General features: G+C 40.2%; 93 protein-coding genes, 2 tRNA genes and 1 other RNA gene. 68 read left to right on the top strand and 28 right to left on the bottom strand.

Annotation, left to right across the window (positions count from 1 at the left end; all coding sequences use genetic code 11):
* The first annotated feature begins 650 nt into the window (after positions 1-650).
* From MTF66_RS32370 to MTF66_RS32360, 3 genes are read left to right on the top strand one after another with little or no spacing between them, the layout of a single operon-like run.
* Complete coding sequence (locus MTF66_RS32370) at positions 651-2,066, top strand: TolC family protein (protein WP_138622316.1); 1,416 nt, start codon at positions 651-653, stop codon at positions 2,064-2,066.
* Entirely contained in the window at positions 2,056-3,351 is a 1,296-nt protein-coding gene (locus MTF66_RS32365) for an efflux RND transporter periplasmic adaptor subunit (RefSeq protein WP_055012862.1), read from the top strand. Before MTF66_RS32370 ends, MTF66_RS32365 begins: the two co-directional genes overlap by 11 nt.
* Positions 3,348-6,431: an efflux RND transporter permease subunit gene (locus MTF66_RS32360; protein WP_248529702.1), complete on the top strand. Its 3,084-nt coding sequence runs from the start codon at positions 3,348-3,350 to the stop codon at positions 6,429-6,431. The genes MTF66_RS32365 and MTF66_RS32360 overlap by 4 nt, the downstream gene beginning before the upstream one ends.
* 146 nt (positions 6,432-6,577) lie before the next feature.
* Here the strand turns inward: MTF66_RS32360 and ssrS are convergent.
* Positions 6,578-6,761: non-coding RNA, 6S RNA (gene ssrS / locus MTF66_RS32355), on the bottom strand.
* Positions 6,762-6,986: 225 nt separating this feature from the next.
* On the opposite strand from ssrS, the gene MTF66_RS32350 reads away from it, so the two are divergent.
* The 4 genes from MTF66_RS32350 to MTF66_RS32335 are packed head-to-tail and all read left to right on the top strand — an operon-like array spanning position 6,987 to position 11,274.
* Complete coding sequence (locus MTF66_RS32350; protein WP_008110427.1) at positions 6,987-7,550, top strand: UPF0149 family protein; 564 nt, start codon at positions 6,987-6,989, stop codon at positions 7,548-7,550.
* A gap of 36 nt (positions 7,551-7,586) precedes the next feature.
* A complete protein-coding gene (gene pepP, locus MTF66_RS32345) occupies positions 7,587-8,909 on the top strand; it encodes a Xaa-Pro aminopeptidase (RefSeq protein WP_248529701.1) in 1,323 nt (440 codons plus the stop codon).
* A 14-nt stretch (positions 8,910-8,923) separates the two neighbouring features.
* Complete coding sequence (gene ubiH, locus MTF66_RS32340; protein ID WP_248529699.1) at positions 8,924-10,111, top strand: 2-octaprenyl-6-methoxyphenyl hydroxylase; 1,188 nt, start codon at positions 8,924-8,926, stop codon at positions 10,109-10,111.
* Positions 10,108-11,274, top strand: coding sequence for an FAD-dependent monooxygenase (locus MTF66_RS32335; protein WP_248529697.1), 1,167 nt, complete (start codon positions 10,108-10,110; stop codon positions 11,272-11,274). Before ubiH ends, MTF66_RS32335 begins: the two co-directional genes overlap by 4 nt.
* A gap of 162 nt (positions 11,275-11,436) precedes the next feature.
* Here MTF66_RS32335 and MTF66_RS32330 read toward each other — a convergent pair whose 3' ends face one another.
* Entirely contained in the window at positions 11,437-12,636 is a 1,200-nt protein-coding gene (locus MTF66_RS32330) for an alpha/beta hydrolase-fold protein (protein WP_248529696.1), read from the bottom strand.
* A gap of 416 nt (positions 12,637-13,052) precedes the next feature.
* On the opposite strand from MTF66_RS32330, the gene rpsF reads away from it, so the two are divergent.
* From rpsF to alr, 9 genes are all read left to right on the top strand, one after another.
* Positions 13,053-13,394, top strand: a complete 342-nt coding sequence (gene rpsF, locus MTF66_RS32325; protein WP_008110420.1) for a 30S ribosomal protein S6 — start codon at positions 13,053-13,055, stop codon at positions 13,392-13,394.
* A 43-nt stretch (positions 13,395-13,437) separates the two neighbouring features.
* Positions 13,438-13,755: a primosomal replication protein N gene (priB, locus tag MTF66_RS32320; RefSeq protein WP_008466122.1), complete on the top strand. Its 318-nt coding sequence runs from the start codon at positions 13,438-13,440 to the stop codon at positions 13,753-13,755.
* Positions 13,756-13,767: 12 nt separating this feature from the next.
* Positions 13,768-13,995 (top strand): 30S ribosomal protein S18, encoded by a 228-nt coding sequence (gene rpsR, locus MTF66_RS32315; RefSeq protein WP_002962753.1) that lies wholly within the window; start codon positions 13,768-13,770, stop codon positions 13,993-13,995.
* A gap of 36 nt (positions 13,996-14,031) precedes the next feature.
* Positions 14,032-14,484 carry a 50S ribosomal protein L9 gene (gene rplI, locus MTF66_RS32310; RefSeq protein WP_008110407.1) on the top strand — a complete coding sequence of 151 codons (453 nt, stop codon included), beginning with the start codon at positions 14,032-14,034 and terminating at the stop codon, positions 14,482-14,484.
* A 224-nt stretch (positions 14,485-14,708) separates the two neighbouring features.
* Positions 14,709-15,260, top strand: coding sequence for an RNA polymerase sigma factor (locus tag MTF66_RS32305; RefSeq protein WP_248529694.1), 552 nt, complete (start codon positions 14,709-14,711; stop codon positions 15,258-15,260).
* Positions 15,247-15,732 (top strand): hypothetical protein, encoded by a 486-nt coding sequence (locus MTF66_RS32300; RefSeq protein ID WP_010390851.1) that lies wholly within the window; start codon positions 15,247-15,249, stop codon positions 15,730-15,732. Before MTF66_RS32305 ends, MTF66_RS32300 begins: the two co-directional genes overlap by 14 nt.
* Before the next feature lie 9 nt (positions 15,733-15,741).
* The gene (locus tag MTF66_RS32295) at positions 15,742-16,680 is read left to right on the top strand and encodes a DUF4097 family beta strand repeat-containing protein (RefSeq protein ID WP_010390853.1); all 939 of its coding nucleotides are present in this window, start codon (positions 15,742-15,744) and stop codon (positions 16,678-16,680) included.
* 113 nt (positions 16,681-16,793) lie between these two features.
* Complete coding sequence (gene dnaB / locus MTF66_RS32290) at positions 16,794-18,173, top strand: replicative DNA helicase (protein WP_010390854.1); 1,380 nt, start codon at positions 16,794-16,796, stop codon at positions 18,171-18,173.
* Entirely contained in the window at positions 18,173-19,252 is a 1,080-nt protein-coding gene (gene alr / locus MTF66_RS32285) for an alanine racemase (protein WP_109875298.1), read from the top strand. Before dnaB ends, alr begins: the two co-directional genes overlap by 1 nt.
* A 71-nt stretch (positions 19,253-19,323) precedes the next feature.
* On the opposite strand, the gene MTF66_RS32280 is transcribed toward alr, so the two are convergent.
* On the bottom strand, positions 19,324-19,563 hold the full coding sequence (locus tag MTF66_RS32280) for a DUF2960 domain-containing protein (RefSeq protein ID WP_004588463.1): 240 nt from the start codon (positions 19,561-19,563) through the stop codon (positions 19,324-19,326).
* A 100-nt stretch (positions 19,564-19,663) separates the two neighbouring features.
* Here MTF66_RS32280 and MTF66_RS32275 point away from each other — a divergent pair, with 100 nt between their 5' ends.
* From MTF66_RS32275 to MTF66_RS32265, 3 genes are read left to right on the top strand one after another with little or no spacing between them, the layout of a single operon-like run.
* Positions 19,664-19,915 carry a hypothetical protein gene (locus MTF66_RS32275; protein WP_010390856.1) on the top strand — a complete coding sequence of 84 codons (252 nt, stop codon included), beginning with the start codon at positions 19,664-19,666 and terminating at the stop codon, positions 19,913-19,915.
* Between the two features lie 25 nt (positions 19,916-19,940).
* Complete coding sequence (gene pnuC / locus MTF66_RS32270; protein ID WP_010390857.1) at positions 19,941-20,564, top strand: nicotinamide riboside transporter PnuC; 624 nt, start codon at positions 19,941-19,943, stop codon at positions 20,562-20,564.
* Between the two features lie 8 nt (positions 20,565-20,572).
* The gene (locus MTF66_RS32265) at positions 20,573-21,364 is read left to right on the top strand and encodes a phosphotransferase (RefSeq protein WP_248529693.1); all 792 of its coding nucleotides are present in this window, start codon (positions 20,573-20,575) and stop codon (positions 21,362-21,364) included.
* A 36-nt stretch (positions 21,365-21,400) separates the two neighbouring features.
* Here MTF66_RS32265 and MTF66_RS32260 read toward each other — a convergent pair whose 3' ends face one another.
* Positions 21,401-21,583, bottom strand: a complete 183-nt coding sequence (locus MTF66_RS32260) for a hypothetical protein (RefSeq protein WP_010390860.1) — start codon at positions 21,581-21,583, stop codon at positions 21,401-21,403.
* A gap of 237 nt (positions 21,584-21,820) precedes the next feature.
* On the opposite strand from MTF66_RS32260, the gene MTF66_RS32255 reads away from it, so the two are divergent.
* Positions 21,821-21,895 (top strand) — tRNA-Arg (locus tag MTF66_RS32255).
* A 270-nt stretch (positions 21,896-22,165) separates the two neighbouring features.
* Entirely contained in the window at positions 22,166-23,383 is a 1,218-nt protein-coding gene (locus MTF66_RS32250) for an HD-GYP domain-containing protein (RefSeq protein WP_054202243.1), read from the top strand.
* Here the strand turns inward: MTF66_RS32250 and MTF66_RS32245 are convergent.
* A complete protein-coding gene (locus MTF66_RS32245; protein WP_054202242.1) occupies positions 23,343-23,666 on the bottom strand; it encodes a hypothetical protein in 324 nt (107 codons plus the stop codon). The two genes, MTF66_RS32250 and MTF66_RS32245, sit on opposite strands and share 41 nt — an antisense overlap.
* Before the next feature lie 282 nt (positions 23,667-23,948).
* On the opposite strand from MTF66_RS32245, the gene MTF66_RS32240 reads away from it, so the two are divergent.
* Positions 23,949-25,250 carry an outer membrane protein transport protein gene (locus MTF66_RS32240; protein WP_055012852.1) on the top strand — a complete coding sequence of 434 codons (1,302 nt, stop codon included), beginning with the start codon at positions 23,949-23,951 and terminating at the stop codon, positions 25,248-25,250.
* Between the two features lie 149 nt (positions 25,251-25,399).
* Here MTF66_RS32240 and MTF66_RS32235 read toward each other — a convergent pair whose 3' ends face one another.
* From MTF66_RS32235 to pepA, 3 genes are all read right to left on the bottom strand, one after another.
* On the bottom strand, positions 25,400-28,252 hold the full coding sequence (locus tag MTF66_RS32235; RefSeq protein WP_109875295.1) for a valine--tRNA ligase: 2,853 nt from the start codon (positions 28,250-28,252) through the stop codon (positions 25,400-25,402).
* A 58-nt stretch (positions 28,253-28,310) separates the two neighbouring features.
* On the bottom strand, positions 28,311-28,757 hold the full coding sequence (locus MTF66_RS32230) for a DNA polymerase III subunit chi (protein WP_008112488.1): 447 nt from the start codon (positions 28,755-28,757) through the stop codon (positions 28,311-28,313).
* A gap of 172 nt (positions 28,758-28,929) precedes the next feature.
* The gene (gene pepA / locus MTF66_RS32225) at positions 28,930-30,441 is read right to left on the bottom strand and encodes a leucyl aminopeptidase (RefSeq protein WP_054202239.1); all 1,512 of its coding nucleotides are present in this window, start codon (positions 30,439-30,441) and stop codon (positions 28,930-28,932) included.
* A gap of 307 nt (positions 30,442-30,748) precedes the next feature.
* Here pepA and lptF point away from each other — a divergent pair, with 307 nt between their 5' ends.
* Positions 30,749-31,861, top strand: coding sequence for an LPS export ABC transporter permease LptF (gene lptF, locus MTF66_RS32220; RefSeq protein WP_036933683.1), 1,113 nt, complete (start codon positions 30,749-30,751; stop codon positions 31,859-31,861).
* Positions 31,858-32,925 carry an LPS export ABC transporter permease LptG gene (gene lptG, locus MTF66_RS32215; protein ID WP_248529692.1) on the top strand — a complete coding sequence of 356 codons (1,068 nt, stop codon included), beginning with the start codon at positions 31,858-31,860 and terminating at the stop codon, positions 32,923-32,925. The genes lptF and lptG overlap by 4 nt, the downstream gene beginning before the upstream one ends.
* A 97-nt stretch (positions 32,926-33,022) precedes the next feature.
* Here the strand turns inward: lptG and MTF66_RS32210 are convergent, their stop codons facing one another.
* Positions 33,023-33,523, bottom strand: a complete 501-nt coding sequence (locus tag MTF66_RS32210; RefSeq protein WP_248529690.1) for an RDD family protein — start codon at positions 33,521-33,523, stop codon at positions 33,023-33,025.
* A gap of 271 nt (positions 33,524-33,794) precedes the next feature.
* Here MTF66_RS32210 and MTF66_RS32205 point away from each other — a divergent pair.
* The 5 genes from MTF66_RS32205 (at position 33,795) to MTF66_RS32185 (ending at position 39,035) form a co-directional block, all read left to right on the top strand.
* Positions 33,795-33,879: transfer RNA gene (locus MTF66_RS32205), tRNA-Leu, on the top strand.
* A gap of 440 nt (positions 33,880-34,319) precedes the next feature.
* Positions 34,320-35,309 (top strand): fatty acid desaturase, encoded by a 990-nt coding sequence (locus tag MTF66_RS32200; protein ID WP_248529688.1) that lies wholly within the window; start codon positions 34,320-34,322, stop codon positions 35,307-35,309.
* A gap of 24 nt (positions 35,310-35,333) precedes the next feature.
* Entirely contained in the window at positions 35,334-36,140 is an 807-nt protein-coding gene (locus tag MTF66_RS32195) for a LuxR C-terminal-related transcriptional regulator (RefSeq protein WP_248529686.1), read from the top strand.
* An 84-nt stretch (positions 36,141-36,224) separates the two neighbouring features.
* A complete protein-coding gene (tyrS, locus tag MTF66_RS32190; RefSeq protein WP_248529685.1) occupies positions 36,225-37,487 on the top strand; it encodes a tyrosine--tRNA ligase in 1,263 nt (420 codons plus the stop codon).
* 408 nt (positions 37,488-37,895) lie between these two features.
* A complete protein-coding gene (locus MTF66_RS32185; protein ID WP_008114296.1) occupies positions 37,896-39,035 on the top strand; it encodes a Na/Pi symporter in 1,140 nt (379 codons plus the stop codon).
* A gap of 56 nt (positions 39,036-39,091) precedes the next feature.
* On the opposite strand, the gene MTF66_RS32180 is transcribed toward MTF66_RS32185, so the two are convergent.
* Together MTF66_RS32180 and MTF66_RS32175 are read right to left on the bottom strand one after the other, a co-directional pair.
* Positions 39,092-41,161: a TonB-dependent receptor gene (locus MTF66_RS32180; RefSeq protein ID WP_248529684.1), complete on the bottom strand. Its 2,070-nt coding sequence runs from the start codon at positions 41,159-41,161 to the stop codon at positions 39,092-39,094.
* A 56-nt stretch (positions 41,162-41,217) separates the two neighbouring features.
* Positions 41,218-41,874 (bottom strand): YoaK family protein, encoded by a 657-nt coding sequence (locus tag MTF66_RS32175; protein WP_138594768.1) that lies wholly within the window; start codon positions 41,872-41,874, stop codon positions 41,218-41,220.
* Between the two features lie 143 nt (positions 41,875-42,017).
* Between MTF66_RS32175 and MTF66_RS32170 the strand changes: the two genes are divergently transcribed.
* The 4 genes from MTF66_RS32170 to MTF66_RS32155 all read left to right on the top strand — a co-directional run bounded on the left by MTF66_RS32170 (position 42,018) and on the right by MTF66_RS32155 (position 44,480).
* Positions 42,018-42,266 carry a TIGR03643 family protein gene (locus MTF66_RS32170; protein WP_041708743.1) on the top strand — a complete coding sequence of 83 codons (249 nt, stop codon included), beginning with the start codon at positions 42,018-42,020 and terminating at the stop codon, positions 42,264-42,266.
* 73 nt (positions 42,267-42,339) lie between these two features.
* On the top strand, positions 42,340-42,723 hold the full coding sequence (locus MTF66_RS32165; protein ID WP_075170389.1) for a hypothetical protein: 384 nt from the start codon (positions 42,340-42,342) through the stop codon (positions 42,721-42,723).
* A 9-nt stretch (positions 42,724-42,732) separates the two neighbouring features.
* On the top strand, positions 42,733-43,812 hold the full coding sequence (locus MTF66_RS32160) for an endonuclease/exonuclease/phosphatase family protein (RefSeq protein ID WP_248529682.1): 1,080 nt from the start codon (positions 42,733-42,735) through the stop codon (positions 43,810-43,812).
* 131 nt (positions 43,813-43,943) lie between these two features.
* On the top strand, positions 43,944-44,480 hold the full coding sequence (locus tag MTF66_RS32155) for a DUF924 family protein (RefSeq protein WP_248529680.1): 537 nt from the start codon (positions 43,944-43,946) through the stop codon (positions 44,478-44,480).
* Positions 44,481-44,614: 134 nt separating this feature from the next.
* Here the strand turns inward: MTF66_RS32155 and MTF66_RS32150 are convergent, their stop codons facing one another.
* Entirely contained in the window at positions 44,615-45,991 is a 1,377-nt protein-coding gene (locus MTF66_RS32150) for an NAD-dependent succinate-semialdehyde dehydrogenase (protein WP_248529678.1), read from the bottom strand.
* A 200-nt stretch (positions 45,992-46,191) separates the two neighbouring features.
* Between MTF66_RS32150 and MTF66_RS32145 the strand changes: the two genes are divergently transcribed.
* Genes MTF66_RS32145 through MTF66_RS32135 form a run of 3 tightly spaced genes read left to right on the top strand, consistent with a single transcriptional unit; the run spans position 46,192 to position 48,375 of the window.
* Complete coding sequence (locus MTF66_RS32145; RefSeq protein ID WP_248529676.1) at positions 46,192-47,226, top strand: nitronate monooxygenase family protein; 1,035 nt, start codon at positions 46,192-46,194, stop codon at positions 47,224-47,226.
* A 6-nt stretch (positions 47,227-47,232) separates the two neighbouring features.
* The gene (locus MTF66_RS32140; protein WP_248529675.1) at positions 47,233-47,799 is read left to right on the top strand and encodes a Crp/Fnr family transcriptional regulator; all 567 of its coding nucleotides are present in this window, start codon (positions 47,233-47,235) and stop codon (positions 47,797-47,799) included.
* Between the two features lie 60 nt (positions 47,800-47,859).
* Entirely contained in the window at positions 47,860-48,375 is a 516-nt protein-coding gene (locus MTF66_RS32135; protein ID WP_248529674.1) for a YgjV family protein, read from the top strand.
* Positions 48,376-48,379: 4 nt separating this feature from the next.
* Here MTF66_RS32135 and MTF66_RS32130 read toward each other — a convergent pair whose 3' ends face one another.
* Positions 48,380-48,898 (bottom strand): NUDIX hydrolase, encoded by a 519-nt coding sequence (locus MTF66_RS32130; RefSeq protein ID WP_248529673.1) that lies wholly within the window; start codon positions 48,896-48,898, stop codon positions 48,380-48,382.
* Positions 48,899-49,123: 225 nt separating this feature from the next.
* Between MTF66_RS32130 and MTF66_RS32125 the strand changes: the two genes are divergently transcribed.
* From MTF66_RS32125 to MTF66_RS32105, 5 genes are read left to right on the top strand one after another with little or no spacing between them, the layout of a single operon-like run.
* Positions 49,124-50,464, top strand: coding sequence for a sigma-54 dependent transcriptional regulator (locus tag MTF66_RS32125; RefSeq protein WP_010390890.1), 1,341 nt, complete (start codon positions 49,124-49,126; stop codon positions 50,462-50,464).
* A 39-nt stretch (positions 50,465-50,503) separates the two neighbouring features.
* The gene (locus MTF66_RS32120) at positions 50,504-50,713 is read left to right on the top strand and encodes a hypothetical protein (protein ID WP_054202227.1); all 210 of its coding nucleotides are present in this window, start codon (positions 50,504-50,506) and stop codon (positions 50,711-50,713) included.
* A gap of 23 nt (positions 50,714-50,736) precedes the next feature.
* Positions 50,737-52,221: an ATP-binding protein gene (locus MTF66_RS32115; protein WP_248529671.1), complete on the top strand. Its 1,485-nt coding sequence runs from the start codon at positions 50,737-50,739 to the stop codon at positions 52,219-52,221.
* A gap of 1 nt (position 52,222) precedes the next feature.
* A complete protein-coding gene (locus MTF66_RS32110; protein ID WP_010390893.1) occupies positions 52,223-52,684 on the top strand; it encodes a response regulator in 462 nt (153 codons plus the stop codon).
* 25 nt (positions 52,685-52,709) lie between these two features.
* Positions 52,710-54,671 carry a response regulator gene (locus MTF66_RS32105; protein ID WP_138622617.1) on the top strand — a complete coding sequence of 654 codons (1,962 nt, stop codon included), beginning with the start codon at positions 52,710-52,712 and terminating at the stop codon, positions 54,669-54,671.
* 12 nt (positions 54,672-54,683) lie between these two features.
* Here MTF66_RS32105 and MTF66_RS32100 read toward each other — a convergent pair whose 3' ends face one another.
* Genes MTF66_RS32100 through MTF66_RS32090 form a run of 3 tightly spaced genes read right to left on the bottom strand, consistent with a single transcriptional unit; the run spans position 54,684 to position 58,384 of the window.
* A complete protein-coding gene (locus MTF66_RS32100; RefSeq protein ID WP_248529669.1) occupies positions 54,684-55,694 on the bottom strand; it encodes a LacI family DNA-binding transcriptional regulator in 1,011 nt (336 codons plus the stop codon).
* Positions 55,695-55,705: 11 nt separating this feature from the next.
* Positions 55,706-57,034, bottom strand: coding sequence for a glycoside-pentoside-hexuronide (GPH):cation symporter (locus tag MTF66_RS32095; protein WP_109875285.1), 1,329 nt, complete (start codon positions 57,032-57,034; stop codon positions 55,706-55,708).
* A 15-nt stretch (positions 57,035-57,049) separates the two neighbouring features.
* The gene (locus tag MTF66_RS32090) at positions 57,050-58,384 is read right to left on the bottom strand and encodes a GH1 family beta-glucosidase (protein ID WP_138594778.1); all 1,335 of its coding nucleotides are present in this window, start codon (positions 58,382-58,384) and stop codon (positions 57,050-57,052) included.
* 252 nt (positions 58,385-58,636) lie between these two features.
* On the opposite strand from MTF66_RS32090, the gene MTF66_RS32085 reads away from it, so the two are divergent.
* The 3 genes from MTF66_RS32085 (at position 58,637) to MTF66_RS32075 (ending at position 63,293) form a co-directional block, all read left to right on the top strand.
* Positions 58,637-59,902 carry a sugar MFS transporter gene (locus MTF66_RS32085; RefSeq protein ID WP_010390899.1) on the top strand — a complete coding sequence of 422 codons (1,266 nt, stop codon included), beginning with the start codon at positions 58,637-58,639 and terminating at the stop codon, positions 59,900-59,902.
* 16 nt (positions 59,903-59,918) lie between these two features.
* Positions 59,919-62,435 carry an exo 1,3/1,4-beta-D-glucan glucohydrolase gene (locus MTF66_RS32080; RefSeq protein ID WP_138622623.1) on the top strand — a complete coding sequence of 839 codons (2,517 nt, stop codon included), beginning with the start codon at positions 59,919-59,921 and terminating at the stop codon, positions 62,433-62,435.
* A gap of 231 nt (positions 62,436-62,666) precedes the next feature.
* Complete coding sequence (locus MTF66_RS32075; protein ID WP_138622625.1) at positions 62,667-63,293, top strand: fumarylacetoacetate hydrolase family protein; 627 nt, start codon at positions 62,667-62,669, stop codon at positions 63,291-63,293.
* Here MTF66_RS32075 and MTF66_RS32070 read toward each other — a convergent pair.
* The 3 genes from MTF66_RS32070 to MTF66_RS32060 all read right to left on the bottom strand — a co-directional run bounded on the left by MTF66_RS32070 (position 63,220) and on the right by MTF66_RS32060 (position 65,857).
* Entirely contained in the window at positions 63,220-64,158 is a 939-nt protein-coding gene (locus MTF66_RS32070) for an ABC transporter substrate-binding protein (protein WP_138622627.1), read from the bottom strand. The genes MTF66_RS32075 and MTF66_RS32070 overlap by 74 nt on opposite strands.
* A gap of 202 nt (positions 64,159-64,360) precedes the next feature.
* Positions 64,361-65,413 carry an aldo/keto reductase gene (locus MTF66_RS32065; protein WP_138622629.1) on the bottom strand — a complete coding sequence of 351 codons (1,053 nt, stop codon included), beginning with the start codon at positions 65,411-65,413 and terminating at the stop codon, positions 64,361-64,363.
* A 12-nt stretch (positions 65,414-65,425) separates the two neighbouring features.
* Positions 65,426-65,857 carry a thioesterase family protein gene (locus tag MTF66_RS32060; RefSeq protein WP_138622631.1) on the bottom strand — a complete coding sequence of 144 codons (432 nt, stop codon included), beginning with the start codon at positions 65,855-65,857 and terminating at the stop codon, positions 65,426-65,428.
* 398 nt (positions 65,858-66,255) lie between these two features.
* On the opposite strand from MTF66_RS32060, the gene dinB reads away from it, so the two are divergent.
* Together dinB and MTF66_RS32050 are read left to right on the top strand one after the other, a co-directional pair.
* Entirely contained in the window at positions 66,256-67,311 is a 1,056-nt protein-coding gene (dinB, locus tag MTF66_RS32055; RefSeq protein ID WP_010390908.1) for a DNA polymerase IV, read from the top strand.
* Between the two features lie 110 nt (positions 67,312-67,421).
* Positions 67,422-68,957 (top strand): leucyl aminopeptidase family protein, encoded by a 1,536-nt coding sequence (locus MTF66_RS32050; RefSeq protein WP_138622633.1) that lies wholly within the window; start codon positions 67,422-67,424, stop codon positions 68,955-68,957.
* 53 nt (positions 68,958-69,010) lie between these two features.
* On the opposite strand, the gene MTF66_RS32045 is transcribed toward MTF66_RS32050, so the two are convergent.
* Together MTF66_RS32045 and MTF66_RS32040 are read right to left on the bottom strand one after the other, a co-directional pair.
* Complete coding sequence (locus MTF66_RS32045; RefSeq protein WP_138571315.1) at positions 69,011-70,648, bottom strand: methyl-accepting chemotaxis protein; 1,638 nt, start codon at positions 70,646-70,648, stop codon at positions 69,011-69,013.
* Between the two features lie 276 nt (positions 70,649-70,924).
* Complete coding sequence (locus tag MTF66_RS32040) at positions 70,925-73,150, bottom strand: S9 family peptidase (RefSeq protein WP_138622635.1); 2,226 nt, start codon at positions 73,148-73,150, stop codon at positions 70,925-70,927.
* Between the two features lie 107 nt (positions 73,151-73,257).
* On the opposite strand from MTF66_RS32040, the gene MTF66_RS32035 reads away from it, so the two are divergent.
* Positions 73,258-73,656 (top strand): HIT domain-containing protein, encoded by a 399-nt coding sequence (locus tag MTF66_RS32035; RefSeq protein WP_010390912.1) that lies wholly within the window; start codon positions 73,258-73,260, stop codon positions 73,654-73,656.
* Positions 73,657-73,686: 30 nt separating this feature from the next.
* Positions 73,687-74,217 (top strand): hypothetical protein, encoded by a 531-nt coding sequence (locus MTF66_RS32030; protein WP_010390914.1) that lies wholly within the window; start codon positions 73,687-73,689, stop codon positions 74,215-74,217.
* Between the two features lie 61 nt (positions 74,218-74,278).
* Here MTF66_RS32030 and MTF66_RS32025 read toward each other — a convergent pair whose 3' ends face one another.
* A complete protein-coding gene (locus tag MTF66_RS32025; protein ID WP_010390917.1) occupies positions 74,279-75,979 on the bottom strand; it encodes a hypothetical protein in 1,701 nt (566 codons plus the stop codon).
* A 281-nt stretch (positions 75,980-76,260) separates the two neighbouring features.
* Between MTF66_RS32025 and MTF66_RS32020 the strand changes: the two genes are divergently transcribed.
* Positions 76,261-77,100 (top strand): HDOD domain-containing protein, encoded by an 840-nt coding sequence (locus MTF66_RS32020; RefSeq protein ID WP_010390918.1) that lies wholly within the window; start codon positions 76,261-76,263, stop codon positions 77,098-77,100.
* A gap of 59 nt (positions 77,101-77,159) precedes the next feature.
* Here MTF66_RS32020 and rdgC read toward each other — a convergent pair whose 3' ends face one another.
* Both rdgC and MTF66_RS32010 read right to left on the bottom strand, forming a co-directional pair.
* Positions 77,160-78,071 (bottom strand): recombination-associated protein RdgC, encoded by a 912-nt coding sequence (gene rdgC, locus MTF66_RS32015; RefSeq protein WP_010390919.1) that lies wholly within the window; start codon positions 78,069-78,071, stop codon positions 77,160-77,162.
* 63 nt (positions 78,072-78,134) lie between these two features.
* Positions 78,135-79,901: a sensor histidine kinase gene (locus MTF66_RS32010; RefSeq protein ID WP_054202211.1), complete on the bottom strand. Its 1,767-nt coding sequence runs from the start codon at positions 79,899-79,901 to the stop codon at positions 78,135-78,137.
* 366 nt (positions 79,902-80,267) lie between these two features.
* On the opposite strand from MTF66_RS32010, the gene MTF66_RS32005 reads away from it, so the two are divergent.
* From MTF66_RS32005 to MTF66_RS31940, 14 genes are all read left to right on the top strand, one after another.
* Positions 80,268-80,636 (top strand): response regulator, encoded by a 369-nt coding sequence (locus MTF66_RS32005; RefSeq protein ID WP_010390921.1) that lies wholly within the window; start codon positions 80,268-80,270, stop codon positions 80,634-80,636.
* Between the two features lie 230 nt (positions 80,637-80,866).
* Positions 80,867-83,284 carry a bifunctional aspartate kinase/homoserine dehydrogenase I gene (gene thrA, locus MTF66_RS32000; RefSeq protein ID WP_248474126.1) on the top strand — a complete coding sequence of 806 codons (2,418 nt, stop codon included), beginning with the start codon at positions 80,867-80,869 and terminating at the stop codon, positions 83,282-83,284.
* 9 nt (positions 83,285-83,293) lie between these two features.
* Positions 83,294-84,226, top strand: a complete 933-nt coding sequence (gene thrB, locus MTF66_RS31995) for a homoserine kinase (RefSeq protein ID WP_248529667.1) — start codon at positions 83,294-83,296, stop codon at positions 84,224-84,226.
* 13 nt (positions 84,227-84,239) lie between these two features.
* Positions 84,240-85,523, top strand: a complete 1,284-nt coding sequence (gene thrC / locus MTF66_RS31990; RefSeq protein WP_248529665.1) for a threonine synthase — start codon at positions 84,240-84,242, stop codon at positions 85,521-85,523.
* Between the two features lie 268 nt (positions 85,524-85,791).
* Positions 85,792-87,048, top strand: coding sequence for a serine hydroxymethyltransferase (glyA, locus tag MTF66_RS31985; RefSeq protein ID WP_248529663.1), 1,257 nt, complete (start codon positions 85,792-85,794; stop codon positions 87,046-87,048).
* 107 nt (positions 87,049-87,155) lie between these two features.
* Positions 87,156-87,605: a transcriptional regulator NrdR gene (gene nrdR, locus MTF66_RS31980; RefSeq protein WP_010390928.1), complete on the top strand. Its 450-nt coding sequence runs from the start codon at positions 87,156-87,158 to the stop codon at positions 87,603-87,605.
* 2 nt (positions 87,606-87,607) lie between these two features.
* Complete coding sequence (ribD, locus tag MTF66_RS31975) at positions 87,608-88,735, top strand: bifunctional diaminohydroxyphosphoribosylaminopyrimidine deaminase/5-amino-6-(5-phosphoribosylamino)uracil reductase RibD (protein WP_248529661.1); 1,128 nt, start codon at positions 87,608-87,610, stop codon at positions 88,733-88,735.
* A gap of 24 nt (positions 88,736-88,759) precedes the next feature.
* Positions 88,760-89,413, top strand: coding sequence for a riboflavin synthase (locus MTF66_RS31970; protein WP_248529659.1), 654 nt, complete (start codon positions 88,760-88,762; stop codon positions 89,411-89,413).
* Positions 89,414-89,441: 28 nt separating this feature from the next.
* Positions 89,442-90,554 carry a bifunctional 3,4-dihydroxy-2-butanone-4-phosphate synthase/GTP cyclohydrolase II gene (gene ribBA, locus MTF66_RS31965; protein WP_010390933.1) on the top strand — a complete coding sequence of 371 codons (1,113 nt, stop codon included), beginning with the start codon at positions 89,442-89,444 and terminating at the stop codon, positions 90,552-90,554.
* Between the two features lie 93 nt (positions 90,555-90,647).
* Positions 90,648-91,112, top strand: a complete 465-nt coding sequence (gene ribE, locus MTF66_RS31960; protein ID WP_008110216.1) for a 6,7-dimethyl-8-ribityllumazine synthase — start codon at positions 90,648-90,650, stop codon at positions 91,110-91,112.
* Between the two features lie 15 nt (positions 91,113-91,127).
* Complete coding sequence (gene nusB, locus MTF66_RS31955) at positions 91,128-91,538, top strand: transcription antitermination factor NusB (RefSeq protein WP_010390936.1); 411 nt, start codon at positions 91,128-91,130, stop codon at positions 91,536-91,538.
* An 88-nt stretch (positions 91,539-91,626) separates the two neighbouring features.
* Positions 91,627-92,601: a thiamine-phosphate kinase gene (gene thiL, locus MTF66_RS31950; RefSeq protein ID WP_010390938.1), complete on the top strand. Its 975-nt coding sequence runs from the start codon at positions 91,627-91,629 to the stop codon at positions 92,599-92,601.
* Positions 92,598-93,083: a phosphatidylglycerophosphatase A gene (locus MTF66_RS31945; RefSeq protein ID WP_008110211.1), complete on the top strand. Its 486-nt coding sequence runs from the start codon at positions 92,598-92,600 to the stop codon at positions 93,081-93,083. Before thiL ends, MTF66_RS31945 begins: the two co-directional genes overlap by 4 nt.
* Before the next feature lie 31 nt (positions 93,084-93,114).
* Positions 93,115-96,201, top strand: a complete 3,087-nt coding sequence (locus MTF66_RS31940; RefSeq protein WP_248529657.1) for a diguanylate cyclase domain-containing protein — start codon at positions 93,115-93,117, stop codon at positions 96,199-96,201.
* Between the two features lie 62 nt (positions 96,202-96,263).
* Here the strand turns inward: MTF66_RS31940 and dxs are convergent, their stop codons facing one another.
* The 3 genes from dxs to xseB form a co-directional block, all read right to left on the bottom strand.
* Positions 96,264-98,126, bottom strand: a complete 1,863-nt coding sequence (gene dxs, locus MTF66_RS31935; RefSeq protein WP_248529656.1) for a 1-deoxy-D-xylulose-5-phosphate synthase — start codon at positions 98,124-98,126, stop codon at positions 96,264-96,266.
* 114 nt (positions 98,127-98,240) lie between these two features.
* Entirely contained in the window at positions 98,241-99,128 is an 888-nt protein-coding gene (ispA, locus tag MTF66_RS31930; RefSeq protein ID WP_138571326.1) for a (2E,6E)-farnesyl diphosphate synthase, read from the bottom strand.
* 2 nt (positions 99,129-99,130) lie between these two features.
* Complete coding sequence (gene xseB / locus MTF66_RS31925; protein ID WP_010390946.1) at positions 99,131-99,373, bottom strand: exodeoxyribonuclease VII small subunit; 243 nt, start codon at positions 99,371-99,373, stop codon at positions 99,131-99,133.
* 301 nt (positions 99,374-99,674) lie between these two features.
* Here xseB and pomA point away from each other — a divergent pair, with 301 nt between their 5' ends.
* The 4 genes from pomA to MTF66_RS31905 all read left to right on the top strand — a co-directional run bounded on the left by pomA (position 99,675) and on the right by MTF66_RS31905 (position 104,022).
* The gene (gene pomA, locus MTF66_RS31920; RefSeq protein ID WP_010390948.1) at positions 99,675-100,442 is read left to right on the top strand and encodes a flagellar motor protein PomA; all 768 of its coding nucleotides are present in this window, start codon (positions 99,675-99,677) and stop codon (positions 100,440-100,442) included.
* 2 nt (positions 100,443-100,444) lie between these two features.
* A complete protein-coding gene (locus MTF66_RS31915; RefSeq protein WP_010390949.1) occupies positions 100,445-101,365 on the top strand; it encodes a flagellar motor protein MotB in 921 nt (306 codons plus the stop codon).
* A 155-nt stretch (positions 101,366-101,520) separates the two neighbouring features.
* Positions 101,521-102,009, top strand: coding sequence for a hypothetical protein (locus MTF66_RS31910; RefSeq protein WP_075170367.1), 489 nt, complete (start codon positions 101,521-101,523; stop codon positions 102,007-102,009).
* A 72-nt stretch (positions 102,010-102,081) separates the two neighbouring features.
* Complete coding sequence (locus MTF66_RS31905) at positions 102,082-104,022, top strand: DNA topoisomerase III (RefSeq protein WP_248529655.1); 1,941 nt, start codon at positions 102,082-102,084, stop codon at positions 104,020-104,022.
* A gap of 28 nt (positions 104,023-104,050) precedes the next feature.
* Here MTF66_RS31905 and MTF66_RS31900 read toward each other — a convergent pair whose 3' ends face one another.
* A complete protein-coding gene (locus tag MTF66_RS31900) occupies positions 104,051-105,361 on the bottom strand; it encodes a M20 family metallopeptidase (RefSeq protein ID WP_248529654.1) in 1,311 nt (436 codons plus the stop codon).
* Positions 105,362-105,473: 112 nt separating this feature from the next.
* On the opposite strand from MTF66_RS31900, the gene MTF66_RS31895 reads away from it, so the two are divergent.
* Positions 105,474-106,331: a tetratricopeptide repeat protein gene (locus tag MTF66_RS31895; RefSeq protein WP_248529653.1), complete on the top strand. Its 858-nt coding sequence runs from the start codon at positions 105,474-105,476 to the stop codon at positions 106,329-106,331.
* The last annotated feature ends 302 nt before the right edge of the window (positions 106,332-106,633 follow it).

Raw genomic sequence — 106,633 nt, 5'->3', positions numbered from 1 at the left:
CGATAGCTCAGTTGGTAGAGCAGAGGATTGAAAATCCTCGTGTCCCTGGTTCGATTCCGGGTCGAGGCACCATTTATACAAAGCCTCGCACATGCGGGGCTTTTTTGTTTCTGAATTTAGCTTAGCCATTGTTCGGCATAGAACTACGTTCGATTATAAAATACATCCTTGTATTTTCCCCTTCGGGCCATCTTTCAGATGTTAAAAATTGTTCCTGACAATTTTTTGCCGGGTCGAGGCACCATTAATACAAAGCCTCGCACATGCGGGGCTTTTTTGTTTCTGAATTTAGCTTAGCCATTGTTCGGCATCGAACTACGTTCGATTATAAAATACAAGGATGTATTTTCCCCTTCGCGCCATCTTTCAGATGTTAAAAATTGTTCCTGACAATTCTTTGCCGCTTTAGCTGGTGTAATGCCAACAGCAAACCCTGCCGTCTTTTCTATATCTACTTTTTAAGAGTTTCAATTAATTCTTTGGTTAAAGGTTAGCTTACTCATTTATTTGTGAATATTACGTTAGTGCTTGGCGTATTAAATACACTTATAAACTAATCGCAAGCTATGTAATGTTATGTAAAGTCAATTGAGCAACGTTTGTTAAAGTGATTGAATAACATTCATAAATAGCACTAATCAGGTTTAAACATGATGTGGCAATATAAGCCATCTTTATTAGCAATAAGCATTATAGTGTTGAGCGGTTGTGCGAGTAACTTAAACCAATCGCAGCGCGAACAAACTCCAAATAATTTACCACAGCAGTGGCAACAACAAGCATCAAGTTCTGTATTAAAAGTGGATGATGAATGGTTAACTCAACTACACACGCCATTACTTAATAAATACGTAAAACAAGCGCTTAAAAACAACCAACAACTATTACAAACCAGCTATGATGTCGCTATTACTAAGCAGCAACTAATAGCAACCGGAACAGCTCTTTGGCCTAGTTTAGATTTATCTTCGCGTACTAGCCGCAGTAAAGGTAACCGGCCTGTTAGCTATAATAATGCCAGCTCTGTCAGCTTAAACTTAAATTACGAAGTTGACTTATGGGGTAAGCTGTCAGATTCAAAACGAGAAGCTAACCTTTCATATTTAGCGCAAAAAGCGCGTTTTGAACAAGCTAAACAACAACTCGTTTCAGATGTTGTTCAAGGTTGGTTTGATGTTGTGTCTGCGCAGCAGCTGCTTGATTTATACAAACGCCGTGAAGAAAATGCTAAGCAAAATCTCGATATAATTGAATCGGGTTACCGCCAAGGTATAAACGAAGCGCTCGATGTTTATTTAGCCCGCAATGAGCTAAATAACGAACGCTCACGCATTGCCACTCAAACAGCGAGCCTATCAAGTGCAGCGCGAGTGCTTGAACGCTTACTAGGTGAGTACCCAAAAGGGGCTATTGCAGCAAGTACTGACTTACCGGTTGTTGATACCGAAATTCCAGTTGGTATTCCTTCAGAGCTCATTACTCGAAAGCCTGCATTACTTGCTAGTTGGTACGAGTTATTAGCTAGTGATGCGTCACTGGCTTATGCGCATAAACAGCGCTTTCCGAGTTTAAATTTAACTGCAAGCTTAAGTGATAGTACAGATCGAGTGAGTGATTTGTTTTCTCCTTCAAGCCTCGCATGGTCTTTACTCGGAAGTATTTCGGCACCTATTTTTGAGGGAGGGCGTTTACAAGCCAATGAAGAGATAGCGCGTCTGAATACTCAAAAGCAAGAGCAACAATACTTGCAAACTCTGTACGATGCATTTGCTGATGTAGAAAATGCAATATCGCAGCAGCAGTCTTTAAAAGCGCAGTACACCAGTACCCTTGAAGCAAAAAAAAATGCACTTGCGGCCGAGCAGTTATCGTTTGAGCAATATCAAAGTGGCTTGGTCACTTACACCACAGTATTGGATGCACAAGGGCGCTCGTTCGATGCGCAAAGTTCATTAATACAAATTAAAAACCAATTAATCGCAAATAGAATTAACCTACATGTTGCCCTTGGTGGTGATTTTGAAAAACCGTCAAGCGACTTAAAGAGCAATAACGATGAACACTAAAACAGCTAAAATTATTATTCCAGCCGCGGTTGTTGTTACCGCTCTTTTAATTGTATTTTTTATTAAGAGTAATCCGCCAGAGGCGAGACGCTTTAGTTCAGCACCAAAAGCAGCAATTAGTGTGTCTGTACTTGAGCTTGTGCCTCAAAGTTATCAAGTAATGATAGACAGCTACGGTACGGTAAAACCTCGAACACAAAGCTTACTTGTTGCTCAAGCATCTGGGCAAATAATTGAAGTGAGCGATGAGTTTAGAGAAGGTGGTTTTTTTGAAAAAGGCGACGTGTTATTAAAGCTAGATGATAGAGATCATCAGGCAGAGGTTAAATCTGCTCAAGCTAATTTACTCACAGCAGAGCAAAGCTTATTAGAAGAAAAGGCCCGCGGGCAACAAGCACTAACTGATTGGAAGCGCCTTGGTGGTTCAAGCCAAGCCAGCAGCTTGGTATTACGTGAGCCGCAATTAGCAGCTGCGCAAGCACAAGTGCTATCGGCTCAAGCTGCTCTTGAAAAAGCTGAGCTTGATTTAGAACGGACAAAGGTTACTGCACCTTATGCTGGGCGCATACTGAGTCGTAGTGTCGATTTAGGTCAAGTAGTGAGTAACAATACCCAACTTGCCACTATTTACGCTATTGATAGTGTTGAAATTCGCTTACCAATAAAAAATAAAGACCTTTCGTTTGTTAACCTGCCAGAGCAATACCGTGATGGTGCTAAAAACCAAGCGGGTTCGTTAGTTAAATTTAGTTCTGATTTAGTGGGTGAGCAAACATGGCAAGGCCAACTTGCACGCACTGAAGGCGCTATTGACGAAAACGCGCAGCAACTTTACGTGGTAGCAAAAATAGACGACCCATATAAATCAACCGCCAGTAATCAGTATCCAATTAAAATAGGGCAATACATTAAGGCGCAAATAGCGGGTAAAACAGTGCAAAATACGTTGATCATTCCTAACAGCACAATTTATCAAGGTGCTTATGTTTATGTGGTTGAAGGTGATGTATTAAAGCGTAAAAACGTTACTTTTGCATGGCAAAACGCCAATCAAGCAATGATCAAAACCGGTTTAAAAGCGAACGATAAATTAGTTGTCACGCCGCTAGGTCAAGTAAGCTCAGGCACTAAAGTGAGTATTTTAGGTGCACAGCCAAAAGAAAAAGTACCTAAAAATAAGCGCCCGACTCGTGAGCAGCTAGAGCAAAAAGCAAAAGAGCTTGGTATTAGTGTTGAAGAGTTAATAAAAAATCGTCGCGCGGCCAAGCAAGGAGATAAAGCATGATTGCTTGGTTTACCAAAAACCATGTTGCTGCCAACTTATTGTTAGTAACTTTGTTGTTGTCGGGACTATTTAGTTTATCGAGTAAAATACCACTTGAAGTATTTCCGTCCTTTGAAACCGATATGATAAGCGTAGGTGTTAGCTTGCGTGGTGCAACCCCTGAAGATGTAGAGCAGGGCGTAACTATTCGTATTGAAGAAGCGGTGCAAGACTTAGAGGGAATTAAACAAATATTTAGCCGCTCGTCAGAGGGCTCAGGCTCTGTAACTATTGAGGTTGAAAGCGGTTACGATCCTCGTGAGTTATTAGCTGATATTAAAAGTCGAGTCGATGCGATTAATACATTTCCTGGCGATGCAGAAAAACCGATTGTTGCGCTGGCTGAGCGCAAAAGAGAAGTAATAGCTGTTACTGTATCAAGCGATTATGGCGAAAAAGAAACGCGTGAATATGCCGAAAAAGTGCGAGATCAAATACTGCGTTTGCCTAACGTAACGCAGGTAGAGCTAAGTGGTGTACGAGACTACGAGTTAGCTATTGAAGTTGGCCAAGATACACTTCGCCAATATAGCCTAAGCCTTGCGCAAATATCGAGTGCTATTGCTAATTCAAGTTCTGATATTTCTGCCGGTAACTTAAAAACAGAAGGTGGCGATGTACTAATTAGCTCAAAAGGGCAGGCTTATCGTAAAGATGAATTTGCCAGCATAGTAGTAAAAAACCAAGCCGACGGAACGATTATCCGCTTAGGTGATATTGCTACAATTAAAGACGGTTTTGAAGAAACGCCAGTACGCACCCGTTTTAATGGTAAGCAAGCGGCGTTTATAGACGTTTACCGAATTGGCCCGCAAAGCGCGATAACCGTGGCAGACGATGTTAAAAACTACATTGAAGAACAGCAAGCCACGCTACCACAAGGTTTTAAACTAAGTTATTGGGACGACGATTCAGAGCTAGTTAAAAGCCGTATCGCCACCTTAACCAGTAATGCTTTACAGGGTGGTATTTTAGTACTGGCACTACTCACGCTATTTTTACGCCCAGCAATTGCATTTTGGGTGTTTATTGGTATTCCTGTATCGTTTATGGGCGCATTTATCGCGATGCCAATTTTTGGTGTAACGTTAAATATAATGAGCTTATTCGGCTTTATTTTAGTACTTGGTATTGTAGTAGATGACGCCATAGTAACCGGCGAAAACGTGTATACCCATTTAAAAACGGCAAAATCCGGTGAGCAGGCTGCTATATTGGGTACTCAAGAAGTTGCGACTCCGGTTACCTTTGGTGTACTGACTACCGTTGCTGCCTTTTTACCTTTAGCATTTATTGAAGGGGCGCGCGGCGCCTTATTTGCACAAATTCCGGTAGTGGTTATTCCAGTTTTATTGTTTTCGCTAATTGAATCTAAATTTGTATTACCAGCACATTTAAAATACATAAAACTACGCCACCAAAAAGGTGAACCATCTAAGCTTGAAGCGATTCAACAACGCTTTGCTGATGGCTTTGAAAGTGCAATTTTAAAATATTACCAACCTATATTAAACACTGCTTTACGCCATAAACTAGCAACGGTTAGTTTATTTGTGGGGGTATTTTTTATTATTTTAACCATGATCACCAGTGGTTGGACTAAGTTTATCTTTTTCCCACGAATTCCTAGCGAAACTGTACGAGTCAATCTAACACTGCCAACAGGTACACCGTTTGAAGTAACCAATAAATACGTGATTGATATGTCTGAAAAAGCGCAGCAATTACAAGACAAATATCGCGATCCTAATACAGGCGAAAGCGTTATTTTAAATATATTAGCCACTACTGGCGGACGCGGTGGCGCGTCTAACTCCGGAGCGGTACGCTTTGAGATTACACCTGCTGAGCAGCGTGAGTCAGATATAGGTTCGCGAGAGCTTGCTAGTGAATGGCGCGATTTAATTGGTGTTATTCCTGGCGCTGAAAGCCTAACATTTAGAGCTGAAATTGGCCGAAGTTCAGACCCAATAGACGTTCAACTAAGTGGTACTTCACTAACAATATTGCAAGATGTAGCTGATAATATTAAAAATCGTTTAGCAACGTACCCAACGGTGTTTGATATTGCTGACAGTATGTCTGACGGTAAAGAAGAGTTGCGTATAGAGCTTACGCAACAAGGTTTGGCGCTTGGTTTAAACCGTGTAAATGTGGCAGGACAAGTGCGTAATTCGTTTTTTGGCTCGCAGGTTCAGCGTATTCAACGCGGACGAGACGACGTGCGTGTAATGGTTCGTTTACCTATTGATGAGCGCCGCTCTGTAGCTGATTTACAAAACATACTAATAAGCACTCCCGATGGCGGTTCTGTGCCATTGTCGCACGTGGCAACACTTACGGCAGGACAAAGCCCATCAACCATAAACCGTATTGATCGTTATCGCACACTAAACGTGACGGCTGATATTGAAAAAAACAACACCAACATGACGGTGCTTCAAGCCGACCTAGCACAATATTTAGACGAGTTAATGCAGCAATACCCAGGTGTTGATTACAAACTCGAAGGTGAAGCCAAAGAGCAAAGAGAGTCGTTTGGCTCATTGGCTTGGGCGTTAGTGTTTGTGTTTTTTATAATTTATGCGTTATTGGCCATTCCGTTTAAGTCATACATGCAACCAATTATTGTTATGAGTGTTATTCCATTTGGCATGATTGGCGCAGTAGTAGGGCACTGGATAATGGGTATGGATTTAACAATTATGAGCCTACTAGGTATGCTTGCGTTAATAGGGGTTGTAGTGAACGATTCGCTTGTATTAGTGGATTTCATTAATAAAAAACGCAGCGAAGGTGGCGATTTAATAGAGGCAGTTAAACTTGCTGGCGCATCGCGCTTTCGCCCAGTTATGCTCACCAGTTTAACCACTTTTATAGGTTTAATGCCGCTGCTGTTTGAAAAGGCGACTCAGGCGCAGTTTTTAATACCTATGGCAGTAAGCTTAGGATTTGGGATTATATTTGCGACTTTTATAACCTTATTACTTGTTCCCGTTAACTATATGCTGATGGAGCGCTTTCAAGGTTGGTTTAAGTAGTGTTAGGCATTAAAAAGACAAAGGGATAGGTGTTAGAAATAAGTTTAATATCGGGCTGTGGAAACGCAGTTCGATATATTTAAAGACGAAAGATAGGGAATATTTAGTTATAAAGAAATGCTTGATAACCTAAGCTATAAAGGAAGGTGTTCCCCGAGAATGCGGTGCCCGGTGTCAGTCCTGAAACCTTGAGGTTTCAGGGCGGAAATCTGCGGTTTACCGTAGGCTTCTCGGTACATGCCGAGCTTGCACAATAGTAAACGAACAAAAATCCTGGTATAAAATTTATCGGCTCAGGGACTTAACCAAGCTCCTGCACCCCAGGGAACAAATTTAGTATATAAGACATATTCCAATCCTTAAACCCCAATCGTAAAAAATTAAACTGTTCGCTCAGTTTTCCTGCAAATTTAATCTTGTATTTACTTTTAAGATTGCTTTTTGAACTCAATTTGCTTTTCAATCGCTTGCTTTTGACCTCAGTCATAGAATTCATTGGAGTTGCTTTTTATCGAGTGGTAGCATTGCTTTAATTAGCAAAGCGAAGACGTCATTATGAATAACTTACCAGATTACGAAAAAGCCCAACTTCTTTTAGAGAAAAATGAAATATTTGTATCACCCGCAGAAGCGCATGGCGTTATTAGCGGCTTACTTGCTTGTGGGCTAAGCATTGACGATAAAGAATACTTAGGCTTACTGAGCGATGTATTTAATGATGGCGAGTCGTTTAGCAACGATTTAAAACAGTTTTTTGGCCAAATTTATCAACAAGTGGTTGAAAGTTTTAATAACGAAGAGTTTCAATTTGACTTGTTTTTACCTAGTGATGACGAAACACTCATCGATCAGGCTAACGGGCTCGTATCATGGGTAGCTGGGTTTATGTTGGGTTTTGGCTTAAAGCAAAAAGATTATGGCAAGCTGTCGGCAGATGTAAAAGAAGTGATCAGCGACTTTAGCGAGATTACACGCCTAGATACAACCTTTGAAGAAACCGAAGAAGATAGCCAAGCACTGCATGAAGTGATTGAGTACGTACGCGTATCGGCACTACTGTGTTTTGCTGAGCTAGGCAAAGAGCAAAATCCACAAAGCAACAAAAAAACACTGCATTAATTGAGCAACACAATAAAAATAATGGGTTAGTTATTAATGGTTGAAATACAAAAGTCAGAGTTTAAAGCGCGCCGCGAGCGTTTATTGGCGGCAATGGATAATAACAGTATTGCTATAATTCCCGCAGCAACAGAACTCACGCGCAGCCGTGATACTCATTATCCCTTTCGACAAGACAGTGACTTTTTTTACTTAACTGGTTTTAACGAACCTGATGCGGTATTGGTGTTATGCAAAGACAGTGATACGCCTTCTATATTGTTTTGTTTAGATAAAGACAAACTTGCAGAGGTATGGCACGGCAGACGCATTGGTTTTGAAAAAGCACAAAGCGAATACTTATTCGACAAAACTTATGCACTTAGTGAGCTAAATGAACAATTATTGAATTTGGTGAACGGCCAACAGATTTTATTTTATGCACAAGGGACGTATCCTGCCTTTGATGGCAAAGTATTTTCAATGCTTAACACTTTGCGCAGTGCCCCTAAAAAAGGGGATACCGCACCGAGTACAATTAAAGATATTCGCCCTTTATTGCATGAAATGCGCTTATTTAAATCGCCAGGCGAAATTAACATTATGCGTGAGGGCTGTGAAATAAGCGCTCGAGCACACATGCGAGCCATGCGTTTTTCCCACGTTGGCGCAACCGAGTTTCAATTAGAGGCAGAGCTTCATCATCACTATGCAATGAACGGTGCACCACATCCTGCTTATGGCACTATTGTCGGCAGTGGCGATAACGCCAATATTTTGCACTACACCCAAAATAGCGACGTATTAAACAATGGCGACTTAGTACTGATTGATTCAGGCTGTGAGCTACAAGGCTACGCCGCCGATATAACGCGTACTTTCCCCGTTAACGGTAAATTTAGCTCTGAGCAAGCTGCGCTTTATAATATTGTACTCAAAGCGCAAGAAGTCGCTTTTAGCGAAATAAAACCCGGTGGCCTCTTATCTCAGGCAAATAAACTCGCTATGCAAGTACTAACCCAAGGGTTACTTGATTTAGGTATTTTAACCGGCGATTTTGATGAGTTAATGGCACAAGGTGCCTGTAAAGAATACTACATGCATGGTCTTGGTCACTGGTTAGGACTTGATGTTCATGATGTGGGCGATTACAAGGTTAATAACCAAGAGCGTGTCTTAGAGCCGGGTATGGTGCTAACCATTGAGCCTGGGCTGTATATTAGTAAAGACTCAAATGCGCCTCAAAAATACCAAGGTATAGGTATTCGTATTGAAGATAACTTATTAGTAACTGATTCAGGTCACGACAACTTAACCATTAGCGTGCCTAAAACAATTAGTGAAATAGAAGCGTTAATGCAAAGCGCTAAAAACGCATAAGCTTGGAGATAAAAGTGGCTAAGCAGTTTGATATTGTAGTAATTGGTGGTGGTTTAGTCGGCGCAAGTTGTGCTCTAAGTATAAGTAAAAAAAATCCCAGCTTAAATATTGCTGTAATTGAAGCAAATCAAGTAACCACTGATTATCACCCAAGCTTTGATGACAGAAGCATCGCACTTGCCCAGCAGTCGGTAGAGTATTTACAAAGCCTCAATTTATTTGAAATGAACGCTCCCTATGCTGCGGCCATAAAAAAAGTGAGTGTGTCAGACAAAGGGCACTTTGGTAAAACCCATATACAGTGTAATGAATTTGCAAAACCCTCATTAGGTTATGTGGTAGAGGTAAACCCATTTGGCAGAGCGCTGCATCAGCGTTTAATGCAATCAAACATATCGCTTTTTTGCCCAGATAGCGTATCAGCGATAAAACAAAACGCCGATAGTAATGAACTTACATTACAAAGTAGCGAAAAACTCAGTGCTAAGCTGTTGGTGATTGCCGACGGTGCACAGTCGCCAACTCGTAATTTATTGGGGCTCGGCTTCAATACCCAGCCTTATGAACAAGGTGCGATTATTGCCAATATAGAAGTCGCTGGTGGACACCATCATCAGGCGTTTGAGCGGTTTACCCAAAATGGCCCAATGGCTTTATTACCCATGAGTAATAACCGCTATTCGTTAGTATGGTGTATGCGCCAAGAACATATTGAGCAGTATATGTCGCTAAGTGAACCAGACTTTATAAGTGCGCTGCAAACTGCCTTTGGTTATCGTGCAGGGCAATTTATAAAAGTAGGGATGCGCGCCAGTTATCCGCTGGTTTATGGGCAAGTCGAATCGTTAACGGCGCACCGTACTGTGGTAATAGGTAACGCGGCACACGCCATTCATCCCATTGCAGGGCAAGGCTTTAATTTAGGGCTGCGAGATGTACAAGTGCTGAGTAACTTAATTGCAAACAGTGAACATGATTCAGGTAGCTATGCTTTTACTCGTCAATATTCAATCAAGCGCAGTGATGATATAAAAACCGTAATGACATTGACCGATGCCTTGGTTCGACTTTTTTCAAACTCATCACGTGTGTTAGCGCTTGGTCGAAGTATTGGGCTATTTTCAATGGATTTATTCCCTGCATTAAAAGCCCCATTAGCAAAACAATTAATGGGTCAAGTTAAACAAGGTACACGTTTATGAAACAAGTACAGGTTTGTATAGTGGGTGGTGGCTGCGTTGGGTTAACGCTGGCGCTCGGGCTTGCTAAAGCGAATATTAGCGTGGCTGTGTTAGATGCTGCGCCAACTCAAGCTCCACCTAGCGATGATTATGGCTTACGAGTTAGTGCACTAAGTATAGCCAGCCAAACCTTGCTGGAGCAATTAAATGTATGGCCACACATAATAGCTGGGCGTGCTTGTGCTTATACGCACATGGATGTTCGTGATGCCGACAGCTTTGGTAAAATAGCCTTTAATAACGAGCAACTTGAGCTTGAGCATTTAGGGCACATAGTTGAAAACGACATTATTCGCTTTGCACTAATAAAAGAGCTTGAGCAGCAAAGTAATGCCACAGTGATGTTTGATACCGAGTATCAGCAAATACATCAAAGTGAGTCTGATGTATTTATTAATTTAAAAACTGGCGAACCTATTATTGCTAAGTTGCTGGTGGCGGCTGATGGCGCAAATTCAGCGATTCGTAAACAGTTTAATATGGCGCTGAGCTTTAAAGATTACGATCACCATGCGTTAGTAGCGACAGTTAAAACCAAAGAGTCACATGAAAATACCGCACGCCAAGTGTTTTTACCAACCGGGCCACTAGCGTTTTTACCACTAAGCGATGAGCATACTCATTCAATTGTGTGGTCAACCAGCCCCAATCATTGCGATGAATTGTTAGCAATGGACGACACCGCCTTTAATAAAGCAGTTATGGCTGCCATAGATGGCCAATGTGGTTTATGTGAAGTGCAAAGTAAGCGCGTCGCATTCCCACTTAAAATGCGTTACGCCCAACAATGGGTTAATGGCAAGGTGGTGTTAATGGGCGATGCAGCGCATACCATTCATCCATTAGCAGGGCTCGGTATGAACCTGGGCCTAAAAGATGCCGCTTATTTAATTGAGCTACTAAGTCAAGACGTCAAAGAATTTGCCAGTACGCGCATACTGCGTGATTACGAGCGCACCCGTAAGCTCGACGCACAAAAACACATCGCCATGATGCAAGGGCTAAAAGAGCTATTTGAAGGTGCAAACCCAGTTAAAAAGCTTATTCGTGGAGTAGGGCTTTCACTCGTTGATAACCTTGGGCCAATAAAGCACCTATTCGCCAAAGAAGCGATAGGGAAGTGATAAAGACAAGCCGTCAGTTTTTAGCTATCAGCTTTAAGCCAAAGAAAAACCGATGTTTAGTTTAAACATCGGTTTTTTGTTTATAGGCTAATACTTTCTTTAGTGTATGCGTACAGCTTGCTGACGCGACAAGCGAAGCTCGTAATGCTTTAAATTAATGAGCTACAAATTTTCTTGTGCTTCATTCACCATATCTTTGAGCGCATCAACTAACATTGGATCTCGCGAGTTTTGTTTAGCAAGTTTTAGTGCGTTTTTCATACTGGTAACGGCTTCTTTAAACTGTTTGTCAGCAGTGTAACCTTGCGATAATCGCATGTGGGAGTATGCAGCATTAGGATAATCGCTAGTAAAGCGTTTAAGTGTGGAAATAGCTTTTTTAGTGTTACCAAACTTTTGCTGACTATGCGCAAATTCTACGTACACATCTTGTGGAATTTTAAGCTCAAATCCGTACTTATCACTAAGTGCTTGGTAATAACCGGTAATCAATGATACATCCGCAAATTTTCCGTGCTCGTCAGTCACTTTAAATATTAGGTCGCTAAATAAGTGAATTAAGCTATCGCTAAGTGCTGGAAGTATGGTGCCCATATGAGTAAAAGAGGGGTAATGCTTATATTTCCATTTTAGCTGCGTGGGCATTTGTTGCTCTAAATTTACTAAAATATTTAATGCACCTGTATAAAAGCGTGCGCCTTCACTTGCTACACTAATAAATAACGCTTGAGCGCCTTTAGGGTTTTTAGTGTATTTAATAATATTATTCTTTAACTCTTCATCACTCCACCAACTATTTGGGCTTATGGCTATATAGTTGTTAAATAATTCCGGCTGATTAACTAAAGTATAAAGCGCTAATGTACCAGCATTAGAATGACCAATTAAGGTGTTGTAACCATTAGTTGGGTAGTTGCTATTTATATAGGGCATGAGCTCATCAGACACGAACTTTAAAAAATTATCGGTTTGCCCTGCGTCAGGCCATTTACTTTTAACAAAGGTTTGAAACTCAGTTTTAGGCTCCCCTTGTACTTTAGGTAAGTAATCACGAACACGGTTAGTTGTATCAATAGCAACAAGCATTGCATTAGGTATCTGCTCGTAATCAACAAGGGATTTGATTACGCCAGACGCCGTATGAAAGTGCTCAACACCATCAAGTAAATAAATAACATAAAGGGGCTGATCATCTTTTACGGTTTCAGGTATGAAGATTCTGAGAGGTCTGTCTTCGTTAAGTATTTTTGATTGTAGAATGACCTTTTTACCCACGGTTATGTCGATTGTAGCGGTGTCTGCATAGCTTAAAAAAGGCGTACTAAAAGTAAGTATTAACACAAGCGATAGTAAAAGCTTCATAAATATCCTTATTAAATAATGTGTTGCTCAATAATTGCACGACTTTAGATTTGAGTAAATGTTTATATTTTAGGGGCAAATGTAGGGCTTAAGTAATTAAAGGCTACGCTTTTCACGCGAGCAAGCTCGCGCCTACCTAGTAAATATTAAACACTTATCTTTATTTTACTTATTGATATAAAGGGAGCATCCAATAATATCTTCCCGAAACCCGAAACCCGAAACCCGAAACCCGAAACCCGAAACCCGAAACCCGAAACCTTTAACACTTATCTATCAAAGCTTAAAAACCTGCTTGCTTAATTATCCTACTAAGCGTAAAATGCGCGCTCATTTCGGCTTTTAAACTATTAATTCCTTGCCTTAAACCGACCGGCCGAAACGGTAGAAGGCTCTATTAACCGTAAGGAATATCCATGCGTCATTACGAAATCGTATTCATGGTTCACCCTGATCAGAGTGAGCAAGTATCTGGTATGATCGAACGTTATACTGGTTCTATCACTGAAGCAGGTGGTACTATCCACCGTCTTGAAGACTGGGGCCGTCGTCAACTGGCTTACCCAATCAACAAGCTTCATAAAGCTCATTATGTTCTTATGAACGTTGAAGCACCAACTGAAGTAATCAGCGAGCTAGAAACTACTTTCCGCTACAACGATGCAGTGCTTCGTAACTTAGTTATGCGTACTAAAAACGCTGTAACTGAAGCGTCTCCTCTTGTAAGAGAAGAGAAGAAAGAAGCACCAGCTGCTTAATTGTTTTGAGTCCTAGCATGGCACGTAGTCAGCAGTTACTATAATGGTTAGCCCATATACGAATCAGCTGGTTATATCGGGGGTAGTTTGTAAAACACCCAAGTTTAGCCAAAGCCCCGCGGGCATACCGCATTGTATTTTTGTTGTAGAACATAAATCAATGCAAGTTGAAGCAGATCTTAACCGTAACAGTTATGTTAGGCTTCAGGTGGTTGCCAGTGGTAAGCAAATGCAACAACAGACTCAACATTTGCACGTTGGGCAGGCATTGCAAGTGAGTGGTTTTTTAAATCGCCACGAAGGTCGTAACGGCCTTAGCCAATTGGTTTTGCATGCTCAGCATATAGAAAGAATTATTTGAGGAATTAATCTCATGGCACGTTATTTCAGACGTCGTAAGTTCTGCCGCTTTAAAGCGGAAGGCGTACAACAAATCGATTACAAAGATCTAGCTACTCTTAGAAACTATGTTACAGAAAGTGGCAAAATCGTACCTAGCCGTATCACAGGTACTAGCGCTAAATACCAGCGCCAGCTAGCAACAGCTATTAAGCGTGCTCGCTACTTAGCCCTTCTTCCATACACTGACTTACATAAGTAAGCAGCGGATTAACACGTTTTTAAAAGGTGTAGAAACATGCAAGTTATTCTACTAGATAAGATCGCTAACCTAGGTGGCCTAGGTGACCAGGTTGTAGTTAAATCTGGCTTCGCACGTAACTTCCTTTTCCCACAAGGTAAGGCAGTTCCTGCAACTAAAGCAAACATTGAAACGTTTGACGCACGTCGCGCAGAACTAGAAGCAAAAATCGCTGAACAGTTAACTGCAGCACAAGCACGCGCTGACAAACTTGAAGCATTAGCAGAAGTTACATTAGTATCTAAAGCTGGTGACGAAGGTAAATTATTCGGTTCAATCGGTACTCGTGACATCGCTGACGCTATCTCAGCTGTTGGTGTTGAAGTTGCTAAATCAGAAGTTCGTTTACCTCTAGGTACTATCCGTGAGACTGGCGAATTTGACGTTGCAATCGCAGTACACTCAGACGTAACAGCTACTATTAAAGTAATCGTTATTGCTGAAGCTTAATTTTTAAAATTAAGTTAAAAAAACCGTGCTTTGCACGGTTTTTTTGTGTCTAAAATTTATAACCCAAAGCAATAAATTGTTTGTTGTGGGTAAAATCAAACACCTTTCTAAAATAAACCTTAATTTTCTACAAATATTTTTTATTTCATTTAAACCTTTCTATTCTTCTGCGCGTCTTATAAGTTAAATTGCAATTACATAATTATAAACAGGAAAAATTTGCGATGTTAATGGACGCTAATCAGCCAATAACTGATCAAGTGCAGCAAATGCTTATTGATCAAGTTAAAAACGGTGACCAGTTAGCCTATAAAGCGCTCTATGACATGCATAAAGCAAAAGTTTATGGCTTATGCCTGAGGCTTATAGCCGATGAGGGTCATGCGCAAGATGCTACTCAAGAAGTGTTTGTGCAAGTATGGAACAAAATAGCGCAATTTGATGGACGTTCGCAGTTTTCCACTTGGCTTTACAGTGTCGCCAGTAATATTGCTATTAGTTATGTGCGCAGGCAAAAGCATTGGCTTAATAAAGTAATTAGTTTTGAGCAAAGCGGTATGGATGAGCAAACGGCAAATGACTGTAACGGATTAAATGGGCTAGATAAATTAATTGTTAGGCTGCCTGAGCGCGCAAGAATGGTATTTGTGCTTTATGCAGTAGAAGGTTACAGGCATGAGGAAATTGCAACCCTGTTAGGTATGGCGGTAGGCTCTAGTAAGGCGCAATATCATCGTGCAAGGCAATTATTAAAGCAGTGGTATGAAAATGAGTAAAACAAATTTTGATGACTACTTAAATGAGTCTTTAACCCAGTTAGATAAAAATATTCCACCAAAAAAAGAACTGTGGAATGGGATTGAGCGCGCAATAATAGCTAATAATCAGCCCACTATTAATACTAATCAATATTGGCCAAAGCTCACCGCCATTGCTGCATGTTTTACCGCGGTTTTGGTCAGCACAGTATTGTTATTTAAAGTACCAGAGGCAAATACTGCAGTGGCAATGAGTGAGTTTTTTACTAAACAAAAACAAAGTTTACTAGTGCAATATCAAAGCCAAGCAGCATTGACCGACAATTGGCAAGTACAGTTACAAGAACTTGAAGATGCAGAGCAAGCAATAAAGCAAACTCTTGAAAATGAACCGAAAAACAAGGCGCTATTGTCTATGTTAGCGCAAGTTTATCAACAACAACTCGACTTAATTAACAAGGTGCATGCACCGCGTTGGCAACACATCTAGGAGAAATAAATGAAAGCAATAATATTAGGGATCGCTTTATTACCCATGGCCGTATTTGCTGGTGAAAAAATAGATCAGCAAATTGAGGTACCCAATGCTGGGGTGATCCACATTGAAAACCAGCGTGGTGATATTAAAGTGACAGGTTGGGATAAAAATCAATTTAAAGTAACCGGTGAACTTGATGATAAGGCACAAGGCTACACACTTAAAACACAGGGTAATAAAACCCAGTTTATTGTGAAAATGCCTGAACTTTCTAATTGGGATAATAACAACAATGGCTCAACGCTCACTATTTTTATGCCAAAAAGTAGTGCGCTAGAATTTGTGGGTGTTAATGCATCTATAACGGCCAAAGAGTTACAAAAAGGTACTGAAATTGATGTAGTTAATGGGGCTATTACAGTAAACGATCTTAATGGCGATATTAAGCTGACCACTGTAAATGGTGACATCAAGGCAAAAGCACTTAATGGTAAAGTTCAATTTGAAACTGTTAATGGTTCGATTGATGATCAGCAATCTAGCGGTGAAGTTCGTTTTAGTGCGGTTAATGGCGATATTACATCAAACTCGACGGCCAATGATATTCGCTTAGAAAACGTAAATGGCGATATTAACTTTAATTTAGATACAATTAAAGAGTTACAAATAAGCACCGTTAATGGCGAAGTTAAGGTACAAATTAACCGCCTTCTGAGTGATGCTGATGTGAGTTTTGAATCTGTTAGTGGTAACGCTGCGTTTTATTTCCCTGCTGATTTATCAGCACAATTTGAGGTGGAAGCACACGCTGGCGGTAAAATTGACAACCAGTTAACTAACGATCAAGTACAAAAAGCCAAGTATGGCCCAGCAAGTGGAATTAAGTTTAATACTAATGGCACTGATGCTAGCGTAGAGATGAATACTATTAGCGGTGTTATCGAACTTAAACGTCAATAATTAGCTATTTTATTTTAAGTAACAAAAAGCAGGAAAAGATTTCCTGCTTTGCTATTTGCACAGCCCCGCCAAGTCGATAGAATAGAGCTATTCAATTTTAGTACTGTGAAGTTATGGCCAAACCAGATAAGCAAGTCGACACTCTTAAAGTTCCTCCCCATTCAATAGAAGCTGAACAATCTGTTTTAGGTGGTTTAATGCTTGATAACCAAGCATTTGATCGGGTAGCTGAACTTGTTGTGGCGCAGGATTTTTATACCCGTACCCATAAGCTTATTTTTGAGGCGATGACAGCTCTTGCTGAAATTGGTGATCCGATTGACTTAATCACAATTTCTGAGAGTTTAGAAAAAAATAACCAGCTGTCAGGTATTGGTGGATTTGCGTATTTAGCCGAAATAGCAAAAAACACCCCAAGTGCTGCCAATATTGACGCTTACGCAAGTATTGTTCGCGAGCGCGCCGTTGTTCGTGAAATGATTGGTGTTGCCAATGAAATAGCCGAAGCGGGCTTTAATCCTGAAGGGCGTACTAGCCACGACTTACTTGATTTTGCTGAAAGTAAAGTATTTAAAATTGCTGAGCAGCGTACAAAAAGTAGTGAAGGCCCACAAAGCATTCACAACATACTTGAAAAAACCGTTGATAAAATAGAAGAGCTTTATCAATCACCACAAGATGGTGTGACCGGTGTGAGCACGGGTTATGCTGATCTTGATAAAATGACTACAGGCTTGCAGCCATCTGATTTAATTATTGTGGCAGCGCGTCCATCAATGGGTAAAACCACTTTTGCGATGAACCTTGCTGAACATGCCGCAATGACTCAAGACAAGCCAGTGCTTATTTACTCACTAGAGATGCCCTCTGAACAAATTATGATGAGGATGCTGGCGTCCCTTGGCCGAATTAACCAAACTAAAGTACGTACTGGTCAGCTAGATGACGATGACTGGGCGCGCCTTTCATCAACCATGGGATTACTCATGGAAAAAGGCAAAATGTACGTTGATGATGCCTCAGGCTTAACACCTACCGATGTTCGCTCACGTGCACGTCGTATAGCACGTGATCATGGTGGTATTAGTATGATCATGGTCGATTACCTGCAATTAATGCGTGTACCTAGCTTGTCAGATAACCGTACCTTAGAAATTGCCGAAATTTCACGCTCACTCAAAGCATTAGCAAAAGAGTTGCAGTGTCCGGTTGTTGCTCTATCGCAGCTTAACCGTACTCTAGAGCAACGTGCTGATAAACGTCCAATTAACTCAGATTTACGTGAGTCGGGCTCTATTGAGCAAGATGCCGATTTGATCATGTTTATTTATCGTGATGAAGTCTATAACGAAGACAGTACTGAAAAAGGCATTGCCGAAATTATTATCGGTAAACAGCGTAACGGTCCGATTGGTAAAGTGCGCCTAACCTTCCAAGGTCAATTCTCTCGCTTTGATAATTACGCGGGGCCTGCTGTAGATGATGATTACTAATGCGCTTAGCCACTGCTGAAATTAATTTAACCGCGCTTGAGCATAACCTAGCACAGGTAAAACGCTTTGCGCCCAATAGTAAAGTAATGGCCGTACTTAAAGCGAATGCTTATGGGCATGGTTTAGTCACTATTGCGCAACACTTAAATGAAGCAGATGCATTTGCGGTTGCGCGTATAGATGAAGCGTTAGCGCTGCGTGCAGGTGGCCTTACAAAACCAATTGTGTTGCTAGAAGGCTTTTTTCATCAAGAAGACTTACCTATTTTACTGGCGAATAATTTTCAAACTATTATTCATGACGAGATACAGCTAAAAATGCTGGAAAGTGTGCAGCTAGATGCGCCTTTAAATTGCTGGTTAAAAATAAATACCGGCATGCATCGTTTAGGTATTGCGCCTGAGCAGTTTGATATGTTTTATCAGCGCCTACAAGCCAGCCCAAATGCACAAAACAAAATAAACTTAATGACCCATTTTGCGTGTGCCGATGATGTAAAAAATACTAAAACAGTGCAGCAAATAACTTTGTTCGATAATTTAACCCAAAAGGTTCAACAAGCTCATTGTTTATCGAACTCTGCGGGAATTATAGCGTGGCCGAGTGGCCATGGTGATTGGGTTAGACCTGGGCTAATGCTTTATGGTGTATCGCCTATGGCTAATCACACAGGTAAAGATCACCAATTAAAGCCTGTGATGCGCTTAACCACTAAAGTGATAGCAGTGCGTAATGTGGGGGCACATGAGCAAGTAGGCTATGGCGGCCGCTGGCAAAGTGATAAACCTACGGTGTTGGCTGTGGTTGCACTGGGCTATGGTGATGGTTATCCGCGTCATGCGAAAGAAGGCACACCCGTGATTATTAATGGGCATCGTTACGGTATTGTGGGTAGCGTAGCTATGGATATGATCACCCTTGATATAGGTAATAACGAGCACAACGTCCAGGTGGGTGATGAAGTGATTATGTGGGGGCCAGAGTTACCAGTAGAAGAGATTGCACAATGTGCTGATACTATTTCTTACGAGTTATTGTGTAATATCACACCGCGTGTAAGTTATGAGTACCAGCGCTAATGTTTATTATTAAAGATATGCAGTAAGTTTACATTGCTGTCATGATCGTGATGCTAGCTTACTGGGTATGGTTACTCTTTTATAAAGTAAATATCGCTAAAGCCCATACGTGCAAACTCTTGGTCGCGAAAATTGCGTACCGCCGATGAACCTTTAGAGGTCATTTCAATTTGGCGTACCATGTTTAAGTAATTAGTTAAATCGATACCCTCAGCAGCCGCAATAGCCTGATACATATCGTGGTATTTATCTTTTGCGAAGTTAATTTCGCGCGGTTGATTTTTAAAAGTATAGGTAATTCTGCGTGCCATAATAAGCTCAGTTATATTGAGTGTTAGTGTAATTTTACACTGTATTTAAGTTGCGTTGAATGATTAGTTGAAATCAAATAATTAAAAAGTTGAGTTTGAAATGAAATTATCAGTAGAGATCAGTAAATACCCGCTTCATCAAGATTATATTCCCTTTATTAAAGGATTTATTGACCGGTTAAATACCTATGATGATTTAAAAGTGATTACAAACACATTGTCGACGCAAATTTTTGGTGACTATGACTTAGTAATGTCGGTACTTAGTACTGAAATAAAACGTTCATACGAAGAGTTTGGCAAGGCTATTTTTGTTTGTAAATTTCTTTCTGGTGATCTTTCTCCTGAATAATGCTTAATAGCTTAGTGAGCCAATAATGGACTTTATTAACCAAACTCTTGCTGGGTTTACTGCGATGTCACACTGGGAATATATTGCAGTGGCTTTGTCTATGACTTACCTTTTATTAGCTATCAAAGAAAACCTTTGGTGCTGGCCTGCGGCATTCTTTAGTACCTTAATTTACACTATTATGTACTGGAATGGCGCTTTATTAATGGAGTCATTGCTGCATTTTTATTATATGTATATGGCAGTCTATGGCTGGCTAGCATGGAGGAGGAGTGGAGTAGGTAAACAGGAATTAGCAATTACATCATGGCGGGTAAGTCAACATATTGGCATTATCAGTATAACGTCCTTAGTTGCGATAATTTTGGGCTATATAATGACTAATTATACCCATGCTGATTTTGCCTATTTAGATAGTTTTACCACTTGTTTTGCTGTTGTTACTACTTATTTAGTGGCCAAAAAAGTGCTGGAAAATTGGTTATATTGGATAGTGATAGATGCCGCTTCGATGTACTTGTATTACGAAAAAGGCTATTACCCAACACTTGCGTTGTTTATCTTCTACACGTTAATGGCAGCATGGGGGTTTAAAACCTGGTATGAAGAGTACGAGCAAGAGCAAGCTAAGCCTCTAGCACAGCTATAAGAGCCACAATGACCTTTGACAATATAAGCGCTATATTTAGCGCTTTTGACCCGCAACTTAATGTTCTCAGTAGTGAGCGTTTGTATAGTGGTTTAAGTAACGATAATTTCCTTGTCCATACAGCGCAGCAAGCTTACCTATTGAAGAGTTATCGGGAACACTGGCCATCTATAGGCTTAGCAGCGCAAGCAAGCTTTGCAGAGTATAAAGTTTGTCCTGCACCAATGTGGCTCAATGAAGAAAAAAAGTTAGCCATTTTTGAATATATTGACGGTGATATAGCGCAAGACAACTACACATCTGAACTAATAAAAAAATTGGTCAGTTTACACCAACATAATATCGTAACAGAGCCAATGGATATTAAGTTCGAGCTTGGTTACTACTCTGACACCGAACTTTATCAGCAATATCAGCAGGGGGTTGAATCAGCTTTAGTCTATATTTATAGCCAACCTAGAGATAACGGTTTTTGCCATAATGATTTAGTTAAAGAAAATATTATTCTCAACACAGAGGGCATGTACTTAATTGACTTTGAATACGCTAAAACTAACGATGTTTACTTTGATTTAGCCGCATTAGCAGTTAGTTTTGAGTTAACACAAATACAAAAAGCGCAGTTACTGAAAACCTATCATTCATATTTACCTCAGCAGTGTAATTTTAGTCCCTCGATAGAAAAGTTAAAGTGTTATCAAGTAGTATTCTTAGTGCTTTGTATTTGTTGGTATTCTGCGCGTGGTGTCAGTGATAAGGTTAAAAAATTGTGTGAGCAGCTGGATTATCTAATTCAATAAATAGCCCAGCTTATCCCCAAGTAGTTATAAGTTTAGCTACAAACCACCAAACCGAGCTGCTAGCTCTTTATATTTAGCTACTTCATCGGCGTCATACTGTGGTTCGCCATTAGCATCTTCACTTTTGGCAATAAGTAAGCTTTCTCGTGTTAAGCGTTTAACTCGCTCGACTTTAACTCCTAAAAACTCAGCAACTTGTTCTGTTGACATTAACTTCATAATTACTTCCTCGTGTTTAATCTTTCCGTCCAGTGACAATAATAGATAATATGTGTCTAAAGCGTTACTGTTTTTTTATAGAATATAAATAAATAGCGCTTTTTTTACCTTTTGTTAAGTGATTAGCTTAAATTATAGACATGTAAACGAATCATGCTGGTATTTATACAAAGATGCCTTTATTATTGCGCATGCTAAAGCATTGATATCGCGAGTTGATGTGGAGGCAACAAATGTGCTCTCGTGGTGAAATGGATATCACGTGGCCCTCCGGAGGCTGAGTTGTAGGTTCGATCCCTACCGAGAGCGCCATTTGCGTTTTACTTTTTACTCCCCTTCAAAACGATCGTAGCTATTTAAATTAACTCACTATTTTTATTCTCAGTTAAATAATAATATTTGTAGCAATCTAATTTACACCGTTAGGCGTATACTCAGTGCTGCGGTTATAGTTTAATATCAATAGTCGTAGGATTTTAGTGTTAATAATTTATTATTACCCTAAACTCAAAAGCTAGACTTTTATAGCTAAATAATGCTATTAAAAGAAAATATTCCTTAATTATAGAAATCCTCACATTTATGTTAGTTACCTTACCTATATCAGAGCTTATTCCCGGCATGTACGTAAATAGCGTGACCAAGCAGCAGGAGAGTGTTGATGGTATAAAAATTAAAACCAGTGGTTTGGTACGTGATAAATCTATAATTCAGCGTTTAATTACCGAAGGAGTACTAGAGCTTCTTATTGATTTTACAAAAAGTGATGTGGCTGTACCGGCTAAATATAAAGTACAAGAAAAACCACAAGCCGCTGCTACAAATCAAGACAAGCCCGCTAGTAAAAAGCGAGTTGTCAGCTTGCAACAAGAGTTTGCCAAAGCCAGTGTTAGTTATGATGCCCACAACAGAAAATTACAAAGTATTTTTGGTGATTTAACCTCAGGTTTGTCACTGAATACTGATGCGCTTAATGAGATAAGTAATGAAATAGTCAGCTCAGTATTTCGTAATGAACATGCAATGACCATTTTAACTCGTATTAAAGATAAGCATAGCTATAACTGGCGTCATATGATCAACTGCACCATTTTTACAGCGGTATTCGCTAAGTATCTAGGGTATAAACGCGATGTTGTTCAGGAGCTTGCTATGGGGGCATTAATGCATGACCTAGGGCAGGCCAAATTACCTCAAGGAATATTCTCTAAACCTGGCAAAGTTACGGGTAACGAGATGACGGCAATAAAAAAGCATGTTGCACAAAGCCTAGGGTTATTAAAAGGTGGGAAAGGCATCACCTCTTTAATGTTAGATATGATTGTAAATCATCATGAGCGCCTTGATGGTTCTGGTTATCCTCGAGGAGTCGATGACAGCAAGATAAGTCGTCCTGCTCGGATTTTAGCGATTGTTGACGTATACGATGCGCTCACCGCAGATAGACCCCATCAAGAAGGGGATGAGCCTATTAATGCACTGCGTTATTTGTTGGCAAATAAACAGCTATTTGATGCAGAGTTAGTACAGCTGTTTATTAAGTGTTTAGGTGTTCACCCGGTGGGTACTATTGTTAAGTTAACCAATGAGCGTTTGGCCTTGGTGCTAGAAGGTAATCATTCAAATCCAATCAAGCCCAAAGTTAAGCTTTTTTATAACGCAAAACACAACCATCATGTTACCGCAAAAGATATTGATTTGAGCTCAAATAATAATGAAATAAAAATACAAGCAAGTGTAAAACCAGCTGATTATAAAATTAACTTGCCTCGACTTTTAAAAGAGCATTTACTGCTTTAGTATTTTTGCATCGTCTTTTTCTGTTTGTTTTAGCAGAAATATACCCACCTAAAAAGCAATTACCCATTAACGTCATCCACAGTAATGTGCCTAATTCTACATGCAGCGCTAAGCAGCAAAAAACCAAAGAAATAATTGCCATGCTAATGGCTGCTAACCAATAGAGATTAACTGGGTTGTCACATTTACCTGCCTGCGTACACGCGCAATAATTTGCTTTATAAAAGAAATAAACACTTAAGCCACAAAAAGTAAGCGCTGTAACAATAAGTAAAATGATCACTGTTTTCTCCCTTGGTGATTTTATTGGCAGTGTAAATTGCAACGCAAGTTAAGTCAATGCAAATGAGAACTAATATCATTAGAGTATATACTCTAATACCATACTTCTGCTCCGATGAGTTTTAAATAGTTGTTAAATTGTCGTTAAAAAACGTGTTTTTTGGCCTTTTTTAACGTTTTAGTAGGGTTTTTTATAAAAAATTAAGGTAGTGTACGCGGGTTTGAAACTCTAATAACAACACACATAGCTATCCAAACAGTAAGTTTGGCTAAGGACACAACAATGAAATTTACTAAAACTCTTATTGCTGCATCGCTGGCATTTGTTTCAGCTGATACCTTTGCAGCGGCTTTTCAACTTGCTGAGCAAAATGTATCTGGTTTAGGTCGTGCATACGCAGGTGAAGCGTCTGTAGCAGATGATGCCTCTGTGGTTGCTCGTAACCCAGCGTTAATGACGTTGTTTAAAGAGAAGCAACTTAGCGTTGCAGCTATGGCTGTCATTCCTGATGTTAGCCTAAAAGGCACAGGTAATGCCTACGGTTTAGATAACAGCGTACTAGATGATGACAGCATCGCACCTAGCGCGATTATTCCTGCTGGTTATTTCACTATGCCAGTAAACGATAAAGTATCGGTTGGTTTTGGTGCATTTTCTAACTTTGGCCTTGCCACTGAGTTTAACGATGATTACGCAGCTGGCCAAATTGCTGGTGAAACTGAAATTGTTACTGTAAACATGAACGCAAGTGTTGCTTATAAAGTATCTGAGCAGTTCAGTTTTGGTATTGGTTTAAATGCAATTTATGCAGAAGCGAAGATTATTCGTAAGTTTGGCGTAGTACCTCCTGTAAACCCTGCTATTGCATCTATTCCTGCAAGTGCTGATGCTGTTCACCTTGAAGGTGATGACATGGGTTACGGCTTAAACGTTGGTTTAATGTACCAATTAGATGAAAATAGCCGCTTTGGTTTTAATTACCGTACAGAAACAGATATTACTTTTGAAGGTGAGTACTCGAATGAACTACCTTCATTTATTCCTGGTGGGTTAAACGGTCAAGTTGAATTACCTGGCTCAGTTGAAATTACACTACCAGCAATTGCTGAGTTCTCAGGTTCTCACCAGTTAGATGAAAAGCTAGGCGTTCACTACAGCGTACTATGGACAGGTTGGAGCAGCTTTGACTCATTAGAAGCACAAGTTACTGCACCTACAGGTGGCAAGTTCAGTGCGTTTGAAAAAACAGAAGATTTCTCTGATGCAATGCGTTACTCAATCGGTACTGATTACCAGTACAGTGAAAATTTAATGCTTCGTGCTGGTTTTGCGTTTGATGAATCACCAGTATCACAACAGCATTTATCAATTTCTATCCCTGATACAGACCGTTTTTGGTTCTCGTTTGGTGGTAACTATGCGATTGATCAAAACTCAAATATTGATTTAGGTGTGAGCGTATTACGTGGTAAAACACAAAACTTTACTGAAAAAGTAGAAAGCGAAACACTACCACAGCAATGGTCTTTTGAATCAAAAGGTCATGCAGTATTATTAGGTGCTCAGTACAACTACACATTCTAATTCTGCCTAGAGCCTAGAGCCTAGAGCCTAGAGCCTAGAGCTTAGAGCCTAGACAAAAAAAGCCGCTTACAGCAAATGCAGTAAGCGGCTTTTTTTATACTTATAAATTAACTGGTTACGAATGGCGTAAGCCATCCGTAACAGCTTAATTATAAGCTTTCTATTTTAACTTTTTGCTCTAGTAGCTTAGTTTTAGCATCGGTAAATTCAGCTAGCTTAGCATTTTCTTTAGCGAGTACCGCTTCAGGTGCATTGTTAACAAACTTTTCGTTAGCCAATTTGTTTTGCACTTGAGCTAGGCCTTTCTCAGCTTTTTCAAGTTGCTTGTTAATACGTGCAAGTTCAGCTTCGACATCAATTAACCCCGCCATTGGGATCATAATCTCAAGGTTGCCAACATAAGAGGTTGCACACGCTGGGGCATCGTCTTTGTTTTCAAGCAGAGTAAATGCTTCAAGCTTAGCGAGTGACGCTAAAAACGATTCATTTTCGTTAATACGGCGCACATCGTCGCTCGATGCATTCGCTAGTAATACCGATAGCGGCTTGCTTGGGCTAATATCCATTTCACCACGAATATTACGAATTGCTAAAATGAATTGCTTAACCCACTCTAAGTCATCCATTGCTTGTGAATCAACATTGGCTTGGTTATAAACAGGGAAGCCTTGTACCATAATGCTAGTGCCTGTTGTTTCAAGCCCTGCAAGTGGCGCTACACGTTGCCAAATTGTTTCTGTAATGTAAGGCATCATTGGGTGCATTAAACGCAGTAAGCTTTCAAGTACGGTAATAAGTGTATGACGTGTACCACGTTGCTGAGCTTCATTGCCTTTAAATAGTACCGGCTTAGTTAGTTCTAAGTACCAATCACAGAACTGATTCCAGGTGAATTCATATAATGTGTTCGCCGCTAAATCAAAACGGTAGTTATCAAGGTGCTCGGTGTAGGTTTTAACCGTGGCTTCATATTGACCTAAAATCCAGCGATCAGCTAACGAGTACTGTTTTTCGCTATCGTTAAAGCCACAGTCTTGCTCTTCTGTGTTCATTAATACGTAACGGCTTGCGTTCCATAATTTGTTACAGAAGTTACGGTAACCTTCAAGGCGGTTCATATCCCAGTTAATATCACGACCAGTTGAAGCCATCGCTGCTAAGGTAAAGCGCAGTGCGTCGGTACCGTGTGCTTCAATACCGTTTGCAAATACTTTGCGGGTATCTTTTTCAATTTTAGCGGCAAGTTTTGGCTGCATCATATTACCAGTACGTTTTTGTACTAAGTCTTCAAGGCCAATGCCGTCAATCATATCAAGTGGGTCAAGTACGTTACCTTTAGACTTCGACATTTTATCGCCGTTATCGTCACGTATTAAGCCAGTTACATACACGGTTTTAAAAGGAACTTGTGGTTTGCCGTTTTCATCCTTTATAAAGTGCAGCGTCATCATGATCATACGTGCAACCCAGAAGAAAATGATATCAAAACCGGTTACCAACACGTCAGATGGGTGGAAGGTTTTTAAGTCATCGGTATTTTCTGGCCAACCTTGGGTTGAGAAGGTCCACAGTGCTGATGAGAACCACGTATCAAGAACGTCTTCGTCTTGGCTAAGCGCTACGCTATCTGCAATATTGTTATCGCGGCGTACTTCTGCTTCATCACGACCAACGTATACGTTGCCTTCGCTGTCGTACCAAGCTGGAATACGGTGACCCCACCAAAGCTGGCGTGAAATACACCAATCTTGTACGTCGTTCATCCACGAAAAGTACATGTTTTCGTATTGCTTAGGTACAAATTGGATGTCGCCGTTTTTAACCGCGTCTTTTGCAGGTTCAGCAAGTGGTGCAACACGTACATACCATTGGTCAGTAAGTAGTGGTTCAATAACAACACCAGAGCGGTCACCGTAAGGAACAGTTAGGCCATGGTCTTCAATTTTTTCAAGTAGGCCTAGCTCTTCAAATTCAGCAACAATGGTTTTACGTGCGTCAAAACGGTCCAGGCCATGTAAGCGCTCAGGAATTGGCGCATCAAATTCAAGTTCTTTACCATCAAAGGTGTATGTTTCACCTTGGGTTAAAATAGCCGCGTCTTTGTCGAAGATGTTAATCATCGGCATCTTGTGGCGCTTACCAACTTCGTTATCGTTAAAGTCGTGCGCAGGGGTTATTTTTACACAGCCCGTACCTTTGTCTTTATCGGCATGTTCATCGGCAACAATTTTAATACGACGATTAACGATTGGTAGTAAAACCTCTTTACCTATTAGGTCTTGGTAGCGCTCGTCATCTGGGTTTACTGCCACACCTGAGTCACCCAGCATAGTTTCTGGGCGTGTAGTGGCTACAACAATGTAGTCTTTACCGTCTTGCGTTTTTACGCCATCAGCTAGTGGGTAACGTAAGTTCCACATATGGCCTTGTTTGTCTTTGTTTTCTACTTCAAGATCAGAAATCGCAGTGTGTAATTTTGGATCCCAGTTTACTAGGCGTTTACCACGGTAAATTAGGTTTTCTTTATGAAGGCGTACAAATACTTCTTTAACAGCTTCTGATAGGCCATCGTCCATGGTAAAACGTTCACGGTCCCAATCAACAGAAGCACCTAAGCGGCGAAGTTGTTTAGTGATTGTGCCACCAGACTCGTTTTTCCATTCCCAAATTTTATCGATAAATGTATCACGGCCTAAATCATGGCGTGTTTTCCCCTCTTCTGCCGCAAGCTTTCGCTCTACTAGCATTTGCGTGGCAATACCTGCGTGGTCAGTACCTACTTGCCATAATGTATTGTTACCTTGCATACGTTTAAAGCGCGTTAAGGTATCCATGATGGTATCTTGGAAAGCGTGGCCCATGTGTAAGCTACCCGTGACATTTGGCGGCGGGATCATAATTGAATATGGGGTGCCTTGGCCAGATGGCTTAAAGTAGCCTTTTTGTTCCCAGTCTTGATATAGAGACTGTTCAATATCTTGCGGATTGTAGGTTTTATCCATTACACAGAACCTTAAATAAGTACTTAAATGAGTTAGTTAGCTTTGTACGCAGTGAGCGTTAGCGATTAATATCTTGCGTGGTGATATTGGCACCGAGTTGGCGTAGTTTTTTAAAGCGCTCACGAGCGGCTTGTTTGGCTACGGGCTCTACGGGTACAAAATCAAAAACTTGGTTAAACCGACGAATAAAATCCGGTAAGTGATTGGCCAAGTTAATTAATACTTTACGATTACCAACAGGTGGTGTTGTGCCAATTTCTACAGGTGCGCCGCCTTTTGGGCCTTCACCTTGTAAATTGTGGGGCACAAAACTGTCGGCATCAAATGTCCAAATAGTTTCGTCAATGCTGTTGGCGGTTGCTTCGCTGTCTACAAAAATAAATACGCGTTGACCAAGCCGATACTGTTGCCCAGCTATTTGAGCTGCTAAAGCAAAGTGATCATCGGCTTTAGCTAATGACTCATCTTGTTGCTTTAAAATGAAAAACTGGGCATTCATGTTCATTGTATCGGGATTTCCCATGACATTGATTGTGCTGTTATTAAATACACACAAATTAAGAAGGGGATTTTGCCATATAACGGGGTTTGCTTCAATTAATACCCAATAAATAAGGCGCTTTAAAAGCGCCTTATTTTATACTCTATATTGGGCTGTGAAGCCTTTTACAGGTTTGTTAGTCTTGGGTTGCTTCGCTAATGCCTGCTCGGTTTAATAAATACTGAGTTAGCATAGGTACAGGGCGACCCGTTGCACCTTTTTTAGCGCCGCTGCGCCATGCCGTACCGGCAATATCTAAATGTGCCCAGTTATACTTTTTAGTAAATTTAGATAAGAAACAGGCCGCAGTAATAGTACCTGCAGCTCGGCCACCTAAGTTAGTAAAGTCGGCAAATGGGCTTTCTAGTTGATCTTGATAATCATCCCATAATGGCAGTTGCCATGCACGATCGCCACTTTGCTCAGACGCTTTTAATAAATCATGCGCCAGTGGATTATGGTTTGCTAATAAACCCGTAGCGTGGGCACCTAAAGCAACAATACATGCACCGGTTAATGTAGCAACATCAATCACGGTTTCTGGTTCAAAACGCTCAACATAGGTTAGCGCGTCACATAACACTAAACGGCCTTCGGCATCAGTATTAAGTACTTCAACCGTTTGCCCAGACATAGTGGTTAAAATATCACCTGGGCGATAGGCGTTTGAGCTTGGCATGTTTTCACAACCGGCTAAAACGCCAATTACATTTATAGGTAGCTGCATTTGTGCAAGCGAGCGCATGGCACCAATAACACCAGCAGCACCGCCCATGTCGTATTTCATTTCATCCATGCCTTCGCCTGGTTTTAATGAAATACCGCCTGAGTCAAAGGTTAAGCCTTTACCAACTAATACGATAGGCGCTTGGTCATCGCCTGCGCCTTTGTAGTTAATTACCGACATAACCGATTCGTTATCACTACCACGACCAACTGCTAGGTAGGAGTTCATACCTAGTTCTGCCATTTTATCTTCGCCAATCAGCTCAACAGTGATGTTGTCAAAATTAGTCTCAAGTTCTTTGGCTTGCTCGCCGAGATACGCTGGATTACAAATATTAGGCGGCATATTGGCAACGTCTTTGCACAATTTGCTACCAGCAGCAATCGCTAGGCCATGCTCAATGGCACTTTCACCTATAGTCAGTTCCCGGCGCGTAGGAACGTTAAATACCATTTTACGCAGTGGACGACGTGGGTCTACTTTCTTACTTTTTAGCTGATTGAAGGTGTATAAACAGTCTTGGGTTGTTTCTACCGCTTGACGCACTTTCCAATAGGTATCACGGCCTTTAACGTGTTGCTCAGTTAAAAAGCACACTGCTTCCATCGAGCCTGTTTCATTTAAGGTGTTGATAGTTTTTGAAATAATTTGTTTATATTGTTTATCGTCTAGTTCGCGTTCTTTACCGCAGCCAACGAGTAGAATACGTTCGCTTAAAATATTAGGTACATGGTGTAATAGTAATACTTGCCCTGGCTTACCTTCTAAGTCGCCACGGCGTAATAAATTTGAGATATAACCATCGCTGATTTTATCAAGTTGTTCACCAATGGGGGATAACCTGCGTGGTTCGTATACGCCAACAACAATACATGCACTGCGTTGTTTTTCTGGGCTACCACTTTTTACGTTGAATTCCATTGTCACTCCTGATTTTGAGTCATCTATAGAAGCTAAGTTGGGACTAAAAATATGTTTTCTAGTCTTTTTACCTAAATTTTTAGGTCTAGCGCTAATATTAGTAGATTTTACTCGACTCTTACTGTGTATTTGAACTTTATATGCTTAAGGGTTACTAATGCAACATTATATCGTGATGTTAGGTAGGATAATTAATATTGATGGCTTATAATATGTGCTTAATACTCATTTAAAATGAGTGAATTAACTAGTTCACTCATTGTTTTTTATTACTAAATTGAAATTCCATGTTTAACAGGGGCGAATGTTGCTAATTTTCCGTTATTTGACCACTGAGGTTTTAAAATCGCAGGTCGCCGTATTTTTAACTTTAATGACCATATTTTTGTCGCAAAAGTTTGTTGTCATTCTTGGTGATGCCTCAGAAGGTAGTATCCCAGCAAAGCTTGTGTTTGCCATGATTGCGCTTAAATTGCCGCAGTTGGCATCGTTAATTTTGCCTCTGAGCTTATTTTTAGGAATTATTTTAGCTTACAGCCGGATTTACGCCGACAGTGAAATGACAGTACTTAAAGCCTGTGGCGTGAGTGAGTGGTATGTAGTGCGTATTACGCTAATTTCAAGTGTCATCTTAGCGTTGTTGGCCGCGGTACTTACTTTGTATATTGCACCGTGGGCAAGCGAACAAGAATACCAACTTAAAGAGCAAGCCAAAGCTGATGCTGGTTTATCTGCACTTCGAGCTGGACGTTTTCAACAAACCGGTAACGAAAAAGCCGTGGTGTTTATTCATAATATTGAAAATGGCGGCAAAGAGCTCAACAAAGTTTTTGTGGCACAACTACCCGATAGTGAAAAAAGTGACCTAGCGCGTTTAGTTTATGCAGAGCAGGGCGTTGTTATTGAAGCGCAAAATGGTGAGCAGCAGTTAGTGCTCACTGATGGTAAGCGCTATGAAACTGACGGCGAAGCGCCTTCACTTAACTTAACTGAATTTGATGGTTACAGCGTACAAATTCGCGAGCAAGAAATAGAACATCAACGTCGTAAGTTAGAAGCTGTGCCAACTCGTGAGTTAATGTCTATTAACACTCCAGAAGCAATTGCACAGTGGCAATGGCGTTTAGCTATTCCGTTATCTATTCCATTATTAACTTTACTAGCAGTACCCCTGAGCGTTGTTAATCCACGCCAAGGTAAATTTGCTAAATTAGTACCTGCTTTGAGCTTATATTTAGGGTATTTCATTTTACTCAACGCGGCTAAGTTTGCGGTAGAAGATGGGAAAATTCCGCCCTCTATTGGCCTATGGTGGATTCACCTAAGTGCATTATTTATAGGTAGTTTATTAATTATTAAAGGCCGCCCATTAGGTGTTTGGCTGAAGGCTGTCGTGACTAAACGGGAGCAACACATATGATGAAAACGCTTGATTGGTATTTAGGCCGTAGCATTATGCAAACGACTGGATTTGCACTAATGGTGTTGGTGGGGATCAGTACTTTAATAAAATTTATAGAGCAACTTAAATCGGTTGGCCGTGGTAGTTACGATATTATGACCGCCTTGCTATATACCATTTATAGTATGCCCGGCGATTTAGTGGTGTTTTTCCCAATGGCAGCACTTATTGGTGGCTTAACTGGGTTAGGCGCTTTAGCTTCTAATAGTGAGTTGGTAGTGATGCAAGCCGCGGGTATGTCGCGTTTACAAATCATTGGCTCTGTAATGAAAACCGCAATTTTTATGGCGCTGTGCGTAATGGCGCTAGGTGAGTGGGGGGCGCCCGCTGCTCAGCTGCACGCCAAAGAAATGCGTAACCAAGCTATTCATGGCGGGGATGTATTTAATGCACAAAAAGGCGTGTGGGCTAAAGATGGCAGTAACTTTATTAATATTGAAGATGTTGACCAAAATGGCATGCTGCGCGGCGTAAATATGTACCACTTTGATAAGTCGTTGCAACTTACACAAATTACTAAAGCAAAAGAAGCAGTAGGGCGTGATAATGGCTGGCTACTGCGCGATGTGAACAAAGTATTGATCAGTGAAGAGCTTATTACCACGGAGCAAGTTACTGAAGAGTTTTATCCGTCGCAGCTTACCGGTGAAAAACTTGGCGTGGTTTCAGTAAAACCAGAGTCACTGTCATTTTCAGGATTGTGGTCATATTTAGCTTATTTACAGCAAAATGAGCAAGATACAAGTACCTATGATTTAGCACTATGGCGTAAATTAATGCAGCCAGTGTCTATTGCTGTGATGTTGTTGGTTGCCTTATCGTTTATATTTGGTCCGCTGCGAACCGTAACTATGGGGGCACGAATTATCATGGGAGTGGTAACGGGGATAGTGTTTCACTTAACTAATGAGATATTTGGCCCTGTGGTAATGGTATATCAAATCCCAGCCATTGTAGGCGCCGTTCTACCGAGCATTTTATTTACTGGGTTTGCAGCTTATTTGATGAATAAGCGGGTGTAGCTAGACTTAAAGCTTAAATAAAAAACGCGGCCTTTTTTAAAAGTGCCGCGTTTTTTATGCTTTAGCTTGAGGTTATACCAATTCACTAGATTAAGTATTAATCTAGTTCGCGATACACGCGTTTATTTTCTTCTTTGGTGAGCGTAACCACTTCGGTTTTTGATAAGTAATCTTGTAGTGCTTTTTTATTTTTAAAGTCGACTAATACCACTAAATTTCCTAAACCAAGTAATGCGCTGATACTGCGGATAATAGCTTGTGGCCAGCTAATTAAACTTCCTTGGCTGGTTTGTACTTTTAAGCGCCATGCTCGCATACCAATTGTTTGCCCACTTTTCGTCCAAAAATAACCAAAAAATACCAAGCCAACAAGCACCAGCAGCGAGCTACGAATACCAGAAAGTAATAGTGAATCTTGAATACGTGCAGATACATCTTCAGCGCCATTGAGGGCAATAACATCAAGGGAAATAAGTCCTTGGATAGCAAATAAATACAATACCACCGTTAGCATCGCAAAAGCGATAATAGCTAATGTGTCGTACACCAATGACGCAAAACGACGCCAAAACCCTGCTCGTGGAAACTCAGCCGACATAAATATACTCTCACTGTTAATGTGCGCGATAGTTTAGCAAATAAGCCGCTAAATACTACCTATTACGCTATGTGCTTAACCAGCTATTGGTTCAAATGTTAATGGTTGCCTAAATGTTAAGCGGTCGATCACGCTTAATACATAAAACGCTTGCCGCTTTGCTCATTGTTTGTATAATGCTAGGCAATGAGATGGAAGAGGGTACATAATCTTTCACTCTTAAGTGGTTTTTCTTTATCTTCTCGTGTTTAGAAGGTTAAAGAAAAATGATGCCAGCGTGATGAAATTGGTATACATGGGGGATTCAAAATCCCCTGCCGCAAGGCGTGCCGGTTCAAGTCCGGCCGCTGGTACCACTTTTTATAGCCCCTGCTAGATTTAGCAGGGGTTTTTTTATGCCTAAGATTTTAGTTGCCGGACTCGAGCGGCACGTGAGGTGCCGCTGTTATAAGTAAAAGTCCGGCAACTTAGTACCATTTTTTTATAGCCCCGACCAAATTGGTTGAGGTTTTTTTATGCCTAAGATTTGAGTTCACGGATTTTAATTACAAAAAATGTGTCCAACATTGCTACTTTTATAAGCAGTAGGTTTTGATCTAAACTTGGCCTGTAAACGTTTTGGTTTACCTAACCTTAAGCTCTGCTTGAGATAGGTTTCTTATCCAGAACTAAGGTTATATAGTAAATACAGGCCTGACTTTAATCGTATTTTTCATTGATACGGGTGTGCTAAGTTATGCAATGTGTTTTGACTCGGGTATTATATACCTCAACCTCTTGTTGCGAATAAAACATCATGACTCAACTAACCGCAAAACAGAATATTCAAGCCATTGTAAAAGCGATTAAGGCTGAAGAAGCATTACTGCGTAAAAAACACCCGCTATTAATGCATCAAAATACCTTAGGAATGGCTATTTTATTACTTTCTTTGAGTGCATTAATCGGAATTGGCACGCTATATTATTTTGCTATTATTCCCGCTTGGCTATGCATTATTTTAGCGGCCATTGCTACCTCAATTTCCCATGAGCTTGAGCATGACTTAATCCACAAACAGTACTTTAGCAACCAACCATTTTTGCATAATTTTATGATGTTAACCGTGTGGCTGATGCGTCCTAATACCATAAGCCCATGGTACCGTCGCAAGATGCATTTACATCATCATAAAACGTCGGGTACTGAGCAAGATTTAGAAGAACGTTTGGTAGGTAATGGTATTCAAAATCCGTTTTTACGTGCCTTGGTAATTGTTGATGGGTTACTCGGTTTATTAATTAATGCAAAACGTTTTAGTAAAGAAATTAATGGGTTTAGCTTCTTTAAAGTGTTTAATGCAGGTTTTCCCATTACTACTGCGTATTTCGCCATTTTATATAGCGTAATTGTGTTTAACTTAGTTAATTTGTTCACTCCACTGGCTGCTAATTCACCTGTATTGCTGCTTGATGTAATGAATGTGTTTGAATTTCTAATGGTGGTGCTGATTGTGCCTAACATTGTGCGTTCGAGCTCACTTAATTTTGTTACTTCAAGTATGCATTATTATGGCGGTGTGAATAATATGCTTGAACAAACTCACGTAATTACTAGCCGTTTGTTTATGCCATTTAATTTATTTTGTTTTAACTTTGGGCATACTCATACTATTCATCATTTTGTGCCGAATCAGCCGTTTTATTTACGACAAATGATCAGTAAAAAAATCCTTGAAGTGATGCGCCAACACGGCGTACGTTTTAATGATTTTGCCAGTATTAAGCAAGCAAACTTGTATCAGTGATACTCAGTGTAAAATGGCATCATAATGCAGTCGGACTCGCAGCAGCAATTAACTCAGCAAGATGCGTTAGCGCAATGTGTACAAGCTATAAAGGGGACAAGTTTTGCGCAAAAGCTGGTTAATTACATTGCCCTTATTGTTGAGTTTGATTGTGCGGTTGTATTGGCTTGCAGAGTAAATAAGCATCCCATTTATTTATTCGATTCTATCGAGAAACAGCGTGAACTTTTATTTCAGCGCTACCTTACTAACTCGTTTGTAAACGACCCTTTTTATACTGAACTGGTTAGTAAAGCTGAGGAAGGAGTATTTCGGCTCGCTGATATAGCTCGTTATCAAGATGAACTGACCTTTAAGGCATATCAACAGCAGTTTTATACTCACACTGGCTGGACTGATGAGCTAAGTATTTGTACTAATATAGGTAACGGTCGCTCGATTGTTATTTACCTTGGTTTATTATCCAATAACCAGCGCTTTAGTGCGTTGCAAAAGCAGCAATTAATAGCACACTTTAATTTAATAAAAGCACTGTGTAGCCAACATTGGGGTAGCCAAAAATTACTATTAAATCAATTTAATAGTTCAGTTACTGGGCAGCTTATAGAAAGTGCCCTCACGTCATTTGCTAACCAACAACTCACTCAACGAGAGCATCAGGTTGCTTGTTTAATTGTGCAAGGTTGCGACTCCGCAGATATTGCTTCTCAGCTTGGGATCGCCCTAGGTACAGTTAAAAACCATCGTAAACGTATATATGCACAGTTAAACGTTGCTTCACTGAGTGAATTCTTCCGACTGTTTTTAAATCATTTAATGCTGACAAAATAAAGCGCGTTTATGTCCCTTTAGGGATATAGTGCACATTGCTGAGTTTAATTAGTATTTTTCTTATGGATAATTTTGAGAAATACGATGACAGCACATTTACTTAGCGACATTATGCAGCGTGGTTTAGTCTCTCAAGTGAGTAATATTGAGCAATTAACCCATAAGCTTAAAACTCCACAGGTGGTTTACTGTGGCTTCGATCCTACCGCAGGTAGCTTACACATAGGGCACTTAGTACCATTAATAATGCTAAAGCGTTTTATGGATGCAGGGCATCAAGGTGTGGCATTAATTGGGGGTGCTACAGGGTTGATTGGTGACCCGAGTTTTAAAGCCACTGAGCGTAGCCTAAATACTAAACAAACGGTGTCACAATGGGTGACAGCGCTTGCAAACCAAGTTGAAAGTGTACTTGGTCCGCATTTAAACAAGCCACTGCAGATAAAAAATAACGCTGACTGGTTTAGCTGTATTGATGTATTAGACTTTTTTCGTGATGTAGGTAAACACTTTTCAATTAATACCATGATCAACCGTGAGTCAGTAAAACAACGTTTGCAACGTCCAGAGCAAGGGTTGTCGTTTACTGAATTTAGTTACTCCTTATTGCAGTCGTATGACTTTGCTAAGCTCAATAGTGAGTTAAATTGTACTTTGCAGATAGGCGGTAACGATCAGTGGGGTAATATTGTCAGTGGAATTGATTTAACCCGCCGTTTAAACCAGCAAACAGTGTTTGGTTTAACGTTGCCACTTATTACCAAGTCAGACGGTACAAAATTTGGAAAAACCGAGGGCGGTGCTATTTGGCTCAACCCCAAAAAAACCTCACCGTATCGTTTTTATCAGTTTTGGTTAAATTGTGAAGATGCTGATGTGTATAACTTTTTGCGTTTTTATACTTTTTTATCAGTTAAAGAAATTGAGGCCATAGAAGCAAACGATAAGATAAGCGGCCAAAAGCCTCAAGCACAGCGCATTTTAGCTGAGCAATTAACCCGTTTTGTTCATGCTGAAGAAGGCTTGGCAAGTGCGCAGCGTATCACTGAGTTGTTATTTAATGGACAAGTACAAACCTTAAATTTAAATGATTTAGCACAATTAGAACAAGATGGCTTACCAGTAATAACCCTTACTGAAATTAATATAACCACCTCCGCGCTATTGGTTCTCAGTGGTTTAGCAAACTCTAAGCGTGCCGCAAGAGAACTGATAGCTGTAAACGCAGTAAAAATTAATGGTGAAACAATTTCGGCTGATCATAGTCAGTTAAATTTGGCATTGCATCAACGTTTTTGGTTAATACAGCGAGGTAAAAAACAATTTAGGTTAATTAAACTCAATTGAATTTCCCTCTAATGGTGATTTTTTATGTGATTTTTTATGTGGTTTTAGGGGGTATTCTTAATCCAAACTACTTAATTTTTTTAAAAGTCTTCATTGTTTTTTCTCATTACAATAACGGTAATTAATAATTTAATTGCCGTTATTAATGTGTTTTGTAGGCATTTGTAAATCACTGTGAAATGCTAAGTTAAAAGTAACTTTTTTAAGTAGCTGATAATAAAGTAACTTTGCTATCTGTTTTTAATAGCGCTGTGCGCACGAGTTGTTTCTTTGTATTAATCTCTTTACTCACTCAAGCACGTTAATCGAATTGAAATATTTCTGTAATATTTAGGTGTTCTAATGCGCTCTGAAACAAAAACGTCATCAAAATGCCATAATCGGTAAGACAAAAACTGAGATTTAAACATGAGTGAATCAAAGCGCAATACGCTATTAATAAAAACGCTTAACTGGGCTGCTATCGCCTTTTTAGTTTATTTAGTCCTGGTAGCCGTTGGCACTGTCAGTGGTGGTTTTAAATTAGCGTCGGGCGGTACCGAGGGAGCGAAAGAAATTTTTGCATTCGCAACCAACCCGTTTATTGCATTATTATTAGGTGCTTTGGCAACGGCTTTAGTGCAATCGTCATCAACGGTTACCTCAGTAATAGTGGGCCTTGTTGCTGGCGGTTTACCGTTAAGTATTGCTATTCCAATGGTGATGGGTGCAAATATTGGTACGACTATTACTAACACCTTAGTGTCTATTGGTCATATTCGCTCTAAAGAAGAGTTTCAACGTGCGTTTGCAGCATCAACGGTTCATGATTTCTTTAATTTATTTGCCGTTATTATATTTTTACCGCTTGAGATAATGTTTGGTTTGCTGCAAAAAATGTCAGCTGCTTTGTCGCATCTATTTATTGGTGATGCTGACTTATCATTAAAGAGCTACAACTTTATTAAACCACTTGTTAAACCTGCTGTGGGTGTAATAAAAGATGCATTTAGCTTCCTAGACACAAAAATGCTAGGTGCAGCGATGGTTATAGCAGGTATTTGTTTGATTTTATTTGCCGTAACTACATTAGGTAAACTACTTAAAAAAGCATTGGTTGGCACTGCAAAAGATATACTGCATGGTGCAATTGGGCGCGGGCCTATCGCAGGTATAACATCAGGTGCGGCGGTAACAGTTATGGTTCAGTCGTCATCAACTACCACGAGTTTAATGATCCCACTTGCGGGAAGTGGTGTGTTTACTACACGTCAAATCTATCCATTTACGCTAGGCGCTAATATTGGTACAACCATTACCGCTTTATTAGCCGCCACATCAATCACAGGGCCTATGGCTGAAGTGGCGCTAACGATTGCTTTAGTACACGTTATGTTTAATGTATTTGCGGTTGCACTAATTTACGGAATTCCTGTACTACGTGAAATTCCGCTTAAGTTAGCCGAAAAGCTAGCCGAAATTGGTACAAAGAATAAATCAGCTGCATTAGGCTATGTGTTAGGGTCGTTCTTTGTGGTGCCTGGTCTAATTGTACTGGCCGTTAGATAAGCAAATAAATGAATAAAAAGAATGCGCTATATAGCTTATATAGCGCATTTTTTGTTTTACCATTGGTAACGTACAGACAACATGGCATTACGCGGTTTTCCTGGGAAGTAACGATCGCCAGTAAAACTAGTGTAATCTGCGCGCTGTGCGTAAGCCGTGTTGGTTAGATTTATTATTCGCGCACTCAGTAATAGCTGTGGGCTTATTTGCCATTGGCCGCGCAAGCTTAAAATATCGTGACCTTGATATTCATGTAAGTTTTCAGGGTCGGTAAAATAGCGACTCACATAGTGCCATTGCAGAGCAAGGTTAACACGCTCGTTGGCTTGCCAGTTAAAATCGATATTAGCGACCTTTCGAGGTGCGGTATCAATATCGTTACCTTTAATATTAATACTGCCGATGATTTGCTCATTCGAGTACGTATGTTTGGCATAAGTACCTGCAAAATTAATCGAAAAGTGCTGATTAAAGCTGTGTGCTAACTCAAGCTCAATGCCACGATGTCGAGTTTGGCCGTCATTAACAGTAAAAAAGTCACTGTCACGGTAGATGGTATTGTGCTTGCTCATCGCATAAGCCGATAAACCGTAGCGAGTATTGTTGTACACCCCTTTAATACCTAACTCAGCATTATTTGCTATTTCTGCGTCTAAGTCGGCAGTACTTTGCTCGCGTTGTAATTGATAAAGCTCAGCTGCTTGTGGGGCTCTATAGCCTCTTGAAAAGTTAGCGTATAATGTATTATTAATATTAAGCTGATAGCTCACACCGAGTTTTGGCGAAAGATTACTAAAGCTGTTTTTAGTGCTCTCTGGGCGACTATAACGACAGCCACCAAAACCACATTCACTGCCATTTTCTTTTGTACGCCCTGTAAGCATATTGTTTTGATAGTCATATTGCATATGCTCATAACGTAGACCTACAGTTATAAGCCAATTATTTAGCTGCCAATCAATAGCGGCAAATGGGGCATATAAGGTGGCATCGACTTGGTAATCGTAATGTTTACCTTGCGGCACTGTGGCCACTAAAAACGCAGAACCTTGAGTCGGTTTATCTTGGGTTTGTAAAAAATCGGCTTGGGTAAACTCACCATCAAAACCAAGCTTTAAGTTGGTATTGTCGTTCACATAATGCTGATAAAGCGATTGTAGCCCAAACCCAGTTTGGCTATTTTTTTCAAGTGGTGTGCCGGGTAAAAAGTGTTTAAAAAAGTCCATACTTTGGTCACGAATATAAGGAGTAACAACTAGAGTGTTCTCTCCTAATTGCCAGCTTGCTTTACTCCAAGCCCTAAGCGAGCGAGCTTTTCTAAAGGCGTCGGGATCAAAGTTTTGCTGTGCTATATCTTCATCTTTATAGCTTTGAAAACCGCTAATATAACCAGCAGTTTGTTGATCTAAATTGGTATACGTAAGCCCAGAAACTAAGCTTAGGTTGTTATTATTATAGCGATGGCGCACATTTATTTTTTGTTGCTTTACGCTTTCGTCATCTCGATAACCGCTATCATCCGTAAAACTAGCATTAATACCTAGGCCTGAATTATCCATGGCATGGCCTGCACGTAATTTATAGCGAGCATAACCATAAGAGCCATAATCAAAGCCTAGTAAACCAGCACCTTGCGTAGTATCAGGGGTAATAACGTTAATTACACCATGCACTGCATTAGAACCATATAGCGCAGAACCTGGACCTTTTAATACTTCAATACGCTCTGCCATTTCGCTATGCGCTTCGAATAGTTCATTGATATTACAAAAACCAGCTGCACGAAGAGCTATGCCATCTTCTGCGGTTAAGACACCACCACAAGCGCCCGTTCCAGAAAGTACTTGGGAGCGCAGAGCTGGTAAATACTCTTGGCCATTCCCACGTTGGACATTGGCACCTGCAACGCGTTGTAGCGCTTCCTCTACATGGGTAGGAGCTATAAGCTCAAGCTGTGATTCACTTAATACACTGATCACCAGTGGTAATGGCGTGGAAAGCGCTTCACTACGCGATGCTGTGGTGGTGATACGTTCAATTGATTGCGCGGTATCTTCAGCACACGCACTATTAATTAAACCTAACTGACTGCATAACAATAACGGGGATAAATAGTAATATTTCATAAATTCCAGCACATCGGCAATTTGATAAGTTTAGGGTAGGGGATTTTGTGAATTGGTTAAAGCACACTCAACCTATAAACCCGATAAGTAATCGATAAAACAATACAAAAAATGCTCGGAAAAACTAAAGTGAGCACTGAGTAATGTTTAAATAGTAATACACCTACCACTCCGCCGGCTAAAAAACCGGCAATAATTAATACAAAGACCAAGCATTTTCTATTGTCAAAAGCTTCTCCTTTTAGGGCTTTACCAAACATCAAACCCAGATCGGTAAAAATACCGGTTAAGTGAGTGGTTCGCACAACTGCGCCGCTGTAGTTAGTGGCTAAAGCATTTTGTAAGCCGCAGGCCGCAGAAGCAAGTGTAAGTGCGTAAGGGTAAGAATATTGAAGTAGCTGTGCGCTTAACAGCAGTAAAATACCCTCAATAAATAAGAGCGTATCGTAATGGCGGCCTAGCTTAAGTGAACCGCCTGAAAGCATTAAGCCTGTTAATGCCGAGCCAAATATAAAACTCAGTACAATCGCAATTAAAAATAACGCCGCCTTGATGTTGGTAGTAAGTTCAATAGCTAATGAAGTCACCGACCCTGAAACGTGAGAAATTGCTTGCTGTTCAAACCCTAATAAACCTACTGCGTTTACCATACCGGCAATAAAAGCGAGGGTAAACGCACCATATTCGACCCACTTAGGTAGTTTTGTAAACATCCTTTTAGCTCCGGTTTCAGTGTGTAGATTAATCATACACTTAATTAAAGTTAATAAATGAAAAGAGGTTATATTTTTAACATCACAAGCAAGTGATGATCGCTAAATTTAACTTTTGCGTATCAACCAAATTTGGAATTAATATGTTTAACCAAGAACAGCAATCACGCATTATAGAAATGGCATGGGAAGACAGAACGCCATTTGAAGCCATTGAAAATCTGTATGGGCTAAATTACTCTCAATTAGTTAATTTTATGCGGGAGCATATCTCTAGCGGGTCATTTAAAGTATGGCGTAAGCGCCATGCTGGGCGTAAAACTAAACACCTAAAGTTACGCGACCCCGCGATTATGCGCAGTCATTGTAAAACACAGTACAAGCAACGTTAATTTTTCTCATTTCATGTAATGTTCAGGCTTAGCCGTTAATACTCTTCAGTAATGATCACACTGGAGAATCGCCATGAAATCACTAATCAGTATTTTAGTAATGGTTTTTGCGCTAACGGCAACAAACGCATTTGCTGTACCACACAAAGACAAGCATGCAGGCAAGCATGCGAATAAACACGCAAACAAGCATCACTGGAAAAAGCAAAAATATAACCAATACAATAATAAAAAATGGCTTTCTAAAAAACAGGCCAAGCAGTTAATTCGTCAAGGGTGGACTCCACCAGGGTGGCACAGATCTTATCATCAAGGTGATATCCTTGGGCATGACATTTATAAGCGTGCTAGAGTAATAGACCGAGAAAGAGACACAGTGCGAGTTGAAGTTGATCGCACTATTATTCACTTAGTGCACGACACTCGTGAAATACTCTCTATTTTACAGCGCTATTAGGATTTATAAATGCTCACTGTATTGGTCATAGTTACTGGCTTGTTGTTATTAATAACCTTATTACCCCTGTCATACAGTCAGCATTATTTGATACGTAGTTGCGACTTTGTGCGCTTGCAGGTGTGCTACCTAGCAAGCGCTATCGTTATAGCGGCTCTGATAGGTATGTGGCAAAGCGACTATATTACATATCCGTTATTAGCCACTGTCGCTTTAGTTATTTTAGCGCTTCAAGCTAAGTGGATTTATCCCTACACTTGGTTTGCTAAAAAAGAAGTATTAACAGCGCCAAAAAGTAGTGAGCATAGCATCAGAATTTTATCCGCTAATGTACTGATGTCGAATCGACATAGTGAGCAGTTAATTAACTTAGTCGATAAATATCAGCCCGATTTACTTATCACCTTAGAAAGCGATAGTTGGTGGCAAGATAAATTGTCCGTGCTTAAAAAAAACTACCCTTATCAAATACAGTGCCCAAAAGATAACCGCTACGGCATGCATGTATTTAGTAAATTTAACATACTCGATGCACAAATTTGTGCACTTATAGAAGATGACATTCCTTCTATTCATATTTTATTTGAAAACCACCAAGGGTTAAAAATGCAGGGGCATTTTATTCATCCCGCGCCACCAAGCCCAACCGAAGAAGATTCATCACGCCCGCGCGATAGCGAATTAATAATGGTGGCTAAAGCTCTTAAAGATTCAACTCGGCCTACGATAGTCGCTGGCGATTTAAATGATGTTGCTTGGTCACGCAGTACTCGTTTATTTATGCAAATTAGTGGCTTTTTAGACCCTCGTAAAGGCCGTGGTTTTTTTAATACTTTTCACGCTAATTACTTTTTTATGCGTTGGCCGCTTGATCATTTGTTTCATTCAAAAGGCTTTAGTGTAAAACGGATAAAGCGCCTTGCTAAATATGGCTCCGATCATTTTGCCTTACTAACCGAACTGGTATTTGAAGATGCTAATCAGCAATCCCTAGAAACAAAACCAAGCGAGCAAAAGCAGCAAGATATACAAGAGCTGGCAATGAGCAAAGCAGATAAACGCAAAGTACCTATGTTTGAAAAGGGCTAGGTATAGTACAGATATTAGGTTAAAGGTTTTAGGTGAAAGAGAAAGTTAATACATTACGATAGGGCTTTTAAGTTTGCGAAGTTTTCGTAGCAAATTATTTAGTTTAGCGTTAATTAACAAAGAGATTCATTATGTTTAATAAAATCATCGACTTTTGGTTTAATGAGCTTGAGCCTAAACAGTGGTGGCAAAAAGACGATGGGCTTGATGCACAAATTAAAACTCGTTTTGGTGAATTACATCATCAAGCAAGTGTAAATGAGTTATTTGATTGGCGTGAAAGCGCGATAGGTAGTCTTGCTGAAATTATTGTGCTTGATCAGTTCTCACGTAATATTTACCGTGAAAAGCCCGCAGCATTTGCTTGTGATGCATTAGCTTTAGCGTTAGCACAAACTGCTATTGCTAAAGGGTTTGATAAGAAATTGACGGATGAACAACGCGTATTTTTGTATATGCCTTTTATGCACAGCGAATCAAAGCTAATTCATAAGGAAGCAGTCCAGCTATTTAAGGCGTTAGGTATTCAAAATAACTTAGATTTTGAGTATCAGCATAAGGCGATTATCGATAGATTTAATCGTTATCCGCATCGTAATAAGATACTGGGGCGGGAGTCTACAAAAGAAGAACTTGATTTTTTAAAACAGCCTAACTCAGGTTTTTAAATTCATCAGACAATAAAACACCGCGCTTGCAACAAGCGCGGTGTTTAATTTTACTAACCTGATACCTGATACCTGATACCTGATACCTGATACCTGATACCTGATACCTGATACCTGATACCTGATATCTGATACTAGCTATGGATCATGATGCTTTTAACATTCACAAATTCGCGAATACCAAAGCCGCCGTGCTCTCGGCCATAACCACTGTCTTTAACACCGCCAAATGGTAGGTTTGGTTGTGCCAAACCATAGCCATTAATATTAATCATGCCGGTATCAAAATACTTTTTGGCCAGTTCAATGGCTTTCTTCTCATCTTTTGAAAATATACCACCGCCTAGTCCATAGCGTGAATCATTAGCGATACGCATAGCGTCGTCGTTATCTTGTGCTTTAATTAAAGATGCGACAGGGCCAAATAGCTCGTCGTCATAAGCAGGCATACCCGGTGTAAGGTTTTCGAGCACAGTTGGTGGATAGTAATAACCTGTTTGTTGCGGTATTTCGCCGCCTACAATTACTTTTGCACCCGCATTGACAGAGTCTTGCACTTGCTGATGAATTTTGTCGCGTAAATCTTCGCGTGCCATAGGACCCAGTTCGGTATCTTCATCCATTGGGTCGCCCATTTTTATCGCCTTAAACTGCTGGCTTAGTGCTTCTTTAAAGTCATTGTAGAGTGAATCAACCACCACAAAGCGCTTTGCGGCAACACAGGTTTGGCCGTTGTTAATAATGCGTCCTTGTAAACAAGCCTTAACTGCAAGAGCCAGATCTGCGTCATCAAGTACAACAAAAGCGTCGTTACTACCCAGTTCTAGTACGTTTTTTTTAACATGCTTAGCAGCTTGCTCTGCTACTTTTTTACCTGTGCCGTCGCTTCCAGTGAAGGTCACGCCGCTTATAGCCGAGTGTGAAATAAGGGCGCTGGCGGTTTTACCATCAACCAGTAAGTTGCTAAAGCAGTGTTCAGGGAAGCCTGCTTGTAGAAATAATGTTTCAATTTTTTCAGCCATACCAAATACATTACCGGCGTGTTTTAATACCGTGGTATTACCCGCCATAATGTTTGCGGCACTGTATCTAATAACTTGATAAAGTGGGAAGTTCCATGGCTGAATACCCAGCAGCACACCAGTAGGGCGATAGCTTATGATTGCACGACCTCCTTGCATGTCGCGCTCCTCGTCGCTAAGCATATCGGCGCCATGCTCAGCGGTATAACGACAAATGTCAGCACAAAGCTGAACTTCTTGGAAGCCTTGCTCATAGACTTTACCCATTTCTTCGGTCATTAGTTTTGCTAAGGCTTCTTTTTGGCTTTCAAATAAAGAGGCTAATTTATTTAGATGTTGTGCGCGCTCGGTAAACGAGGTTAATCGCCATGTTAAGTATGTTTCATGAGATTTTTCGATCACTTGTTCTGCTTGAGCTTGAGAAAGCAGCGTATAGCTATTAATGACTTGCTCGGTTGCGGGATTGATCGTATCAACTGTGTTACTCATTTTACCTCCTAACAAATTATGTAATAGGATAGGTGCAAAACCAAAGCCAGTTAGTTTCTAGATATTAAAAAATCATAACTATCTGTTAGTAATGATTTTTATATTGCTTATGACTAAAATCTAGATGTTGTTTGCTTGTTGTTTTTGCTATGGTTCTGTAAATAGTGCAAGTTGTTGAAAAAGTTACAGGGAGAGTTCAAATGAAGCCATCATTGTTTAATACCGCTTTACCGATAATTCAGGCACCTATGGCAGGTGTTCAAAACGAGCAGCTTGCTCTTGCTGTAAGTGAGGCTGGAGGCTTGGGCTCTTTGCCTTGCGCCATGTTATCACCAGCACAATTAATTGAGCAGCTAGAAGTACTTAGCCAAAAAACAACGAAGCCGTTTAATCTTAACTTTTTTTGTCATAGGGTTGCTGATTACACGAACGAACAAAAGCAGCTATGGCATAATATGCTGGCACCTTATTTTGCAGAGTATGAAATTGACCCGCAAAGTTTAACTGCAGGGGCTTCTCGTCAACCTATAAATCAATCGGTTGTTGATATTATTGCCCCCTATAGGCCAGCAGTAGTTAGTTTTCATTTTGGTTTACCTAAGCAAGCTATTGTGGCGCAAATAAAAAGCTGGGGCACTAAAGTAATTTCAACGGCTACCACTTTAGATGAAGCTATTTGGCTTAGTGAAAATGGCGCTGATGGGATTATTGCTCAGGGTATAGAAGCTGGTGGCCATCGAGGGCACTTTTTATCAATGGATTTAAGCTTACAACAAACTACTGAGCAGTTAATTAAACGTTGTGTTGAGCATATATCACTGCCTATTATTGCTGCTGGTGGCATTGCTTCAGCCGATGATGTACAGCGGTTTAAAGCGTTAGGAGCGAGTGCTGTACAAGTAGGGAGCGCTTATTTACTATGTAAGGAGGCAACAACATCAGCTTTGCATCAACAGGCTATTTTAGATCAACAACAAGACGAGACTACACTGACTACATTGTTTTCTGGTAGAGCTGCTCGGGGTATTAAAAATCGAGTAATGCAAGAGCTAGGTGCTATACCAAAGGGCGTTCCTGCGTTTCCACATGCCAGCAGTGCTATAACAGCCTTAAGAACTCTAGCTGAAAAAAGTGCTAAAAGTGATTTTTCACCTTTATGGTGTGGCCAAAAATATATTCCTAGGGTGGGTGTATCAGCGGCTGATATTACACATGCTTTAATGAAAAAATGGTAATTTTTAATGTCTGATAATCCACTTTTATCGCTTGGCGACAGTTATGAAGCACTAGTAAACAAGTTTAAAGTGCAATTGGCTGGTAAGTATCCTCAGCAACTAATAGCGCCCAATACCGTATTAGTGCAACAAGGCGATCTGCAAAGTTATGGGTATTTAGTTGTGGACGGGGTTCTAGGCGCTATTCATGACGACATTGAAGGCGTGCAAAAGTGTAAAGAGTTTTATTTTAAAAATGAATTTGCTTTGCTGTTTGCCAATTGGATGACCTCAACTCCTGCGTTTTATCAATTAAAAGTGATTAACGAAGCCAATGTAATTAAAGTACCACTAACACTATTTGAGCAAGCACAGTATCAACTGATTAAGCAGCAGCTTATTGCACAGCAACTTATTTTTAAAGAAGCCAAAGAAGCATTCTTATTACTCAATAGTCCCGAGCAGCGTTACTGCTATTTACTCAAACATAAACCTCATTGGTTGGCGCAGTTAAGTTTAAGCCAAGTGGCAATGTATATAGGCATTTCGGCTATTTCGTTATCACGAATTCGTAAGCGACTTAACTTAAGTTAAGTGCTGTTTTCATAAAGCACTATACACTCCCCATTTTAAGCTTTAATACCTTGGAGTGTTATGTTTTTAATTGCCCAATCGTTAGTAGCAGTCGCTACTTTACTCGACTTAGCTTCATTTCAGTTTAAATCCCGACGAATTATTTTAAGCTGTTTATTTACCTCAGTATTATTAACCTCTGCTCACTTTTTTATATTGGGCTATAACAGTGCCGGCTGCTTAATGTTTATTGCCGCGGTGCGTTATTTTTATTGTATTTACTTTAAGCATACTTGGGCTATGTTTGGGTTTATGGCTTTAAGCTGCTTAGCCGTTTATTTTACTTGGCAAGATTGGTTTAGTGTCTTTGCATTGGTGGCGACATTAATACAAACTATCGCTTCATTTCAAAATCGAGATTTGCACTTAAGGTTATGTATGGTGGTGGGAACCTCTTTTTGGATAACACATAATATTTTTGCCGGCTCGCCAGTGGCAATAATCATGGAAAGCCTATTTTTAAGTAGTAACTTATTAGGACTATACCGCTTTTATGTGGGTAAAAAATCGCTGAGCGAACCGCAAACGCAACCCTAAACACTTAGGAAAAAAACTGTGCTGCAATGGCTTTTAGCAGATAGGTTTCGCGAATAATTGATAGCCCTTGCTTGTCACTGTTTGCAAGTGTACGTTCGTTATGGGCTATCGCCTGGAAAATATCAACCCATTTAGCCTGCATGCCATTTTGTTGTTCGTAGTGTTCAAGCTGTGCTTGGCCTAGTTGCTCATCAATTTGGCAGAGGTAGCAGTATGATTGTATATGAATAATATCAAAGTCATCTTTGTACCAAGGGCGGTATTCTTCGTAAAGCCCAAACTCGCTACATACTTTTATATTTTGTGCGCCAGTTTCTTCACTTAGTTCTCTGATCAATCCCTGCTCTATGCTTTCATGTGAGTCAATCCCACCGCCAGGTAAGCTAAAGTCGTCGTAGCGCTGAGTATACATAAGTAAAATGTGTTGTTGCTTAAATGCAATAGCGCGAGCGGTTGGGCGAGAAAATTGACGACCTTGCTCAATATTGATTGAGGGATGAATGTAGGTTTTTAATAAGCGCATAACAACTCCTGTAATAAAAATAAATTATATCAGTTGGTTATATTAATTGCTTTAATAGAAATTTAATAAGCAGCATAAAGCAGTGCTATTTCAGCGCCTATACAGCTACTTATGATTAAACTAGTGGATTAAAAATAAACCAGCTGCATTGTGTACCTTAATTATGTATATCTTTCATTTACATTAAAGGGTGAGTAGAATAGTGAAAAAGCACAGGGATTATTCATGTTAAATATACTTTTAGTCGATGACGACGTCGAATTTAGTGATGTTATTTGCCATATTGTTGAGTTTCTTGGCCACAACATTAATACAGCAACCAGTTTAAAAGAAGCGCATCAATGGTTTGAAAATAACACCTTTGATCATGTGCTGCTCGATTTTATGTTACCTGATGGCAGTGGTTTGCACTTGCTGGATCACTTAAAAATGATTGGTCAATCGCCTAAAGTCACCCTTATTTCAGGTCACCCTTCGGTCAAAGGCATTTTAGCTGAGATGTGTGAGCCTAATGTGTCGCATTTATTAAAGCCGCTGCAACGTGAAGATTTAGAACTGGTTTTAAATGGCCCTAAAAAAACAGTAAAAAAAGCGAAAAGCGCCGCTATTACTCATCATTTTGACACGCTTATTGGCGAGTCTGCGCCCATGCAACAGCTTTATACGATGATTGAGCGTGTAGCTAAAACCAATGCTAATGTTATGCTTATGGGTGAAAGTGGCTCAGGTAAAGAGGTGGTAGCCCAAGCCATTCATAATGCTAGTAAATGCGAAGGTCCACTGGTGGCTAGTAACTGTGGGGCGCTTTCAAAAGAGCTTATTGGCAGTGAATTATTTGGCCACGAAAAAGGCGCATTTACCGGTGCCATTGCTCGTAAAGAGGGCGTGTTTGAACAAGCAGACGGCGGAACGTTATTTCTTGATGAAGTCACCGAAATGCCGATTGATATGCAGCCTAACTTACTGCGTGTACTTGAAACTAAAAAAGTAACACGAGTAGGCGGTAATCGTGAGTTACCAGTAAATTGCCGTGTTATTTCAGCGACTAACCGCTCCCTTACCGATTTAGCGCAGAATAATATTTTACGTGAAGATATTTACTTTAGACTGGCTGTTTTTCCAATTGATATACCGCCACTACGAGAGCGAAAAGAAGATATTCCATTACTCGCAAAAGCGTTTTTAGGTCAGTTGAACGATGAAAATGGTACAGCGTTTGCCTGGGCTAACGAACAGCTTAAAGAGCTACAAACATACGACTGGCCAGGTAACGTACGTGAACTTCGCCATGCTATTCATCGCGCTTTTATTATGAGCGACCCGCAAACTAGCACAATTAGTTTACCTGACAACTTAGAATCGCCTTTTTCAAGGGTTAATACTCAATCTGAGGACAAACAGGTATCAGCAGGGCAAACAATTGAAGAAGTTGAAAAAGAGCTTATTCATGCCACGCTCGATAAGGTACAAGGTAATAAAACATTAGCGGCACAAATGTTAGGCATTAGTACTAAAACCTTATACAACCGTTTAAATGCTTATGGTGGTATTGGCGAGTATAAATAACCAGCATGCAAATTTAATAACAACAAAACGAGGACTTTAATGGCATTACCACAACAGGCAAAACCTTTGAATGAGCTGGTACACGACGCACGTGCGCCACTAAATCGTATTTCTATGAATGCTGAACTAATTAAGCTAGTACTTGAAAACGATATGCCAAAAGATAAAGCACTCGCCGCACTGGATAAAATAATTGCTAATTGCCAAGCGTGCAGTGACAGTTTGCAGCTTATTTCAGAGTCGAAGTAACCCTAATTAATTCAGGACGATAAATGATTAAACGCAAACAGCAAGGCAAGGCAAATGTAGTATGGGCGTTATTTATATCTATAGTGCTGTGTATTATTGTTGGTAATGCTTTTTTAGCCATTAATACCATACAAGGCCTAACGCGTACTCAACAAAGTTTAGATAACACTAATATGCTAAGTACGGCGATAGAGCAATTGCACCTTTCAGTAGTGCAAGCTGAGTCGGGACAGCGAGGGTATTTATTAACCCAAACTGATGATTATTTAGTGCCTTATTACGATGCCGTCGCACAAATAGAGTCTCAAACTAACCATGTGAGCGCCTTACATTCTGAAATTGATGGGCAGGCACAGCGTATTGCTGAGTTATTATTACTGGTTGAAGCTAAAATAGCTGAGCTGAAAAAAACGGTTGAATTAGCATTAAATGATAAAGAAAAGCGTGCACTTCTGAGGCTCAATACACATGAAGGGCGTGATCTTTACAGAGAGATTCGGGCGTTGGTTAATGATATTCAAGAGCGTGAATTGTTGTTTAAAGTTAGTCACTTTTCGAAATTAGAACAAATTAAGAAAGAAGCTAAAATCACTTTTGGTATTACTGCAGTTACAAGTACATTATTGATTTTGGGTATGTTTTTATTGGCGAGGTTGAACTTGAAAAATGCGGCCGAGTATCGTGCCGAGCTGGAAATGCAAAATGAAACCTTAGCCAGTAAAGTGACTGAACGTACTCAAGAGCTTACTTTGTATTCTGATGAATTGAGTCGTAGTAACCGAGAGTTAGAGGAGTTTGCTTTTGTTGCCAGCCATGACTTGCAAGAGCCGCTAAGGAAAATTCAAGCATTTAGTGACCGGCTTGAAAGCATGTTTAAAGACGAATTAGGCGAAAAAGGCGCAGATTATATTGCCCGCATGAAAAATGCCGCACAAAGGATGTCTAATTTAATTAATGATTTATTAGAGTTCTCTCGAGTAACAACCCGAGGTAAAGATTTTACCGACACCGATTTAAACAGCATTCTGAATGATATAAAAGGTGATTTAGAAATAGCGATTAATGAGTGTAATGCACAGGTTGTTACGGTTGATATGCCCATTATACAGGCAGATCCGAGTCAAATGCATCAGCTGTTTTTAAACTTAATTTCCAATGCAGTGAAGTTCAGAGCGCCTAACGTTGACCCGGTTGTTAATGTTGACTTTGAACGAGTATGTGAGTTTAGTGAAGATCATAACAGTGAAATATGTTGGCATGTCATTACCGTAAAAGATAATGGTATCGGCTTCTCTGATGAGTACGCGGATAAAATATTTGTACCATTTCAACGTTTGCATGGCCGTTCAGAATATAAAGGAACGGGTATTGGTTTATCTGTATGTCGTCGAATTGTAGAACGACACGGCGGCTCTATTGCTGCGATAAGCACCCTAGGTGAGGGGGCAACTTTCATCATTAAATTACCTGTGGATGCAGAGTTATTCACATTACAAGGAGAGGCATAATATGCCATTAACAAACGTAAAACCGATTACCATTTTGATGGCAGACGATGATGAAGATGATCGTTTATTAACCCAAGATGCGCTTGCTGAAAGTCGCGTTTTAAATGAATTACATTTTGTTGAAGACGGTGTTGAACTCTTGGAGTATTTAGAGCGCAAAGGCAAGTTTGTAGATAAAAGCATCTCGCCAAGACCAGGCTTAATTTTACTTGATTTAAACATGCCGAGAATGGATGGTCGTGAAGCGCTTGAAGCTATTAAGGCAAATCCAAACCTAAAAGGCATTCCAGTGGTAATTTTAACCACATCTAAGCAAGAAGAAGACATGGTTAAAGGTTATAACCTAGGCGCTGCGTCTTACATAACTAAGCCGGTTACGTTTGACGGGTTAGTTGAGTTGATGAAAACGCTGGGTAAATACTGGGTTGAGTTTGTAGAGCTACCAAGCACGTTTAACGATTAAGCATATTATTAAAACAGGAGACGCTATGTTAGCAAAGGCAACGAAACTGCTATTGGTTGAAGACGATGAAGATGATTATATTTTAACTCGTGACTATTTAGAGCAGCTCAGTTCCCATGTGTTTGACATAGACTGGATAAGCTCTCCTGAGCAGGCGGTGGAAGTGTTGAGTAAAAATCAACATGATATTTGCTTGCTTGATTATCGCTTAGGGGCATCTGATGGCTTAAGTGTTTTAAAACAAGCGCTTAAAAATGGTTTTTGTGGGCCTATTATTATGCTTACAGGGCAGTCAAACGATGCCCTCGATTCAGCTGCGCTTGATGCCGGAGCTGTTGATTACTTAGTTAAAAACGAAATGAGTGGTAGCCGGTTTGCTCGCTCTATTCGCTACGCATTAGCGCGCCGTGATGTAGAAGATGAGCGAGTGGAACGCTTAAAAGCCGAGGCTGAAAACCGTTCAAAAGATCGCTTTTTAGCACATTTAAGCCACGAATTGCGAACACCGCTATCTTCTATTTTAGGTTATACCGAGTTGTTGATGCTCAGTGACTTTAACAAGCAGGCTGAGAACGAGCTCGGTGTGATTTATCGTAATGGTAAGCATTTATTAAGCTTACTGAATGATGTTTTAGATTTATCTAAAATTGCTGTCGATAAACTCGAACTGAGTTTAGGGGAGGTTAACCTTGATAGCTTAATGGCCGACGTATTTACATTAATGCGCGTATCGGCACTCGATAAAGGCTTATCACTAAAGTTTGAATCACTGGAGCCTTTACCACTAGTCATTCGTGTAGATGCCACTCGAGTTCGACAAATTCTTATTAACCTGATCAATAACGCGATTAAATTTACTGAGCAAGGCGAGATTGTGGTTAACGCGTGGACTGAAGTAGTCAATGAGCGTGAAATGCTATTTTTTAGTATTAAAGACTCAGGCTTAGGCATTGCTCCAGAAAAACAAGCTCTCATCTTTAAGCCTTTTGAGCAAATAGCTGATGTAGAGTCGCGTTCAGTCGGTGGTGCAGGCTTAGGTTTAGCTATTTGTTCTGAACTACTTAGTCGTATGCAGGGGGATATTTCATTAGACTCTCACGTAGGTAAAGGGTCAACCTTTACCATTTCTTTATATCCTGGTGATATCAGACAGGTAGAGCGCAATTTATTAAAACTTGATTTAACCCCCAATATGCAGCAAAAAGTAGCCCCCTGCCAAGTGAGCGGTAAGGTGTTGGTGGTTGATGATTTACGCGATTTACGTGTGTTAGTTGGTCACTTAATCGGTTCAGCAGGCGCTGCGGTCGATTATGCTGATAATGGTAAGCAAGCGCTTGAAAAAGTAAAAAAACAGCTAGCAGACGGGCACGCAACCTACGATATTATATTTTTAGATATCCACATGCCAGTAATGGGCGGAAAAGAAGCTGCTATTGAGCTTAGAAAGCTAGGGTTTAAAGGTTCAATCATAGCCTTAACTGCTGCGACTATGAAAGGCATTCATAGCGAACTCAATGCGTTAGGGTTTGACGATATGATTGCCAAACCTGTCGATTCCAACTTGCTTTATCAATGCTTAGAGTTAAGGCTCGGGCAAAAAGAACAGCCTACTTCATCTATTCAGCCAATGCCTAAACCGAGTAGAGATAAGAAGTGCTTTTTATTAGTAGAAGATGATGCTGATGCCGCACAAATTACCCAGCTATTACTAGAAAGCTTGGATGTAGATACCGATATAGCAACAAGTGTTAAAGACTGTAAGGCAGTACTAGAGCATAATAGTAATTACGATAAAGTATTACTTGATATGCATTTGCCAGATGGAACCGGTTTAGAGCTGGCTGGGTTTATTAAACAGCATTACCCTAATATTAAGCGCGTTATTATTAGTGGTATGGAGCCCGATGCCGTGCATATCAGGCAACTAGAAATAGAGCAGGTATTGTTAAAACCAATAAATTTAGCATTACTCAATCAGCTTGTTTAACACCCTATTAGCTTACCTAGATGTTAAAGGTTTAACCACAGATTGGCGTATAACTAACTCGGGCTCAAATAACGTTTGAATAGGGTGTACGCTTTTTTGATAAACATGGCTCAGTACCCACTGCGCTGCCACTTTACCCATCTCATCGATAGGATAGTTTATAGTGCTCAACGGAGGGTAAACGTGACGGGTAAAAAACACGTTATCGTAGCCAATAATTGAAAGCTGCGAAGGTAGTTGTATACCATGCTCTCTGGCACTCACCATGGCACCAGTGGCCATTTCGTCATTGGCACATACCAAGGCGGTAAAGGCGGGGTTGTTTTTATACAGTGTAGCGAAGCCTTCGTAGCCACTTTCTTCTACAAAGTCACCTTCAAATAAATTATTTTCATCAAATTTAATGGCGAATTCATCAAGCGCTTGTTTATGCCCATTTAAGCGTTCTTGGGCATCTTTTTTCCATAATGGGCCGCTAATATACGCAATTTCTTTATGGCCCGATTCAATAATGTATTTAGTGGCTAAATAGCCACCTTTAGTATTATCAAGAATAATACAGCGGTCGGCGAGCTCTTCAATATAGCGGTTTAGCAAAACAAACGGGGTTTTGCCTTTACTGAGTTTTATTAAGTATTCATCACTAATAGCTTCAACATGCAAAATAAGTGCGTCGCAGTTACGGCTAATTAAAAATTCGATGCCTTGTCGCTCTCGCTCTGCGTCACTGTGGCCTGCGGTAATAATAACGTGTTTACCTTGGTTTCTTAGGGTGTTCTCTATACCGCTCATCATCGGCCCATAAAATGGACCCTTAAGCTCTGAAACTAACAAGCCCGCACTATTCGAGCAATTAGAAGCCAGTGATTGCGCAATAGAGTTAGGGCGGTAGCCCAGCTCTTCCATGGCTAAGGTGACTTTTTTTCTGGTTGCATCACTTACGTTTGCATTGTTGTTCATTACTCTTGAAACAGTGGCAAGTGACACCCCTGCAAGCTTTGACACTTCATAAATGGTGGCCATACTATTCCTTGCTACAAATTGCTTTTCTGTGTTAAATCGGCAGTGATTTTTTTAATGGTTCTATTGTCTAGGCTGTATTTACTCATTATTAATGCCACAAGTACACTACCAATCGCAGGGTAAAGTGTGAATGAGGTTAAAATACCATTTTTAGTTGCCTCGCTTAATTCCACATTGGCTTGATATTGATAATAAGCAAGTAACCAACCGGCAATCGCTCCGCCTAATGCAAGCCCCAATTTGATAAAAAATACGATGCTTGCGTAAACTAAACCCGTGAGTCGAAGGCCATTTTGCCAGACTCCGTAATCTATAGTATCAGCCATTTTTGCCCATAATAAAGGCGTTGCCATTTGAGTGAAAAAACACCATAAAAAATACACTAAAAACGCCAGTAAAACGTGTTCATTAGGAACAAAAAAGGCAATGCAGCTCAATATGGCGGAAATATATTGCAGATAAACATAAGCCGCTTTCTTATCAAGGCGTTTACTTAAAGGTTGTGCGCAAGCGCAGCCTAAAATATTACCAATCATACCTAAGGTTACAAATTCGGTGATTAAATCTTCTTTGCCAAGAACATATTTTACATAGTAAATAGCCAACGTTGTGCGCAATACCATACTGGTTAATAATACCAGCGCTGCCATACACAAGATTTTAAACGGCTGATTTTGCCATAAAACGTGAAGTTGTGTTTTTAAAGATAATTTATGCGGTGGATTGCTCACTCGCTCTTTGGTGTAACGAAAACAAATTAAAAATAACACCACACCTAGGCAACTCATAACCAGCATGGTGAGTTGATAGCCCATTTCGTTATTACCATTGCCAAACCATTTTACTAAAGGCAAGGTGCAGCTTGTAACCAGCAAACCACCTAACATGCCAAATACAAACCGGTATGATTGAATGGAGACACGTTCGTTGGGATTGCCACTTAATACGCCGCCAAGTGCCGAATAAGGAATATTAATTGCGGTGTAAACTAACATTAGCAGGGTGTAGGTAACGAAGGCGTAAATAATTTTGTTGGCGTCATCCATCTCAGGGGTAGTAAAAGTAATCACGCTTATAACGGCAAAAGGGATGGCAAGCCAAAGTAGGTAGGGTCGGTAGCTACCGTATTTAGTATGAGTGGCATCAGTGAGTGCGCCCATTATTGGATCAGTTACTGCATCAATAACTCTAACTACTAAAAAAAGGGTGCCCACAACAGCAGGCGAAATACCAAAAATATCAGTGTAGAAAAAAGTTAAAAACAGCATGACGGTTTGAAAAATAATATTACTGGCCGTGTCACCTAGGCCGTAAGCTATTTTTTCTTTTTTACTCAGCATAAAAGCCACTCGTTATTATTTTTGGCGCTGTTTAAGAAAATCACGATACGCAATTGCGCTTTGTTTTAAGGTACGTTGTTGAGTTTGGTAGTCAACATAGACTAGCCCAAAGCGTTTTTCATAACCATAGGCCCATTCAAAATTATCCATTAAACTCCATGCAAAGTAGCCTTGTACATTAACGCCTTGCTCAACTGCATTATGAACGGCATTAAGATGGGTATGGTAATAATTGATACGTTGTATGTCATCTACTTTACCATTTATTAATATATCAGCCATCGCTGCACCGTTCTCTGTTATATATACCTTAGGTAAAGTGTAACGATCATTTAGTGAAAGCAGTAATTCGCACAATCCCTGCGGGTATATTTCCCAGCCCATATCGGTGGTGGCAACATTCTCTAAAGAAACTTCGCTAAACCAATGATCTGGGGTATTTTTGTAATGAATACGAGTATAGTAATTAACCCCTAAAAAATCGATCTTTTGGCTAATAATTGCCATATCTCCATCACTAATCTGGGGCTTTGCATCATTTGCAAGCTCATTAATCACTTCAGGGTAACAGCCCTCTAGTACTGCCCGTATATACCATTGGTTATGATAGTCATCAGCTAATTTAGCAGCGCGTTGATCAGCAGTGGTAAGCGGATAGGATGGGCTAAAGTTAAGTACTATACCGGCTTCTATCGTGGGGCAATTCTTACGTATCACTTGCATTGCGAGTCCATGGGCAAGCAGTAAGTGGTGCGCTGCTTGGCGTCCTGCTTTTTGACTTTTTATGCCTGGTGCATGTACCCCTATTTCATAGCCTAGGTAGGCACTACAAAAAGGCTCATTTAAGGTCGCATAAGAGTCAACTAAGCCCTCTAGTTGTTGAGTTACTATGTGAGTGTAATGAGCAAATTGATACGCGGTATCGCGATTTAGCCAACCACCGTTGTCTTCTAAATGCTGTGGTAAATCCCAATGATATAAAGTGACATAAGTTTTAATGTTACGCGCTTTTAAAGCTTGTAATAGCGATTTATAAAACGACATTCCTTGAATATTCAAGCTGCCATCTTGGTGTAAAACGCGTGGCCAAGAAATCGAAAGACGATAAGCGTCTACAGCTAAATCAGCAATCATTTGTACATCTTGTTGCCAATATTCTATGTGTTTACATGCTTGGTTGCCGTTACTGTTATCTGCAATGGTGTTTGGTTTGTTACAAAAAGTATCCCAAATACAGGGGAGGCGGGTATCGTAACTTCCCTCTATTTGAAAAGAGGCTGTAGCAACCCCAAAAATAAACGGCGGCTTCAAGAGGGCTGACGTGCCTGGTAAGGAGATTGTTTTAAACACAATGAGATACGTCCTTAAGCTTGCAAATAATAATGAGCTTTACAATAGTTAGCTAAGCAATATAAATTGCATAATACAACAATGTAAGCGCTTACAATATTTTTGTAAATAAATTGATAAATTTTCTCTATATGCTATAAATGTAAGCGCTTACATTTGGTGTTGCAACTATTATCTGCATTTTAAGTTTTACTAAACGCAATAAAATAGAGGTAACAATCTGATAATTAAAAAATAATTAGAGATTATACTATGGCACATATCACACAGCCACTACCGGCAGCAGAAAACAGCCAAAAACCAGGGTCTACACACACCTTTGCGTTAACATCGCTTACGACCTTGTTTTTTATGTGGGGTTTTCTTACTTGCCTAAACGATATTTTAATTCCGTATTTAAAGGGAATGTTCTCCCTTAATTACACCCAAGCAATGTTGGTACAATTTTGTTTTTTTGGTGCCTACTTTGTTATGTCAATTCCTGCAGGGAAGCTGGTCAGTAAAATAGGTTACCAATTTGGTATTGTTGTTGGTTTGGTTGTTGCTGCGATAGGGTGTGCACTATTTTACCCCGCTGCAGAGGCACATGTTTACGAACTATTTTTACTTGCTTTGTTTGTACTTGCTTCAGGGATTACCATTTTACAAGTCTCTGCCAACCCTTATGTAAGCGTATTAGGGCCTGCAAAAACAGCGTCTTCGCGTTTAACTATGACTCAAGCTTTTAACTCTTTAGGTACAACTGTTGCGCCATTGTTTGGTAGTTGGTTAATTTTGTCAGAAATTAGTCAAGCTACAGCAGAACAAGTTAAGTTTCCTTATTTAATGCTCAGTGCAAGTTTATTAACATTGGCGATTATTTTTGCTTTTTTAAAGTTACCTAAATTAGGTAAAGCGATTGACAGTGAAGCAGAAAACCAAGGTGACACTGAGTTTGTTGATTTAGGCAGTGTATGGAAATATCGTCACCTTATTTTAGGCGCGATTGGTATTTTTGTTTACGTAGGGGCTGAAGTGGCCATAGGTAGTTTTTTAGTTGGCTTTTTAACCCTTGATCATATTGCAGGCTTACCAGAGCAACAAGCAGCACATTACATTAGCTATTATTTTGCAGGTGCAATGATAGGGCGCTTTGCTGGCGCCGCGATTATGCAAAAATTAAACGCAGCCAAAGTATTAGCTTGTCACGGTATTTTAGCAGGCTTACTTGTGTTAATTGCTATGACGGGTCAAGGGTCACTGGCTATGTGGGCTATTTTATTAGTTGGATTATGTAACTCTATTATGTTTCCTACTATTTTTAGTTTAGCACTGCAGGGGCTTGGTAAATACACCTCGCAGGGTTCGGGTATCTTATGTTTAGCGATTGTTGGCGGTGCCATTATTCCGTTATTACAAGGTATGCTAGCTGATAACATCGGTGTGCAATTAGCTCTTATTCTGCCCATTGGTTGCTATTTATATATTACTTATTTCGCGCTGTTTGGTGCAAAAAAAACAACGTCAACTCCTCTTTGAGTTTTAGGTGAATGTTATGATTATTAAACGCACTTTTTCAATCACTGCGCTGATGCTAGCAGCAATAACCAGCAGCGGTTGTTCGCAACCCTCTAACAGTGCTAGTGATGCGACAAGCCCAAAAGAAATTTGGCCAACAATAGAAACAGGTATTAAAAGCGATGCTCAAATGGAGCAAAAAATCGCTGATATGCTAAAGAGCATGACGCTAGAGCAAAAAATAGCGCAAATGATCCAACCTGAAATCCGTAATATCACGGTTGAAGATATGCGTAAGTATGGTTTTGGTTCTTACTTAAATGGTGGTGGTTCATTTCCAAACAATAATAAACATGCAACCCCTGAAGATTGGGTTGATTTAGCCGAAGAAATGTACCAAGCATCTATTGATGATTCTTTAGATGGCAGCACAATCCCTACAATGTGGGGCACTGATGCGGTACATGGACACAACAATGTTATTGGCGCGACCTTATTTCCGCATAATATTGGTTTAGGTGCTGCAAACAACCCTGCACTTATTGAAAAAATAGCCGCCGCTACTGCGCGAGAAGTAATGGTTACCGGTATAGATTGGGTATTTGCACCTACTGTTGCGGTGGTTCGTGATGACCGCTGGGGCCGTACTTACGAAGGATACTCTGAGGACCCTGAAATAGTGAAAGCGTATTCCGCTTCTATCGTTAAAGGATTGCAAGGCGCTGTAGATGAAGACTTTTTGTCGGATACGCGAGTAGTTAGCACCGTTAAGCACTTTTTAGGTGATGGTGGCACTGTCAATGGCGACGATCAAGGTAATAATATCGCCTCTGAAGAAGAGTTATTTGCGCTTCATGCACAAGGTTATGTAGGTGGTTTGAGTGCAGGTGCGCAAACGGTTATGGCTTCGTTTAACAGCTGGCATGGCGATAAAATACACGGTAACAAATACTTATTAACCGATGTATTAAAAGAAAAAATGGGTTTTGATGGCTTTGTTGTTGGCGATTGGAATGGCCATGGACAAGTTAAAGGCTGTTCAAATAGTAACTGTGCTCAAGCTGCTAATGCAGGCTTAGACGTGTACATGGCGCCAGATGAGTGGAAACCACTATTTAGCAACTTGGTTAACCAAGCTAACAGCGGTGAAATTCCACTAAGCAGAATTAACGATGCGGTAACGCGTATCCTACGCGTTAAAGTGCGCGCAGGATTATTTGATAAACCAAGCCCCGCGAAGCGTCCTCTTTCTGGAAAAACTGAAATTATTGGTAGTAGCGATCACCGTGCAGTGGCTAAACAAGCTGTACGCGAGTCTCTAGTATTACTTAAAAATAAGCAGCAGTTACTGCCATTATCGCCTAAGACCAACGTATTAGTCGCAGGCATAGGGGCTGATAACATCGGCATGCAGTCGGGTGGTTGGAGCGTTACGTGGCAAGGAACAGGCAATACCAACAGTGACTTCCCTGGCGGCAGCTCTATTTACGCAGGTATTAAAGATACTGTAGAGCAAGCTGGTGGCAGTGCAATGCTGAGTGTTGAAGGGGAATACAAAGCACGCCCAGATGTAGCCATTGTGGTGTTTGGTGAGCAACCATATGCAGAGGGTAATGGTGATGTTGATAACCTAGAATACCAGCGCGGTAATAAAAGCGACTTAGCGCTACTGAGAAAGTTTAAAGATGCAGGAATCCCTGTTGTATCATTATTTATTAGCGGTCGCCCAATGTGGGTTAATGCTGAGCTAAATGCCAGTGATGCGTTTGTTGCTATTTGGCTTCCAGGCAGTGAAGGTGATGCAATAAGTGATGTATTGTTTAAAAATGCAGACGGTTCAATTAACCACGACTTTAAAGGAAAGTTATCGTTTTCATGGCCGAATAACCCAATCGACAATGAAAACCGCAACGACGAAGCTTATAGCCCATTACTTCCTTATGGTTTTGGCTTAACCTACGGTGATAGCAACGTACTTAAAGATGACTTGGTAGAGCAAAATCAACAGACTGAACAATTGGACGACTTAGTGTTGTTTGAACGTGCTATAAAAGCACCGTGGTCGTTGGTATTAAAAAGTGGCGAGCAGCAAAAAACGGTGGCGAGCAGTCGCGAGTCATTAGGTGCGGTGAGCATCCAAACATTTGATAAAGAGGTGCAAGAAGATGCACGCGCTATTCGTTTTAATGGCCAAGCGATGGCTGGGGTTAATTTAGCCGCGGCATTCCCATCTGACTTACGCTCATACGTTGAAAACAATGGCCAATTGCAAATGCAAATTAAAGTAGATAAAGCGGCATCAAGCCCGCTGTGGATTGCTATGGGCTGTGGCGAAAGTTGTCAGGGTAAGTTTGATATTACCGATAACCTTGAGCAATCAGGTCAATGGCAAACATTAAACATCAACTTAAGTTGTTTTGCAGAGCAGGGTGTTGACTTAGCACAAGTATTTTCGCCATGGCAGTTAAGTACGCAAGGTGATTGGCATGTATCTATAGCTAAACTAGCTATAACTGCAAATGCTGCCGAGCAAAGTAGTGTTACTTGTAAGTAGTCAATAATCTATTAATAAGCAGGTACTGAGAGTACCTGCTTATTATTTTTAAACACATAGTACAAAACCTACCAAATTAGTCCCTTCTTACTTTTATTCCATTCTATGTGATTGATTATATTCAGCTCAATAGTTATCATAAAAACATAATAAAACTGCATTCGCTTTTGCGTTAACTATTTGAGAGTATGCCAAAATATTAAAAGCGTTATGTAATTAACAGGTGAGAGAATGAATCAAATAAAGCTGGCTTCGCAGAGCATACAGCCTTCAAAAATAGTCTGTGTGGGGCGCAATTACAGTGCGCATATTGCTGAATTAAACAACGAGCACCCTGAGCAAATGGTAATTTTTAATAAGCCTAATAGCGCGATCACTAATACCTTACTCTCTTCCCATAACGGTGATACGTTGCATTATGAAACTGAATTATGCTTTGTGATAAAAAATAAGCAGCTTGCAGGCGTAGGGATTGGACTTGATTTGACTAAGCGAGCTTTGCAAAGCAGTTTAAAAGAAAAGGGCTTGCCGTGGGAACGTGCTAAAGCATTCGATGGCTCAGCATTATTTAGTGATTTTATTGAGTTAACGCCAGAAATGACATCGTTTATATTTGAATTACATATTGATGGTAAAGTAATTCAGCACGGAGAAACCCAGCTAATGTTGCACCAACCTGCGCAAATTCTGGCAGAGGTAAATGAGTTTATGGGTTTAGAAGAGGGCGATATTATTATGACCGGCACGCCTGCTGGCGTAGGGATGGTAAGCGCCGGGCGAGAGTTTAAAGTTGCTCTTTATTCTGACTCTGGTCAGCAGTGTTTATTGGAGCATCATTGGTCTGTGAATCAAAGTTAAGCACATATTGATTATAGGCTTTATTAAAGTCCTCAAAGTGTTCATTTAACCAGTATTGCTGATTATTTTTGTATTGCTCTGAGGTTAAAATATTGTTTTTTAGTGCGTGATTAATTTTTTTTATTGCCATAGATGCAAAATTATTTGGGGCATTGGTCGCACAACCAACGGCTATTGGAACTAATTTATTTTTATTTTGGGCAATCGGTAGGTTTACAATATTTGATTGATTGCCTTTGCTGAAGTGGCTAGTAATAAATGGGTAATCAAGCGAGTAATCTAAAGAGCCGTGTTTTAAGCGCTCCATTACAACACCACTTTCATTATCACTACTCCAGCTCATAGAAACATTAGAGTGAGTTAATGAGTTTTCAATAATATTGTTAATCTGCACAGAAAAACGACGTGCATCAGCTTGACCGTAAGTGAAGCTTTTATCAGCAAGTAAACCCACTAAGTTTATAGGGTTTCCATGCTTAGAGATTAGTTCAGGTGCTTTTGCCGCGGTAGTTATGATGTTATGAGGGGGATAAACCGCCGTAGGTAATGAATATAAAAACTGTTTATTTGCACTGCGTTTGTAAATAGCGCATGGAAAACAAACGTTCCTACCCTCATCTATGTATTTATTAATCCGCTTTTGCGGTAAAACTAAGCGGGTATGTTTCACCCCTTTTATGCTATGCATTAGCTGTTGTGTTAAATCATCGCATAAGCCAAGCTGTTTTGTTTCTTTGCTTAAATGAAACGGAGGGGTTTTACTTTGTAACCATAAAATCTCTTCTATTGGCTTTGCTGTTTTACTATGACTGCAAGTAGAAAAAGTGACCAAAATGCCAAGACATAAAAAACGAAGTGATTGCATTACAAATAGATCCGCCTAGAAAATTTGTTGCGTATTATACTAGCAGTGCCTAAAAAATAAACATAAAGAACAGCAAAGCATCAATTTCATTGAAACGTATTTATACTTTGCTGTTTTTGATCACCTGCTAGGCTTAAAACCTCTTGCCGTGATTAAATCGCCCTATATAGAACAAACTTTAATCCCCAAAAATTAATAAGCCCTAGTATGGCATTGGGTTATTTCTGAATATGGTATCAATCGCTAGTAGTACATCGTCGCTAAGGGTTAGCTCAAATGCATCAATGTCTTCTTTTAATTGCGCCATAGTAGTGGCACCAATAATAGATGAGGTAACGCCATCCACTTGATTACACCACGCTAGCGCTAATTGTGCAGGGGTGATAGCGTGTGCATGGGCAAGTTCAACATACTCTTTGGTCGCCTTTTGTGATTGTGGCGTATCTCTAAAAATACCGTTACGCTGCATAAATGTCCAACGAGAGCCTTCAGGGCGCGCTCCATTTAGGTATTTACCCGTTAATAGTCCAGCAGCTAAAGGTGACCAAGGTAAATAAGCAATATCTTCATGCACACATTGCTCTATTAAATAAGGCCAATCTTTCGCATGCGCTAAACTAAACTCATTTTGAATAGACACCATTTTTGGTAAATTGTGCTCTTTGGCTAAATTTAAAAATTGGCTAATCCCCCACGGGGTGTCGTCAGAAAGTCCACAGTGTTTAATTTTACCCGCTTTAACACACGCATCTAAACCCTCTAAAATATCAAGCATGTCAGCGGTGTGCTGTTTTGCATCGACCTCAGTAAATTTAAGCATGCCAGGCCATTGCCTTGCAAAATGAGGAGTGCGGCGATTTGGCCAATGTAATTGGTATAAGTCAATATAGTCGGTTTGTAGGCGTTTTAGAGACTGATCAACTGCATCAATAACAGCTTGGCGAGTAATATCACCACCATCACGGATCCATGAAAGCCCATTACCGGCAATTTTAGTAGCAATAACAATGTCTTTTCGTTTCTGTGAATTACGTGCGACCCAATTCCCTATAATTTCCTCAGTTTTACCATAAGTATCGGGAGAGGGAGGAACTGCGTACATTTCTGCCGTATCAATAAAGTTAACACCACGGTCAAGAGCATAGGCTATTTGCTCATCAGCATCATGCTGGGTATTTTGTACTCCCCAAGTCATACTACCTAAACAGACCCTAGAAACACTAATATCACTACTGCCTAATTGACTATATTGCATTACTAATCCTAATTATTCGTTTTCAGAGTTTGCTTTTAAAGCCGATAACAAAGGTTCTGTGATCGTGGCTTTTTGCCCTGTTTTAAAGTCAAACATCACCACTTTTGATATGCCAGTGGTCGTTATCGCATTTTGCGCATGGCTAAATACACTGTAATTCATTATAAATCTGTCTGACTTAATATCACTAATAGTAATACCTACGCTTAATGTGTCAGGAAACGTCACAGGGCGTTTGTAGCGAATATTATTTTCACTGATCACAGGGCCAGTGGCTTTAGCATTGATAGTATCAAATAAATTTAATTTATTTAAAAAGTCGATTCTGGCTATTTCAAAATAACGAAGATAAACACAGTTATTAACATGCTGTAGGGCATCCATATCGCCCCACGCTACAGTAATGTCGGTATGAATAGGGTGTTGTTGTTTAAACGTTTCCATGTATTTATAGCTCTTGGTTTTAAAGTATTTAGATTAGCAACATGGTCGGATGAGCTCAAGGGAATTATAGTTGGCAAAAATTCTAGGGCTAAAATTGTACCTCTTTGAATTCATGACTATAGTAACTATTAACACACAAGGAGATAACTATGCAGAATATAATTAATTGGTTATTGGCATGCACCGTTTTTATAGCGTCGTTTACTTGTTACGCTATGGGTAATGAGGCAGGAGCAATTATTTTGATTTTATTAGGCTTTTCTTTAGAAATTTTATTTTGGATGTATTGTTTTAATAAGCCTAAGAAAAATAGGCGCCCTTTTTAAATAACAACAAGCTTGCTAATTAATAGCGATTACACAATAATGGCTGTATAAATAAACAGTTGTTATTGTGTGATGAAAAAGTTTATTCATATAGACATGGACTGCTTTTATGCAGCCGTTGAAATGCGCGACAACCCCAAGCTTGCAAGTGTACCGCTGGCAATTGGCGGTAACAGTCGCCGTGGAGTGCTCTCTACCGCTAACTATCTTGCTAGAGAGTATGGGGTGCGCTCTGCTATGTCTAACTATCATGCCAAACAGCTTTGCCCCGATTTAGTTATTGTGCCCGGAAGAATGGCTGTTTATAAACAAGTATCAACTCAAATCCGCGCTATATTTAACCGCTATACTGATCTTGTTGAGCCTCTTTCACTTGATGAAGCGTACCTAGATGTTACCGACAGTACTGCATTTAAAGGCAGTGCAACGTTAATTGCTGAGCAGATCCGCACCGATATTTTTAATACCACAGGGCTGACCGCTTCTGCGGGGATTGCGCCAATTAAATTTATAGCCAAAATTGCTAGCGATGAAAATAAACCCAATGGCCAATTTGTAGTATTGCCTGAGCAAGTTGACTCGTTTTTAGCCCAATTACCACTAGGTAAAATTCCAGGAGTGGGTAAGGTAACCTTGGAGAAGCTTAATTTAAAAGGGTTGTACACGGGCCAAGATGTTCGCGAAAAAGGGGCTAATTGGATGCAGCAACATGTGGGGAATTTTGGCGTGTCGTTATATCAAAAATGTATGGGGGAGCATATAGGGCGGGTTTCAACTGAGCGGATTCGTAAGTCATTGAGCGTGGAGCATACTTATGAATACAACAAAAATAGTCTTGATGAGTGCTTGGAGCAATTACCGCAACTGTTAGGTGAGCTCGAGGTTAGATTAAACAAACAGCAGCTACAAAATAAAATTAACAAGTTAAGTGTTAAAGTTAAATTTGCTAATTTTGTTGTGACCTCAGCAGATCAAGCGAATCATCAATTAAACACGGCTATTTTTAAAGAGTTACTCGCCAAAGCCTATCAACGCGGATTACAACAACCTGTGCGTTTATTAGGAATTGGTGTTGGTATTAAAAACCAACCAGAGCATAATTTACAGCTGAGTATTTTAGACGTGTAAAAGCTGTAACTCTAGGTTGCCAGTAAGTATGCAGATTACCGCAGTTTACTGGTTATAAATTGCTAAATAAATAATAATAGGGGCTACGTTTTCTAACAGGATCCTTTTTTATGGCATATCCAAAAGCAGTGCTGGCTCAGCCAGTTAGTGCAAGCCTAGATTGTGCATCACACGATGCACTAATTATTATCAGCGATGACTTTTCTCACATACCAAATACGCCTCTGCGCGATGCAATTTTAAATCAAGCTCAAGTAGACTCTCGCATAGGTAATCAAGTTACCTTGCTAGTAGTTGCCGGTAAACGTGTTGTATTAGCCCCAACAGGCCCTTTAAATAGAGATTATGATGATGTACGTCGCTATTTTGATGCGGCTAAATTAGCCATTAACGAGGCTAAAGCGTCAGGCAGTGTTAACCCCGCTATTTACTTACCTGCTTTAAATACCGACAGCCGTTACCAACACGCGCTGGAAGTGGCCTATTTAGGCGCATGCCAAGCATTATGGCAGCCTCTTGAAGCACGTGAATTTCATGGTCATGGTATTGAGCCAATTACTCAAATCGGTTTAATTGATGCCAATGAGCAAACGATTAAAGCAGTCAATGCATTAGCAGCTGGACAATATGCTGCACGTGATTTATGTGGTACCGAGCCTGAACGTATGGCACCACCACGCTTTGCTGATTACTGTAGCGAACTATTTAATAATAGCGCAGTGAGCGTTGATGTGATTGATGACTTGGCTGCCATTGATAAACACTATCCGATGCTAAGTACTGTTGCTCGTGCATCTTATGCAGTAGAGCGTCATCATCCACGCGTTGTTAAACTTGAATATGTACCAGAGGGTGAAGTAACACGCACACTGATGTTTGTTGGTAAAGGCTTAGTTTATGACACAGGCGGTGCAGATTTAAAAGTAGGCGGCTACATGGCAGGTATGAGCCGAGATAAAGGCGGTGCGGCTTCTGTGGCTGGATTTATGAAAGCAGTTGCTGATTACCAACCTAAAGGCGTTAAAGTGATTGCCTTTTTAGCAGTGGTACGTAACTCAATTGGTTCAGATTGTTTTGTTCCTGATGAAATTATTACTAGCCGTGAAGGTGTGCGAGTGCGCATTGGTAATACTGATGCCGAAGGGCGTCTAGCGATGGGTGATTTACTTAGTGAAATGAAAGATTTGGCTGTAAACGAAATAAACCCAACGCTGTTTACTGTGGCTACTTTAACAGGGCATGCTGCACGTGCGATGGGACCATATGGTGCTTATGTAGAAAATGGGCCAGCACGTAGTGCTAATATTTCACGTCAATTAGCTGATTGTGGTGATTTATGGGCTGACGGTGCTGAAGTATCACGTTCACGTCGTGAAGATTATGACTTTATAAAACCACGTACTTTAGCCGATGATGTGCTTTCTAGTAATAATGCGGCTTCTGCCGTCACAGCGCGCGGTCATCAATTCCCTATGGCATTTTTAGCTGTTGTAGGCGGGTTAGATAAGCATGGTAATGAGTCTACTTTACCACTCCCTTATGTGCATATGGATATTGCCGGTAGTGGCGTTGAAGGCGGCGATTGGCAACATGGTAAACCAACTGCGGCGTCAGTAAGCAGTTTATTTGCCCGCTACTGTTTATAATTCTCTATAAATAAGTCTAAAAAGCCCTGAAAATCAGGGCTTTTTTAATTGAGTTAACTAAGCTTAAAGCGCGATACCACGCTAGATAATTCAACACTGCTTTGTTTGAGTTTGTCGCTGGCAAGGGTTAAATCCTTTGTATTACCTAATGATTGCTCCGTTGATTGCGAAAGATCGTTAATTCTTAAGTTCACTTCATCTGCGGCCGATGTTTGCTGCTCTGTTGCTCTTGCAATTTGGCCGTTCATATCGGTGATCACCGATACTAACCTGTCTATTTCATCCAGTGATGTATTTGCTGAAGAGGCTTGTTCAACCGTAGAAATAGAAATTTCTTGGCTAGATTTTACCGCCTCAACTGCGGCTTTAGCGCCTTCTTGCAGTTTAGCTATCATGGCTTGAATTTCATCAGTGCTTTTACCCGTTCGACTTGCTAAGGTTCTTACTTCATCGGCTACGACGGCAAAGCCTCTACCATGCTCACCTGCCCGTGCAGCCTCAATGGCTGCATTGAGTGCCAACAGGTTAGTTTGCTCTGCAATACTTCTTATTACATCAAGCACCGAGCCAATATTATTACTCTCTTGAGCAAGATCAGCGGTTACTTTGCTTACGGTTTCTATATTACTCGAGAGGGTTTCAATGGCGATAATCGTTTTAGATACCACATTTTTACCCGTTGATGCATTACTGGCAGTATCATTTGCGGCTTGTTCAGCGGCTTCGGCATTACGGCTAACATCATGAATTTGATGAGTCATTTCCTCCATTGCAGCGGCTACTTGGGTGCTACTGTCGTTTTGAAGCTCAATAAACGACTGGCTGGTTTTGCTAGAATCATCTACAGCATGGGCATGCTCGTTTACATCGTTTGCGCTTTTGGCGACTAGTACTAAAGACTCTCTAATTTTAGAGACAAATAAATTAAATGACCGCGAAAGTTGAGATATTTCATCATTACCATTTTCGTTGAGAGTACGAGTTAAATCCCCCTCACCTTGAGAGATATCTTTCATCATCTGCGCTGCTAAACGAGTCGGCGTTAAAATGCTTCGGCCAATAAAGTAGCTAAATAACACCACCACAATAATCATAATAACAACGTTGATAATGATGATAGTGCGCTGCTGCGAAAAGGCACTGTCTATGGTATCAAGATAAACTCCCGAGCCGATTATCCATTGCCACTGATCAAAACCTTTAACAAACGCAATTTTATCTACGGGGTTGTCATTACCGGGCTTTGGCCATTTATAAGGCACATAACCTTCGCCGGATTGTTTTACAACGCTAACCATCTCAACAAATAACGGGGTGCCATCAGGGTCTTTATTATTAGTTAAATCTTTTCCCTCAAGAGCTGGTTTTATTGGGTGCATTACCATCGCCGGCTGGTAATTATTGATCCAAAAATAGTTAGTGTCATCATAGCGCAATGAGCGGATTGAGGCGATTGCTTGAGACTGTGCTTGTTGGCGAGTAAGAGTTTGGTTTTGTTCAAGGGCTGCATAGTGCTTAATAGTACTATATGCAGTTTCTACCACATTTTTAGTTTTAAGGTATTGCTCGTTTTTGAGCGCTTGGTATTGGTTACTCAAGCTCGAAATACTCAATACAATTAAACCAAATATTACAATCCCTACTAAAATGGCTAGACGTTGAAATATAGTAAAACGACGGAGATTTAGCATAAACATGTTCCTGTATAAGAGCATTACTTCTCTTTAATAAGCATAGTTAAAATATAGGCTAATAGAGCTTTATTTTCATAATATTGAATTTTTATATTTAGTTGTTAGCGGTTAATTTAAATACAATACAAGTTGCGCGCTCAGGCTTAGATTTTTAGTTACTCTATGCTTAAATGGATTTAATTATTGTTTGTTGACGTTTCAATATATCTTATTTGCATAAAAAAAGGCTGATACTTGTATCAGCCTTTAGTCGAATAATTAACCTAACGTTAGTTAATTTGTATTAAAATTACGGTTAAAGAAGTTAGTAATAGTTTGATGTAAATGAGTTTGAACTTGTTTACCGCGAAGACTATGTTTTGAGCCTGGGTAAGTCATCATTTCAAACTGTTGATTGTTATCTTGCAGCTGTTTAAACAATTTTGTTGCATGGGTAAACAAGACGTTGTCATCGGCCATACCATGGTAAATCATTAATGGGCCTTTAAGGCCTTCAGCATATGGGAAAACAGCACTGTCGGTATAACCTTGCGCATTTGTATCAGGGTGACCCAAGTAACGCTCGGTGTAGTGAGTATCGTATAAGGCCCAGTCAGTTACAGGTGCGCCTGAAACACCAGCACTAAAGTAATCGCCTGCTTTAAACATGGTCATTAGCGCCATATAACCACCGTAGCTGTGACCATAAATACCAATGCGTGCAGGGTCTACGTAATCAAGTGTACGTAAAAACTCAACGCCTTTAATCTGATCAGCTACTTCAACAACGCCTAAATTTTCATATATTGCATCTTCAAACTTTTTACCACGATTGTAAGAGCCGCGGTTATCTAGTTGAAAAATAACATAACCTTGTTGCGCCATATATTGAAAGTATAAGTTTTTACTACGCCAGCTATTAGTTACTCGCTGAGCATGAGGGCCGCCATACACGTTAACAATAACCGGGTGCTTTTTACCCTTAGCCATGTTTGTAGGTTTAAATAAACGGTAATGCATAACTTGGCCGTCTTCAGCGGTAATAGTACCGTACTCAGGCTGTGCTAAATCGGTTAAAAAGGGAGTTAGTGGGTGAGAGTCGTCTAGTTTATTCTCTTCAAGCCACGTAATAAACTCACCATTGATTTTGCGCAGCGCTGCTGAATTTGGCTTATTCACCGATGAACTAGTGTCAATGAAGGTTTTGTTATCTTTTGCCAGTACAACATTGTGGTATTGGCCTTTTTCAGTTATACGCTTAATTGCTCCTTTTTTAAATAAAGGTGCACTGTATAAGTGGCTTTCAAGCGCAGTATCTTTACGCGCTGCAAAGTAAACTATACCATTTTTTTCATCTACGCCTTTTAAGCTATCAACAACCCAGTCACCAGCTGTTATTTGACGAATAAGTTGGCCATTATTACCGTACAAATAAAGGTGCTTAAATCCATCTCGCTCCGAGGCCCACACAAAATGTTTTTTATCTTTTAAAAACTCAAGATCAAAATGTAGGTTTATCCAGGTATCACTTTTTTCAGTTAAAGCAACGGTTTGCTGTTTCGTTTTACTGTTGTAAAAGCGTAATTCTAAGTTGTGTTGCGAGCGGTTTTGCCATTGATAAGAAAGCGTATTGCTGTCGTTTAGCCACTTAGCGCGGGCAATATAAATATCTTTATCGTCGCCTAAGTCAATCCAGTCAACTGCTTGATCATTAAGCTTTACTACCCCAAGTTGAATGTCAACATTATTGGTGCCAGTAAATGGATAACGCTGGTTAAATAGCTTTACTTCATCAGCATAAATTTCGTTACGAATCGCTTCTTGAACAGGGCTTTCATCAACGCGAGTAAAGGCGATTTTAGATTCATCATTTGCCCACCAATAACCGGTCATGCGGCTCATTTCTTCTTGCGCCACAAATTCGGCCATACCATTTTTAATAACGCCACCGCCATCTTTACTTAATTGAATTTCTTTACCAGATGCCAGTTCTAATGCGAAGAGGTTTTGCTCACGAACAAATGACACAAAATTACCTTTTGGAGAAAAGCGCGCATCGGTTTCAAATGCTTCAGTGTTAGTCAGCTTTTTACTATTTTTTGTTTTTAAGTCGAAGTAATAAAGGTCGCCATTAAGAGGAAATAATAACGCTTTACCATCTTTTGACCATTTGTATTCAAGAATACCTTTACCAAAAATACGCTGGCGTTCACGGCGTGCTTTTTCTTCATCTGACAGGTTTTCTGGGCCTGAAAATAATTGCGCTGAATCAACGAGCAATCGATTGGTGTTATCTTTTAAATTATATTCCCATAAATCATAGCGGTTGTAGTCATCTGCTTTACCTTGTAAGTAGGTAACACGGCTACCATCGGGAGAAAACTTAAGTTGTACCGGAGATTTGCCAGCTAAGCTTGGATCATCAAATATACGCTCAAGCGTTAACGGCTTTGCTTGAACGCTTAATGCGCCCGCCATCAGGGGGATTGCCAGTGAGAGGTGTTTTAGTTTTTTTAACACAGGATTGCCTTTACTTACATAAAATTATCCCCGATGGTAAAGCACAAGCGTGTGCAACTGCAACTAAATGCTATAAAGTGTGAAGTAAAATAACCTAAGGATTTAACATGCGCGAAACATCATTTACCTTAGCCCCAGAGCTGACAAGAGATTGTATTGAACTGGCCGATTGGCCTCTTTGTAAGGTATTACTACTAAATGACAGCCAATACCCATGGTTTATATTAGTTCCTAGAATAGCGGGTTTAAAAGAGATAATAGATTTAACCGAGCAGCAACAAATTACTTATTTACAGGAGTCGGCTAAGCTCAGTCATTTATTAATTGAGGTGTTTAATCCTGATAAGTTAAATGTGGCCGCGCTTGGTAATATGGTACCGCAATTACATATTCATCATATAGCGCGTTTTAAAACAGATATTGCATGGCCTGCGCCGGTATGGGGCAAGTTTCCAAGTGTCCCTTATACTAATGAGCAGATAGAGCAATTAAAAACACATTTTTAAAATCAGAATGGGTTACTTTGAGGAGATAGTATGAAATTAATAAAACAACTCTGCACTAGTGTATTTATAGCAGCCATTGCTGTTTCAACAGTAATAGCGAGCGAGCAGCCGGTAGCTACAGATGTGGTAAATAACGTTAGCATTAAAAACTTTGCAGCACATAACAACTTGGTTTTTTCAGCAGCGCAACCGACTAAAGAGCAGTTTAAGCAATTATCGCAAGCCAAGGTAAAGCATGTTATTAATTTACGTGCAGCAGATGAGCAAGACTGGGATGAAGGCGCGTTAGTCAACTCTTTAGGAATGAGCTACCACGCAATTGAGATTGCGGGTGCAAAAGACGTAAACACTGATAATGCAAAGCAGTTAGCCAATCTTTTAGAGCAACTTAAAGGTGAGTCGGTGGTTGTTCATTGTGCAAGTAGCAACCGTGTTGGCGCGTTAATGGCTATTTCAGCCCACCAGCAAGGTACAGATATAGAGTCTGCGATTGAAATCGGTAAGCAGTGGGGAATGGCAAGCCTTGAGCCGGTTGTACGCAAAGTGGTGAATGACAAATAAGCATACTGATAAGTAATAAAAAAGCGTTACAATGTAACGCTTTTTATTTAATTAGCTTTTGTTAATCAAGGCCAAGCACATCTTTACCTTGTTTAAAGGTCACATCTACAGGGATGTTCGCTTTGCTTAACTTTTCTAAGTCTTTAGCAAGTTCCGCTTTAATATCGCCATGAGTGGCAATGAGTTGATCTACTTTTTCGTAATCACCGTCACCTTGTAGAGTTAAAATAAGGCGCGATAATTTTGCCATGGCATCACCCATTTTATCCATGTTGATGCTGTATAGCCCATCTTCATTTTTGGAAAAAGCACCTTCTTGAGCAAAAAAGTTAAAGCGGATCATGTTTGCTTTACCATGTGCACTTGAGGCACCGAAACGTACTGAGCGGAAAATACCCGCCATAAAGGTGGTGTAGTAATCTTCTAAAGTCCCTTCAGTGATCTCACCTTTTTTAAGTAACTGTTCAACCATATATAAACCAAGAATATCGGCTTTACCTTCTTCTAAAGCACTAGCGTGTTCTTGAAGTGATTGGCGAACGGTACCTTTACCCGTTAAGGTGTTTTTAATCCCTAAACCGTGAGCCACTTCATGGAACATGGTATTGGCAAAAAATGCATCAAAGGTAATGTGTTTGCGTTGCTCTGGCACAATTAACTGCTCTGAGATAGGCACTAAAATTTTATCAAACTTCGCACGCATTGCGTTTTTAAGCTGTAAACGACGAGTGCCTTTTTCTAATTGCACCTGCTCATCATTGGGCAAGTTAATTGCAATGGTTTTACTGCCAGCATTTGAGTGCCCAGCATAATAAACAACATCATAGGCATTTAAGTCAGCATCTGATCCTGGTACTTCTTGCTTGTATTTGCTATCGACAGGTAAGCCTTTTTGCAGCTCAGGTAAAAAGGCAGCAAATTTAGCCAGGCGTTCGCTCCATTTTAAATCTTTAATTAGTACATACGATTCATAGGCAGCACGGTAACCAAATAATTGGTCTTCGTAGTTTTCAATTGGGCCAATAACCACATCAATTGGGTTATTTTTCATATCCATCCAAGCAAAGTCAGAGGCTTGGAAGTCATCGCTTTGTATTGCGTCAGCCCGTAAGTTTAGGTAGTTGGCGAATTCTTTGTCGTCGGCTAGCTTGCTGGCTTCTCTAAGTAACTCAGCAGCTTGAGCAAGCTCTGAGGCATATTCTTCTGAATAAGGAGTGCTGTATAAGTTGCCTAGTTCATCACGTTTAATCAGTGAGTAAAGCCCTGTTTTATCTTTTACATCAGCGTTATTAAGCTCTTCTTTGGTGATGTCGGCTGGGTAAAAGCCTGCACCAAGCGGCTTTTCTTTATAGCCTGATAAGAATACTTCATCGCCGTTTAAGCGATCCCATGGGCCATAGTTAATATCAGCAAACTGACGTACTTTTTCATCATCTAGTTGTGCTAAAAAGTCTTGCTTATCTTTACCAAATGCTTGCTTCCAGAATAAATCATCCATAATTTTTGAAGCATCAATAAGTTTAGCTACCATAGCTTTTTGATTGTCAGACAAGTGTGATAAGTCACTTTGTAAACTAAAGTCTGTATATATGTCTAAGCGTTGACGGTCAATATTAACAAGCGCTGGCCCAGAAGGCGTTTGAGAAGCCGTTGGCGCTGAGCTCTGCGGCGTATTACTTGAAGACGGTGCTTGCTCAGAGCAGGCACTAAGAAAAACGATGCCAGAGAGCAGTATTGCTTGGCTAATTTTATTTAAGATCATTATATTGCCTTTAAAAAGTCTATTTTATAACTTGTATACTGTAAGTTAAGGTACTGAAGCGTGTTAATGTGCCTTAGCATGTTTGCATTAAAGCAAAACCCCCTAGCAAATAGCAAGTATTAGGCGTTAGTGCGCATAAATCAGTGAGGCACTAGTAAATAATCAATAATTATCTACAATTTTTTCTACTTTGGGTATATGTTTAGTACTGCTAAGCTTTGAAATAATTAATAATATAAGACTTGCTGTAAAGTGTAGGTCATTAAGCAAAGGGATATTTTATGTCTACAGAAAATGCCTTACTCACAATTTTGGTTGACAGAATTAACAACGACACACTGGTGTTACCTACGTTACCAGAGGTAGCGATTAAGGTTCGTCAAGCCGCTGACAATCCAGATGTAAATTTGATGCAAATGTCAGATGCAATAGCACATGACCCAGCACTGTCTGCGCGAATGATTAAAGTAGCAAATAGTGCTATTATGGGTCGTGCTGTAAAGGTGTCTAACTTACATCAAGCAGTGACACGTATTGGCTTAAGGCAAATAAAAAATATAGCTACAGCCATGGCAATGGAGCAGTTGTTTGTATCTAATAATGAGCTAATAAAGGGATACATGGGCAAGGCGTGGCAAAAAACGCTGCATGTGGCCTCGCATTCTATTTCATTGATGGAGTTTTACTTAAAAAGAAATACCCACACTTCGCTTAACCGTGATGCCATTACACTAGCTTCATTGGTTTATAATATTGGGGTATTACCGATTTTAACTGAAGCTGAGCGACATCCAGAAGTGTTTGCCAATCCGAGTTTTTTAGCGCATGCAATTCAACGTTTAAGCGGTAAAATTGGTGGCTCAATAATGAAAGCATGGGAATTCCCTGATGTGTTTGTAGAGGTTGCACAGCACTGGGCTGATGTTAACTATCGCTCTACTGAAGTGAGTTATATCGACTTTATTCGCATTGGTGCAATCCTTGAGGGAACCCTACAAGTATCAGATAAATCTGCGGCGCTACAAACCTATATTGATAAAGGCATTTTTCCTTCATTAGAAATGTTAGAGAGTGAGGAATACTTGCATATGGTTGAAGACGTAAAAGAAATGTTTAGCTAAATTTTTGAACAATAAAAAGCACGATTAGTGTCGTGCTTTTTATTTGTTTAATAAAGCTTTTACGCTAAATCGTCTGCATCACCTAAGCCTTGAGTAAGCTCTTCAAGAAGCTGTTTTATTTCCTCAGATGCAAGAATAAAGTCAGCGTCTAGTTTAACCGCCATATCTTCTTTAGGAATATCGGCATTTTCTTCTTTAAGTGTTTCGCTATAGCTTAAACGTTTAATTGAACCATCGTTTTGTAGCATAAACTTAACGCGCTCTTGCCAATCCAAGGCAAGCTTAGTCACGCGTTTACCACTTTCAAGGTGTGATTTTACTTCGTCACACGCTAAGTCATGGCCTTTAAGCTTAACTTGGGCTCCACTGTCATCCGCTTCTTCAAGCTCAGCATCTGAGCCAATCGCAAAGCCCTCAGGTGTACTAAAGTTAGTAAGCCAGTCAGTTAAAAATACATCTAAATCATAGTTAGCAAACGCAGGAACAACCGGTAATGTGCCTAACGATTTACGTAGTAACGCCAGAAGCTCTTCAGCTTTATTAAAGCTTGCGCTATTAACTACAACCCAACCATTTTCCTGGTCTATGAACGCAAACTGTAAGCTCGACTTTTTAAATGCTTGTGGCAGTAGCGTGTGCAAGATGTTTTCTTTTAATTCATCTTTTTCTTTTTTCTTTACTGGTCGATTTTCTTCAGCTTCAATCTGATCAACCTTCTCTGCAACAAGCTCATTTATTACAGATGCCGGTAACACTTTCTCTTCACGCTTGGCGCAGACTAAAATGCTTTTTTGTGAAAAGTGAGACAAAGTTTCACCATGTTTACCAAATGCTTTTGTCCAGCCAAATGTTGCCAACTCTTGGCCAGTACATGGACGAAATAGATCTTGTTCTAACGCCTTGTCAAAGTCTTCTTGAGTGTACGAAACGTCTTGTTTAAAGCGATAGCATATAAGGTTACTAAACCACATAGGGAAATGATCCATTTAAAAAATTTGTGCAATCATAGCAATAAAAGCCGCTTCTAGAAACGGCTAATCGAGTTTAAAAAGTGGCAGGGGGGATGACATATTTTTAGGGAACGAAATTCGGTAATGTAACCCTTGGTTAGGTTCGCTACTGACTTCAATTTTGCCATTGAGTGTTTGTTTTACAAGGTTAAAAATAATGTGAGCACCTAAGCCGCTGCCACCTTCATCACGCTTTGTGGTGAAGAATGGGTCAAATAAACGCTTAAGTTGAGCTGGTTTTAAACCGATACCATTATCTTGATAATTAATAACTAAGTCGTTTTCATCGGTATTTACATCTATGGTGATTTGACCACTATTTATATTTTCAAAGCCATGAACTAATGAATTCATAATTAAGTTAGTAAATATTTGGCTGATCACCCCAGCAGGTAAATTAATAATTAAATCATCCGGGCAGTGCAGGCGAATACTGTGGGATGTTTTTTTAATTTGCGGATGTAAAGAACGTATAACTTCATTGATGTAATCTTTAAAGTTAATGGTTCTTAGCGCCTCACTGGCTTGATCAACAGCAATTTGTTTAAAGCTGGTGATTAAGTCTGAGGCACGCTCTAAATTGTGAGAGAGTAGCTGAGCGCTTTGTGCTGCATCATTAATAAAGCCTTCCAGTGCCGAGGAAGATAGCGATTTATTTTTAAATGCAGTTTCTATTTCAGTTAAGCGCTCTTGCAAAAATGAGGTCGCGGTTACGCCAATACCAATAGGGGTATTAATTTCATGAGTGATACCAGCAACTAAACCACCTAATACCGCCATTTTTTCTGAGCCAACAAGTTGCTCTTGCGCAAAGCTTAGTTCATCGAGTGAGTTTTGTAGTTGGGTTTGTTTACTTAGCAGCTCTTGCTCTGTTTGCTTTCGTAGGTCAACTTCTTCTGTTAATACTGCTTTTTGGCGTTCGAGTTCATATTTTTGTTGCTGCAGATCGATCATAGCTTGGCTTAGGTTTGATGTTTTTCGCGCAACATCTTGTTCAAGCTGTAAGTTTTGTTGATCTAGTTTTTGATTACTTTCGATTAGGTCATGCTGGGTTTGTTTTAACTCTTTTTTATACTCAACAACTTTAGAGATCAAATTGTTAAAAGAGCGTTCCATTACTTTCAGTTCGTTATTTTCATCAGTGACAATTTTAACGTGCTGGCCATCGAGCTCTTCTAATTCAAGATATTCAATTTGCTCAGTGAGTTGTGTGAGCGGCTCAGTTAATAGCTTTCTAAATGCGATTAAAAACAAGATGATTAAAAAGGTGGTTTTAATCATGGCGTTGCCAATTAAAAAGTAAATAGAGAGCATGATGCGACTAAAGATCACGTCGCGGCTAGAAAATAAAGTCACATCGCCTACCTGAGTGGCACGGCCTGAAAATTCAAAAATAAGCGGAAATGTATAGCCAAACAAGCCGGCTTTAGTATCCTCTACCATGACGTCTTCTTGGACAAGTTGCTGGCTGTAAAGGTTATGAATGTTTAGTGCACGGCCTAATTGAGAAATAATAGCGCCGTTATCATCACGGATAATAACTCCTTCAACCATAGGTATATCAAGTAATCCTTCTGCGGTTGTTGTAGTTTGCTTTATATTTAGCTCCCAAATTGCTCGGGTTAAACTTCTACCAAATGTTTTTTGCAGTGTGCCGAGCTCATCGCGTATGTAATCTTTGGTATTAACATACTCTGCGAAGATTTGTCCGCAGGTCACCACAAAAGTCAGTATAAAATAAACTGATAAAACTCGTGTGAGTAACTTTGTTGAGAGACTTTTTTGCGGCATGAGGGACTTGTATTTCCTTTAGTTATTCAGCTGTTAATGTACGCTTATAAACATTAGTTAATAAATCATTAAAAATAAACATATATTTTATTATATTGTTATTTTAGGCTCTTAAATAAGGATTCCCTCATGAACTTAACAATAAAGCGTAGTGTGTTAGCCAGCTTGTTTGTAAATTAGGTAGAGTTATTTTGCTAATTTGTATTGTGCATTCATGCATTTTATTGATAACGTTAGTAAAAGATACAGTAAATAACCTGCTCGCTAGTTATGTTGGTTATACTCTTTACTTTTTGCTGACTGAGCAAGCAAATTGATTTTAGCGTGGGTTTAGGTGTTTTATATGAGTTTAATTAAATAGTCATTATGGTGCGTTTTTCTATTTTAGTCTGTGATGACTCAACCGTTGCTCGTAAACAAGTGGTCCGCTGTTTAAATGAGTGCATAGATGCCGATATTCAACAGGCAAAAAATGGTAAGGAAGCCTTGGAGCAGTTGCATCATGGGCAGTTTGATCTTCTATGCCTCGATTTAACCATGCCTGAAGTGGATGGTATTGAAGTACTTGAGCAAGTTAAAGCAAATAAAATAGAAACTTATGTATTGGTAATTTCTGCTGACATTCAACAAAAAATGCGAGAGCGGGTAGCGCAACTTGGTGCAATTGATTTCATTCATAAACCGATTAATAAAATACAACTTAACGACGTTTTGCATAAGTTTGGCATTTATTAATAAAATTCATGATGAAAAAGACTGTTTTATCTTCTAATTTAGGGTTGACAGAATAGCCTTTGTTAAGGCAGTCTTAAGCTTATGAAAACATTTAGTCTTGTAACGACCATTATTATTACAACCACCATTCTTACTGGATAGTGGCATAGGTCGGTGCAACAAATTTAAAGGCCTGTGTTCACTTAGAACACAGGCCTTTTTTCGTTTTATGGAATGAGGAAACATAAAAAATGCGCGTTTTAAAATTTGGTGGCTCATCGCTCGCTGACTTTGCCTGCTTAGAGCAAGTAGCTGCTCTAGCTAAGGCACAATTAAAAGATGAAATGTTACTGGTGCTTTCAGCGCCTGGCGGTATGACAGATTCGCTTGTTGCGTTGGCTAGTGCTGCAGAGCAGGGGCAGGATTTCAACCCGTTGTGGGATGCACTTGTTACCCGCTGCAATGCTTTAAAAGCGGCTGTAGAGGAAAGACAAGGAACAGTTCAAAACTGGCCGGACTTTAACGAATTGAAAAATAAGCTTGATGGGGTTGCACTAATTAAGTGTTGCCCAGATAAAATCAGGGCTTTTATTATTAGCTTTGGTGAACGTGTTAGCGTATCGCTAATGCAAAGCCTACTAGCCGATCATAACGCGCATTATTTACAAGCAACAGACTGTATTGTTTCAACGGGTGGACACATAGACGCTGAAGCCGATTTAGTCGCCAGTAAAGCCCGTTTTCAAGCGGTACTAAAAGAGTCGCCAGCAACGGTTTACATTATGCCTGGCTTTACTGCAAGTAATGATAAAGGTGAGCTCACAACACTTGGTCGAAATGGCTCTGATTATTCAGCGGCGATTGCTGCAGCGTGTTTAGAGGCGCAAGTGTGCCAAATATGGACTGACGTTGATGGTGTATACAGCGCCGATCCGCGTTATATCAAAAAAGCCACTAAGGTTGATTTCCTATCTTACAAAGAGGCGATGGAGCTTTCTTATTTTGGCGCTAAAGTGTTGCACCCTAAAACTATCCTACCGTGTGCAAAAGCTGGAGTGCCATGCGAAATTAAAAACACTCATAACCCAGATGCGCAAGGCTCACTAATTAGTAACGATACGGTATCTGATGAACCAGTAAAAGCACTCTCAAGCCTACAAAACTTAGCTATGTTGACCGTTTCGGGCCCTGGTATGAAGGGCAAAGTGGGCATGGCATCGAAAGTATTTAATGCATTAGCGCATGATAACGTGTCAATCGTCCTGATCACTCAATCATCATGTGAATTTAGCATCAGTTTTTGTGTTCATGAAAGTGATTTAAATCTAGCGTTGAATGCGTTGCAAGTAGCCTTTGACTTAGAGTCAAAAGCAGGCTTAATTGAGCCGGTAAATGTGCAACGTAATTTAGCAATTGTAACGCTAGTGGGCGATAACATGCGCGCACATAAAGGCTTAGCTGCTAAGTTTTTTGCATCGCTTGCTCAAGCACAAGTAAACATTGTTGCCATAGCGCAAGATTCAACTGAAAGCGCTATTTCTGCGGTTATTGATGGTGAGTTGTGTAATGACGCGGTTAAAATCTGTCATGAAAACTTTTTCACTCATGTGCCTTCAATCGATGTGTTTTTATTGGGATGTGGCTTAGTCGGTCAAGAGCTAATAAACCAGCTTGAACGTCAACAAGCATGGCTTGAAAAGCGTAATATTAAATTAAACCTATACGGTGTGGCTAATTCTCGTCAATTACACCTTGATGGTGAAGGCATTGCTTTTGATGATTGGCAACAAAAACTAACGCAATCAGAGCAAGCATTTGATTTAAAATTAGTAGAACAGTTTGTTAAGCAAAATCACTTGGTTAACCCTGTGCTAGTTGATTGTACTTCATCAGATGCCTTGGCTTCGCAATACGTCGATTTTTTAAATGCGGGTTTCCACGTTGTGGCCGCTAACAAAAAAGCGACGACTAGTTCATATACTTATTACCAAGACTTAATTGCAGCAACGCATAAAAATAACCGTAAATTTTTATACGAAACTAACGTAGGTGCGGGTTTGCCTGTAATTGATAACTTGCAATCACTCTTTGGTGCTGGCGATGAATTACTTGAATTTAGTGGTATTTTATCTGGCTCACTTTCGTACATGTTTGGTGCCCTTGAAGATGGTTTATCACTCTCTGAAGCAACAATTAAAGCGAAAGAAAGTGGCTTTACTGAACCCGATCCTCGCGATGACTTATCGGGAACAGACGTAGCACGTAAACTACTTATCATTGCCCGCGAAGCAGGTATGAAATTGGAGCTTAGCGACATAGAAGTGGAGTCTGTACTACCACAAGGCTTCGCCCAAGGTGACAATGTTGATGAGTTTATGGCAAAGCTACCAAGTCTGGATGCTGACTTTAACGACCGTATTCAAAGTGCAGCGAGTGAAGGTAAAGTACTTCGCTATGTAGGCACAATTAAAAATGGACACTGTAAAGTAGGTATTGAAGCGGTAGATTCATCACACGCATTAAGTGTAATTCGTGATGGTGAAAATGCGCTGGCTATTTTAAGCCAATACTATCAGCCACGTCCGTTTGTTATCCGTGGTTATGGCGCAGGCTCTGCAGTAACTGCTGCGGGTGTATTTGCCGATATTCTTAAAACACTATCACGCTAGGGGGCGGTTATGATTGAAGTTTATGCGCCAGCCTCCATTGGTAATTTTACGGTTGGTTTTGACTCCCTCGGTGCGGCGTTAGCCCCGATTGATGGCAGCTTGCTGGGGGATGTGGTTACTATATGTGAAGCGCCTCGTGATGAGTTTATTTGTAGTGGCGAATACGCCCATAAACTCCCAAGCGATGCGAATGAAAACTTAGCGTATCAATGTTTAGTGCATTTTCGTACACATGTAGCACCGAATATGCCAGCCGTAAAATTAGAGTTGAAGAAAAACCTGCCTATAGGGTCTGGGTTAGGCTCAAGTGCTTGCTCTGTTGTTGCGGCATTTGCAGCGCTGGATAAGTTTGCTCAAACTAATTTAAGCCAAGTTGAGTTAATAGAGCTAATGGCCGATTTTGAAGGCTTGGTAAGCGGTGGACGTCATTATGACAATATCACTCCTTGTTACCTTGGTGGCTTACAATTAACGGGCGACTTAATTCCAAATAAATCAATAGCGTTACCTGTTGATGAAAACTGGTATTACGTTGCCGCATTTCCTGGCTTTTCGCTCAATACCGCAAAGGCACGCTCTGTTTTACCAAAAGAGCTAAGTATGCATGTGGGGGTAGAGTTTGCGCAGCGATTATCGGCTTTTAGCAGTTTATTGCTGACTTCACGTTTTGATGAGGCGCTTTGTATTATGCAAGACAATATTGCTGAACCACATCGTGCGCCGTTAATAAATGGTTTTGACCAAGCCAAACTTAGTTTGCCAGAACTCGGTGGCGAAGTGGTGAGTATTTCAGGCGCAGGGCCGACTTTGTTTAGTGTATGTAAAACGCTTGAAGCGGCAGAGCAATGCGCGCAGTGGCTAGAGGAAAATTACATCAACGAGCAAGGTTTTTGCCATATTTGTAAATTAGATAACGACGGCACGCGTCAATTAACAGCATAAAGGAGCAGTAGTCATGCAATTACATAACTTAAAAGAAAATTCACAAAAGGTGTCGTTTGTTGAAGCCGTTAAAACTGGATTGGGGCGTAATCAAGGGGTGTTTTTCCCAGAGTCGTTAGCGCCGCTTAGCGATATTGATGCGTTACTCGATATGGACTTTGTAACTCGTAGCGGCAAAATCCTCTCTCATCTGATTGGTGATGAGTTACCAAGCGATACGGTTGCCCAAATGGTAAAAAATGCATTTAACTTCCCCGTTAAGCTGGTGGAAGTTGCAGAAAACACCTACTGCTTAGAGCTTTTCCATGGACCGACATTGGCGTTTAAAGATTTTGGTGGCCGCTTTATGGCGGAGTGTTTAGCGCAGTTTAACCACGGCGAAAAAGTGACAATATTGACAGCAACGTCGGGTGATACCGGTGCCGCTGTCGCGCATGCTTTTTATAATAAGCCAAATATTGATGTGGTTATTTTATACCCTAAGGGCAAAATTTCACTCGCTCAGCAAAAGCTATTTACTACACTCGGTGACAATATTCATTGTTACGCGATAGAAGGCAGTTTTGATGATTGCCAAGAGTTGGTTAAAAAATCATTTTTAGATGAAGAGTTAAAAGTAAAACTTGGTTTAAATTCAGCAAATTCAATCAATATTAGCCGCTTAGTTGCGCAAGTTTGTTATTACTTTGAGGCAATAGCACAGCTGCCAAAAGAAAAGCGTGCTACAGCGCATATTTCAGTACCCAGTGGTAATTTTGGTAATGTGTGTGCGGCTATGATTGGCGCTGTTATTGGTATGCCAGTAGGTAAACTCAGTGCGACTACAAACCAAAATGATACTGTGCCACGTTATATGCTTGATAAGCAGTGGACGCCCAGCGCCACTATTGAGTCATTGTCTAATGCTATGGATGTCAGTAAACCTAATAACTGGCCGCGGGTACAAACTATGCTAGATAATAACTGGTTTAGTTATGACAATTTTTATTCTGTTAGTGTGGATGAGCAAAGCACAAAATCAGTGATGAAAAAAATTCAACAGCTTGGCTATATTGCAGAGCCTCATACCGCGATTGCCTACCAAGGGCTTGTTGAAAATAAAGCAACAGATGCTGCAGGTATCTTTTTAGCGACTGCACACCCAGCTAAATTTAAAGAAAGCGTTGAAGAGGTACTAAATACCGAAATAGCCATGCCAAAACCGCTAGCAGATGCGCTTGCAAAACCATGTTTAGCCATTGATATGCACAATGATTACGACGATTTACGCAGCGAACTATTTGCTAAGCTTGGTTAAAATCACACGTTTAGAAAAAGCGGCTTAGGCCGCTTTTTTGTTTGTTTATGTGTCGCTTTAGGCATAACGCATAAGCTAAATAAATGTAATAAATCAAATTCATTTAAAATTGTTATTAGTTTATAAAAAAATATCATCATCAAAATGCTGTGAAATAGTTTCAATCCCTGTTTAAATATCCTCAACTTAAGAGCGTAGGCAAAGAGTCGTTTTAAGCGTACAATAAAGCCTGTAAAAAATACCCATACACGTTGCCCAGGAGACCCCAATGTTAGAACGTAGCATGAATATTTCGGACTTTGATCCAGAGTTATTTGACGCGATGAGCAAAGAAACATCACGTCAAGAAGAGCACATTGAGTTAATTGCATCTGAAAACTACTGTAGCCCACGCGTACTAGAAGCGCAGGGTTCTCAACTTACTAACAAATATGCTGAAGGCTACCCGGGCAAACGTTACTACGGTGGCTGTGAGCACGTTGATGTGGTTGAGCAGTTAGCGATTGACCGCGCAAATGAATTATTTGGTACAGATTACGCAAACGTGCAACCACATGCGGGTTCACAAGCGAATGCCGCTGTTTTCCAAGCACTATTAAGCCCACTTGATACTGTTTTAGGTATGAGCCTAGCGCACGGTGGTCACTTAACACACGGCTCACACGTAAACTTCTCAGGTAAAACATACAACGCAATTCAGTATGGCCTTAACGAAGAAACTGGCGAAATTGATTACGCACAAGTTGAAGCGTTAGCACTTGAGCACAAACCAAAAATGATCATTGCTGGTTTTTCTGCATACTCAGGTATTGTTGATTGGGCTAAATTCCGTGAAATTGCAGACAAAGTAGACGCATACTTATTTGTTGATATGGCGCACGTTGCAGGTTTAATTGCTGCGGGTGTTTACCCAAGCCCTGTGCCATTTGCTCACGTTGTAACAACCACAACACACAAAACATTAGCCGGCCCTCGCGGTGGTTTAATCATTTCTGCGTGTGGCGATGAAGATATTTATAAAAAGCTAAACAGCGCTGTTTTCCCAGGTGGCCAAGGTGGTCCTTTATGTCATGTTATTGCTGCTAAAGCGGTGGCATTTAAAGAAGCACTTCAACCTGAATTTAAAACATACCAAGCTCAAGTTGTTAAAAATGCTCAAGCAATGGTTGCAGTATTACAAGAGCGCGGCTACAAAGTAGTATCAGGTAAAACTGACAACCACTTATTCTTACTTGATTTAATCGATAAAGATATCACAGGTAAAGATGCAGATGCTGCCCTAGGTAATGCGAATATCACGGTTAACAAAAACTCAGTACCGAACGATCCTCGTTCACCATTTGTTACTTCTGGTTTGCGTATTGGTTCACCAGCAATCACTCGTCGTGGCTTTAAAGAAGCTGAGTCAAAAGAGTTAGCTGGCTGGATCTGTGACGTACTAGACAACATAGAAGATGAGTCAGTACAAGCGCAAGTAAAAGAAAAAGTGAAAGCAATTTGTGCAAAATTACCTGTTTACGCTTAATCCAAGAGTAAAATAGTAATTTAGATCACAACTGCACACATTTTTGTTATGATAATGGCCGCTATTACAGCGGCCATTTTTTGTTTTTAAAACGGAAACACACAGTTATGCATTGCCCATTTTGCACCGCCAAAGATACTAAAGTTATTGATTCTCGCCTTGTTGGTGGGGGACACCAAGTACGTAGACGTCGTGAATGTAATGAATGCCACGAACGATTTACCACCTTTGAAGGGGCTGAATTAGTCATGCCGCGAGTTATTAAGCAAGATGGCAGCCGCGAACCGTTTAATGAAGATAAGTTACTAAATGGCTTAACTCGCGCCCTTGAAAAGCGTCCTGTAAGTACTGAACAAGTTGACGAAGTAGTTAATATAATTAAATCGCAGCTGCGAGCCACTGGCGAACGCGAAGTGTCTAGCCATTTGGTGGGTGAGTGCATTATGGAAGCGCTTAAAAAGTTAGATAAAGTGGCCTATGTAAGATTCGCCTCAGTGTATCGCTCGTTTGAAGATATACGCGAATTTGGTGAAGAAATAGCCCGCTTAGGAGAGTAGTAATGACCATGCAAAGTTCGTTTTCAGAGGATGATAAACGCTACATGGCTCGCGCTATTGAACTGGCAAAAAAAGGGCGCTTTACCACCACTCCTAATCCTAATGTTGGCTGCGTACTCGTAAAGAATAATAAAGTAATAGGTGAAGGGTTTCATCAGTTAGCGGGTCAAGGTCACGCTGAGGTAAACGCACTGGCTATGGCTGGCGAAAATGCCAAAGGCGCAACCGCTTATGTAACCCTAGAGCCTTGCAGTCATTATGGTCGCACACCGCCTTGCGCTGAAGGGCTAAAGGCTGCGGGTGTGAAAAAAGTGATTGCTGCTATGGTTGACAGCAACCCGCAAGTTGCAGGCAAAGGTCTGAAAATTTTAGCGGATGCTGGTATAGAAGTTGCTCACGGATTACTTGAAGAGCAAGCTCGCGCATTAAACCTTGGGTTTTTTAAGCGCATGGAGCAGGGATTACCCTTTGTGACTTGCAAAATGGCCGCCAGTATAGATGGTAAAACGGCGCTTAAAAACGGGCAAAGTAAATGGATAACTGGCCCCGCAGCGCGTCAAGATGTGCAACTATACCGAGCACAAAGCTGTGCAATTTTAACCGGTGCCGATACGGTATTAATGGATGATGCAAAATTAAATGTGCGCCCAGAAGAGTTACCGTATTCTTTACCAACTGATTTACCACTGCGCCAACCGGTTCGCGTTATTATTGACTCACAAAATAGACTTACCCCTGATCTTGCCTTATTTTCAATTCAAAGTGAGGTGATAATATTTACCACCAAGGTTGATAAATCGCATCAGTGGCCTCATTTTGTTAAACAGATTGAAGTACATGAAAATAATAATAAAGTAGATTTACTGGCCGTGTTAAACACGCTTGCCCAATTGCAGTTTAATAATGTGTGGCTAGAGGCTGGAGCAACACTGGCCGGTAAAATGACAGAACTTGATTTAATTGATGAGTTTGTTTTTTACATTGCTCCTAAATTAATGGGCAGCGATGCTAAAAGTTTACTAAATTTCCCAGAGTTAATGAGTATGCAAAATACCATTAATTTAACTTTTAATGAGTGTGTGCCAATCGGTGATGATCTACGTATCACAGCACTAAAAAAAGCTCATTAATCATTTTATATAAAGAGTAGCACTATGTTTACTGGAATAGTTGAAGCGACAGGTAAAATTGCGTTATTACAAAAAAAACTAGGTGATTTAGCTATTCGTATCCAAAGTAAAAACCTTGATATGAGTGATGTTAAGTTAGGTGACAGTATTGCAACTAATGGTGTATGCCTGACGGTTGTTGATAAGCATATTGATGGCTTTAGTGCTGACTTATCAAATGAAACGATTAGCTTAACAGGGTTTGCACATTACGCATTAGGGCAAACCGTTAATCTAGAAAAGGCGATGCAACCTGTTTCGCGCCTCGGTGGTCATTTAGTATCTGGCCATGTAGATGGTATTGCCACTATCACAGCAATTAATGCCAATGCGCGAGCAACAGAATATTGGTTAGCCACCGATGAAAATTTAATGAAATACATTCCTTACAAAGGGTCGGTTTGTATTGATGGTATTAGCCTGACGGTTAATGCGGTTGAAGGTAATAAATTTAAACTAACGATTGTGCCCCACACCAGCGGGCAAACGACCATAGCTGATTTTCAAGTCGGTACCAAAGTGAATTTAGAGGTCGACCAAATAGCACGTTATTTAGAGCGCCTAGTTAGAGGGGCTGAGCAACCTACGGGTTCAGATATTTCGATGAGCTTACTCGCTAAAGCGGGCTTTATAAAATAACGACATTGACAACTTATACGAGCAACTTATGAATTTAAACAGCGCACAAGAAATAATTGATGACATTAAAGCCGGTAAAATGGTTATTTTAATGGATGATGAAGACAGAGAAAATGAAGGCGATTTAATTATTGCTGCTGAACACATTAGTGCAGAAGCGATTAACTTTATGGCGACTCATGGCCGTGGACTAATTTGTTTAACTATGACTCAAGAGCGTTGCTCGCAGCTTGATTTACCATTAATGGTAAAAAATAATGGTGCCGCATTCTCAACTAATTTCACTATGTCGATTGAAGCATCAAAAGGGGTTACCACAGGTATTTCTGCAGCGGATCGTGCTCGCACTGTTCAAGCTGCCATAGCTAAAGGCGCTGTGCCAAGCGATATTGTACAACCAGGTCATATTTTTCCTATTATGGCGCAACCAGGCGGCGTGTTAACACGTGCAGGGCATACAGAAGCGGGGTGTGACTTAGCGCGTTTAGCAGGGCTTGAGCCTTCATCAGTGATTGTAGAAATCCTAAATGAAGATGGCACCATGGCGCGTCGTCCTGATTTAGAAGTATTTGCTAAGCAACATGATATTAAAATTGGCACCATTGCTGATTTAATCGAGTACCGCAACCTAAACGAAACCACAATTGAGCAAGTTGCAAAATGTAAATTGCCAACTGAACATGGTGAGTTTGACTTAGTGACTTACAAAGACACCATTGATGGGCAGTTACACTATGCATTGCTTAAAGGTGAAATAAAACAACAAGAACCGACCTTAGTACGTGTGCACTTACAAAGTACCTTTAACGATATTTTACTCTCTGATCGCAATGCTGACCGTAGTTGGGGTTTATCGCAAGCAATGGCTTATATTGCTGAGCATAATGGCGCCTTAGTTATTTTAGGTAAGCAAGAAAGTACTGACGAATTAGAAGCGACTGTTAAAGCATTCGCTGCAGCTGATGCTGGCGAGAGTGTAACGCCACGCAAATTCCAAGGTACTTCACGTACCGTAGGTGTAGGCTCGCAAATTTTGGCTGATTTAGGTATCCAAAAAATGCGTTTGATGAGTTTACCGAAAAAATATCATGCATTATCAGGCTTCCATTTAGAAGTTGTTGATTACGTAGAGCCACAATAATTACACGCTAGGCTATTATTTTATTTATGTGGTATAATGCGCAGCAATTTTTGCGCAACCGAAATCGCTTAAACTTATTTTTAGGGTTATCAAATGAAAATTATTGAAGGTAATAAATACGCTCCAGGCAAAAAGTTTGCCATTGTCATTTCTCGTTTCAATGACTTTATTGGTAGTAGCTTGCTTGCAGGTGCTGTTGATGAGCTAAAACGTACTGGTGGAGTATCAGAAGATGATATTACCGTAATTTACGTACCAGGTGCGGTTGAATTACCTTTAGCAGCGAAACGCGTTGCAGCAAAAAAAGAATATGATGCAATTATCGCCTTAGGTGTAGTGATCAGAGGGGGCACGCCTCACTTTGATCTCGTCGCTGGCGAGTCAAATAAAGGGCTTGCACAAGTATCACTTGAGTATGATATCCCGGTTGCATTTGGCGTATTAACCACTGAAAGCATTGAGCAAGCAATTGAGCGCGCAGGTACCAAAATGGGTAACAAAGGCGGCGAAGCTGCTTTAGGTGCGCTTGAAATGGTTAATGTGTTAGATAAAATTTAAGTTTAAGGAATTTTTGTGAAACCAGCAGCAAGACGTAAAGCACGTATCTTAGCACTTCAAGCCGTGTATTCATGGCAATTAAGCGGCAATGCAATTGCCGATATCGAACAACAAATGTTGATCGAAAACGATGTGACTAAAATTGATGTTGAATATTTTAAAGATTTAGCGCGTGGAGTTGCAGTAAACCACAAGCAACTAGACGAAGCTGTATCGCCTCATTTAACTCGTCCATTTGATGAATTAGACGAAGTTGAACGTGCAATCTTACGTTTAAGCAGCTACGAGCTTAAATTTCGTGAAGACGTTCCTTACAAAGTGGCTATCAATGAAAGTATTGAATTAGCTAAAATGTTTGGCGCTGAAGATAGCCATAAATTTGTAAACGGTGTACTTGATAAAGCTGTAAAACAGTTACGCAAGTAATAACAACTTTAGCTGATTTTTATCATCAGATGAGTTGTTATAAATAACCGTTAAAAAGGAGAGCCGGCATAGGCCGGCTTTTTTGTGTATGAAGGAATTTGAATTAATTAATCGTTACTTTAAAGGTCGTGGCATTACTCGTCGCGATGTTAATTTAGGGATTGGAGATGACTGTGCGCTTGTCACAGTCCCAGCGAACTGTCAGCTTGCTGTAACCACAGATACCTTAGTTGCTGGGGTGCATTTTTTTCATGATATCTCCCCTCGCGCATTAGGGCATCGAGCTCTTGCTGTTAATTTAAGTGATTTAGCTGCCATGGGCGCAGAGCCTACTTGGGTATCGGTTGCACTTACCTTACCTAGTATCGATCCACAATGGATTGCTGAGCTGACTGATGGCATGCATGAAATTGCTGAGTACTTTAACGTTCAGATCATTGGTGGTGATACCACTCAAGGTCCACTTAGTATTACTATTTGTGCAAAAGGTACAGTTCCTGAAGGCACAGCATTACGTAGAAGTGGTGCAAAAGTGGGTGATTGGATTTTTGTAACCGGTCCGCTTGGTGATGCTGGGTTGGCGATTGAATCGAAAAAACAAGGCTTATCGATTGCACCTGAACACTTAAAAGATATTAATAAACGTTTAAATTTCCCCACGCCACGTGTAGCTGCTGGGCAAGCGTTACGAGGCTTGGCATCGTCGGCCATTGATATTTCCGATGGGTTACTAGCCGACTTAGGGCATGTGCTAAATTTATCACAAGTTAGTGCCACCATTAATATTGAAAATGTCCCCACCTCAGATGCCATGCAAGCGAGTCTTGATTTTGAGCAGCGACTTCCTTTTGTTCTTAACTATGGCGATGATTACGAGTTACTGTATACCGTTGCTGATAGTAACAAGAGTATGCTAGATATTAAGCTGCGCCAATACGGTGTAGAGGCAAGCTGTATCGGGCAAATAAAAAGTGGTGACGGCAATATAGAGTTATTACACCAAGGTGAGAAGTTTGCTTTTGAACATAAAGGTTTTGAGCACTTTTCCAAGGAGCAGGTTTGAATAAAAACCGATTATTTAATTTAAAACGCCCACATCAATTTTTTGGCTTGGGTTTTGGTACTGGGCTTGCACCAAAAGCACCTGGTACATTTGGCACATTGGCAGCATTACCGTTTATTTTTATTACCATGCATTTTCCGCTATGGTTACAAATTGTATTTGCAGTAGTCATAAGTATCTTTGGTATTTGGGCATGTGGAAAAACAGCCGATGACCTTCAAGTACATGATCATCCCGCAATTGTTTGGGACGAAGTTGCTGGTTATTATATTACTATGATTGGCGCAGCACTTAACTGGCAAACATTACTGGTTGGCTTTTTACTGTTTCGCTTTTTTGATATAGCAAAGCCAGGGCCGATTCGCATACTCGATAAACGTGCCCATGGTGGGTTTGGTATTATGGCCGATGATGTACTTGCAGGTATTTTTTCGCTTATTTGTTTGCAAGCATTGATAAAAGTAGGTTTACTACCCTTTTAATTTATTATTTGTTTAACTAGGTGGCAGCACTATGATGCGATTTTTATTGGTTTGTGTACTTATGCTATGTGCCATGCCAAGTACGGCTTCAATTACTGATTACGTAGTTAAACAATGGAATATCAAAGACGGCTTACCCTCACAATCCCTAAAAAGTGTAGTACAAGATAACCAAGGCTATATGTGGCTTGGCACTCAATTTGGATTAAGCCGTTTTGATGGCAATACCTTCACTAATTATAATACCCAAAATAGTTTATTTTTACCCAGCAATGGTATTAATAAATTATTGATCGATGGCGAAGGATTATTGTGGGTAGGCACTAAAAATGGCCTTGTGGTCATTGACCCTGAAAAGCTAACCGCACAAGAGTTTAATATTAAAGGCCCTGTAAGAGATATTCTTGAAGATTCTCAAGGCAGTATCTGGATAGCAGCTAATGGGCTCTATTATATAGACAGAGGCCAAATAGAACTCCGCGACCAACTAAATAACCCTAGTCCTATTGTAAACGCCACAGCTATCACTCAAATTGTGGGATCGGTCAGTAAAATGGCGCTTTCACCTGAGGGAATTTGGCTGGTTAACGACCGTAATTTATTACGTTTAACGCAAAGCTCGTCTGACTTTTCTAAATTACGCTTAGAACTAACTGCTAAAGTGGCTCTGCCTGATCGTTTAGCGCAAACCATTGTTCACGATCTATCGTTTTTAAATGGTAATTTGTACCTAGCTTCTGAGTTAGGGGCTTACTTTTTAGATTTAGATGACGAGCTACGTCCGTTTCCACTGCCCAATGCTAATAACTCAGCTGTGTATAAGTTTATGAGCGATGGTAATGGCGGCTTGTGGATATCAACCTATGGACGTTTATTATTTAGAGCTAAATCTAATGATTGGCAGTGGGTTGAACCCAGCCAATTAGATCAGAGCATTTGGTTTGCCGATATATTTAGAGATGATGAAAATAACATATGGCTAGCGAGTTTTAGTGAAGGGTTATGGCTTGCTCACGAAGGGCGAATAGAGCGCCATTCAGCCATTTCTAAAATGACCGAAGCGGTGATGGCTATTAGTAAATCACCTGATGGTAAATTATGGATTGCCAATAAAAGTGGCATTGGTTATTTTGATGCCGATAAAACCTTTATTAATGTTATCAATAGTGCCAAGTATGGAAATGCCTCGGTACATGACCTGCAATTTGATGGCGATCGCCTTTATATTGCTACTGGCAGAGGCTTGTTTTTCTATGAGTCGAACACCTTATATAGTTTCCCTGCTCGTGCGTTGAGCGATAACCCTGTTTTTGCAATTAGCACTTCAACTAAAGGCGGCTTTTGGGTAGGCACCGGACGAGGGTTATATCGTCTAAATTATAATGGCTTAAACCCTTTTGCGTACAATGCGTTCTTAGGTAGTAAGTTTGTTACTTATGTTCTAGATAAACCAAATTTTGGCGTGATTGGTACCAGTAAAGGCGCGTATTACTTTACTGAACGCGGGATAGAAAAAATAGGTGACCAAACCACCTTAGAAAGTGCGTACGTTACTAGCATTTTACACATTAAAGGCGTAGGTATTTTAATTGGTTCGTTGAATGATGGTTTGTTTTATCGCAGTGGACAAGGGCAATGGCAGCAACTAGACGCCGCCAATGGACTGCCATATGGTTCTATATTCAGCTTAGAATACGATGACACCTCAAAGCGAATTTGGGTAAGCACCATGAAAGGGGTTTACCGTATGCCTGTTGAGCAATTTAAAGCCAACATCGAAAGCCTAAAAGTAGAAGAAGTGATCTCTTCATTTGACCGTCAGCTCGATGGTAAAGCCAGCCAATGCTGTAATGGTTTAGGCCATGATGCGGTGGTTGATATGGATAACTCTATTTGGTATCCCAGTTTGCAAGGCGTTGTAGAAATTCCTAAAGACGTAGAGTTATTTGGATTACGCTCACTTAAACCAACTATAGAAACCTTAACGACGCCATCACGAAAGCTCGCAGCAGCTGCTTTAGGCGAAAAACCAGTTCTTGAGACCGATGAGCGTGATGTGACACTTACCTATACCGCGATTGATTATTACGCTCCGGCAAGTATTGAGTTTAGATATAAACTCAATGGACTTGATAACGATTGGCGCTATGCAAATACCCGCAGAGAAGCAATTTATACAAATTTACCCGCCGGTATGTTTTTATTTGAATTAGAAACTAAACGCCAAGGTGAGGATTGGGGTAAAGCGCAATCAGCAGAATATGCGTTTATTGTTCCAGAGCGATTTGGTGAAACTATCTACTTTAGGTTACTGATCACCAGTGGTTTCGTACTGCTGTTTTATTTAGTGTTTTGGGTCTTTAAAGTTCAAGAGCGACGCAAGCAACAGGTACTCGAAGGGCTTATTACTGAGCGAACCCTAGAGCTTCGCCAAGCGAATGATAAATTAAACCAAGTAAATTCTCAGCTTAAACTTGTTAGTCACTCTGATGAGCTAACTGGGCTGAGAAGTCGTCGTTTCTTGTTTGATCAATTACCAAAAGATATTGAGCATTTTCAACGTAACTCACAGTCATTGCAGGCTCAGGGTAAATCTTTGGTGCTATTAATTATTAATCTAGATAACTTTAGCCGTATTAATGATGCCTATGGCCCTATTGCTGGAGATAGTTGTTTACAACAAGTAGCTGCATTACTTAACTCGCGTACTCAAGGCTCTGATTATGTTGCTCGGTGGAGTGGAGATGAGTTTTTACTGTTATTACGCGATTTTAAGTGTAATTTGATCGACAGCTATGTATCTGAATTATGCCAAGCTATTGCCGATTATACTTTCCAGCTTCCTAACGGTGAAACAACCAATATAACAGCGTCAGTGGGTTGGTCTTTCTATCCGCTACCCCTGTTAGGTGGGCAAGTTATTAGCTGGGAAACATCGATTAATTTAGCTGACATCGCTTTACATCAAGTTAAAAAACGCGGCGGCGATGGCGTCGCTAACATTACTTTTGACGAGCAACTAGACGCATTTGAGTTTGAGCAAAACCCGAATGTTGAACAGCAAATTGGTTTGTTACAAAGTAATGGCTTAGCCGATATTAAGGTATGGATGCGCTAGAGATTATAAGTGAGCAACAAAAAAGGAGCCAAAGGCTCCTTTTTTATTAAACACTATAAATATTAGCTCATAAATGCTTTAATTGAAGTTAATATGCCTTGCTCACCTAACCCCATTTCATCGTGCATTTGCTGTTGCGTACCGTGTTTAATAAATTCATCCGGTATACCTAAGTTAAGTATTTTTACAGTCGTTTTTTGGGTAGCTAAATACTCATTAACCGCCGAACCTGCACCACCAGAAATTGCATTATCTTCAAGTGTTACAATGATATCGTGGTTAGCGACAAGTTCATCAATTAAACCAGAATCAAGTGGTTTAATAAATCGCATATTAACTAAAGTGGCATTGAGATCATCTGAGGCTAATTGGGCGTTTTCAAGCAAGGTACCAAATGACAATATAGCTACTTTAGCACCTTGTTTAATTACGTTAGCTTTACCAATTTCGAGCTGTTGCATAGCGCTTTGAATGTCTGCTGTGCCCGCACTGCCACGCGGGTAACGCACAGCTACTGGGCAATTGGCTTGATAGCCAGTGTATAGCATTTGACGGCATTCGTTAGTATCGCTAGGTGCCATAATAACCATGTTAGGAATACAGCGCATAAAGCTTAGGTCATAGGCGCCTTGGTGAGTTTCACCATCGGCTCCGACAATACCTGCGCGGTCAATAGCAAATAATACCGGTAGGTTTTGCAATGCAACGTCGTGAATTAGTTGATCATACGCACGTTGTAAAAAGCTAGAGTAGATAGCCACAACGGGTTTTAACCCTTCACAGGCAAAACCTGCAGCAAGGGTTACAGCGTGCTGCTCAGCAATTGCCACATCAAAATATTGTTCAGGGTGTTCTTTAGAAAAACGCACCATCCCCGAACCTTCTCGCATCGCAGGGGTAATTGCCATCAATTTGCTGTCTTGCTCTGCCATATCGCAAAGCCAATCACCAAATACATTTGAGAAAGTAGCCGCACTTGGCTTAGATTTTGGTAAACTTGAAGTTGCAGGATCAAATTTTGGTACGCCATGATAACCAATCGGATCGGCTTCTGCGGGCTTGTAACCTTTGCCTTTTTGGGTTTTTATATGTAAAAGTTGTGGGCCTTTTAAGTTACGCATGTTACGCAGCGTATCAACCAGCATATTCACATCATGGCCATCAATTGGGCCAATATAATTTAGGCCTAACTCTTCAAAAAAGGTACCCGGGATCATCATCCCTTTAATGTGTTCTTCCATACGGCTGGCAAGTTCTTTTACCGGCGGTACACCAGAAAGAAGCTTTTTACTGCCTTCGCGGATGTTGGTATAAAAGCTACCTGATAAAATACGCGCAAAATGATTGGTTAACGCGCCGACGTTTTCAGAAATCGACATTTCGTTATCGTTCAAAATAATCAACATATCTGATTTAACATCACCTAAGTGATTCATCGCCTCAAAGGCCATACCTGCGGTAATTGCGCCATCGCCTATCACCGCCACGGTTTTACGACCTTTGCCTTCTTTTTGCGCAGCAATAGACATACCCAGCGCCGCTGAAATAGAGGTACTTGAATGGCCAACACTAAACGTATCGTATTCACTTTCGTCTCTAAATGGAAATGGGTGCAATCCATCTTTTTGACGAATGGTGTGCATTTGGTCACGACGTCCCGTCAGTATTTTATGTGGGTAGGCTTGATGACCTACATCCCAAACTAAACGGTCGTCGGGAGTGTTGTACACATAATGTAATGCAACGGTAAGTTCTACGGTTCCTAAACCAGACGCTAAATGGCCGCTACTTTGCGATACTGAATTGAGTAAGTAATCACGCAATTCATGGCTAAATGCAGGAAGCTTATCTTGTGCTAAGTCTCGCAAGTGGGCTGGTTCGTTCACCAAATTAAGTAATGGATACTTGCTGCTATCAAGTGTCATGGTTTTTTATATATCCTTCGCTAATATTAACTTCCCTCAAAAAAGCTAAGTTTAAGAGGCGACTTAATATTTAGTAATAATTTTGTTCTAAGATTTAATACGTTTTAGCCATGTTTAATGGTCACGTTCAATTAAATAGTTTGCCAATGCTGCTAAGCTGGTTGTGTCTGCGTCAATATTAGCTAACGCCTCATGGGCTTGTTGTATCAAATTTAGTGCTTTTTGCTTAGCACCTAGCATACCTAATAAAGCCGGGTATGTCGCTTTATTCGCGGCAATATCTGACCCTTGAGGCTTACCTAAAGTTAGTGTGTCGCCCTCAACATCTAAAATATCGTCATGAACCTGAAAGGCCAGCCCGATAGCATACCCAAAAGTAGATAAGTTATCTAAAGTGTGTTGGCTAATATTAGGGGCACAAAGTGCGCCCAAAGTAATCGCACAATTTATTAATGCGCCTGTTTTAAGTTTATGAATACGTTCTAATTCATCAACCGTAATAACTTTATCTGTTGCTGCAATATCGCGGCCTTGTCCGGCAACCATTCCTTGCAAGCCTGAAGCATGTGCTAATTCTGCAATCATTTTTAACTGAGCTTCTGTTGAGCATTTAAATGTGTGCTTAGCAATAAGCTCAAACGCTAAGGTTTGCAGTGCGTCACCTGCTAAAATAGCTTGTGCTTCACCATAGACAATATGACATGTAGGACGGCCACGACGTAAATCATCGTCATCCATAGCGGGTAAATCGTCATGCACTAATGAATAACTATGAATGCATTCTATCGCTGCTGCCAGCACATCTAAATCACGTTTTTCAGCACCGAGCATTTTGCCTGTGGTATAAACCAAAAAAGGGCGTAATCTCTTCCCGCCATTCATTAGACTATAATGGGTGGCTTCTTTTATGGTGCTGTCGCTTTCAAGAGGTTGTTCGAAATAAAGGTTGAGTGTATTGGCTACATCATCTTGAGCGAGCTTTATTTGTTCTTTTATGCTCACAATTATTCCAAATCGTTATCAAATTGAGTAAGCGGTGCTTTTTCGTCATTACCCATTAATATCGACACCTTTTGCTCGGCTTGTTGAAGTTTACCGGAAGACGCACTGGCTAATGCAATGCCGCGCTCAAATTGCTTTAAAGACTGTTCAAGCGATAAATCACCTTGTTCCATTTCACTGACAATTGTTGTTAATTCTTCTAGTGCTTGTTCGAAACTTAAATTTTCAGGTTTTTTAGTCGCCATCTTTATTTTCAACTTACATAATAAATTTAGACGCCAATTTTAGGGGGAATGCTAAACTAGGTCAAAGAATGTTATGTTTTTTTGATAGATAAATGCTGTTAATTGGGTTTTACTGCGCTTCAGCGTTATTTTTAAATTATAAATTCTGATTAGTTAGATTGATTACCTATGTTGATCTAAAATAGGACTAATCGTAATTTTATCGTTTATCATAAAAATCACTTAAGTATTTCAGTATCTTGCCGATATACATTTAATAACAACGCTTGCGAAGAAAAAATATAAAACCTTTGGAGGGAATGTGGATTTAGCAACCATTATTGGGATCCTTGGCGCAATTGGCTTAATTGTCATGTCCATGTTTATGAGTAGTAGCGGTGAAGTCGGTATGTTTTACAATACCCCTTCAGTGGTTATTGTATTTGGTGGCTCCCTTTTTATCGTTTTATCCAATTTTACTATGTCGCAATTTTTAGGCATTGGTAAGGTTTGTGCTAAAGCGTTTATGTTTAAAATTGAACCCCCTGAAGCGTTAATTGAAAAGGCGGTTGAGCTAGCAGATTCTGCCCGAAAAGGCGGGTTTCTAGCATTAGAAGAGGCTGAAATTCCAAATCCATTTATGCGTAAAGGTGTTGATATGCTCGTGGATGGGCATGATGCGGATGTGGTGCGTGCAACATTACAAAAAGATATTTCCCTGACGACAACTCGTCATGAAATGGGCGCAAGCTTATTTAAGTCGCTAGGTGATATTGCTCCCGCAATGGGGATGATTGGTACATTAATCGGCTTGGTGGCTATGTTATCAAATATGGATGATCCAAAAGCAATCGGCCCAGCCATGGCGGTAGCCTTGTTAACAACGTTGTATGGGGCATTTTTGGCGAATGTTGTCGCCATTCCTATTCAGGTAAAACTTGAATTGCGTAAAGATGAAGAAGCAATGAACCAGCGACTTATTTTGGATGCGGTATTAGGCATCCAAGATGGCCAAAACCCTAAAGTAATTGAGGGGATCTTGAAAAATTATTTGGCTGAGTCTAAACGCGCGGTAAACACTGAGGAATAGTTATGTCTGATGAAGAGTGTAAATGCCCACCCCCAGGGTTACCTGCATGGATGGGGACATTTGCCGATTTAATGTCGCTATTAATGTGCTTTTTTGTACTCTTACTCGCGTTTTCTGAAATGGATGTGCTTAAATTTAAGCAAATTGCAGGCTCTATGAAGTTTGCTTTTGGTGTACAAAATAAAATTGAAGTTAAAGATATTCCAAAAGGCACCTCAGTTATTGCGATGGAGTTTACTCCAGGTAAACCTGAGCCAACCCCCATTGAAACTATTCAGCAACAAACAGTTGAAATGACTCAGCAAATGCTAGAGTTTCAGGCGGGCGATGAAAGTTCAGCCGGCGGACGGCAAGAACAACGAGGCGAAAAACGAGGTGGTGAGTCTAGCAGCACCTCTGAGGAAGTTGCTTCAGCGCCTTCAGTTTCTGCTGCCGATCAAGAGCAAATAAATGACTTAGTTAAAAAAATTGCACAACAGCTTGAAAAGCAAATTATTGATGGAGCTATTGAGCTTGAGTCATTAGGTCAGCAAATCATTATTCGTATTAGAGAAAATGGTTCGTTTCCATCGGGCAGTGCGTTTTTACAACCCCAGTTTAAACCTATCATTCAGGATATTGGCCGGTTATTAAAAGATGTGCCAGGTGAAATCACTGTCTCCGGTCACACTGATGACTTTCAAGTTTCTAATGAACTTTATATTAATAACTGGGATTTATCCTCTAAACGAGCTGTTGCGGTAGCAAGTGAACTGCAAAAAGTCGCTGGTTTTGATAAGACCCGAATGATGGTCGTTGGGCGTGCAGAAACCAGACCTTTAGTGCCGAATGATTCCCGAGAAGATCGAAGACGTAACCGCCGGGTAGAAATATCAATTTTACAAGGCAAGGCGAAAGAATCAGATCCTATTGATATTAGATAGAATTTATTGGTTTTGTCCCCTTTTTTAGCATAGAATGCATTTCTCTTAACAGATGTAATTAAAAGTGGAGTGAGCATGTTAAATAAATTTTGTAGTATGCCTGGTAATGGCGATGGTACAGACGAAGATAAAAAAGTTAAGTAAGGTTTTTTAGTTTGCCTGAATGGTTTTTGTACTTCGTCAGTATATTAAGTAAAAGCTGGGTTCTTATTCTGAGCCCAGCTATTTTGTTGTTTTTTATCCTTAAGGATTATTTAGCCTTAAGGTTTGCTGCTATTACCGCTGCTTTTTTCTTATTTGGTACTATAACTTACTCAAGTTTAATGGCGTTTGATGATGGTATTTATGTATACCGTTATCTTGTATGGGCATTAACAGATATTACTTGGATGGCACTGATTGCTTATTTGGGTTTGAAAGATAAAGTGCATTTGTGGCAATGTGTACTTGGCCAACTTGTGGTTATTGCAGCCCCTATTCTGCAATTATTTCGTTTAGTAGATCGCCATCTTTGGGATTTATCGTATAGTACTGTTATGTATCAAACGTTTATGCCCTTAATAAATATCGCTACTGTTGTTATATGTTATCTACCGCTTTTATATATTTTTGTTAATAAGCGAAATAAAGCTTTAAGCTTATAACGACAAAAATACCCCTCGTTTTAAAATGATATGCTAGACTACTGTTTATATGAACAGTGTTAGAACTTGGTTATGAAACTTTATATTGCTGAAAAACCCTCTTTGGGTCGCGCTATTGCAGACGCACTTCCTAAACCGCATAAAAAGCATGATGGCTATATTGAAGTGGCAAATGGTGATTGCGTATCTTGGTGCATAGGTCATTTGCTCGAGCAAGCAGAACCCGATGACTATGATGAGCGTTTTAAAAAGTGGCAGTTTGAACATTTACCTATTGTGCCTGAGCATTGGCAACTTAAAGCAAAGCCTAAAACTCGTAAACAACTCACTATTTTAAAAAAGCTAATCAAACAAGCAACAATACTTGTACATGCTGGCGATCCTGACCGTGAAGGCCAGTTATTAGTTGATGAAGTTATAGAACAAGCAAAAATCAGCCAAGCAAAAAAACAAAATATTCAGCGTTTATTGATCAGTGACTTAAACTTAACGGCAGTTAAAAAGTCACTAAATAGTATGCGTGCTAACCGTGACTTTATTCCTTTGAGCGTTTCTGCTCTGGCGCGGTCTCGTGCTGATTGGTTGTTTGGCATGAACTTGACGCGTGCATACACATTAGCGGGGCAAAAAGCGGGATTTGGTAATGTATTGTCGGTTGGGCGAGTGCAAACACCCATTTTGGGCCTAGTAGTTAATCGCGATAACGAGATAGCAAATTTTGTATCAAAACCATTTTATGAAGTACTTGCTCACCTTGATACACCTAAGGAGCAATCATTTACTGCTAAGTGGATACCAAGTAAAGCGTGTGAACCTTATCAAGATGATGAGGGCAGAGTGCTTAACAAAGCTTTAGCTGAAAATGTAACTTCACGTATCGCTAGTCAACCAGCAAGCGTAACTGCTCTTGAGCAAAAGCAAAAAAAACAAACCGCGCCGCTTCCCTATAATTTGTCTGCTTTACAAATAGATGCCGCTAAAGCGTTCGGATTGCCAGCGCAAAAAGTGCTCGATACTTGCCAGGTTTTATATGAACGTCATAAGTTAATTACTTACCCACGCTCAGATAATCGTTATTTACCAAAAGATCATCACCAAGATGCAGCTGCGATACTAAAAGCGATTGCAGTAAATGGAGGCCAAAAAGCAGAATTTGTTAATGGAGCAGATGCAAAAAAACGAAGTAAATGTTTTAACGATTCAAAAGTAGCAGCTCATCACGCGATTGTACCAACAGCTAAACAGTTAAAAAGTGTGAGTTTAGCCAGTGATGAAGCAAAAATTTATCAGTTAATAAGTCGACACTATTTAATTCAGTTTTATCCCGATTACATTTATAACGAAACCAAGGTAGAGGTAATTATAGCGGGTGGTTTATTCAAAGCTAATGCAAAACAAGATGTAGACTTGGGTTTTAAATTGCTTATGGGTAAGTCAGAACTTAAAGAAGAAGCAACGTTGCCTTATTTGGAAAAAGGCATGGTACTTACCTGTACTAAAGGTGAGGTGGTGCAAAAGCATACAACTCCTCCTGCTCATTTTACCGATGCAACCTTACTTGCTGCTATGACGGGAATTAGCCGTTATGTAAAAGACTCGCAAATAAAAAAAATATTAAAAGAGACAGATGGCCTTGGTACTGAAGCCACTCGCGCAGGTATCATTGAACTATTATTTAAACGTCGCTTTTTAAAACGTGAAGGAAAAGCAATTAAAGCAACTGAAACAGGTCTGGCACTAATTAGTGTATTACCTGAGGGGTTATCAAGCCCCGATTTAACTGCAAAATGGGAGTCGAGTTTAGGAGATATCGCTCAGCAAGCAATGAGTTATCAGCAATTTATACAGCCTTTGCTAGCTGATTTAACTAATTTTGTAAGCCAAGCAACTAACTGCGATAGTAATGTATTTGCACATTTGCCAAAAACATCGCCTAAGAAGCGTTTTGCTAAACGTACAAAGAAAGCGCCGTATAAAAAGTCGAGTTACAAAAAAAGCCCTGCGGTAAATTAAACTCAGGGCTTGAAAATAACCTTGAAGATTATTGATTGAATAATGCCGCAGCGGCATTGCTCATTGCAGTTATTCCTGTTGGAAGCGCTACTTTATAATCGGGAGCAAATTTACTTGAATGTAATGAAGGGAGTGTTTCGTTATTTTTCATCGCATTTGTATATTGCTGTTGGTTAACTCCGCCTAACCAAAATAAAGTAATGGGGATGTTTTCATCTGTTCTACCATATAGTCCAAAGTCTTCACCAGCCATAACAGCTTTAGTTTCAAGTACATTTTTTACACCAATTGCATCAGCAATGGCACTCCTAACTATATTTGTTTGCTCCGGATTATTGTAAGTAGATGGAATCGATTCACTTTCATGAACATACACTTCTGGGTAGAGCGCTTCTTCTAAGCCAGCACTGTGTGCAATACCTGCAGTAATACGTTTAATCGCAGCAATTTGCGCATTTCTAACTTCCGGGTTATAGCTACGCAGAGTAAGTTGTAGCTTTACTTCATCAGAAATTACATTGTGTTTTGAGCCGCCATGGATAGATCCAACAGTGATCACTGATGGTTCAAGAGGAGATAACTCCCGACTCGTAATTGTTTGTAATGCTAAAATGGTGCGAGCAGCAATAATAACAGGATCAACAGTCGTATGAGGATAGGCTCCATGGCCTCCTTTGCCTTTTATTGAAATATCAACTGAGTCGACGCTTGCCATAGTGTACTCATTTTTCAGAGCAACTTTTCCTGCAGGTACACTAGCACTAACATGCAAAGCAATAATATGATCGGGTTTTGCGTATTTGCTAAATAACCCCTCACTAAGCATTGCTTTTGCACCACCCCCAACTTCTTCAGCCGGTTGCGCAACCATCATTAAAGTACCTTGCCACGACTGTTTATTTTTAATTAGTTGTTGCGCGGTGCCTATAAATGAACTCATATGAATATCATGACCACAACCATGCATAACACCGACTTTGCTACCTTGTTTATTTATTGTGGTAACAGTTGATGCGTATGCTTTTCCAGTTTGTTCTGTTATCGGTAAAGCATCAGTATCAGTTCGAATCATAACGGTAGGGCCTTGACCATTTCTATATATACCTACGACGCCATAACCGCCAACGCTATTGGTTACATCAAACCCAAGCTTTTGAAGCTGCGAAGCCATTTTTTTACCTGTTTGCTGCTCATGATAAGACAGTTCAGGTGACTGGTGTAAATCTAGATAAAGCTTTTCTATTGCTGGCATACTTTTATTAAGATCCAACTTGAGTGTTTGCGCACTTAATAATGGGCTAACTAATAAACACAGTGCACTCGCATATACTAATTTCATATTTCCCTCATTTATATTGTATGCGTGTCTTAAATGATTTAGACACATGTCTTGTAATTATTATCTTCATCACCATATAAAAACCTAAATAGATGAACATGGCAATAACTCAATGAGCAATATAGTTAACCTTAACGCACAAAATCTTCAGCAAGTATTAGGTGAGACATCACAACAAAAGTTAGTATTACTTAACTTTTTTTCGCCTCAAAGCCCAGAATGTATTAGCCAAGCAGCTATTTTAGATAAGCTAGCCGCCGAATATAATAACTATATAGTTGTTGCAAACTTAGATTGTGATGCAGAGCAAGCTTTGGCCTCGCAACTTGCCCAGCAAGTAGGTTTACAAACTTTGCCTACCTTAGTGTTATTAAAAGACTCAGCTCCAGTTGATGTATTAGCGGGTGCACAAACAGAAAGCCAAGTACGTGACGCTCTATCTAAACATTTACCTGCGCAACAAGACCTTTTATTAGAGCAAGCCAAGCAAGCACTGGTTAATAGTGATTTAAATGCCGCGTTTAATTATGCTAAGCAAGCGTATGAATTAGATAGTAGTAATGCGAGAATTAAATTAGTGCTTGCAGATATATGTATACAGATTCACAAACTAGATGAAGCCGCAGCATTAATAGAAACAATAGACGCACAAGATCAAGATGCATACTTTAATAACATTAAAGCTAAATGTGAGGCTGCACTAGAGGCAACTGATTCACCTGAAATAAAAGCATTGCAAGAAAGGGTAGCCAAGCATCCTAATGAGCTTGAATTACAAATGGAGCTAAGTAACCTACTCAATGAAGCAGGAAGGAAAGAAGAAGCATTAGAAGCACTCTTTACTATTCTTAAAAAAGATCTGAATTTTGATGAGGCGAGACCAAACTTCTTGGCTGTTATTGCGTCTTTACCAGATGGCGATGCGCTAGCTGCTAAATATCGTCGCAAGCTTTATAGCATTTTGTATTAACGATTAAGATAAACTCTCTATAAAAAGCACCTATGTTAAGGTGTTTTTTTGTTTTTGCGTTAGGATAGCCGGGTAAAAGCAAGGTTATCCACAGGGTTTTGTGAGTATCTTGTGTGCCTAGGTGGGGTATCTTTGGGGTAAAAATTAAATGCAAAAAACCGTTTAAAAACGCTTGCGTTAAAATCGATTCGCCCTATAATGCGACCCCACTGAGACGGCAGAGCGCAACGCATAGCGAGGCACGAGCTACTCAGTGAGTCGAGTAAAACTTAGTTCTGAAAACTTTCAAGTTTAACAAAATT

The organism is Pseudoalteromonas sp. 2CM39R (genome assembly GCF_023161845.1).
This window is presented reverse-complemented; position numbering and strand designations above follow the sequence as displayed.

Bases quoted from the DNA above. Each gene is read 5' to 3' on its own strand.
- thrC (WP_248529665.1), top strand. From the start codon at position 84,240: ATGCAATTACATAACTTAAAAGAAAATTCACAAAAGGTGTCGTTTGTT.
- MTF66_RS32370 (WP_138622316.1), top strand. From the start codon at position 651: ATGATGTGGCAATATAAGCCATCTTTATTAGCAATAAGCATTATAGTG.
- MTF66_RS32200 (WP_248529688.1), top strand. From the start codon at position 34,320: ATGACTCAACTAACCGCAAAACAGAATATTCAAGCCATTGTAAAAGCG.
- glyA (WP_248529663.1), top strand. From the start codon at position 85,792: ATGTTAGAACGTAGCATGAATATTTCGGACTTTGATCCAGAGTTATTT.
- MTF66_RS32070 (WP_138622627.1), bottom strand. From the start codon at position 64,158: ATGCAATCACTTCGTTTTTTATGTCTTGGCATTTTGGTCACTTTTTCT.
- MTF66_RS32160 (WP_248529682.1), top strand. From the start codon at position 42,733: ATGCTCACTGTATTGGTCATAGTTACTGGCTTGTTGTTATTAATAACC.
- MTF66_RS32350 (WP_008110427.1), top strand. From the start codon at position 6,987: ATGAATAACTTACCAGATTACGAAAAAGCCCAACTTCTTTTAGAGAAA.
- MTF66_RS32125 (WP_010390890.1), top strand. From the start codon at position 49,124: ATGTTAAATATACTTTTAGTCGATGACGACGTCGAATTTAGTGATGTT.
- MTF66_RS32105 (WP_138622617.1), top strand. From the start codon at position 52,710: ATGTTAGCAAAGGCAACGAAACTGCTATTGGTTGAAGACGATGAAGAT.
- thrB (WP_248529667.1), top strand. From the start codon at position 83,294: ATGATTGAAGTTTATGCGCCAGCCTCCATTGGTAATTTTACGGTTGGT.
- thrA (WP_248474126.1), top strand. From the start codon at position 80,867: ATGCGCGTTTTAAAATTTGGTGGCTCATCGCTCGCTGACTTTGCCTGC.
- MTF66_RS31900 (WP_248529654.1), bottom strand. From the start codon at position 105,361: ATGAAATTAGTATATGCGAGTGCACTGTGTTTATTAGTTAGCCCATTA.
- ribD (WP_248529661.1), top strand. From the start codon at position 87,608: ATGACCATGCAAAGTTCGTTTTCAGAGGATGATAAACGCTACATGGCT.
- nrdR (WP_010390928.1), top strand. From the start codon at position 87,156: ATGCATTGCCCATTTTGCACCGCCAAAGATACTAAAGTTATTGATTCT.
- MTF66_RS32210 (WP_248529690.1), bottom strand. From the start codon at position 33,523: ATGTCGGCTGAGTTTCCACGAGCAGGGTTTTGGCGTCGTTTTGCGTCA.
- MTF66_RS32170 (WP_041708743.1), top strand. From the start codon at position 42,018: ATGTTTAACCAAGAACAGCAATCACGCATTATAGAAATGGCATGGGAA.
- dinB (WP_010390908.1), top strand. From the start codon at position 66,256: ATGAAAAAGTTTATTCATATAGACATGGACTGCTTTTATGCAGCCGTT.
- MTF66_RS31895 (WP_248529653.1), top strand. From the start codon at position 105,474: ATGAGCAATATAGTTAACCTTAACGCACAAAATCTTCAGCAAGTATTA.
- alr (WP_109875298.1), top strand. From the start codon at position 18,173: ATGCGCTTAGCCACTGCTGAAATTAATTTAACCGCGCTTGAGCATAAC.
- MTF66_RS32110 (WP_010390893.1), top strand. From the start codon at position 52,223: ATGCCATTAACAAACGTAAAACCGATTACCATTTTGATGGCAGACGAT.
- dxs (WP_248529656.1), bottom strand. From the start codon at position 98,126: ATGACACTTGATAGCAGCAAGTATCCATTACTTAATTTGGTGAACGAA.
- MTF66_RS32145 (WP_248529676.1), top strand. From the start codon at position 46,192: ATGAAGCCATCATTGTTTAATACCGCTTTACCGATAATTCAGGCACCT.
- rdgC (WP_010390919.1), bottom strand. From the start codon at position 78,071: ATGTGGTTTAGTAACCTTATATGCTATCGCTTTAAACAAGACGTTTCG.
- MTF66_RS31915 (WP_010390949.1), top strand. From the start codon at position 100,445: ATGTCTGATGAAGAGTGTAAATGCCCACCCCCAGGGTTACCTGCATGG.
- MTF66_RS32330 (WP_248529696.1), bottom strand. From the start codon at position 12,636: ATGAAGCTTTTACTATCGCTTGTGTTAATACTTACTTTTAGTACGCCT.
- MTF66_RS32300 (WP_010390851.1), top strand. From the start codon at position 15,247: ATGAAAATGAGTAAAACAAATTTTGATGACTACTTAAATGAGTCTTTA.
- rpsF (WP_008110420.1), top strand. From the start codon at position 13,053: ATGCGTCATTACGAAATCGTATTCATGGTTCACCCTGATCAGAGTGAG.
- MTF66_RS32165 (WP_075170389.1), top strand. From the start codon at position 42,340: ATGAAATCACTAATCAGTATTTTAGTAATGGTTTTTGCGCTAACGGCA.
- MTF66_RS32020 (WP_010390918.1), top strand. From the start codon at position 76,261: ATGTCTACAGAAAATGCCTTACTCACAATTTTGGTTGACAGAATTAAC.
- MTF66_RS32130 (WP_248529673.1), bottom strand. From the start codon at position 48,898: ATGCGCTTATTAAAAACCTACATTCATCCCTCAATCAATATTGAGCAA.
- MTF66_RS32135 (WP_248529674.1), top strand. From the start codon at position 47,860: ATGTTTTTAATTGCCCAATCGTTAGTAGCAGTCGCTACTTTACTCGAC.
- MTF66_RS32155 (WP_248529680.1), top strand. From the start codon at position 43,944: ATGTTTAATAAAATCATCGACTTTTGGTTTAATGAGCTTGAGCCTAAA.
- MTF66_RS32260 (WP_010390860.1), bottom strand. From the start codon at position 21,583: ATGAAGTTAATGTCAACAGAACAAGTTGCTGAGTTTTTAGGAGTTAAA.
- MTF66_RS32150 (WP_248529678.1), bottom strand. From the start codon at position 45,991: ATGAGTAACACAGTTGATACGATCAATCCCGCAACCGAGCAAGTCATT.
- pepA (WP_054202239.1), bottom strand. From the start codon at position 30,441: ATGGAATTCAACGTAAAAAGTGGTAGCCCAGAAAAACAACGCAGTGCA.
- ribE (WP_008110216.1), top strand. From the start codon at position 90,648: ATGAAAATTATTGAAGGTAATAAATACGCTCCAGGCAAAAAGTTTGCC.
- MTF66_RS32065 (WP_138622629.1), bottom strand. From the start codon at position 65,413: ATGCAATATAGTCAATTAGGCAGTAGTGATATTAGTGTTTCTAGGGTC.
- tyrS (WP_248529685.1), top strand. From the start codon at position 36,225: ATGACAGCACATTTACTTAGCGACATTATGCAGCGTGGTTTAGTCTCT.
- MTF66_RS32175 (WP_138594768.1), bottom strand. From the start codon at position 41,874: ATGTTTACAAAACTACCTAAGTGGGTCGAATATGGTGCGTTTACCCTC.
- MTF66_RS32010 (WP_054202211.1), bottom strand. From the start codon at position 79,901: ATGCCGCAAAAAAGTCTCTCAACAAAGTTACTCACACGAGTTTTATCA.
- MTF66_RS32295 (WP_010390853.1), top strand. From the start codon at position 15,742: ATGAAAGCAATAATATTAGGGATCGCTTTATTACCCATGGCCGTATTT.
- rplI (WP_008110407.1), top strand. From the start codon at position 14,032: ATGCAAGTTATTCTACTAGATAAGATCGCTAACCTAGGTGGCCTAGGT.
- MTF66_RS32035 (WP_010390912.1), top strand. From the start codon at position 73,258: ATGCGCGAAACATCATTTACCTTAGCCCCAGAGCTGACAAGAGATTGT.
- rpsR (WP_002962753.1), top strand. From the start codon at position 13,768: ATGGCACGTTATTTCAGACGTCGTAAGTTCTGCCGCTTTAAAGCGGAA.
- ribBA (WP_010390933.1), top strand. From the start codon at position 89,442: ATGAATTTAAACAGCGCACAAGAAATAATTGATGACATTAAAGCCGGT.
- MTF66_RS32115 (WP_248529671.1), top strand. From the start codon at position 50,737: ATGATTAAACGCAAACAGCAAGGCAAGGCAAATGTAGTATGGGCGTTA.
- MTF66_RS32080 (WP_138622623.1), top strand. From the start codon at position 59,919: ATGATTATTAAACGCACTTTTTCAATCACTGCGCTGATGCTAGCAGCA.
- MTF66_RS32140 (WP_248529675.1), top strand. From the start codon at position 47,233: ATGTCTGATAATCCACTTTTATCGCTTGGCGACAGTTATGAAGCACTA.
- MTF66_RS32045 (WP_138571315.1), bottom strand. From the start codon at position 70,648: ATGCTAAATCTCCGTCGTTTTACTATATTTCAACGTCTAGCCATTTTA.
- MTF66_RS32240 (WP_055012852.1), top strand. From the start codon at position 23,949: ATGAAATTTACTAAAACTCTTATTGCTGCATCGCTGGCATTTGTTTCA.
- MTF66_RS32025 (WP_010390917.1), bottom strand. From the start codon at position 75,979: ATGATCTTAAATAAAATTAGCCAAGCAATACTGCTCTCTGGCATCGTT.
- priB (WP_008466122.1), top strand. From the start codon at position 13,438: ATGGTTAGCCCATATACGAATCAGCTGGTTATATCGGGGGTAGTTTGT.
- xseB (WP_010390946.1), bottom strand. From the start codon at position 99,373: ATGGCGACTAAAAAACCTGAAAATTTAAGTTTCGAACAAGCACTAGAA.
- pepP (WP_248529701.1), top strand. From the start codon at position 7,587: ATGGTTGAAATACAAAAGTCAGAGTTTAAAGCGCGCCGCGAGCGTTTA.
- MTF66_RS32005 (WP_010390921.1), top strand. From the start codon at position 80,268: ATGGTGCGTTTTTCTATTTTAGTCTGTGATGACTCAACCGTTGCTCGT.
- MTF66_RS32230 (WP_008112488.1), bottom strand. From the start codon at position 28,757: ATGAACATGAATGCCCAGTTTTTCATTTTAAAGCAACAAGATGAGTCA.
- MTF66_RS32180 (WP_248529684.1), bottom strand. From the start codon at position 41,161: ATGAAATATTACTATTTATCCCCGTTATTGTTATGCAGTCAGTTAGGT.
- MTF66_RS32360 (WP_248529702.1), top strand. From the start codon at position 3,348: ATGATTGCTTGGTTTACCAAAAACCATGTTGCTGCCAACTTATTGTTA.
- MTF66_RS32185 (WP_008114296.1), top strand. From the start codon at position 37,896: ATGAGTGAATCAAAGCGCAATACGCTATTAATAAAAACGCTTAACTGG.
- MTF66_RS32235 (WP_109875295.1), bottom strand. From the start codon at position 28,252: ATGGATAAAACCTACAATCCGCAAGATATTGAACAGTCTCTATATCAA.
- lptG (WP_248529692.1), top strand. From the start codon at position 31,858: ATGATGAAAACGCTTGATTGGTATTTAGGCCGTAGCATTATGCAAACG.
- MTF66_RS32305 (WP_248529694.1), top strand. From the start codon at position 14,709: ATGTTAATGGACGCTAATCAGCCAATAACTGATCAAGTGCAGCAAATG.
- MTF66_RS32365 (WP_055012862.1), top strand. From the start codon at position 2,056: ATGAACACTAAAACAGCTAAAATTATTATTCCAGCCGCGGTTGTTGTT.
- MTF66_RS31970 (WP_248529659.1), top strand. From the start codon at position 88,760: ATGTTTACTGGAATAGTTGAAGCGACAGGTAAAATTGCGTTATTACAA.
- MTF66_RS32030 (WP_010390914.1), top strand. From the start codon at position 73,687: ATGAAATTAATAAAACAACTCTGCACTAGTGTATTTATAGCAGCCATT.
- MTF66_RS32335 (WP_248529697.1), top strand. From the start codon at position 10,108: ATGAAACAAGTACAGGTTTGTATAGTGGGTGGTGGCTGCGTTGGGTTA.
- MTF66_RS32250 (WP_054202243.1), top strand. From the start codon at position 22,166: ATGTTAGTTACCTTACCTATATCAGAGCTTATTCCCGGCATGTACGTA.
- MTF66_RS32060 (WP_138622631.1), bottom strand. From the start codon at position 65,857: ATGGAAACGTTTAAACAACAACACCCTATTCATACCGACATTACTGTA.
- MTF66_RS32265 (WP_248529693.1), top strand. From the start codon at position 20,573: ATGACCTTTGACAATATAAGCGCTATATTTAGCGCTTTTGACCCGCAA.
- thiL (WP_010390938.1), top strand. From the start codon at position 91,627: ATGAAGGAATTTGAATTAATTAATCGTTACTTTAAAGGTCGTGGCATT.
- MTF66_RS32195 (WP_248529686.1), top strand. From the start codon at position 35,334: ATGCAGTCGGACTCGCAGCAGCAATTAACTCAGCAAGATGCGTTAGCG.
- MTF66_RS31940 (WP_248529657.1), top strand. From the start codon at position 93,115: ATGATGCGATTTTTATTGGTTTGTGTACTTATGCTATGTGCCATGCCA.
- pnuC (WP_010390857.1), top strand. From the start codon at position 19,941: ATGGACTTTATTAACCAAACTCTTGCTGGGTTTACTGCGATGTCACAC.
- MTF66_RS32280 (WP_004588463.1), bottom strand. From the start codon at position 19,563: ATGGCACGCAGAATTACCTATACTTTTAAAAATCAACCGCGCGAAATT.
- dnaB (WP_010390854.1), top strand. From the start codon at position 16,794: ATGGCCAAACCAGATAAGCAAGTCGACACTCTTAAAGTTCCTCCCCAT.
- MTF66_RS31905 (WP_248529655.1), top strand. From the start codon at position 102,082: ATGAAACTTTATATTGCTGAAAAACCCTCTTTGGGTCGCGCTATTGCA.
- MTF66_RS32085 (WP_010390899.1), top strand. From the start codon at position 58,637: ATGGCACATATCACACAGCCACTACCGGCAGCAGAAAACAGCCAAAAA.
- MTF66_RS32050 (WP_138622633.1), top strand. From the start codon at position 67,422: ATGGCATATCCAAAAGCAGTGCTGGCTCAGCCAGTTAGTGCAAGCCTA.
- MTF66_RS32095 (WP_109875285.1), bottom strand. From the start codon at position 57,034: ATGCTGAGTAAAAAAGAAAAAATAGCTTACGGCCTAGGTGACACGGCC.
- MTF66_RS32120 (WP_054202227.1), top strand. From the start codon at position 50,504: ATGGCATTACCACAACAGGCAAAACCTTTGAATGAGCTGGTACACGAC.
- MTF66_RS32100 (WP_248529669.1), bottom strand. From the start codon at position 55,694: ATGGCCACCATTTATGAAGTGTCAAAGCTTGCAGGGGTGTCACTTGCC.
- MTF66_RS32275 (WP_010390856.1), top strand. From the start codon at position 19,664: ATGAAATTATCAGTAGAGATCAGTAAATACCCGCTTCATCAAGATTAT.
- MTF66_RS32075 (WP_138622625.1), top strand. From the start codon at position 62,667: ATGAATCAAATAAAGCTGGCTTCGCAGAGCATACAGCCTTCAAAAATA.